Here is a 115,343-nt window from a genome sequence, read left to right as displayed (position 1 = left end):
GTTTATCGATATCATTACGGATTCTGCCTGTTAGCATGTATTATCTCGCTTTATAAATTTTTGTTTGTAAATTCAGAATATAAATTGACAAGGGTGCAACCCATCATCGCTTGCTATTAAACGGGGAATTATACCCTTTTAATCATTGTTAAATACGGAATCATTGCATCCGCCAAAGTAACTGGTCAAATTACATACCGGTTGGTTGAATATCATCCTGGATAAAGGGTTTAAGTACCGTGATTAGTTCGTTGATATCATCCTGTGGAAATACACCATCAATCCCATCATAAGAGATGGAGGTAAATGGAGCTTCATAAAGCTTATCAACAATGATCGAACCATGCTGCGCAATATAACTTTTCAGCTGGTTCATAAACCGAACCTGCTTGGCGGTTAGTGTCGGATGCGCATGCAAAAAGTTTTTGAAAACTTCTTCAACCGCTTCCCCATCCAACCCAATAATTTCTCGTACAGTCAGGTGTAACTGATCCGCTGTTCTACCATAAAATTCATTCAGCACATCCAGACTCACACCAGGATGTGAGGTAAGAATGGTAGAAGTTAACGATTTGAGTTCAGCTTCAGCAATCGGCTCACCTTTACGAATTTTCTGTAGTGTTGGGTTAGCCGCTATCATTTGATCCAGAATATCCTTAAGGCGGCGACGATAAATCATGGCTTCATTCGCCCCAGGAACAACCACTTTTCGATCTTTTTCCTTGATATTCGTGTCGCTCATTTTAGTCGTTGGTGTGGCATACATTCCTCCACCGACAGTCTGACGATACTTCATAATACCGCGCAGTTCTTTCCGAGCATTTTCCAGTTTTTCAACACTTGGATTTTGCCAAAAATCCGCACTACGAACGTCAGAAATCACCGCATCTTTCTGACGTACAGCCTGGATATTGACCGCTAACTTATCGATCTCTTCCAATAATTGTATTTTCCCGTCGTCGAAACAACTCGCTTGCTCTACTAAACAACGTTCAATACTTGCCACCAATTTATCTAGCTGCGTCGCATGTTTATCACGTAGTACTCGTGCTGACATCAATGGTGCAATGGTATTGACCAGCACATGTTGTGTTTTCGCATCCAGTTTCTGCAGTAAATCCGTTTGCTGCAGTTGATGCACAATACGCAGCTCTCTTTTCACCGCAACACTGGTATCCGGAAGGTCATTAATATCCATCCGCAATAGTTCAATGGCTGCATCAAACCCTGCTGCATGATTGTGCTTTAAAGCGGCTTGAGCTAACTCTAAACGAGCTTCAAACGTGGTTTGTAAAAGAGATTTACTCCCGGTATCTTCAGGCTCTTGATACTCTTCTTCAAAGAAGTCAAAGTTGCCGTAGTGATCAAAAATCAAAAACTCTTTTTTGTGTTTATCTTTACCAAACAGATCTTTACACAGACGCGTTCCACGCCCAATCATCTGCCAAAATTTCACCCATGATTTAACAGGTTTGGCGAACACCAAGTTCACAACCTCAGGCACATCAATACCGGTATCGAGCATATCCACCGAAATCGCAATGCGAAAATCATTGTGACTATTTTTAAATTCCTTAATCAAACTATCGACATGTGGAACCTTGTTGTGAATCACCTTACAAACTTTTGTTCCATATTGTGGGTACAGTTTGCAGAATAATTTTTCCAGTTGCTCAGCATGCTCCTGACGTTGAGCAAAAATGATAGACTTCCCCACCAACGAGCCAGTTTCATCCTTAATACCGTTATTCATCAGGTTTTCAAGGATAATTCGATCGGTTTTTTCACTAAAAATCTTACGACCAATATCTTTGCCTGCAACTGTCGTTTGCTGGGCCTCTTCAACACCAAGCTCTTCTTCTAACTGGCGTTTTTGTTTGTCGCTTAAATCGTTATAGTGAATCCCATCGCGCAAAAATCCGGTGGTAAGGTCTTTTACGCGAAAAGGCACTAGATATGGCGGTTCATTGTTAATCGCCGCATCTAATCCAAATTCAAAGGTGGGATCCGTTGTTTCACAATCAAACATGTCAAAAGTATTACGACTGATAAATTTGACTGGCGTTGCCGTTAACCCCATCTGATGCGCATCGAAGTAATCAAATAAATCGCGATATTTATTGTAGATACTGCGGTGAGATTCATCGGCAATAATCAAATCAAAGAAACCAACATCTAACTGAGCAAATCGGTTCATCATACCTGGGTAAGTAGCGATATAAATTCTCGCAGTTGGGTCAATTTTATTGGTTTTCCCAACAACGCAGCGAGGCTCAGACGGCAAGTTAAGCTTAAATGCATCATCTGCCTGAACTCGCAATTCTTTACGGTCACACAAAAACAAAACTCGTTTTGCCCAGCCGGTACGGAGCAGTAATTCAGCTAAAGCAATCGCAACACGGGTTTTACCTGTACCGGTGGCCTGAATAATGAGTGCTTTACGACGCTGTTTCTGAAAATGCTCAGCCACTGTTTTGATAGCTTCAATCTGATAAGGACGATCAGCAATGTTCAAATCCGGGTTAAATTTTTCTAATTCAGCCGTCCGGTAATGTCTCTGATAGATCAGATAATCCAAACTGTCTTGACTATAAAAACCGTAGACAGGTCGGTAGGCATTATATTGATGATCATCCCAGATAAAGGTTTCATAGCCATTTGAATAGAAGATAACCGGACGTTGATATCCCATTCTTTCAAAAGCATCCGCATATAAGCGAGCCTGTTCACGACCAGCCTGCAAGCTGACATTACTTGATTTTTTCGCTTCAATTACCGCAAGTGGATGTCCATTACTTCCCCACAATACATAATCGACATAACCTTTCCCCGATGAATTATCAGGGAAATCCACTTCTACTTCTTGACCAACTTGATCCTTATTATGGATGTCCCAACCAGCCTGTAGAATCATGGCATCAATCAACATTTCACGGGTTTTCTCTTCATTCCACTGAAGGCTATCCGCGACTTGCTGACTTTGTTGTTGTCGCTGTTGTCGTTCTGCAGTATTAGGCTCAGGTAATTGATCACTATGTTGAGTGCGTTCCTGCTCCAACTGCTCCATAACTTTGTTGAGTTCATCTTGCTGTTTTTTGAGTTCTTTCTCATAACTGGAGACTGATTTCTTCAGTTGAGTTAGTATGGATGTTGGATCTGGAATATCAGTAAAAGCAGGGATCTGGTCTTTCTTTTTACCGTAATATTTGATGCCAATGTACATAGCAAGTTGATGAGCGATACCCAGTGCCATGTGTGCATTGCGTAATTCGCCTTCAGCACCATGAGCAGTATCATTGCCCTGGACACGTAAAAAGTTAATTTGATAAATAAGCGATTTAGTCACGCAGTCCGAAAATACCGGGCTTTTGGTTAACTCGTAAAAAGTAGCCTCTGGTAGCCTTGGCAAGCGCTCTTCTTTATAAATGGATTTGGTTAATTCTTCAGCAAAGTTACGCAGACGAGTCAAAGCACTTCCAGGATCAATATGTAGTACTGCCTCAGCCAACCCGCCAAGATTAGCCAGCACTTCATTTTCTGGTCGCAAAAATTCAAAGTTTACAGATTTCATAAAATTTATTATGTCCATACTCGTCTCCCCTATTGCACATATGACTTATAGCGAAGACCGTGCCAAGTTTATTCCCTCGTTAGGAAATACCGTATTTATCCATCCAATTATTCAGATTTTGATAGCTTTTCAAGCCAAGAAGTTTTGCCGCATTCGTTTTGTTTCCATTACAATGTTCAAGCGCCTGACGAATATATTGAGATGCAACCTTACCAATAATACCATTAATATCAACACCTTGAGATATATCCTTATGTATTACACCTGCGTCTTTTTCTGGCATTTGGAACAATGCTTGTCGAATATCATCAGAAGTAATGGTTTTATCTTCACACCAAAGCAATGCTCGCAACAAAGTCGATTGCAATTCCCGAACGTTCCCCTTCCATGAATGTTTCAGGATAAGATTTTTTGCATCAGGAGAAATTATTTTACGCTCTAAACTTGATTCTTGCGAACTTAACGTTTCAAGTAGAGAGTCAGCTATAAGCAATAAATCGCCTTCGCGCTCTCTGAGCGGTGGTAAATGCAATACTCCAACTGCAATTCGATAAAACAAATCTTCTCGGAAAGTTCCATTCGAGACGGCTTCCATTAAGTTCCGGTGAGTTGCAGTAATCAATCGAACATTGACTTCCTGCTCTTTCGTGCCACCGACAGGAGTAAACGAGCCTTCCTGTAGAACTCGTAACAGACGAACTTGAACGTTAGCTTCCAACTCTCCAAATTCGTCTAAAAATAAAGAGCCACCATTCGCCTGTTCAAACACACCAGGTTTATCCGCCGTTGCACCGGTGAACGCTCCCTTTTTATGACCAAAAAGAACAGAGTCCACCAATTCAGAAGGAATAGCACCACAGTTCAAAGCAATGAAAGGTTGTTTCGCTCGATTGCTCGCGTTATGGATAGCTCTAGCAAATAATTCTTTACCGGTTCCTGTTTCACCATAGATAAGCACTGGCACGTCATGCTCAGCAATAACTTGTGCCTGAGCTTTAAGTTTCAACATTCGAGGATTACGAGTAATGATATTGTCGAATGCAGCATCTATTGGCGTACTCGCTTGTGCTAATTGTCCAATTTTATCGCTGGCTAGCGTTTTCGCAGCGGGAATGTATTCTGCCGACAATTCAAAAGGAATCTCTATCTTTTGAACGCCTTGTTGAATGGAGGACTGATAAAAGTCACAGGCATAACGAGTCTTGCCCAGTAGTATCCAAACAGCCTGCATCGCAGGAGTGCCAGGACTGAGTAGGATGGACAAATGATCGTTATTAACATCAAACGAAGAAAGGTGTTTACTTGCTTGAAGATAAATTTCGCTGAAATTTATTGGTGATGATAGGTTGGCAAATTTGGCATTAACAGGAACATCTGTTTGGCTCTTTAGCCAATCAAGATATGGCAATACACGCTCATCAGGGTAATTATAAATAAACTCAGCAGCGTCAAACGCTTCAGTTTCCAATGTAGAAGCAATTGGACCAATCGGTTCATTTTTTTGGGGGTCATGACCTGTTGATTTCAAATCCGTATCGCCAATCCAGCTAACTAGTACACGTCGACTTTTCATGTTTACCTTTCTATTTCAACATATTGATTCACCGAACATAAATTCCGTGCACTACACAATACCATGTATATGAAACAATGAACGATATTACCCTTAAAAATTTAATACAAACTGTATCTAAAAAAGCGGGCTTAGACTGCGACAACATCACCTATTACAAACTCACTAAAATTACACGATTTTAAGAATTACATGAATCATGTAATTTTCCAAATCGTGTAAAAATAAACTAAGTTAATCAGCACCTTGCCATTTAAGCCATAATCAATAGAATCTGGCCGAACCTAACTACCATTCGGTGTACTTTATGAAGAATGAATTTGACGAGCTTTTACCAAACTTGGAAGAGTTCAGTATGGCAAACGTGCCTTTTAAAGTCGTAGATCCCTCTAGTTTACCTACAAACACTCTTACTGCATTTGATAAGTTTATGGCTGGCGCTAGTGTCCCGCACCGAGTATTTGTATACAGTCAGGACTATGCAAGATTCTGTATGCTAGTTCGCCGCGGTGATATAAAAATTAGCTAATTTGTATCGTGGGAGGGCAATATTTCCTTCCCTCTTCTTAATCCCCTAACTCTGAGAAGTTCGCGAGATCGGTAGTTAATCCCAGAAATTCTCTAAACATGATCAACGCTAAATATTGAAATCGCAGTAACATCATGTTTTAAAACATTATTTTGATCAAAACCACAAAGTGACGTAAAACTATTCGCATTAATTTAATCAAGAGTTAAGTATCAACATTCAACTCAAAGAGCTTTAGCTGAGCTTAATGCAAGTGAGTGGGATATTGATGAAGATGATGTTACTGCAACGACCAAAGCCATTCGAAGATGAAAGTCTTGAGAGCTATTTAATCCGAATCGCAAACAGAAATGGTTACCAAGATGTTGATCGTTTTTTATCTGCACTTAAACACTATTTGTGCGATGGGGATTCTGAGAAATTTTCCTCATTCCCCACTGATATCCGTCGAATAAACCCATATTCATCAAAACATAGCTCAGCTGCTAGAAGTCATGCTCTCCATCAGATAAGTCAATTAACATTTACTGAGCCCGTTGATTTACTGAAGTTAACCATTAATCGTTCACCACTTAAATATTCCCCATCAGTAACAGCACTTATCCGTGGTTGCGAGGTTTTCCCTCGATCTTTACTAAGGACCAATATCATCCCGGTATGCCCCGTTTGCCTTCAGGAAAATGGATACGCCAGCTATTTATGGCATTTTGAAGGTTATGACTACTGCCATATTCACGACCTCGCTCTAACCTATAACTGTCAATGTGGCGAACCTTACGACTACCGAGTAAGCGGTTTACAACTAGTTTGCTGCTCATGTGGAGCGACACTAAATCATTTATTAGAAAAGCCAGCTGATAGGTCATCCGACATTTCTCACTGGCTAGCAGGTGAAACCATAAAATGGTTACCAGCAGCTCCCGTAAGTTATCGTTGGGGGCTAGTTCATTGGTGGATGCACAATAAAAAATCAAAAGAACTGGAAACAGAGAGCTTCACTATTTTTTGGGAAAATTGGCCCGATTCCTTTCATAACCTAATTCACGAAACTCTTAGTTACAATCAGACCTACTCACTGGTAGCACCCAACCAATGGAGACTTAAAGACTTACTAGGGGAAATACTTTTTAGCTCAATAAACTTGCCAGGTCGAAATCTACAATACAACTTGATACTGAGAGAGCTTTTCCATTATCTAGAAAATCATTTGTGGGAAAACAATGGATTGATTGCAAACCTAAGACTAAGCGCCTTTGAGGTTTCTCTAATTTTAGGCTGCAGTACTGAAGAAGTAGCGTCTATGTCAGAACAAGGATTGTTGATTCCCATACAAAACAGGAAACGTTATGAACCGATGAGTCTAACAAACTGCATTTTTCATTTTGGTGACGTCTTCTGCCTTTGGTTAGCTGAATTTCAGACAGATGAATTCAACCGTTCATTTTATACCTCACGATGGTGATAAAATGACTTTAGATGAGCTATTGGCAACTACTAAATATGAAGAATTAATATCTTCAACTAAACGGTCATTTCGTCCATTATCCCCACTGATTGATATCACTGACAATCCGATGACGGCATTGACTATCTTAGTCAATCTGACAGAGAAAGGGATATCCAACAAAAATCTTCTTGATAAAGAGCGTTGTAAAGAAAAACTGAGGGATCACAAATGGTGGGCTGCAGTCTTAAAACCAGCCCAATACCGTCACAGCCATAATGTTAAATTTCCTGATATTCGTTCTACAGGCACAATTCGAACAGTAGCACCTGATAACCTTCCGGCTTATTTCATCACGTCGAGCAAACTGCCTAACGTAGGATGGACTTACTCAAAGGATTCCTCTGATATCAATCGCTGTCTGTTTTTTACCTCTGAATTTTTATGGGCTGGACAACCATGCTGTTTAGCCAGAGCGTTAACGGATAGTGAACACCCACTTTGGAGTACACTCAAAAAACTTGGGTGTTATGAGAAAAATAAAAAACTGGCAGCAAAGCTGCTTTCTCAAATCCCCGGCGAACTCATTGATGTTGATTTAACCGGTAATTACCTCAGCCAAGTTTCTTTTCCGGATGGTCGGGATAGTTATCTGTCTTTCTCTCCCGTCGCATCTCAAGCTATGCAAAGTTGTGTTTATCAATCACTAGAACAGCATTATCGACAAACGGCCCTTATGGGATTTGACCGAGCAACCAATATGGGGCTACTTTCAGCCAGTTGTGGTGGCCGATTTCGCCTGATTGAAACGAAACCCTACATCAAAGATAAACGACACCACTATATTTCAGAACTACCAAACTGGCTCACCAAAGAAGCTATTCAATCAGTAGAGCAGTTTCTAAGATCAGAACAATGGCTAGTTACCCATAATGATAAGCCACGTAATATGGCGATAGTAAAATCTTCCATTCGTTCTATGGTGAATCGCTGGTTAAGCTCTCGTACAAATACAGAAGCCCTGTCTCAGGCTGAGTTAGCGGAACAACTTAATAACGACATAGCTTCCAAACGTATTATAAAAAGATACGCTTACCAACCTAAGTTGACTCGGTTATTCATACAACTTATAGAAAATACTGGAGAAGATAACGCTTACAAAGAAGATAGAAAACCGACAACGAATAGTCAGTACCTTTTGATCCCTGAACTCAGAATCTCTGGAGGTTCTGCCATAAGTTCATCGGTCAGTGTAGGACTATTTTCAATGATGTCGCTTTATGGATTTATCCATGCGTTCGAACGGAATATGCAGCTTGTACTGACGAGTTTTACCATTGATAGTTTTGCCATATGCATCCATGACTATCACTTGGAAAAGCGAGGGTTAACCAAAGAGCCGATTAAAAAGGCAAAAGTACGCAAAGATGAACAAGAAAAAATAGCACCTCCTGCTATCTATGATGACTATCAATTCGATAGTTGTATCAGTCTAATTATCAAAACATCAGAATCAAAAACTATACCCGCTGAAAAAATGGTGGCATTACTTCCAAAACGCTTTGCGAGGGGCACAATCCGATTGTCCATTGATGGCATTCAAGAAATAGGAGCGTTTCCCAAGCCATTACCCGCAATACAGGCAATAAAAAATCCACTTGGTAGTTGGCTGTCGTTTGAACCTGACTTGTCTTTAATATCAACTGATTCAATAGTCGATATAGCTACCAATCACAATAATTTATGGTTGACAGTGATGGGATACCAGTATTTAGAACCATCCACAACAAAACCTAGTTCGCTACGAGACTACCCTCATGCCCTTGTCGAAAATATCTTGGGATTTGTTAAGCCTAGAACCGTAACAAAATCGACCAATTTAGATGATCTATTTTGGCGCTATCAAATCCAACCATTTGGCGTCTGCTTACTACCAAGGAGTATCAAGTGAAGCTTCCTATCCATCTAGCCTATGAACGCTCAATTTCCCCTTCAGATGTTGCCTTTTTAGTCATTTGGCCAGATGGATACAAAGAGCCACTGCCTTGTTACAGTCGCACAATCCTTGGCCTTAACGAAGGTTCACACGTTGGCTATGATGGTTCTGGCGCCGTACGAAATAACTTAAAAATGAATACGCTGGTCGACGGCAATATTCATGAGTTGGACTATTGTTCTGTGCCATATGGAGCGAAATCAATAGAGTGTTGTTTCTCCGTTTCCTTTTCTTCTGAATTACTCAAGCCTTATAAATGTTCAGAGGCCAACGTAAAAAAGACACTTCGAGAATTTGTTAACCTATATAACCGACGCGTAGGGTTAGAAGAACTAATAATCAAGTACCTCACTAATATTGCACTAGGCACCTGGCTTTGGCACAACACTAAACGAAGTTATTGTGTCTCCATAGAAATTCGGCCATGGCCTTGGGAAGGAGAGCCAATTATCATTGATGATATACGCAAATATCTCAAAGGCGATAGATCGACCAACGACTTACTCAACTGGAACAAGCTGATTGAACAAGTAAAAGAAGCTTTCACAGATCCTATGGGCTTATGCATATTGGAGGTAAAAGCTAACTTAATCAAACCCACGATGGCGCAGCTTTATCCTAGCCAAATGTTTAAAGAAGCAGCCAAAAAAGAGAACAACCGTCTCTATCAATCGACCATCATTGATGGTATCAAATCACCCATTATGGGCTGTTACAAAACTGGGGCGGCTATCGCTACTATAGATACTTGGTATCCGGACGCCGAGGAACCAATTCGGGTTGGTCACTACGGTGTAGATCGAGAAAACAGTACTGCATATCGACATCCCGATACAAGAAAGGACTTCTTTAGTATTTTAAAGCGAATCGACGAATTGGTTGATCTACTGAAAGATGCCAAAGAGTTAAGTCAAGACGAACTCAAAGATATGCATTTCCTTATGGCTAATCTAATCAAAGGTGGGTTATTTCAGGAAAAAGGGGAATGACGACATGATACTTTACTATCGAACAGTCACCTTTTTGCCAAAAATAAAAAATAACGAAGCATTAGTGGGACACTGTCTGAAGGTTCTTCATGGTGTATGTACTAAGTACACAATCAACACTATCGGAGTGTCTTTTCCTGAGTGGGGAGAAGAGACCATCGGTGACAAAATTAGTTTTATCTCACCCAACCAGCTCGAACTGGACTTTTTACTTCAACAGACCTATTTTTCTGAAATGACAGCGCTTGGATACCTAAACATATCGCAGTCAAAATCGGTTCCTGAACAATGCAATTTGGCTGTTTTCCGGCGCAATCAAAAAATCGACCAAGCGACACCGAATGGACAAAGAATCAGAGCCGAACGTCTGGCTAAACGAGCTATAAATAGAGGTGATTCACCTATTCGATTTGCCCCAAAAGACCTCGTGTTAGGACATTATCACTCGATACCGATAACAAGTACCCGTAGTGGCAAATCATTCAGGCTAAATTTGCAATATCAACCACTTGATACAGTTCCAGATGGACAATGGACGTTTTCAAGCTATGGGTTAGCAAATCAAGAGCTTGAAAGTGGTCCTGTTCCCGTAATTTGACCAATTTAATATTCATACTCGATAGACATATGATTTTTAAACAAAAAATTTAGCCATTAAAATAAAAAATATTATTTTTCTTTACCGATTAACAGATTAATAAATATACACTATCTTTAAATTGACCATTATTCACCGCCGCATAGGCAGCTGATAATGAAGGACAAAATCCAGGATGGCCTGATGCACAGTTCACCGCCGCATAGGCAGATTTAACTCACAAATAGCCTTTAAAAGGCTATTTGATTTATGCATTAACGAGGATTATAATCCTCATTAATGCTGAAAAAGTATTTGATAAAAAACGTACCACGTTCATTCGAGTTCACGATCAGACACTGCTGAATAAGTAGATATTAGGAAGATTGTGATTAGTGTTAAAAATGGTGGGGGTCAGAACCTAAAACAGATCTCACTATTTAGCCGAACCGCTACCAATTTTTTAAGGCAACAAGTCTCGAACATCACACCGGAGAACTTCAGCTATTTGATAGGCCTTTTCGAGAGTGATGTTCACTTCTCCCCTTTCTATTCGCCCAACATAGCTCCGATCAATATCAGCAGAAAGCGCCAGTTTGTCTTGAGAAATACCTTTGTCTTTACGCATATTGCGAACATTGATGCCAAATTTTTTCGCTAAGTCTTTCATTTCCAATACACATTAAAAAGAAAGACTATCCGTTCTTGATGCATACATTACCACGGACTATAATCCGCAATAATTTTGTATATCCTAAAAAGTTGAAGTTGTTAACATGCCACAATCTTGTTCTGCCCATCAAGACATCATAAAAATCCTTATTGATTTGAAATCAAAGGAGTTCAACATACCTACAGTACGAGACTGTCTTTTGGCTACGACAATGCAGGAGAAGAAAAATGGTACCGTTCGTCTTTTTGTATCTAGACACCTAAATGCGATGGTAAAAGATGGTTTTTTAATCACTTCAGGCACTCGGCATAAAAAAGTTTTCCGTAAAACGAAATTATTCGAACAACTAGTGACTGTCTCAAATGAAAATTCGAACAATAGCACACACGTCTCCCCCACTATGGAAACGCCATTAAAGCAAGAGTCACATATATGCGAACTGGATAAAATTAAAGTTCGCCTGAATGCAGAGCTGGCTATATTGCTAGCAGAAATAGACGAGTACCGCTCAATTATGGTTCGGTTTCCTCAAACTCAGGAAAAAGTCCGACATCTTCACGAACAATCCGCACAGCAATCTGTCACTTTGACCGGTCAAATCACTGCCATTACAAAAACAATTGATCTACTTCAATCGGAGGCTGTTAATGCTTAGAAAATGGCAAAGTGACTGTATAGAAGCAGCTATCAATAAATACCAATCGGGCAGCAAACATTTTCTCACTCAAGCAACACCAGGATCAGGGAAAACAATTATGTCTGCTTACTTAAGTAAGCACCTAGTCAATGCAGATATGGTCGATCTCATCCTTTGCTTTTCGCCTTCAGTAAACGTAGCTAATGGCTTTACGACAACTTTCGCGGGCGTATTGCAATGTTCGTTCAATGGTAAATTGGGATCATTAGGAACATCACTAACGTATCAAGCTATCCAGTATCTAGACGACTCCTTTTGGGAAACCATATCGAAATACCGTGTATTAGTGATATTTGATGAGATACATCACTGCTCGGGTGAAACACTAGCTGAAGCTAATGCTTGGGGTGAGCAGATAATTTTAAAAGTTCAAAATGCGGCAACGTACACTTTGGCCCTTACGGGTACGCCTTGGAGATCAGATTGCTTACCCATATCCTTAAGTTCGTACAGCGATCCTGAAGGACGAATAATCTGTGACTATCAGTACACTTTAAAGCAAGCAATTACCGATAACGTTTGTAGAAAACCGAAACTGGTGTTGGTAGATAATGAACAACTGAAATATACCAGTATCGATGAAAGTAAATCCTACTCATCGATTCAAGCGATGTTCAAAGAACAGAAAATTAATTATTCCAGTATCTTACAAGATAAAGATGCGTTGACTTATATTCTTGGACTTTCAGTAGATAAGTTACATTCGATTAGATCGTCAAATCACAATGCTGCCGGACTTATCGTAGCTGCGTCGGTTGCCCATGCGCGGCAAATACAAGTCATCCTGAACGAACAATTGAAGCAACCTAGCGTATTGGTGTCTTACCAAGATCCTGATGCCCAAAACATCATCGAAAGCTTCAAAAGAGAAAACTCACCATGGATCATTAGTATCGGAATGATCAGTGAAGGAACTGATATACCAAGGCTTCAGGTCTGCTGTCATCTAAGTAATGTCCGTACCGAATTGTACTTCCGTCAGGTGTTAGGGCGAATTCTAAGAATCACCGATGGTAACAATCAAGAAGCTTGGTTATACACGTTCGCAGAAGCGAGCCTAGTTAAATTTTCTGAGGAAATTGAACAAGATATTCCAGAGTCTTGTCTTTATGTTAAGTCACCAGAGCTTAACGAACAGCAATCGCCATCATCGATAAGTACAGGCGAAATGCCATCTTTGGTTACACCAAAAATTCGGGGAAGTTTAGTCTGGTCAGATGGTTCTGGTGAACAGGCCGCAGAAGAAACCTATACGTCGTTTAACTCGTTCACTTTGGGCCATTTTAGGGAACGGGTTATAGAGGCGTTTTCCTCTTTATAAATCTGTAACATACCCTCCAACCCACAGGATATATTTATTTTACCTTATTCAAACATATTACTACCCTTGCGTCTTTGGTTTTTGGGTTTAACGTTATGATAATAATCCTCCCACCCAATATCCTTTGGTGGCGGCCGCAACATATCTTCCGTCACTTTAACACCCTCATCAAAAGGATTTTTCCAGGTAATAGGTTTATCACTCGAGGTCAACTTCGATGCAAAAACAAAATCTTCTTCGGTGATCGTCGCATGCTGATTATCAATTGCTTCAATAGATGCTTGATAAATGAGGTTTCTCAATGAGCGCATGTTTCCTTGAGAGAATGCATACAATTTTTTCTGCAAACTTTCGTTAGCTAAGCCAGCCTGCTTTTCAAAAGGTAAAGCTTTATCGAGGTACTCCAAAAAAGTTTTGAATACGCCTTCACCTCCCTGGTAACTGAAGGGTCTCAGTTCGAACTGAATGGAAAATCGTCCATGAAGTTGCGAGTTAGCTTGTAGTACAACCTTTGAATATGGCATGCCGAAAAGAACGATTGGACATTTCGTTTTGTTGAGTATCATTTTTAGCCAGTTACCTACTTGCGTGAGAACCCGATTTGACCTTTCTTCTACTAAATGCTGGAACTCATCGATAATAATCAACTTCACACCAACCACCGGGATTAAATCAATCAGTTTTTTCGTCAATCTGGCTAAATCTGTTTCATAAAGCGCTAGCGGATCCCCCATTTCAACCAGCAACTCCCTCGCAGCATCTACCGGTTTCGCATTGTCCGGCAGCTCTATATGCAAGACTGGAATTATATCGCCCCCAACTTCAGAATCTCGCCTGTTTTGATTTAAATATTTTTTGATAATGGTCGTTTTACCGACGCCCGAAGCACCATAGACCATCATGCAAGTAGGCTCAGAATCGAAGTCTGATAAATCTCTACATCTATCCATGTAGCATAAGATTTTCGTAACACTCGGCGTGGATACAAATGCTCTTTTAGCTTTTGAGATGCGTGCTTCTCGAGTTTCATTCATCTGATGATTTCTTAAACATAATCAATATCCCAATCTTCATTATCAACAATTACAATTTCGTCTTCATGTTTCTGGGATGGGACAGGCTTGGCATCGCTGATGGATTTTGCTCTTGCGCTATTCTCTTGATGTCTAGCACCACGCCTCCGGGCTCTGATTTTCTTAGTCTTAACAATTGAACGGTCAGCGATTTCTTCAATTTTTATCTCTGCATCAATTTCCTTGTCTTCGTCATATTCTGCTGAATTTAACTCTGCTTGATACTTCATATTGTATTTATGTTGCCAGAGAGAGACTCTACTTGCATATTCGTAGTCTATTGCGTGAACCGTGAAGTACTCGTTCAGGTCTTCATCTAACACCCAAATGACCGCCATACACTCCGGATTATATTTGAACTGAACTTTATGATTTCCTTTCTTACCCCTATACTCCGCTAAACGTTCACTACTGTATGTCAGTTCTTTATAAACAGTTACACCAGCTTTGGTTAGTTGTTTTTGATCAACAATAGCGAATTTAAAGTCCAACTCATCTTTAGATCCATTAAACTCTTCAGGCTCCCATTCTTGACATCCCCTTTTCCATGCTACATTCGGACAATTAGTACCTCGCTGGTTAGATTTTGTATGATAAATATCGACTAACCAAATTAAGTAAATTTCTTTAATTTCATCCAATGTAAGAGTAGCTTCGCCCACTGAATCGTAACCTTCTCTCTGAAGGTATTGGCTGAAAGCTTTCCCTGGTAAATCATCTAGCAGAGAAGTATTGATAGTACCGTAGTTGCGTTCAACATGCGGTTTATCGTCGGGCGTTTCGACTCTGCTTTGATGTACATTGATCAACAGTGATTCACATGCTTTATCAAAAGCTTTAGACAAAAACTCTTTACCATTATCAGTTACGAGTAAGTCAGGGATACCGTAACATAGCCATTCATTTTCTACTGAGTCGAACGAGCTCAAAAGGTCATCTTTCCGCAGTATTGCATTTTTAAGAGCAAGTGACACTGATACGTAGCTCGGTGGCTCAAACCCAAGGTAAAAGCCTATAACTGCTCTGCTGTAACAATCGACTAATTGAGTAAGCCAAGGTCGTCCTAATGGCACGCGATGCTCCTCATGTACAGCAAAGACATCCACCACTGTATGATCTATTTCTACCCTCTCAAGCACGTAGGAAGTCAATATCTTTTTCCCCATCCGACGGAACTCTCTTTTAGCGACTCGCTCGCCCTTCTTCGCGGCTAGTAATTCGAAAGGGGTCTTCTTTTTAACCCGTTTCCGAAGAGATTCATAAGTTGGGTATTTGTACTTCGTTCCATTGTTCAGATTATGCTGGCGTAATTTCCTTCGCACGCGCTTGTAGGCACTTCTTATACGCACTTTTCGCCCAGAGATAACTCTTTCTACAGCTTGTTCCATCAAGGCATCAACGAATGTTGGTACTTTCGCTTTACTGTTACCCTTATTTTTATTCTTGGGAGCTAAGCTAACTGGGTTACAACCAGACGCTCTGAAAACTAACCACCACCGGTATATTGATATCGCACTTGGAATCTTCCTGTCGTGTAACCGTTGTAGTGCGACGCGTTGCGGTTCGATAGTCTTTGGAATGATTTGTTCGCACTTACTGGCTAAATAACGAAGGATACTTAGACGAAAAGTAATCTGAATGGCTATATTGTCAGGAAATGCGGATATATCTTGATATGTTGCTTCATCGACATCGTTGGTATCATCAACAACCCTATCATTCGGCTCAAGTTTTTCTTGCTGAAATGCTGACTTCCGATGAAAACTTGAAAATGATTTCTTAGTCATACCAACCCAATTCAAATTCAGACTCGAGTGATAGTGGCGTATCTAAGCTTGTTTGGAGTAAGTTTCGAGAGAGCAAATCACACAGGAATGGTAATACTTTTCTTCCATTTAGGCCAAGGTGGTGTCCTAAACTCTGTGCGGTTTGGGTACCATTCAACTTGAATGTGGTAAGGAGAGTTTGATGAAAGTGATTCAAGTTATCTCTTGAAGCATATCGATGCAAAAGCTTAAGGTTGCTAAATATGACCTCATCCAGTATTTCTTCCTCTGTAACCAGCTCTAGCTCCAAACCTAGCTCAAACGCGCCTTGGACTTTTGCTTCCCATTCACATTGAAATTCCTCTTTTGAGCTTTCCATATCGGACTTTACTTCGTACAACTTAAATTCACCGGTATCAAATTGAACTAGAAAGTCTGGAACATAAGTATGGGTCTTACCATTTAGACCGTATGAAAATCTTATCGGCTGAGAACAAAAGCGAACGATGCTGGGCTCAAAATCAAAATGATAACAAGCAGCACATTCTAAAAAAGATTCTACTGTAACTCTTTTTCCCATCTTAGCACTGACGTAACGGTGTATGTTTTTCCCACGCGACTTAGTTAAGTTTCGAGCAGGAGTAACAAATGCACTTTCAAGTGCAATCAGGGTGACAGTAGAAGAAGAAGGTAGAGCAGACATAATATTGCCTCTTCTCGATTTTGTCGTAAACTTACATAAGTCTAGACTATGAAGAGGCAATATCAAATTATGGTTGCACCAAATATCAATATATGGTTGTAAATATCAATTTATGGTTGTTTCAACATTTATACTTGTTACATTCAGTCGATTTACTCTTTACCGAACACGTTGTTCTCTTGTTCTTGAACGCGGATGAATGTAGTACGCTTGGTTAGCTCTTTAAGCTTTGCTGCACCCACGTATGTACAAGTTGAGCGAACGCCACCAAGGATGTCTTGAATAGTGCCGTGAACGCTGCCACGGTATGGCAATAACACGGTTTTGCCTTCGGCTGCGCGGTAGCCAGCAACACCACCTGAGTGCTTCTCCATCGCGCTCTTCGACGACATGCCATAGAACTTCATGAACTTCTCGCCGTCTTTCTCGATCACTTCGCCGCCTGACTCTTCGTGACCCGCTAACATGCCGCCTAGCATAACAAAGTCCGCACCGCCGCCGAATGCTTTTGATACATCACCTGCGCATGAGCAACCGCCGTCACCGATGATCATGCCACCAAGGCCGTGCGCTGCATCGCCACACTCGATGATTGCAGAAAGCTGCGGGTAACCAACACCCGTTTTTACACGAGTTGTACAAACTGAGCCAGGGCCAATGCCTACTTTCACGATGTCTGCACCAGCGAGGATCAACTCTTCACACATATCACCAGTAACCACGTTACCCGCAGAAATCACCTTGTCTGGGAACTCTGCTCGCACGCGTTCAACATACTCGACTAAATGCTCTGAGTAACCATTTGCAATGTCGATACAGATGAAAATAAATTCATCTGAAAGCGCCATAATATCTTTGGTTTTTTGGAAGTCTGCGTCAGATGTTCCCGTAGACACCATTACGTTATTCAGGGTTGCTTTATCAGCTGATTTAGCAAACTCAGCCCAATCTTCTACCGTGTAATGTTTGTGAACAGCAGTCATTACACCATGCTCAGCTAGCGCTTTAGCCATTGCAAAGCTACCAACCGAATCCATGTTTGCTGCGATTACAGGCACACCAGACCATTGACGACCACTATGCTTGAATGTAAAATCGCGGGTTAAATTTACTTGAGAACGGCTCTTAAGGGTAGAACGTTTCGGGCGAAACAGTACATCTTTAAAACCTAACTTAAGTTCTTGTTCGATACGCATTGTGTAATTCCTTGATTCATATGTATATGTGTCATCTCAGAGTGCGTAGTGATTTCGTTGGCAGACGAGTTCACTGTTCTTCGGACACAAAAAAACCGGAGCGTTGGCAGACGCTCCGGTTTTCAGCATTATAGGCTGTGATTTATTTCCTACAAGTCTGATATTTGAATTTTTTTTGTGATACCATCTTGATAATCGCATATCAAAAACACTCCTCAAGTCGTTATTTTTTCTCATTATTTATAATTATCAACAACTTAAGAAAACGTTTAAGTTAACCTATTGCGCAAACCTTTGCGTCATACCTTTAAAATGAAAACGCATCACCTCTCAAATCTGCCTAAAACTCAATCACCTAATACTAAGATGCGCTGCTAATTCGGAAAAAGTACTCCAAAAAAATCGATCATTTTTTCATAGTGATGGGCGAGATCTAGCTACGTCCTATCGATTTGTTGAGTAATAGCGGTACGAAGTGTGCCTATAACATCACTTGCCAAAAGACCAATTTGACCATGCTGACTCACGTTTATATCCGCAGCATGACTGTGGAGTACCACACCTAAACGTGCCGCAATGGAAATGGGTAACCCTTTAGCTAGCAACGCACCAATAACACCAGATAGCACATCTCCCATTCCGCCCGTCGCCATTCCGGCGTTACCCGCTAGGCAGACGTACATTCTCGTTCCATCGTAAATAAGTGTTCCCGCGCCTTTTAAAACCACCACACCGCCATAACGCTCTTGCAGTTGTCTTGCAGCAGAATATCGGTCACTTTCTATTTGTTGAGTGGTCACATTTAATAGTCGAGCTGCCTCTCCAGGATGCGGCGTGATCACTCGCTGGTTGTCGCACACCAAAGTGCCATCACATCGTTGGCTTAGCATCGCTAGAATATTGAGCCCATCAGCATCAACAACTTTAGGTTTCTGTTCTTGAGCCAGATATTGATAGGCTTGATAAGCCCACTCATCATCACCAAAACCTGGACCAAACACCAATACTTCAGCCCAGCGAATGCGTTTGGTTAAGTCGTTCTCAGTATCCCTGAGTAAGTCAGCGGTGATGCTTTGGCTCATTACTTCTGGGCAGCCAATCTGTAGTGGAATAAGGCTACTCGGGTGAGTAATTGCGGCAGTTAAACCCGCTCCGGCTCTAACCGCAGCGGAGGAACATAAACGAATCGCTCCTGACATACCTTGGTTACCACCGACGCAAAGTAGTTTGCCATTGTCACCTTTGTGTGCTGTCGGGTTTGGCTTGGGCATTAACCTTGAAACAACCTGATGATCAATACCTAGTGCACTTTCTACTTCGATAGAATCAAACTCAACATTTACACCCAATCCACAAAAGTGGAGTTCACCAACTCGATCTCTCGCTTGTCCGGTGCATAAGCCTTGCTTAACACCAATGAAGGTTACAGTATGCTCAGCATGAATGGCATCGCCTAAAATAGCACCTGTATTTGCACACAACCCGGAAGGAATATCGACTGCAATCACTGGGGTGTGAATTTGATTGATTTGCTCAATGTAGCGACGGTACTCCGAACGAACCTCACCACTTAAACCAGTGCCTAACATGGCATCAATGATCACATCGGCTTCTAGCAATGCGGTATTCCACTCATCCCAATCATTGTTAACACCATCGATGGACTGCCAATCTTGATATGCGCGTAAAGCATCACCTTTGAGCGCAGTCACATCACCAAGTTGGAAAACCTGTACATTGAGTTGCGCTTGTTTAGCAAGCGAGGCAAATACGTATCCGTCACCACCATTATTCCCTTTGCCACAAATGACCAAGATATTTTTTGATTTGGGATACAAGTGTAAAAAACGCTCATACACAGCCATACCTGCGCGTTGCATTAGGCTATACATAGAAACACCAGCCATTTGCGCTGCCAGCGTTTCACCGTTTTTTACTTGTTCTGCGGTGTAGAGTTTTAGGGCGATATTAAAGTCCATCTTCACGTTCTGCGCATTAGGAAACACAATTATAAGTATACAAAAAAGCCAAGGCGAACCTTGGCTTTTGAGAAAGTTTTTTATCGCTACTGACTCTGAGACATCAATGCTTCAGCCGTCGCGTCTTGTATAGATAAAAACAACGAATTGATTTTCCCAGTCGGTGTACGCATGGGGTTCAACGTAACGTTCTGGTACATAAACTCCGCTTGCTGTGTGACAGGGCGTACGTTACGGCAGCGAAACAAGTAAGGACGCTGGCGCCACGTAATAAAGCTGCGGCAACCTAAATCATACACGGGCTTTGTTTTTAACTTAAACCATTCCTGCGGGATTTCAGGGAAGATATCAAAGATAGAACGACCAATTGCGTCATGAGATTGCAAACCGCTATGATGAGTCATAAACCCATTCCACACTTGCACATTATAATCTCGGTCAATGACGACGAGCCCCATGTCGACGTTTTGTACCATGTCGACCATCCAATGGAATTGTTCAAACTCTGCTGGCATATTCAACATTAGAACTCCTCCATTAGATATGACAGTTTGTTATCGAGCAGCGGCAAAGATTCATCGACGAACATAAACAATAAATCACAACGGATTGACGTTCCCTCAATGTTGTAGCTCACCTCGAATGTCATGGTGCGGCTGAATGCGCCCGTCGTAGACTCAATGATCGAATCAATTGATATATGCTGACCAAGAAGCACTGGAGGGCTTTGGAAGAATCGCACTTCAGATTGTTCGCCCAAGCCATTTAAGAATGACCCCACCAAGATATTGGAAATATCCATGAGCAGCTCAAGCTCTTCCAGTTCGTCGCTGTCAGCCGGCACTTTCATCAATTTCTTGAGATCCGATACGCTCGAATCGCTCAAAATCACCAGCGCTTCACCCGCAATACCTTCGCCACAAAAGCCCTGACAAACGCCCGATACGTTGTCATGCGACGCTAAGTCACGGAGAGCCATGTGTAGTTCACTCACTTCGAAGATATTAACGTTCGGAAGCGGTAACTGCACAAACACATCAAAGTGACGCGCCAAGGCATCTGCGGCTCGACCAATAGAGACGTTCGCCACTTCCATGTAAATATCGCGACGACGTATAATCGGTAACTCAATAGAAACAGGCGTGATAATTTGAGGACGAGGCTCTGGCTCAACCAACTCTTTAAGCGCATTCTTGAGTTCATCTTTGGCGATCGGTTTTTGAATAAACGCTTTTGCACCCAGTGCGAACACACGTTCTTTCGCTTTAGGTTGGATATCCCCCGACACCACAACCACGGGAGTTTTATTCCCTAACCGCTGCATGTTTTCTAGTGTTTCAAAGCCATCCATTTCTGGCATGGTCAAATCAAGAAACATCAATTTAAACTCATTCTTTTCGAGTTCTTCTAGCGCATTTTTTCCGTGGATAGCAAACGTAATATCGGCATTCAATGTGGCTGGTAGTGATCTCGCCATCTGTTTGCGTGCTAACGCTGAATCATCACAGATGAGTACGGGAAAAGACATTCAATCACCTTTTTATATTCCACAATCTGCGCCGGAGTCTAACAGATTGTTACAGCATGTAATACGAGAAAACTGACGAGTTTTTATTTCTTTTTTATTCAATAAGCATACGCAATATGAATCGATGAGTGAACAAAATGGCGAAAAAGCAAACATCCCATTCGCTGTTTAGTGACATGAAACAAACATGGATAAAACGCCTCCACCCAAAGTAAGCAAAAAGTTGCAGCTAACATCCAAAGCCCATTTTTGCTCGAATTTCATTCTTTCCATTTCCATAATGGGTAAACAGTAACGCGCTAAAACTAAAAAGGCACCCTGCTAGAGGATGCCTTTAATAATAATTTCATCGATAAGATATCAATTCTATGGCACACCGTGACCTTTAGAAGCCACCCATACGCGATACCATTGCTCTCGAGTCAATTCGATATTCAGCGCATTTACTGCCGTTTGCACACGCTCAATCTTACCAGAGCCAATGATTGGAATAGGGTTAGATGGCAAACGACGTACCCAGGCATAAATTACTTGGTCAATACTCGCTGCGCCCACTTCTTCACGAATTGCTTCTAATTCGTTACGGACACGAACAGCTTGCTCACTGTCACCACTAAAAATTGAACCACCACCGAGGCAAGACCAAGCCATTGGTCGCGTGCGCAACATTTGCATTTGATCAAGCGTTCCATCGTGAGCAACCTCAAAGTTAAGTGGGTTGATTTCCACTTGGTTAGTAACCAACGGCTTACCCAAACGAGATTGCAGCAGTTCAAACTGGCGTGGAGTGAAGTTAGACACGCCAAAGTGCTTCACTTTGCCGACTTTGTGAAGCTCAGAAAATGCTTCTGCAACCTCGTCTGCATCCATTAACACGTCAGGACGATGAATTAAAAGTACGTCGATTTCATCCACATTCAAACGTTCTAGCGAGTTATTCACCGATTGGTAGATATGTGCTGAGCTCGTGTCGTAGTGATTGATCTTACGCTCTGGCGTTTTATCGCCACACAAATTGATGTCGCATTTCGTCACGATCTGAATTTGCTCTCGCACACTCTTATCGAGAGCAAGTGCTTCACCAAACAATTTCTCACACTCGTAATTACCGTATATGTCTGCGTGATCGACCGTGGTAATGCCTAACTCAATATGTTGCTTGAGGAATGACAAACGCTCTTGAGCAGTCATGCCCCAATCAACTGCACGCCAATATCCTTGGACCAGCTCTGAGAACTCAGGGCCTTTTGGTGCAGTCACAACTTTTGCAACCATGGTTTTTCTCCTTCAATTGATCTGCATTCATCGTAGTCTTGTTTTCACATCGGCTCAACGGGTAAACTTTGGCAATTCGAACTGGAGTACGAAATATGTCTTTTGCCCAACGCCTAGCCACCTTGATCGGAGAAGAAAGCATCAGCGGATTTGCACGACGCGTTGATGTGTCTGAAGCTTTAATACGCAAATATTTAAAAGGCAGTGAACCGAGCCTTACGAAAGCAAATCAAATTGCGATGCGAGCCAACTGCTCTCTTGAATGGTTAGCGACCGGATGTGGTTATTTATATCGCCGCGCTGAAGTCGTAGATATGGATGCGTACAAACTTGCATTTCAACACGTTATGAATCAGCCGTTGCCAGATGAGGCAGAAGAACAGCACCGTAAGCTCATCGCTGGCTATCAGTACCTGCGTGCGCACAAAAAATCGGATGGATTTTTAGACGAGTCTGCGATGGCGACCTTCCTATCTCTCCATAAAGAATCTAAAAACGAGTCACTTTAACATCGATAATTTCGCCATCGCTGTGCAATTCCACATTTAAAGACGGTGATGGCGACGAAAACTCGTCCGGTTTTACCCAAAATAAGCTTCGAATCGTTTCTTGCGGATAGCGGTTTATCAACAAGATAACTTCTTTATCGACGAGCTCAGAAGATTTCTTTTCCAGCGCTTCAACGACGTCATAGTGTTCTTGTCCGATAGTTATATTGCGTAAAACCAATCCGTCTTTTCTTAAATTGAGGATTAAGTCATTGAGACTTTGCCATTGATATTCGGTCAAAAAAGAGAACTGAGCACTGTCCTTTCCCAAAACAACTTCACCATACAGATGCTGCTGATAGTACGAAAAATCGTCCAAACAAAATGTGCTGAAATACGTTGAAGCATCTTGCTGCTGCACGTCACAGCGATACCAGCTTCCCTTTGTTTCTATACGCTCTCTTAAATTGGAGTACGGCATTGCAGACAACGTGTCCTGCCACCAACTCTGGGTTGAAAATGCTGGAAACGTTACCGAAAAACAACATAAAGAAAACAGGACTCGAGGATAAAAGCGCATGAATTACTCTGGTTGATTAACATCGAACCCAGACATTACCGACTAGTAGAAATTGTTCAAGATAAAAATAGTGGCAGGTAGTGCGGAAAGTTGTAGAGCAGAAATTAAGAAGGCGCACATTTGCGTGCGCCTCTACCTCGTTACTCAATCGTGAGTGTGCGAATCGAAGATGTCTATTGATGCATCCCGAACATAAAACGAGGACTTACCGTAGGGTTTGAATCCATCCAAATTGTGTGTAAAACCTCACATCCCTCCTTCTGAAGCAGTCATGTTGCTTTACACCTAAAGCATGGTTCATTTTGCTCAAAAAACAAGTTTTTTATCCCAAATTATGAGAGCAATAGCACAGTTTTGGTGAATGAATGATATCGCGACACTTCGAACACTCAATAGTGAAAAGCTAAATTGCATCTTTATTGATTAGGTCTAGACTCTGCGAAGCGTATACTTTCTCGCGTCCCTTCCACCAGCAACAGGAGAACTTGTTAATGACCAAACGAGAGAGAATTGTGAAATCTGTGTTAGCGCACGTACCGAAAGATGCGATTAACCAGTTTGTCTCTCGAGGGTCCACACCATTTTCTGTCCTGATTATGGCCGCAATCGTTGGCACACTAGCTGGTTTTGTCGGCACTTACTTCGAACTTGCGGTTCATTTTGTTTCTGAAACCCGTACCGAATGGCTGAGAAGCGAAATCGGTAGCGTACTTCCTCTTTGGCTTGCTGCTGTACTGATCAGTGCTCTACTTGCTTTTGTTGGTTACTTTCTTGTTCACCGCTTTGCTCCAGAGGCTGCGGGATCAGGCATCCCTGAAATTGAAGGCGCGATGGACAACATTCGCCCTGTGCGTTGGTGGCGAGTCCTGCCAGTAAAATTCTTCGGCGGCATGGGCGCACTTGGCTCCGGAATGGTGCTCGGTCGTGAAGGCCCAACGGTGCAAATGGGCGGTGCTGTCGGTCGAATGGTGACCGATATTTTCCGTGTGAAAGATGACGATACTCGTCATTCCCTACTCGCTTCAGGTGCCGCTGGTGGTTTGGCTGCCGCCTTTAATGCCCCACTCGCTGGCATTATGTTCGTTGTGGAGGAAATGCGACCTCAGTTTCGCTATTCTCTGATCTCAATTCGCGCGGTGATCATCTCTGCTATTATGGCCAATATTGTGTTTCGTGCCATCAACGGGCAAGACGCTGTCATCACAATGCCGCAATATCACTCTCCAGAGCTTCAGTCACTTTGGTTGTTTTTATTGCTTGGCGCATTGTTTGGCGTATTCGGAGTGATCTTCAATAAATTGATTACCGTGGCACAAGACAGTTTTGTCGCAATTCACAAAAACGATCGTAAACGCTATTTAATCGTGGGTTCACTACTTGGTGGCATTTTTGGTCTGCTTCTCTTATACGTGCCACAGCTAACTGGCGGTGGCATCGGCCTTATTCCTGATATTACCAATGGCAACTACTCGGTATCCGTTTTAGTTCTGCTTTTCTTTGGTCGCGTCATCACGACGTTGCTATGCTTTGGCTCTGGTGCGCCGGGCGGTATCTTTGCACCGATGCTTGCTCTGGGGACCTTGTTTGGCTATGCATTCGGAGCGAGTGCTGATGTGTTGCTTCCTACGCTTGATATCGAACCTGGCGTATTTGCTATTGCGGGCATGGGGGCCCTGTTTGCTGCAACGGTACGCGCACCGATCACGGGCATTTTGTTGGTGATTGAAATGACCAATAACTACTACTTAATTCTACCACTTATCATTACTTGTTTAGGTGCCGTGATTATTGCTCAGTTGTTTGGCGGACAACCGATTTACAGCCAGTTGCTACATCGTACAATCAAAAACGATAAGTTACGTCAGCAGGATCTTCCTGAAAACCAATCGACATAATTCTCGCTTTGTTATTATTTCGCTCCAAACTATCGAAGGGTTTGGAGCGATAAACTCTACATTTTTACATCTTTTCCAAAATATTCGATACCAAACTCACAAAAACACCATTCTCTGATATTTCCTCACCACCTTTCATGAGTAAGCACTCTCTAAACTTGCTAGTATTCGCTACTCAAATAGAGCATTTCATCCAAATCATCACGTTTCGTTTCATTCAGGCAAAAATCAAATGGAGTAGATTTGAACTGGAGAAGACTTGTGCAGTTTTATAGCGTTCCGCCGTCTCAAGCCGCGTTAGCGCTAGGTATGATAGGTTTAGGACAAGCTTGGGCACTCTATGTCCCTGAAATTGGTGAACCAATACGCCCATTTTTAGCGTCACTCGGCGCGCTTTTACTCGCCCCTGTGCTGATAAAATATGCCACGAATCCACGATTATTTATGGTCGACATTCGTCACCCATTGAGCGGTAGCTTAATGGCCCCCATGAGTATGGCGTTACTGATCCTTGCAGATTATCTTGCTTCTGTAGCGCCAATCATTGCTTATCCACTCTGGTTTATGGCACTTTTGCTGCATTTTACTATGATGGTACTGTTTTTTAGCTTTCAGCTAATGAACTTCAAAATGTCGAATATTGTACCTAGCTGGTTTCTCTATCCAGTGGGACTGATCAGCAGCTCATTAGCAGGCTCCCAATTGGGTCACAACCTATTCTCTGAAACCTTAGCGATGATGTGCATTGGCATTTATTTCTTTATGTTACCGCTGGTGCTCTATCGTTTGGTGTTTTTCGGATCTCTACCGAGACGAGCCAGGCCGACCCTCGCAATTATGGCCGCACCGGTAAACTTGTCATTGGCGGCATACTTGGTGAACTTTCCCCTGCCCGATCCGATACTGACTGGCGCATTAGCAGGGATTGCTATCACAATGACGTTATTGATCTACCTGTGTTACTTCCGCTTACTTCGACTGAAGTTTCAACCTTCTATCGCGGCGGTAACCTTTCCTTCCGTGATCAGTGCCATTGCGATGCACCGCTTAACCTCCTTTTTTGCCGAATCGCATCCACATTGGCACTGGCTACACGATTTTGGCTTTTTAGAGCTCAGTATTGCGACTGTGTTAGTGGTTTGGGTATCGGCAGGTTACGTCAAAATGTATTGGCCAGAAATCGTTAAGTCGCCCTCTAAACAAGCATAAAAAACGGCCTCATCTGAGGCCGCTGTTCATCTCTATCAATAAGACATCAACCCGCAAACTTCGCCATGAAGTTCCCAATGTTAGTCAAACTCGATGCCGCCATTACGATAACAATCGCTGCTCCAGTTAGCGTTAAGTACATTGGGTGTTGGTAGTCACCGACAATATCTTTGCGTTTTGTCGCAACCAATACAGTGCCCAAAACGATAGGAAGAATAATGCTGTTCACTAGGCCCGCTAGCATCAAAAGAAGAATTGGCATGTCCATGGTTACCGTGCCTAGCGCGGTTAGGATAATGAAACCAACACACCACGCTTTCTCGTTTCGCGCCACAACTGGGAAAAGCGTCTTAATTAATGATATAGCCATGTAAGAGTTGCCAACCACAGACGTGATGGAAGCTACAAACAGTACTAAGCCAAAGATGAAGTAGCCGAGTTGGCCCGCACCTTGACGGAAAGCATCCGCCGCAGGGTTAGCTGTATCCAGCGTTGCGCCTGTCGCGATAACGCCAAACACCGCCAAAAACAGTAGGATTCGAATAACCACCGCGATAGAAATACCAGCCCACGCTGTTGAGGTGATGGAAGGCACGTTCTCTTTGCCTTTCAAGCCGATGTCTACTAGGCGTTGTGCACCCGTGTAGTAACCGCCAACTGCGCCGCCAACGATAGTCAACGTAGGCAGAAGCAAACTACCAACATCCATAGGCATCACCGCTGCACTTAGTGTCTCTCCCATCGGAGGTAAGCTCGTCATAGCCACGTATGCGATCAGAACAATCATAAACAAGCCAAGATAGCGGGCCATTTGGTCCATTCGTTTGGAAGCGTTATGAACCACAAACAACAAACAGCCAACGACACCGGTAAACAGTGCGCCCCATGTTGTGTCCACGCCCGTTAGCACATTGATGCCTAACGCTGCGCCACTCACGTTGCCAAAGTTAAACGCCACTGCACCAAGCGCAAGGAGAATACCAACACCATAACCCATGCCGGGTGCCACTTTGTTCGCAATGTCTTGGATTCGCATGCCAGAAACGCCCACAATGCGCCACAAGTTCATCACGATACCAAATGTGATAAAAATGGAAGCCAAAACAGGAAATGCCATGTCGACTTTGTAGATATTTGTGAAGACTGCGGTTTGAGTCAAAAAGCCGGGACCAACAGAGGTTGTCGCCATCAAAAAAGCGACACTAAGCATGGCTTTCTTTTGCCAACTGCTTTCTTTAACTGGAGCTGAAATAGAGGAGGTGCTGATAGTGCTTTGTGTAGTCATGCCGAGTCCCAAATTTGTTGTCTTTCTATTATTAGAAAATAGAAATACAACTGACCGAGATCAGCTGAACTTAGAGAAATATCTCTTTTTAAAACAAACGATTACAAGTTGTAGTCGTTCATTGGGCGCATATATTAAGAGCAACGAATGTGACTGTCAATACACAATTGCATAATTACTATTTATTGCGACTCACTTGACGATGATTTGGATATAAAAGATATAAAAAAGGATGGCAACTCGCCATCCTCTCTCAATTTTATTTGTCGATTTGATTAACGCAGGCCATGCAGAAATTCAGCACGGGTCGCTGGGTTGCTCTTAAAAATACCACCTAACGCTGTAGTCGTGGTTTCACTGGTGGCATCCATCACACCGCGTGATTTCACACAGTAATGCGTCGCGTCGATAGTCACCGCTACATCGTCAGACTCAAGCAATGTTTGCAAAGCAACAAGGATTTGCTGGGTCATACGCTCTTGAACTTGAGGGCGTTGCGCAAAGAAACGAACAATACGGTTGATCTTAGACAGGCCAATGATCTTACCGCGAGGAATGTAAGCAACAGCGGCTTTTCCGTCGATTGTCACAAGATGGTGTTCGCACGTACTGGTCACAGTAATGTCTTTCACGCGAACCATTTCGCTCACGTTCATCTTGTTTTCGATAACGGTGATCTTGGGGAAGTTGGAGTAATCCAAACCAGAGAAAATCTCGTCCACGTACATTTTTGCAATGCGGTGTGGCGTTTCCTCTAAGCTATCATCCGTAAGGTCGAGCTGAAGCAGACCAAGAATCTCACGCATGTGGTATTCAATCTTTTCCTTCTTCTCTTCACGGCTAACGGCATTAGGGCGCATTGGTGTTTCTAACCCGCGTTGCTCTAGCGCTTCTTTCACTAACTTTGCTGACTCGCTAAGACCTGACATTCCACTTCCTCTTTTGTAACTACCACTCTCGGTGTGAAATACAATTGCCGTGTTTTCATCCCGTAGCGTTAAAGTCGCTCAGTCCGATGTTTATAACGCCAAGGCACATAACAAGAATACACTGAGCTATTTTCTCATGCTCCGTAGGAACTTTACCCCTTTCGGATGGGTGACAAGGATACTCGGATTTTTGAATAATTACACCCATATTTTATAGGTGGACATTCTTACTCGGTCCCCTTTTATGGTAGAGTTGCCACAAAACAAAAGAACATAGGATTATCTCAATGGGCTGCTGCGACGCACCTGGCTTGATGCCAATTGAAGAAGCGATGGATAAGATGCTATCGCGAATCAAACCTATCCAAACGACACTTTCTCTTCCTCTTGCTGACGCTCTGGGTTTTGTGCTGGCTGAAGACATTTTATCGCCAATTCACGTGCCCCCTTTCGACAATTCAGCGATGGACGGTTATGCCATTCGTATTCAAGACCTAGAAGTGTCTACAGTGTTGCCTCTGGCAGGTAAATCCTTCGCAGGTCAGCCTTTTGAGGGTGAATGGCCGGCAGGCACTTGTGTTCGAATCATGACTGGCGCGAAAATTCCGGAAGGCTGTGATGCCGTTATCATGCAAGAAAATACGGAAGTGACCGACGCTGGTATTCAGTTCAACCAAACGGATGTGAAGCCGCAAAATAACATCCGCCCTACGGGTGACGACATCAAGCAAGGCGATATTGTATTGGCAAAAGGCGCGCGCCTGACACCGCGCGATATTCCAATGATTGCCTCTCTTGGTGTCAGCCATGTCACCGTCGTGCGTAAGCCAAAGGTGGCATTTTTCTCCACAGGTGATGAACTTAAACCATTGGGTGAGCCACTCAAGGCGGGTCAAATCTACGACAGTAATCGTTACGGTATTAAGCCGCTGATTGAAAACTTTGGTTGTGAAGCGATTGATCTTGGCATTATCCCTGACTGCCCAGAAACACTAAAAGCAACATTCGAAAAAGCACAAACTCTCGCGGATGTAGTTGTAACGTCTGGCGGCGTCAGCGTTGGTGAAGCAGATTACACCAAAGACATTCTTGAAGAACTTGGCGAAATCGGTTTCTGGAAACTGGCAATCAAGCCGGGTAAACCTTTCGCATTTGGCAAGTTAAGTACTGCTTGGTTCTGTGGGCTACCAGGTAACCCTGTATCTGCGGTGCTAACAATGTACGTACTTGTTCAACCAATGTTGACTAAATTGGCAGGCTACACTGAATGGAAAGCGCCTGAGTCTATCCCTGCTACGACTAAAACCGCATTTAAGAAAGCGCCGGGACGTACAGACTACCAACGCGGTATCTATACTCTAGAAAACGGTAAATTTGTCGTTGAAACCACTGGCAACCAAAGTTCAGGAGCCTTTCGCTCAATGAGTTTGGCAAACTGCTTTGTTGTGTTGGAACGTGAACGTGGCCGTGTGGAAGTTGGCGAAACGGTTCAAATCCAACTGTTTAACTCAACGTTATACTAGGAACATACCGTGGATATTCTTTCCGATCAGGAGATGCTGCGCTATAACCGCCAGATCATTCTTCGCCAGTTCGATTTCGAAGGGCAAGAAGCGCTCAAACAAAGCTCAGTGCTTATTTTGGGTGCTGGCGGTTTAGGTTGCGCTTCTAGCCAATACCTTGCCACGGCTGGTGTTGGCAATATTACTTTTATCGATGACGATATTGTTGAGCTCTCCAATTTACAACGCCAAGTATTGCACCACGACGCCGATATTGGCCGTAAAAAGGTTGACTCCGCGGCGGATGCATTGCGGGAACTTAATCCTCATATCGAAGTAAATACCGTTGCTAAACGCCTTGACGACATTCAGCTTCAGGCTTTGATTGAACAACACACTGTGGTGGTCGATGCTTCAGATAACGTCGACACTCGCAATCAACTCAACCGACTCTGCTTTGCAACAAAAACACCGCTTATTTCTGGTGCAGCCATTCGTATGGAAGGCCAAGTGAGTGTGTTTACGTACGACGACCCAACTCAACCGTGCTATCAGTGTTTGAGCGCGCTATTCGGCAGCAGTGCATTAAGTTGCGTTGAAGCTGGCGTAATGGCGCCTGTTGTGGGTATTGTTGGCGCTGTACAAGCGATGGAAACCATCAAGGTGATTGCAAATTACGGCCAACCCAAAAAAGGGAAGATCCTCATTCTCGATGCGTTTAGCATGTCCTGGCGGGAAATGAATTTGATGAAAATGCCGACCTGCCCTGTTTGTGGCTAAGTAACGCTGTCAGCTTATCAATGAAGATTCTCAAAAAGCTCAACGTAACGTTGAGCTTTTTCTTATTCTGAGATTCATATTTCGAACCAAATAACTTACCGATATAAAATTCATTATAAACAGTAATTTAAAAACTGGCACATTCCTTTCATTGCATATCATACAAACCAATGAGAGGGCGAATCATGAAAAGGACATCACTATTACTTGGATCTCTGTTCGCAAGCGCATACGTAAGCGCAGCGCCATTCGACACTTGTCCGAGCAAAGCATATTTATTTCAATCGACCCCAGTGCAAGTTTACGGCGTTAATCTGGTTACCGGATCAACCAAGTTACTGACCGACGATGTGGGCTTAGCATCTGGTATTAACGGCGTCGGTTTCAACTTCACTGATCGATACATCTATGGTTACGATACAACCAACTTGAAAATCGTACGTTTAGGCCAGGACTTTCAAGCAGAAACTCTCAACGTACAAGGGCTTCCTAGCCATACGTTTTTTGTCGGTGACGTGTACAACCACGTATACTACTTGTATCGCAAAGGTAAAGGGCTGTTTTCCATTGATCTGTCGCCGTTAGATACGGACCCAAATGCTACCTTAACCCTGAATAAAATCACATCAAATGCAAGTGTGAGTTTAACCGATTTTGCGTTCCACCCTGGCGACGGTTCGCTCTATGGTATCGATAATGGGTCTGGCGTATTGTATAAATTCGATACAAAAACAGGCCAAGCAACCGCGATCGGCAATACAGGGGAAACGGGTACCTTTGGTGCAGGCTACTTTGATGTAAACGGAAACTACTACGTATCGCGTAACCAGGACGGCAAAATTTATCGCGTCGACTTATCAGAAAATAATGCCGCCAATATCGCTGCGGGCATTGTTCCTGCTGTAGAGTTTGTGTCTAACGGTCCAAGTTCCAGCCAAAATGACGGTGCCCGATGCGCGAACGCTCCTGTTATTGACGAAGACGAGCCAATTGACTTTGGTGACGCACCTGACACTTACGCTACCTTGCTCTCTTCTAACGGACCACGCCACGCTGTTGATGGTGTAACTTGGCTTGGCACAATTGCGCCAGATGGTGATGCCGATGGACAAGTGGCTCCGTCTGGAGATAACAAAGTTGGTACAGCAGATGAAGATGGCGTCGGCTTTGTTGCCGCACTCGACCCAGGGTTAAGTTCACTAGTGAGCGTAACTGCATCAACATCCGGCTACTTGTCAGCTTGGTTTGACTGGAACCGAGATGGTGACTTTGCTGACGAAGGTGAGCAAGTATTCACCGATGAGTTACTCTCTGCAGGCAGCAATACGCTTCCATTTGTCGTCTCTGAACTGGCAACCGCAGGTCCTAGCTGGAGCCGATTCCGCTTTAGCCAACAAACTGGTCTGAACTTTGATGGCGGATCAACATCAGGTGAAGTAGAAGATTACCCAATCACAATCACTGAAAACGGCGTATCCGTACAGCACTTCCCAAGTGCCGATTCCTACGCAACGGTCGCGTATGAAGACAACTGGCCTTACACCGCTGACTACGACATGAATGACGTAGTCATTAAGTTCCGTATGACTGAAACACGTATGGACGGCACGGTGGAAAATATCCAAATTAGCGGAGATCTGGCCGCCTATGGGGCTGGCTATAAAAATGGCTTTGCTATTCGTCTACCTGGCGTTTCGAAAGCGAGCATTGAAAACGGCTTAACAAAGCTAACGTTTAATGGCAAAGAACAACCGACCAACGGTCTAGAAGCGATATCAGAAGAAGCCATCTTCATTATCAGTGACGACCTCAGTCAGTATGCGCAAAGTCAATGTGCGTATTTTCGAACCCAAACGGGTTGCAATGATAACGTCGCGTTGTCTTTCACACTGACCATCTACTTTAAGGAAGGAGCCGACCGCTCAGCGCTACAGGCCATGCCTTATGACCCATTTATCTTTGCTACACCCAATACATATCACGGCGATGGCATCACCTTTCAACCAGGTAGAAAATGGGAAGTACATTTGCCAGACCAAGCACCAACTGAGCAGTTTGATGACGCAAACCTATATGGCGTGGGCGTAGACGCAAGTGACCCGACTCGAGGCGTGTACTTCAAAACAGCAAACAATCTTCCTTGGGCATTGCTTATCGTCGAAGAGTGGAATTGGCCGCTAGAGAAAGTTGACTTAGTTGACGCTTACCCAGAGTTTGCCACCTACGCCGAGTCTGGTGGGCGAGAAGGAGCAAACTGGCATAACCAACCTAAAGCAAACAAACGTTACATTCCATAGGAGAAGCATCATGAAAAACTTAATCACAATCATCATGGGATTAGCGTTAACAGCCTGCGGCGGTGGCGGCGGTGGAGACAAAAGCAACGATAGCGCTACTCCACCTCCAGCTCAAACTACCGTTATTGTTGAAGAGCCAAGCATGCAAAACTTAGACGTACCAGATGGGTTCGATTATGACCCAAGGTTAGAAAGCTCACTTGCGGTAGATATTAGTGGTTACTCTTTACAGCGCGCACATCTGAGCATTTATAAGGAGTACCGTGAAGATGCGTCTGGAACCTACCAAGCAAAATATTCGAGCAATGTTGCTTCTGCTGCGCTGACGAGTGGGAAAGCTATCTTAGATTTCTCCACCTCGGACAGCCAAGATAACCTGTTAGTCGAAATTTGGTTCTACGATGGCTCAGAACCTCTGCAAAAAGTCGTCTCAACCGGAAATACGACATGGCGCATGTAAGATGCTCTATTGGTGAGCATTGATACTCGGGACTGGCGCAAGCCACAGGTTTTAAGACAAAATCGCATCGTTCTTTGAACATGCGATTTTTTTGTTGTAAAACAAAATGATTACTTGAAACAATAGCAATGGAGCGCAAATTGGATAATCCCAAAACCTATATGTTGGTCTTCAGCGGTTTCATTGCCCTACTTGTGCTCTTGTTGCTCATTAAGCAGACGGATGAGAACACGGTTTCAGCCACCGTCATTAGCAACACTTTAACTCAGTCCCTTGATGGTCAACGTCGGTACCTCACTATTAATTCACCTGAGATAGAGCAACAACGAGTGACGGTTCCAGTGTCCGCATCTTGTCCAGTGGGCTCTATTGCGTTGTTCCACCAAGCATCCCGCTCAAGTCTTGACTCATCCCTTTCATTCATTCGCTGTGAGTAAAGCTACTGTGCGGACTTCCCAAATAAGAAGGATTTAACCATGCAAGCATTGATCGATGCCAAAGAGCTTCATGCTTTATTAGACCAACCGAATGTAAAACTTCTAGACGCGAGTATTCGTTTTCAAATTCCTTCCGAAGGGAAAAAGATCGCCAATAAGTGGATTCCAGGCTCATTGCGTTTCGACTACGACAATGACTTTTGTCTCCCAGATACCAATCTCCCTCATATGATGCCAACAGAAGAAGGATTTAATAACAGCGCTCAGAAACTTGGCCTGAACAACGAAGACCTTATTGTTGTTTATGACAACTCAGGAACACTCGCCTCTCCGCGCGCATGGTGGATGTTTAAGGCAATGGGGCACAATAATGTCAAAGTGCTTAATGGTGGCCTCCCGGCTTGGATTGAGGCTGGACTGCCTGTCACGGATGTCTTGTCAGAAGCTAAGCAGCTTGGAAACTTTACCGGGAAATTAAATAAACATGCTTTTTTGGACGCAAATGCAATATTAGAGTACTCAAACAATTGCAGTGCAAACATTGTTGACGCTCGCTCACGTGCACGTTTTTTAGGCGAGGTACCAGAGCCAAGAGAAGGACTGCGTTCTGGTCATATTCCTAATTCTGTTTGCCTCCCTTTCCAAACATTATTGAGTAATGGCTTTATAAAGGCAGACTCGGAATTGAAACAAGCATTTAGTGCACTAACGTTATATAATGATAAATCAATCATTTTCAGTTGTGGCTCAGGTGTAACGGCCTGTATTTTGCTGCTAGCAGCATACCAGTTAGGTTGGCGTGATTTATCGGTCTATGACGGGTCATGGACAGAATGGGGCGCAGACCACTCATTACCCATTACTCGCTAATCTAGGAGCTATCGAAGCGGCATGGTCAGGTTAAAGAAGAACATTTGGACACTATACATGGCGCTACTTACAATAAGTGCCGTGCTGTTCGTGTTGTTTGGCCGCTACCATTATGAGTCAACCCTGAATAAGTACAAAGATAAGCAGCTCCTACAATTGGAGCTGTTTGCCTCTTCTGTCGAATCACTTCTGAAAGGACAAGAATCGTTACTTGAAGTCATTGGTCATCAGTTGGTCGAGAGAAATGACTTTACTCGTACAGCAGCAGTTCAAACTCGCCCGATGCTGGACAAACTGCTCAGTATCCATCCGGCGATTATTGGATTCGGCCTAACCAACCCCGATGGAGACTACATCGCCGTAAGCTCCAATTTGATCTTGGCAAAGCTGCATAATCTAAAACAAGATCCACTGACTCGTGATACCTTTTTGGCAGCGCTCAACTCTGACCGAATGATTATAGGTCGAACGTATTTTATGCCAGCTCAAGATTCACTTGTGATTCCGATCCGAAAAGCAATTCCAAATAAAGATGGTGTTGTACAAGCAGTGATGACGGCTGGCTTTAATATGAATTCATCTTCGGTTTTTCGTAACGACATCCATGCTAATGAGCACAACCGGGTCACATTGATCCGCAGTGATGGCTACCTTACTTTTAGCTCGTCAGAAGACACAACCCTAGAAGATTACCTAAAACCTGCCAATGATTTAGATATAAAAGCTGTTATGGCTCAAATCACAAAAGATTCAGGCTGGGATATGGCGCAACTAAAAGAGCTCACACGAGCGCTAAATATTGTTGTCGACAATTCTCGCCTGAGTGAGTTAATCACATTGAGATACCTTCCTGATTATCATCTTTGGGCCTCTTCCTAGACAGATTTGAATTTTATTAAGCGCGGATTTTACGAACAGTTTGCACTGTACTCGATTGTTTTTCTTATCGTCCAAGGTGCTTTTTACGCTTTATTCCGCTCCATTGCGAACAATGAACATAAAACAAAACTGCGTTTGCTCTATCAAGCGAACCACGATCATCTCACTGGATTACCAAACCGAGAGTACCTACGCGCAAACATTCGACACTGGCTTTCTGGGAAAGGGAATCCTTTTTCTTTGATGTTTATCGATATTGATAATTTCAAATCAGTCAACGACACACATGGTCATGACTTTGGCGACGAAGTTCTAAAACAAATATCTATCCGCTTAAACACCTTTGTTAACGATGGCCGATTAATCATCCGTGAAGCCAGTGACGAGTTTATTTTTCTAACGAATCGAATTGATGAAGTAAGCGTTAAAAGACTAGCGAGCGACTTAATAAAGGCGCTATCAGAACCCTACGAAGTCAATGACAGTCAGTTCCTGCTCAGTTGCAGTATTGGTATTGCCTGCTATCCACACCATGGTGAAACATTAGATGAACTGCTCCTGTCAGCCGATATTGCGATGTATCAAGCGAAAAAACAACGCAACGTATACAGCCTGTTCAATCAGCAGATGCAAGCTACACATCTGCGTAAAATGAAAATTGAGCAACGCCTGAGGCTCGCGATAGATAAGCAAGCGCTTCATATGGTTTATCAACCTCAGTTAAACCTAGAAGGCGATATTTATGGTGTCGAAGCGCTTATTCGTTGGAGTGATGATGAGCTCGGCTTAGTCCCACCAAGTGAATTTATTCCCGTCGCAGAAAGCACTGGGTTGATGGTTCGTATTGGTGAACAAATCATTGAAAATAGCCTGACAGATATGGCTAAACTGACTGGTAATATTGATACACCTATCCAGATGTCTATTAACATCTCGGTCAAACAGTTTGTTCATGCCAAATTCATTACTAATCTTATGAATGCTATTGAGAAACGCGGCATCGAATGTTCAAAGATTACCCTAGAGATCACCGAAAACCTGTTTATTGAAGATCTTGAAAAGTTCGCACCAATTTGCGAGCGCTTGCATGCTCTTGGCTTTAAAATCTCGCTCGATGATTTCGGGACTGGCTACTCTTCATTAAGCATGTTGCGTACGCTACCTATTGACGAGGTGAAGATTGACAAGAGCTTTGTCGATCACATTGAGCATGACAAAAAAGCGCTGAATATGGTTAAGAATATCATTTCTATCGGCAAAAACTTTGAAATGAAAGTACTAGCTGAAGGAGTAGAGACGCTGCAACAACTGAATGAGTTAAAAGCTTGCGGTTGTGATTTGATTCAGGGCTACTTCTACTCTAAACCTTTATCGCTTGAAAACTTGATCGCTTTTACGAAGCAGAACCAAAGCAAAGAAACCGTAGTTGAATAATTACGATCGCTTTGCTTAGAAGGTTTTATTTATTCATTTCTTGGTACATCACCTCCACCAAGTCGCCTTTCGGGTCGCCTGACAATTCCCAAGTAAAAATACCGCCTAAGTTCGCCTGTTTAGCCCAATTTGCTTTGGCTTTGATCGAGCGTTGATCTTCGTAAGAGATAAAGACTTTCTTTACAGGATGCCACAAGTAAGGCGCTTGAGATTGCTCATCATACTTGTACTCGTAGCCCTGCTCCGCTCCATAGTTTTTCACCAAATCCCAGAACATGAAATAGCCGTTCTCACCCGTACCAAACTGCGCTCCTTGCTCGGATACTAGATCTTGCGTTGGTAAGCCACCCGAGAAGTCTTTGGTGCCTTGCCAGCCACGCCCGTAAAATGCAGCGCCAATCACCAGTTTTTCACTTGGAATACCCAGCTCGATCATCTGGTTGATGAACACGTCTGCGCCCATGCCCCACCAGCTTCGCTCAGTCGCATGCAAGTTGGTAGTATGCCCGGTTTGCTGCCCCCAACCACCAAGGAAGTCATACGTCATTGCAAACATGTTAGTTAGGTACGGCTCCGCGGCTTTCCAATCGATACCTGCTGCTTTTGGACCAACGCCAACAGCAGTAGAGAGCTCGTATTCACGTTTGGTTTGATTTGTGAGTTCATCTAACTCTGCACGCATGGTTTTTACCAAATAGGTAAAGGCCTCACGCTCAGATGCTTTTTGTTCATCAGAAAGCTTGGTGTCAGGGTTCCAAGGCGACGTTGTTAAACCGCCACCACCTGGGTATTCCCAATCCAGATCAATACCATCAAAGAAATCATATTGAGCAATCAACTTAACGGCAGTTTTTGAAAATTGATCCATCGCTTGTTTGCTTTTCGCCATAGCATGGAACGGTTCGGACATTGTCCAACCACCAAAAGAAGGGAGAATGTTAAGATCAGGATGTTGTTTCTTCATTTCAGCAAGTTGAGCGAAGTGGCCTTTGTATGGCACGTTAACGGAGACATCGCCAAAGTCCTTTTCTAATGCTGCTTCGGTATCGACAATGATCGCCGTATACGGATCTTTTCCTTCACATTGTTCGGCAACCAGTTTTTGTACCGTTTCAGAAGCACCGGCATGAGGGCCGCACATACTAAGAAACGCGTAAATCACATGCGTCAGCTTATTGGCGGGAATATCGTTCACCGTGTATGGGTTTTCTGCGTTAGCGTACTGCCAATCCGCAAAGTAACCCGCCACGACTTTTTGCTCAGCTTGCGCCGCACCAGTCAGCCCCATAATCAGTGCAGCAAGAAGTGTCTTTTTCATTGTGTTCTCCAGAGTAGAGGTACAAATTTAAAGCTACTCCTAGAGAATATTTTTAACTTGAAAACGAAATCAGGCTGCGAGTCATTTATAACTCCTCGCAGCCTGATTACATAAATTGCATATTATTTGTGCTAACTCTCAGATGCCGCGTTGCCGTGCATTTGCTCATCTAAGTTGAGCACCGTTAATGCGTTGCTGACGCTCGTGGCGATCACGTCTATCGCTCCGGTTCTTAATGCTCCAAGTAAGGCGAGCGGCTTACTGTTCTCCGCTGCAATCGCGATGACTTCCGATATTGGGCGAAACTCTTCAATACCAAGGCCAATCACTCGGTCACTCATTACGGTGTTGGCAACATTACCGTGAATATCAAAGAAATCATAACCTGCAAAGTCCCCGACCACGCCTTGTTGAAGTCTCGACTGAACCACTTCATCAGGCGTAAACCAACCTAAGTCCACCATGTAACTGTTTTCGCTCATGTCACCAATACCGACCAAAGCGACATCGGCTTTACGTGCCAAATCGAGCGTTTGTTTCACGGTTGCATTTTGCATGAAGGCCAACTTCTGTTCTCTATTTTCTGCGTAAGCCGGCGCGTAAAGCGTTTCGGACGTTCCGCCGTACTTTTTAGCTAACTGACGACAAATGTGGTCGGCGTTATACATACCACCACGTGGGTGAATACCGCCGATACCACACACAAATTTACAGTCGCGCGGGGTGATCACCCCAATGTGATGAGCAACAGAAGATACGTTACGCCCTTGTCCAACGGTCACCACCATGCCGTTTTTAAGCGTGCTGGTGAGATAATTGGACACCAATCCCGACACCTGTAGTCGCTGTGCCTCTTCATTTGGCTGATCAAGAGCAACAAGCGCGCGCTTAACGCCGAATCGCTCGATCAAACGTTGTTCAATCTTAGCGCTAAACACCGGGTGGTATTTAACGGTGATTTCAACGATGCCTTCATCACGCGCCTGCTTGAGCATTCGCCCGACCTTTGCGCGTGATATGGCAAATTTTCTCGATATCTCTTCCTGAGTCGCACCGTCTTGATAATACGCGACGGAAATCTCTGTCAACAAATCCGTGTTTTCAATGGAAATATCTTGATTAGAACTGCTCATGGTTTCTCTCGCCCTTTAAGAGGATCGATATTGTATGCAATAAGTGAGCATATGCTCATTGACTTAGCATATGTTCTTTATCAATTTAAACGCTACATTTGCTCATCGCAATAACATTTTCTCACTACAATTTTTTACCCTAGCGTACAACGCTCAAGCTTTGAACAATAAGGGCAAACGTTTATTTGGGTTAACCACTAAACACACAGTAAAAAAACGTTGATGAAGTTCACTATAAGTCGATTTCAGCGATTGACTTTCAGCATAGATAGGATAAATATGGACACATCATTTACTCAGCTATCGATCAAATGTTCATGGCATTTGTTCGGTAACGAAATTTTCCGTAGTTGGCTGAGCAGATGTCTCATTAAATGCGATGAGACGATTAGCTAACTCGCTTGCAAATGCACAAGCTGTGATAACAAAAATCACGCTTAAGCCCATTTAAATAGGATGATCGATTATGAGCAACAAGTTAGAGCAACTTCGTAAACTAACGACTGTAGTAGCAGACACTGGCGAAATTGATGCAATCAAAAAGTATCAACCAGAAGACGCAACAACTAACCCTTCTCTTATCCTGAAAGCCGCTCAAATCGCAGAGTACGCACCTCTAATCGATGCTTCAATCGAATATGCTAAAGCACAGAGCAACGACAAAGCTCAACAAGTTCAAGACACTTGTGACATGCTTGCAGTAAACATCGGTAAAGAAATCCTAAAAACTATTCCAGGTCGTATCTCTACAGAAGTTGACGCACGCCTATCTTACGATATGGAAGGCAGCGTAGCGAAAGCACGTCAACTAGTAAAAATGTACAACGATGCAGGCATCACGAACGACCGCATCCTTATCAAACTAGCGTCTACTTGGGAAGGTATCCGCGCAGCAGAAATCCTAGAGAAAGAAGGCATCAACTGTAACCTAACGCTTCTATTCTCATTCGCTCAAGCGCGTGCTTGTGCAGAAGCTGGCGTATTCCTAATCTCTCCATTCGTTGGCCGTATTATGGACTGGTACAAAGCGAAAGAAGGCCGTGACTTCGAAGCTTCAGAAGATCCAGGCGTACTGTCTGTAACTAAGATCTACAACTACTACAAAGAGTACGGCTACAAAACTGTCGTAATGGGCGCAAGCTTCCGTAACATCGGTGAGATCCTAGAACTAGCTGGCTGTGACCGTCTAACTATCGCTCCTGCTCTACTTGCAGAACTAGAAGCTGCAGAAGGTGAAGTGGTTGAGAAGCTAGTTGATTCTAAAGGCGCAGCTGAGCGTCCTGCACCAATGACTCATTCTGAGTTCCTATGGGAACACAACCAAGACCCAATGGCGGTTGAGAAACTGGCTGAAGGCATCCGCAACTTCGCCGTTGACCAAGGTAAACTAGAAGCGATGATCGAAGCTAAGCTTTAATTGCTTACCAAAAGCGAGTAGCCCGTCTACTCGCTTTTACCATCAGCGCTTATTCAAGATTTTCTATTTGAACTTGTTTCGACGAGTTCCCTCTATTTAAACCCTTATCGAGAAGTAATCACTATGGATCGTAAATATCTAGCAAATGCAATTCGTGCGCTAAGCATGGATGGTGTTCAACAAGCTAACTCTGGTCACCCAGGTGCACCTATGGGCATGGCTGATATCGCTGAAGTTCTTTGGCGCTCTCACCTAAACCACAACCCATCAAACCCTGAGTGGGCAGACCGCGACCGTTTCGTACTGTCTAACGGCCACGGCTCAATGCTAATTTACTCTCTACTGCACTTGAGCGGTTACGAGCTATCTATCGATGATCTGAAAAACTTCCGTCAGCTTCACTCTAAGACTCCTGGTCACCCAGAGTACGGCTACGCGCCTGGTATCGAGACAACAACGGGTCCTCTAGGTCAAGGCATCACGAATGCGGTTGGTATGGCTCTAGCTGAGAAAGCGCTAGCAGCACAGTTCAACAAAGAAGGCCACGACATCGTTGACCACTTCACTTACGTGTTCATGGGCGACGGCTGTCTGATGGAAGGCATCTCGCACGAGGCATGCTCTCTAGCTGGTACACTAGGTCTAGGCAAACTGATCGCATTCTGGGATGACAACGGCATCTCTATCGATGGTCACGTTGAAGGTTGGTTCTCTGACGACACGCCTAAGCGTTTTGAAGCTTACGGCTGGCACGTAATCCCAGCAGTAGACGGTCACGATTCTGAAGCGATCAACGCAGCAATCGAAGCGGCGAAAGCGGATCCTCGCCCTACACTTATCTGTACTAAGACAATCATCGGCTTTGGTTCACCAAACAAGTCTGGTTCACACGATTGTCACGGTGCACCACTAGGTGCAGAAGAAATCGCAGCAACACGCAAAGAACTAGGTTGGGAGCACGGTCCTTTTGAAATTCCGCAAGAAGTCTACGCAGAATGGTCAGCGAAAGAAACAGGCGCAGCTAAGGAAGCAGCGTGGAACGAGAAATTTGCAGCTTATGAAGCAGCGTACCCTGAGCTGGCAGCTGAATTTAAACGCCGCGTAAACGGTGAACTTCCTGCACAGTGGGAAGAGAAAGCAAGCCAAATCATTGCCGATCTTCAAGCAAACCCAGCAAACATTGCGTCACGTAAAGCATCTCAAAACGCTCTAGAGGCATTTGGTGCTCTACTACCTGAGTTCATGGGCGGCTCTGCTGACCTAGCGCCGTCTAACCTAACCATGTGGTCTGGTTCTAAGTCTCTAGAAGCAAGTGACTTCTCTGGTAACTACATCCACTACGGTGTACGTGAATTCGGTATGACGGCGATCATGAACGGTATTGCGCTACACGGTGGTTTCGTTCCTTACGGCGCGACATTCCTAATGTTCATGGAATACGCTCGTAACGCAATGCGTATGGCGGCTCTGATGAAGATTCAGAACATCCAAGTATACACGCACGATTCTATCGGTCTTGGCGAAGATGGCCCAACTCACCAACCGGTTGAGCAAATGGCATCGCTACGTCTAACGCCAAACATGAGCACATGGCGTCCATGTGACCAAGTTGAATCAGCAGTGGCTTGGAAACTAGCGATTGAACGTAAAGATGCACCAACTGCGCTTATCTTCTCACGTCAAAACCTAGCGCAACAAGAGCGCACAGCTGAACAAGTTGCTGACATCGCAAAAGGCGGTTACATCCTGAAAGATTGTGAAGGCAAGCCAGAGCTTATCCTTATCGCAACAGGTTCTGAAGTTGAGCTAGCAGTTGAAGCAGCAGCACAGCTAACTGCAGAAGGTAAGAAAGTACGCGTTGTTTCAATGCCATCAACAGATGCATTCGACAAGCAAGACGCCGCTTACCGTGAAGCCGTTCTACCATCAGACGTAACAGCTCGTATCGCTATCGAAGCAGGTATCGCTGACTTCTGGTACAAGTACGTAGGCTTCGACGGTCGCATCATCGGTATGACTTCATTCGGTGAATCTGCACCTGCTGGTGAACTGTTCAAAATGTTCGGTTTCACTACGGAAAACGTAGTAAATACAGCAAAAGAACTACTAGCGTAATTGCAGTAAAAAGATAATCAGTTTTCTCTATTGCGAATGTGAAAACTGAAAAGCCCCGCCAGCAATGGCGGGGCTTTCTTTTATCTGGCCCCTATTTGTATAAACACAGCCAGAAAGTGAACACAACGACTTTCGTTACGGCTATTTGTCTTCAAATCGAAGCGCGAGCTGATAGAAATCTTGTACTTGCTCTTTCAACTGACGGCTGTTTTGCTCTACGGAGTGCGTTGCTGCCAAGTTTTGCTCTGCCGTAGAAGCAATAGAGTGAATATGCTGATTTACATCGCTGGATAGCTTCAGCTGGTTATTCGCCGCTTCCGCCACATCGACCATCAACCCACTCATGCTTTGCATCATCTGTTCAACCTCAGACAAACGAAGCGCGCTTTGTTCGGCAACCTGAGAACATGTATCCGTTTGCTCTTTGTTTGCCAGAATGTCTTTTTGCCAACTTTGTATCGTCGCCAACATAGCAGAGATAGACGCTTGGATTTGTTCAGTTGCATTGGATGTGCGACCAGAGAGCGCGCGCACCTCATCGGCAACAACAGCAAAACCACGACCTTGCTCACCCGCTCTCGCCGCTTCAATTGCCGCGTTAAGTGCCAGTAAATTGGTTTGTTCTGCGATCCCACCAATCTCTTCCATCAAATGATTCACTTTCTGCGCCTGATCACTCAGCTGATACGTCGTTTCCGTCGCTTTTTCAGCTTGAAGGCTCAACTGCGTTAGATTGGTGTGCGTTTGATCGATGGTTTCCTTCGCCATCAAGCATGACTTCAAGGTGTCATCAATTAGCATATGGGCATCATTGGTGCTAGAAGAGACTGAATTCGCCGAAGACTCCACCTCTTGAGTCGCATCACGTACGTGATGAATATCGGTGTTTTGCTGATTTAATGCAGCCGAAACTTCTGCTGTGGTTTGGCTCAATTCTTCAGCACAATGCTGCAACGGCAGTGCGGAGTCAGTCATTCTTCCCAACACGGTTCGAATTCTTGCGGACAGCATTTTGATATGGAAATCGGCAATCGAAAATGCCGTATTACCGGAATAGATCAAGCGACTCACGCTGTCGTATTGCTTTTGTAACTTTTTCAGTTGTTGAGGCGTATCAATTAATTCTTGGCGGAATAACAACGCTAGAACACTCGCAGGTAGTGCACTTGCAAGCCAAGCTAATGGACCTTCAATAGACAATGCATATGCGGCTGCAGGTGCGGTCAATGCGCCAAGTAGAATCGCATAGCGAATGGTTTCATTGATTTTCAACGACCAAGTACGACCTGATTTCTCGGCGGTGCGCATACTCTTGTAGGCTTTCGTGGCTATATCAACCCACTCTCGCTTTGGCTTCACGCGCACAGATTGATAACCAACAACGTGGTTATTTTCATAAATAGGGGTGACATAGGCATCAACCCAATAGTAACCGCCTGACTTAGTGGCATTCTTAACCATGCCGCGCCAGGCTTTGCCTTGCTTAAGACGAGCCCACATATCGCCGAAAGCGGCTTTAGGCATGTCATTGTGGCGAACGATATTGTGGTTCTGACCGACGAGTTCTTCGTGAGTGTACTCAGCAACACGGCAAAAGGCTTCGTTACAATACGTAATAACACCTTGTAGGTTCGTTGTTGAGACGAGTTCCTCAGACTCCCTCACGAGAGTTTCTTGAGCTTTATGAGAAATATTGGCTGACATAGACGAAACTTCTGTAGTTTTTATTGATTTTCGGCAAGATATATACAGGATTTTTATTTTTATTACAAAAAGTTAGATAAAAAGTCTTATCAAATCGACATTTTTAGTGTGGGAATTCACATTATCAATAAAAATATAAAGAAGAAGTTGTGGAGTTGAGCTAATAAACAAAACCCGACACGTTATGCCGGGCCATGTATAGAAGATCTAATCAAGCAGTTTGGGATTCCGTTTCTTTGTTCGTTTTCAAAGCAAACATCACGATGACGAGTAGCACAAAAGGAAGAACGTACAAATTAAGGTTTTGCCAACCTACGGTGGATTCGAGCCAGCCAGATAGTAATGCAGTGATAGTGACACAACTGAACACGAAGAATTCATTAAATGCCTGAGCCTTGCTCCTGTTTTTCGCTTCATAGCTTTGACTAAATAACCCAGTTGCCGCGATAAACATAAAGTTCCAACCAACGCCTAACAGAACTAAAGCAAGACTAAAGTGCCAAATGGACACTCCGTGTATGTTAATTCCAATACAAGCAACAAATAGCAATCCACCGGCTAAAATCATATTCTTCGCGCCAAACCGCTCTATCAACCGTCCCGTGACAAACGCTGGTGCAAACATGCCCAGCACATGCCATTCGATCACTCCTGCCGCTTTGTCAAAATCAAAGCCACAACCAATCATCGCCAGAGGCGTTGCTGTCATTAAAATGTTCATCACCGCATACGCAACCATTGCGGCGATAACCGCTAGCATGAAATTAGGTCGACGGATAATATGCCCCACTTTATCCGCTTTAGTATGTAGAACTTGCGTGTGTGCTGGTGGAAAACGAATCGTTTGCAGCACGATCAACGCAGTTATATAAAGTCCAATAAGCACGGCAAAAGCACTAATGTACAAACCATCATCTGACCATTGCTGTGAATACACCGCCAAATTAGGGCCAAGTATCGCCGCTAGTACCCCTCCCGCCATAGATATCGAAATCGCCCTGTGTCTTGCCGACTCTTCACACACTTCAATAGCAGCAAATCTGTATAGCGTACCGAAGCCAATACCCACACCAAGCAAAAAGGTAGAAACACAGAACAGATAGAAGTTCTGTTGACTTAACGCATACGTCGCTAGGCTGGCACCCAAAATGCCAATAACATTACCGAGACTAAACCCAAGTCGACGTCCCAACTTGCCCATAATTAGTGACGCAGGGATCGTCGCAGCCATCAGTCCTAAAAATTGCAGCGCAACGGGCAACGTAATAAAGCTTGATGACGGCGCAAGTGTTTTGCCAATAAGGGCAATAACAGATATGAGTAAAATATTCCCTGTCATTAATAGGGCTTGGCAAAGGGATAATAGCCATACATTACGATTCAATTCCAAATTCCTTTTGGTTACAGCGCATACAGATAACATATAGGAAAGCAGAAACAATAGAAAGAGATGCGAGTAATTCTCAATAAAAAAGAGCCAGAAGCACAATGCCTCTGGCTCTTTAAAAAAGTTCTTTCTGTTGAATTTATTTGTTACGGCGCGCTTTTACTGCATCTGAAAGCTGACGAAGTACGGTTTCCGTATCTTCCCAACCGATACATGCATCGGTAATCGACTGACCATAAGTGGCCGCTTTGCCATCCACTAAGTCTTGGCGACCTTCAACTAAATGAGACTCAATCATCACACCAAAAATTGCTTCTTCGCCACCAGCGATTTGCTCTGATACGTCATCAGATACCAACATTTGACGTTTGAACTGCTTCGAGCTGTTAGCGTGGCTAAAATCAATCATCACTTTTTTCGGTAGCCCTGCGCCGTCTAACTCGTCTTTAATTTGAGCAACATGCGCTGCACTGTAGTTTGGCTCTTTACCACCACGGAGAATGATATGGCAATCAGGATTGCCAGCGGTTTCTACGATCGCAGAATGACCGTATTTTGTTACTGATAAGAAGTGGTGAGAAGCACTTGCAGAACGAATCGCGTCGCTCGCGATCTTAATGTTCCCGTCTGTACCATTTTTAAACCCAACAGGGCAAGAAAGACCAGAAGCAAGCTCACGGTGAACCTGAGATTCTGTCGTACGAGCACCGATAGCCCCCCAACTAATCAGATCCGCCACGTACTGAGGCGTGATCATATCTAGGAACTCACTCGCGGTCGGCAAGCCCATATCGGTAAGATCAAGAAGAAGCTTACGTCCAATACGCAGACCATCATTCAGCTTGTAGGTATCATTTAGGTAAGGGTCGTTGATCAGACCTTTCCATCCTACCGTTGTACGCGGTTTCTCAAAATAAACTCGCATCACAACTTCTAGTTGTTCACCAAGTTCATCACGTAATACTTTTAGCTTTTTACCATATTCAACCGCAGCAGCAGGATCGTGAATGGAACACGGGCCAACAATTACAAGCAATCGGTCATCTTTTCCTTCAAGAATATTGTGAATGGCATTACGGCAATCAAAAGTGGTCGAAGAAGCGGTTTCAGTCGCTGGGAACTTCTCTAATACTGCTACAGGTGGCAATAACTCTTTTACTCTATTTATTCTTACATCATCAGTTTGAAACATTACTTCTACTTCCTGGTTTTTATTTCCGACCCAATTTTTTGCCAACTGAACTCATTGCAACATTGTTCACAAAGCGAGCAGCATCAAGGGCTCTGGTCATTTTCTGTCTAGCGTTTAAGTAACTTATCGGCTTAGGCGTAGACTTGCAATCAGTTTTTGCAAATAAATGCAAATAAAAACCACCTGTTAACCACCGCGCACGATGTAAAATAAAGTTTACGAAAAAAAGTTCAAAATAATCATCAATTTTCTTATGACCCCAAAAATCTTTACTACAATGTAAGAAATATCAGAAGTTTGTGAGGTGTTATTGGTTAGTAAATGTTGATCAAGTTCAAAGATATTGTTGCTTGATATGAAATGATTAGAATATTAAACTAATTTCTTATAAACGCTGGTTTTTTCTAATTTTTTGATAAAACGAAGCAGAAGTTAATATGCAATCAATACAAGGAAACATTATGAACAAAGTAGCAATTGCAGTAGCAGCAGTGGTAGCTGGTAGTAGCGCGCTTTTAAACTCTGCTCAAGCTGAAATGTATATCGGGGGCAAAGTAGGCATGACTACACTTGACGATGCTTGCTATCTAAATAGCCCTTGTGATGATGAAGCTTTTGGTGCTGGACTACATATCGGTTATGACTTCACCGATATCATCGGGCTAGAGTATGGTGTCGACTTCTTAGGCGATTACAAAGCTAACTTTAAGTCAGGGGCTAATACAGTTAATACGATCGACGGCAATTTAACGGCTTTAACTCTCGCACCTAAATTTAACTGGCACTTGAACGAATCTTGGAACTTATTCGCTAAGATCGGTGGTGCTTACATGATGTCTGATGACGAAAAAGATTTCGTTCCAACTGGCTCGCTAGGTGCTGAATACACTATCGACAGAAACTGGAGCGTACGCGCAGAATATCAACGCTATCAAGACCTGTCTGATGACGTATGGGACGACATGGACGCTAACTTCTTCGGTATCGGCTTTAACTACAAATTTGCGGCTGCGCCAGTGGTTGCGGCAGTTGTAACAGAAGAAGTGGTTGAGCCAGATCCAGAACCAGTGATGATGAGCAAAGTGCACAAAGAAGAGTACGGTACAGGTACGTTTGAATTCGACAGTGCTAAGCTAACAGACTCTGTTTCGGAGCGTCTAGACAACTTCGTATCATTCTTGAACGAATACCCTCAAGCTCAAGTAGAGATCACTGGCTACACGGATAGCTCTGGTCCTGCGACTTACAACCAAAAACTGTCTGAGCGTCGTGCTCAATCTGTTGCGGATTACCTAACTGCTGCAGGCATTGACTCAGATCGTTTAACTGTGAAAGGCATGGGTGAAGAAAACCCAGTTGCTGACAACAGCACTCGTGAAGGTCGTGAGAAAAACCGTCGCGTAGAGGTTGTGGTTCCTTCGTTTGAATACCAAGAACTAGTTCAACCTGAATAAACATTTATGATATTTTATCTATGATGTTGTAAAAGTTAATGGGGTGCGTTTGCACCCCATTTTGATCTCGCTTTATCGCTCTTTTTACTATGGTTTTGGAAAAAAGATTAACTCGTTATCTTGCACCATAACGCAATCCATACCCGCTGCATGCGCCGCTCGTTTACCTAGCTCGGTATCCTCGAATACAAGACATTGTGACGCTTCCAACCCAAGATGCTCGGCCGCCACCAAAAAGGTATCCGGAAAAGGCTTATGGTTCTCTACATCACTTGCAGTTACCACAACATCCAACTTGTCCAATAAACCGGAGTGGCTCAATAAGCGCATGGCACTTTCTCGTTGACTGCCAGTCCCGACCGCTATTTTCTTGTGGCCTAAATATTCTTCTAACACGATATTAGTGCACGGAATAACGTCCCCGTGCAGCTCCATAGCAGCGAACGTTTCCATTTTAAATGTAGCGACGGTTTTAGGATCTAATGAAAGCTCATGCACACGGTTTAGCTCCTCAACAATTTTAAAGCTCGGCATGCCCCCTAAACTGTGAAACCACTCCTGACAAAACGGAAAATCAAAGCGATCTGCGGTTGCTTGCCAAGCAGCCAAATGGGCTGGCATGGTATCTATTAAAGTACCATCCATATCAAATATGAATCCCTCATAGGGCCTAAAATCAATCGTGCTCATGTCTTTTCTTCTATTTGTACATCTGTGATGTTAATTTATCAGCTCTTTCAATCGTCCTTACCGGCATTTACTTATCATGCTCAAAATTTCGAACTCCGTCACAATTCAAGAGTGGGAAATTCAATTATCCCCAATTAGAGCTCAAGGAAATGGTGGCCAGAACGTTAACAAGGTAGCGTCCGCTATACATTTACGCTTTGATATCCGACATTCCAGCTTACCTGACTTCTACAAAGAACGATTACTTGCTCTTTCTGACAGTCGTATAACTAAAGATGGCGTGATCATCATCAAAGCGCAACAATTTCGCACGCAAGAACAAAATAAGGAAGACGCCCTGAATCGGCTTCAAGCTTTAATTAAAGCTGCCGCCTTACAGGAGAAGAAGCGTATTAAAACGAAACCAACCCGCGCTTCTCAACGCCGAAGACTTGATACCAAGAACAAGCATGGAGCGAAAAAGCAGCAACGTAAGAAAGTGCTGTATTAATGCATGTCGTTTTCTCGACATGTTAGTTGAACAACGTTTGCTAGCCCTTGGGAAATCTCATTGGATTTCTCTTTTTAGTTACTTATTCAGGAAACAACAATATGACTATTAGGCAAAAACTCTACTTCCTCGGAGTTATCGCCATTTTAGGCATCGTGGCCCTTTTGGGTACGTCATCCCATTTCGCCAATAAGAGCAATGAACTTAACCACGCCATCAAACTCGTTGGCGATCTAGAAATACGTTTACTCAACTTACGCAGAAACGAGAAAGATTTCTTACTGCGTAGTAATGACAAATACCTAAACAAATTTGATGCGAATGTTGATAAGTTTCTAAATACAGAAAGAGAGCTTGCGAACATACTCACGAGCAATGAATTACCTTCCAGTCAACGATTCAAACAAGACCTCCTTGCATACCAAAAGGGCTTTCAGAATCTGGTCAGTGCTTACCAACGCTACGGACTTGATGCAAAGAGTGGCCTTCTTGCTGCTTACGAGCAAGCACTGTTAGAAGCCAAGCAACGCTCCGACCACCAGCAATTGCTGGCGTTGGTTCGTTTTGACTCTGCGGTTAAATCAGGTCAATTCAATAGTGATTTGCTTGTTGGGCTATATGCTCCGGAGCTCACCAAAACAGGTAAGCTAGTAGCGACACAAAAACAAGTTGTAGGAGTCGCTTACGACCAAGGCCTACTTGGTGAAACTCGCGCATTATCTCATGCCGTAGAAGAACAATTTGAAACCTTTTCGACAGCCCTTAGCTCTGCTGCTGCAAAGCGTGATGAACAAATGTCGACCATCAAGCAAGTCATTACTGCTCTGATCTTAGGTGTTATTTTCGCATTGATTTGGCAGATCTCTCGCTCAATCAATACACGAGTAAACAGCTTGCTTGGCACCATTCGAAGCATTAGCGAAACAAACAACATGGGACTGCGCTCTGACTTGAAAGGCAAAGATGAGCTATTTGATATCAGCCACCACCTCAATGATCTGTTGGATAAGCTTGAGCAGTTAATTAGTGGCACCCAAGAAAAATCTGCGCAGTTAACGGCCAGTACCGATAATATGCATCGTGAGCTAGAAGGAGTTATGGAGCAGTTCCATACTCAAACGGACCACACTGCATCGATGGCTACTGCGGTTCAGCAAATGGTGGCAACGATAGGCGAAATATCGGAAAGCACGTCGGTTGCGGTAGAGGGTGTACATCAAGCCGCGAATAATGCCGAACAAGGCCGAAGTGTTGTTGAAACTACTGTAACCAACATTGGTCAATTGACCAGTATTTTATCGAACAGTCAGCAGTCGATTGGCTCGTTGAACCAACATGTAGATAAAATTGGTGGTGCGGTGAACATCATCCAAGAAATTGCGGAACAAACTAACTTACTGGCTCTCAATGCAGCAATTGAAGCCGCGCGAGCGGGCGAACAAGGTCGTGGCTTCGCCGTTGTTGCCGATGAAGTACGAGCCCTAGCTAGCCGAACTCATCAATCTACCGAGGAAATCACGCGAGTTGTTGTTGATATTCAAGCTCAAATGTCGACGGTCGTGGCGGATATTGATCAATGTAACGATCAAGGACAACAAACGCTTAATGCCTCTGAAAAACTTGATTCTAGCCTGCAGCAGATCATCACTGACATGCATGCAATTCAAGGCAATTCGGAGCGCATTGCTTCTGCGATTGAAGAGCAAGGTATCGTGATGAACCAAGTTAGTGGCTCAATCACCGAGCTTAACGCGATATCTGAAAACAACATGCAATCCGCTCAGGAATGCTTGCACGAAGTGAACTCTGTTTCTGCTCAAGCTCATGATATGGACGAAGCAGTTGCACAATTTAAAACCGCGCTAAAATAACCTTCCCTACAAATAAAAAGCCCGAGGCAATCATTGCTTCGGGCTTTTTTTCGACTTTAACTTCGTGCTCTACTGTGCACAGCGGGTGTGATTACTCATCATCAAGAGGAACCAGCTTGGTGTTGCCGCCATGAACTTTCTCACGCTGTCTTTGCACCAGAGCGTAGAAGCCTGGGATCAAGAATGTACCTGCTAGAAGCACACACAATAGACCACCAATCAGCGACACGCCGAGCGAGTTTTGGCTCACGTGCCCTGCACCTGCGGCGAAGATCAGCGGGAAGATACCCAGGATAAACGACCAAGATGTCATATTCACAGCGCGGAAACGTAACGTGCCTCCTTTAACCGCTGCACTATCGATATCAGCATCTTTTTCTTCACGTTCTTGCTTGGCGAACTCCACAATCAAAATTGCGTTTTTCGCCGCCAAGGCTATGAGCAAGACAAGGCCAATTTGCGCATACAAGTTAAGCGGTGTCCCAGTCAGATTCAACGCCAAGAAGGAGCCTAACGTTGCTACTGGCACCACCAAAATGATGGCTAATGGAATACTCCAGCTCTCATATTGTGCCACCATGAACAAGTAAATGAAGATCAAAGCCAGCGCAAACGCATAAATGGCTTGGTTACCCGCAAGTACTTCCTGATAAGCCATACCTGTCCATTCATACGTGTATCCCTGCGGGAGAACTTCAGCAGCAACGCGTTCCATTGCAGCAATCGCATCACCACTAGAGTAACCCGGTGCTGGTTGGCCTTGAATGATAGCACTGCGGTACATGTTGTAACGCCATGCCACATCAGGCTCAAACACTTGCTCGTAGCTCACTAGCGTACTTAACGGAACCATATCACCGTTCGAAGAACGAACATGGAAACGCTCTAGATCTTCCATGCTGCTACGGTGCTGGCTATCAGCTTGCATGGTTACGCGGAAGTTCTTACCAAACATGGTGAAGTCATTCACATAAAGCGAACCTAAGTTGCCTTGCAAGGTTTGGAAAATAGACGACAGTGAAATACCCAACTGCTGTGCTTTCTCACGGTCGATATCAACGTAGTAGTGAGGGACATTCGCGCGGAACGTACTAAACGTGTAGGCAATTTCAGGGGCTTGGTTGGCCGCTTGGATCATTTCTCCCATGACCATCGACAAATCGGTACGGCTTCGCCCTAGCGTATCTTCAAGCACAAACTCAAAACCAGACGCTGCCCCCATACCAGGAACCGCTGGTGGCCCCATCGCAAACACAACCGCTTGAGGCAACTCTGTTGCAGCACGACCATTAATACGCGCCGCGATGGCATTGGCAGAGTGCTCCCCTTGCAACGAGTTACGAGTATCCCAGTCATGCAGTTTGATAAACACAGATGCACCGTTTGATGCTGCTGCGCCTGTCATAAACGAGTAACCGTTCGCAACCGTCACGCCATCCACACCAGGTTCTTCACCAATCATGTTCATTAAATCATTAGTGACTTCTTCAGTACGAGATAAAGAAGCTGAATCTGGTAGCTGAACGTTAACCAGCAAAATGCCTTTATCTTCTTGAGGAACAAACGCTGTTGAGGTGGTTTTCGCAAAGAAAGTGACCGCCGCGATAGCGACTATAAAGAACGTCACGAGCAGCAAAGATTTCTTCACCAAGAAACCAGCGACCTGACCATAACGCGTTGTGATACGCTCTAAGCCTCGGTTGAAAGCCTGGAACCAGTTAGCAGTGTTGCCCCCACCCTGCTTCAATACCAAAGAACAAAGTGCTGGAGACAGCGTCAATGCGTTGATGGATGAGATCACAACCGAAATACAGATGGTCAAAGCGAACTGGCGATACATGATACCGGTGATACCCGGCAGCATCGCGACTGGTATGAATACCGCAAGTAAAACCAAGGTCGACGTGATGATTGGGCCCGTTACTTCTTTCATCGCTAGCAATGTCGCTTTACGCGGTGAAATGGTTGGGTCTTTCGCCATGGTGGTATCGACGTTTTCGATAACCAGAATCGCATCGTCCACCACGATACCAATCGCGAGGATCAAACCAAACAAAGTGACCGTATTGATGGTGAAGCCCGTCGCCTGCATGATGGCAAACGTACCAATCAGAGAAACGGGGATCGCAACAACAGGAATCAACGTTGCGCGCGCACTACCCAAGAACAAGTAAGTTACAGCAATCACCAATAGAATCGCTTCAATCAGTGTTTTTACTACCCCTTTGATCGATTCAGATACGAACACGGTTGTATCGTAGCTGGTCTCGTACGCCATGCCCTCAGGGAAGTTTTTACTCAAGTCCTCAAGCAGCTCCATGACGGCCTGACCACTTTCTAACGCGTTCGCATCTGATTGAAGAGACAATGCAACAATTGACGCGTCCTGACCACGGAATTTACCGTTACCATCGTAGAACTTTTTACCTAGTTCGACACGAGCGACATCTTTCAGATAAACCGTGGAACCATTTGGATTAGCTCGAAGGACAACATTCTCAAACTCGCTCACGCTTTCCAAGCGACCTTTGGTCACAAGGTTAAACTGAACTTCTTGAGGATTGTTGTATGGTGCTGCACCAACACGCCCTGCTGCAACTTGAACGTTTTGTTCAGCCAAAGCGGCGTATACGTCTGACGTGGTTAGCTTAAGGTTGGCCATTTTTTCCGGATCTAACCAAACACGCATTGCGTATTCACCACCACCAATCACGTTAACTTCACTAATGCCTTTCGCACGAGCCAGCTGATCTTTTACATTCAAGTTAATGTAGTTAATCAAGAACTGATCGTCGTATTTGCCATCAGGCGAATAGAAGTTAAGGACCATCAGCAAGTCAGGTGAGCGTTTTTTCACCGTCACACCAACCATGCGCACTTCTTGAGGCAGTTTTGACTCGATCTGTGACACGCGGTTTTGCACGTTTACTTGCGCCATGTCTGGATCGGTCCCGACATCGAACGTGACGTTTAGGCTGTATGAGCCATCGTTCGCGCTCTTTGAAGACATGTAGATCATGTCCTCAACGCCATTGACCGAGGTCTCTATGGGGTCCGCAATGGCCTGCTCGACAACTTCCGCACTCGCACCGGTGTAGTATGCCGAAACGCTGACTGATGGCGGACTTATCTGTGGGTACTCCGCCACTGGCAAAATCGCCAGTGAGATCGCGCCTGCTAGCGTTAATATGATCGAAATAACCAGCGCGAATTTAGGTCTCTGAATAAAGAAACGACTTAACATAGTGCCCCCTACTGCTTATCTTCAGCAGGTGTTTGAATGCGCACTTCTACACCATTACGCACACGCTGTAGGCCCTGTGTAATAACCGTATCTTCCTGTTCGAGGCCTTCTCGAATGATAATGCCTTGTTCAACCTGAGGTCCAAGCTCGACGTTACGACGCTCTGCCACACTTCCCTCAGCCATCACCATCACAAAGTCACCTTCTAAGTCAGTCTGTACGGCACGTCGTGGGATAACAATAACGTCTTTCGTGTTCTTATCTCTCAAGTTCACTTTGATGTGCTGACCCGGAAGTAACTTCTGCTCTGGGTTTGGCACTAGCGCACGCATTGCAATCGTACCAGTTTTGGTATCGATACGATTACCTAAGAAATCGAGCTTACCGAGATGCTCAAAAAACTGACCATTTTCCAGCTCAAGCTGAACTTCAACTCTGTTTGATTCTGCTGAGCCGTCGCCTTTGACTTGATCCATCCCCATGGCTAAGCGCTCGCGCTCACTCACACTAAATGAAGTATGCACTGGGTCTAAGCTCACCAATGTCGTCAGCACGCCAGATGAAGGGGAAACAAGATCACCGGTACTCACTTTGGTATCGCTAATACGACCGCTAAACGGAGCCCGGATTTGAGTATAGGAAAGGTTAACTTCAGCAAGCTTAAGCTGAGCGTTTGCTGCTTCTAGCTCGGCTTTCGCACCAAGAAGTGCCGCAGTTAAGGCGTCAAACTCAGATTGGGAGATACTACCGCGAGGCAACAAGTTTTTACCTCGGGTGTGGTCTAGTTCCGCTTTTTTTAGCGCGGCTTTTGCTTGTGCAAGTGCCGCTTTAGCGCTCGCGACTTGTGCTTCAAAAGAAGATGGCTCGATAGAATAAAGAAGCTGCCCTTTTTCTACCATTTGCCCCTCTTCAAAGTGACGAGCTTTTAAATAGCCAGAAATCTGCGCGGTAATATTGGTATCTTCTACTGCTTCAATGCGACCGATATAAGACTTGCTCGGTTGGTAGTCGATAACCGTGACATCCTGAGTCACTACGAGAGGCGCTTGGCCTTCCCTTTGGGCATTATTAGCTTCCCCGCATCCAGCGAGGATTGCTGTAGCCGCCATTAGTGCGACAAGTGGTTTCTTTTGCATGTATTTACCGTCTTTATAGAACAGGATATTGTTGAATTCCCATCAACCTTACTCCTTGCTGCTACTGAAAACTTCACTCAAAAGCCCCCAAAATGTTTCTAAATGTAAATATGAGAAACAAAAAGAAAATAAAGTAATTTAGTTAACAGTGATATTTAATGAACAATATACAAACAGCTCAATCATAACTATTTGATATACACTCTCAGGCATCGTGCATTTAGAGGCGCTAGGAAACGCGAATTAAGATATCGTATAAAGACGGAAGTAAGATTCGGTGCTCAAGATAAGAACGTTTTATGGTTAAAAAGACAAAAAATGACGCCTTCATACTCAAGACCCCGATTTTGACTATTTTTTTAATATAAATGGGTTATCATTCAATTAATTCAACGCCTTCGACAGAGAGGATGACTATGATTTCTAAATGGGCAAAACGCTTTTACCAGATGGCAGAACTAGTGGCGTCTTGGAGTAAGGACCCATCAACACAAGTCGGTGCAGTTATCACTAAACAGAATCGCATTGTATCTGTTGGATTTAATGGCTACCCGCACGGTGTTTCTGACAGTGTCGATACCGATGAACGCGAGTTGAAATATCTAAAAACACTGCATGCAGAAGAGAACGCAATTTTGTTCTCAAAACGTGATTTAGACGGATGTGATATTTGGGTGACGCATTTTCCATGTCCTAACTGCGCGGCAAAGATCATTCAAACAGGGATCTCACACGTGCACTGCCCTGAGCAATCTGAAGACTTTCTATCTCGCTGGGGAGATAAAATCCAAGTCAGCCAAGACATGTTCGATCAAGCGGGTGTGAAAGTCGATTGGCTACCACTAGAAGACATTGAAATTGAAGACAAAGACGTACGTTAATGTTTCGTTTTTGAATTTAAAAATAGCCCAGATGACTCTGGGCTATTTTTCCCCATTCAATCGACAAGAACCGCTCGACCTGGTCTGTTAACCGTGTTTTTTCGCGGTGATTTCAGCAATTTTGACGATGACAAGCACTGACTTCTCCATCATTTCAACCGAAATAAACTCATGAATCCCATGGAAGTTAAAACCACCAGTGAAGATATTCGGGCACGGCAACCCCATAAAAGATAAACGAGCGCCATCTGTACCACCACGAATAGGTTTTATAATTGGCTCCACATCACACGCTTCCATCGCTTGCTTTGCTAGCTCAATGATATGCGGGTAAGGCTCAACCATTTCTCTCATATTGTAATAGCTGTCTGTTATTTTCAGTTCTACAGAACCATGGCGTAAGCCCGCGTTCATATCATCAACGAGTTTCTGCATAAAGGCTTTACGCTCTTCAAGCCCCTGACGATCAAAGTCTCGGATAATGTAACCAAGCTCGCTTCGCGCCACGCCCATTTCTGCCGATTTTAAATGGAAGAACCCTTCGTAGCCTTCGGTTGTTTCCGGAGTTTGATCTTGGGGCATTTGAACTTGAAATTTCGCAGCCAAGTTCATCGCATTGACCATTTTGCCTTTTGCGGTACCTGGATGAACGCTAACACCATGAAAAATCACATCGGCGTTTGCCGCATTAAAGTTTTCGTATTCCAGTTCACCTTGCGGGCCACCATCAATAGTGTATGCCCATTTCGCGCCAAACTTTTCAACATCAAATAAATCTGCGCCCCGGCCAATCTCTTCATCTGGTGTAAAGCCGATACAAATGTCGCCGTGTGGAATGTCTGGATTTTCTAGTAACAGCGCGACCGCAGAGAGAATCTCAGCAATACCAGCTTTGTTATCCGCGCCAAGTAATGTAGTGCCATCGGTAGTGATAAGGTTATGGCCATGTAGATGATGTAAATCTGGATATTGCACCGGAGATAGCACTTCATCCCCCAACCCTAGCGCAATATCGCCGCCTTGGTAATCTTCAATAAATTGCGGTTTTACGTTTTTTCCTGAGGCGTCAGGCGCGGTATCCATATGGGCAATAAAGCCTATAGGCGGCACCTCATAATCAACGTTAGCTGGCAGTCTAGCCATCAAGTAGCCATTTTTATCTAATGTCACATCACTTAAGCCAAGTTCAATCATCTCTTTCTTAAGCAACTCAGCAAACACAAGCTGACCAGGCGAGCTTGGGCAAAGCGTAACATGTGGATTTGATTGGGTATCGAACGTGACGTAGCGAAGAAATCTTTCAACTAAATGTTTCATATTTATTCTCATTGTTTTTATACGATGAGGCTTTATCAACCATCAATAAGCTGACCTTACCTCATCAAACCTCAAGCTATGTTACGCTCTTAGCTCAATAAGAATTTGCTTTGAATCATTTTTTCATAAGAAAGGCTACGGCACATCCCCTCGTCAATTGAAGCATGAATCTAATCTAATAATTCCTCAGCTAGTACTCGCCACTCTTTTACCTTACCGCGAAAATGACGCCATTGTTTATCGGTCATAGATTGAGAAATATCTAATGTCAGTTGATCGACCAGCACAAAGTTAGAATCAATATTTTTAGAAAGCTGCTCACTGTAATAGCTCTCTGGCTCGAACAACAGGCGCATAAATATATCCTGATAAGTGACAGCATTGGACTTGTTGTCGAACAGATATTCGAGCTCTTGATATATCGTTGCTCGATAACCTCTCCATAAAGGACTGTTAAGAGTGACTTGTTGAGAAAACGTTTGAGCTAATTGGCGCTGACTTTCTGATAGACTTCCCAACCACTCTTCCATCCATTCTTCTGTGTTATCTAGAATAATTTCACGTATTTCATCTTCCGTTTTATCCGCATATTTTGCGTTTCGCTCTTGATAATGCTCTTGTACATTACTCAGAAATTCCCGTTCTTGATCTTTCGTTAACTGTAAACTCAAAGCAAAAAGGTCTGGTGCCGCTTTGCTTACCACTCTATCGTAATGCGCTCGCATTCTATCTCGATTTTCCTGCAAATAATTTAGGGTGATATCGCTCGCTTTTAATCTCTCAAGCTCTTTTAAATGATCGATATATAACGGTAACTCTTCTTTCTTATGCCATTCTGCTAACAATAATAAGCGTTCTTCGACCAAGACTTCTTGTTCACCTTGCAGAGAAACATAATCCTCTATGTAATCGATAACGAACCAATCGATATTGCTGTATAGAAACTTCTTCGTACATCCGGCAAGAAGAAATACGAAACAAAATAGAAGGCCATAACCAAGCACCTTATTAGATACACCCTGTAATTTAGTCACTTATTCGTATTCCCTTTTCTATTGATTAAGTTCTATACTCAACTTGTATCACTTAATATTGCGGCAAACTTACACCAGTGTGACAAATATTGATTGCCACCTTAATAATATATAGAGTTTGAAATTAACTTTTTGATCACAACTATCCGCAAAAAAGTGAGTTAGAGCGCAATTATCGGCTAAAAAACACACCGAACGACGCTCCCTATAACGGCATATAATTTGCATGGATGTTTTTTGGATGGTTTATGGAGGCGAAGTATGGCAGCCGCTGAGCAACTTGATACCAGTGTAGAATATGAGATTCGATATTTTGAACAGGGGAAAATGCACTGCATGAGAGTCATTGCTGAAAGCAAAAAAGTGGCTTATCAGTACTATTTAGAGTGCGGTAAGCACAACAGTGACTTGTACTCTATTCGCCCAGACAAATAAAAAAACCGCCTTAAAGGCGGTTTTTTTATTATTAAAATTACGCTAAACGATTGATTCCATTGGTGGTTTGGGATTGTTCTTCAACTGTATTATTTGATGTCGCCAAAGCGCTCAAGATAAAGAACGGTTGCCGCAGTACGAGAAGGAACTTGAAGCTTTTTAAGTAAACTCTTCATATGCACTTTAACCGTGGATTCAGAAATAAAAAGACGATCGGCAATCTGCTTGTTGCGGAAACCTCTTGCCACCTCTCTTAAGATCTGCGTTTCGCGATCCGTCAGCGTATCAAAAACGTCCTCTTGTCCTGAACGCTCACTCAAATACTTAGAAACTTCTTGGCTGTAAGCTTTGTCACCTTGATGCGCTTGTTTTAGCAACTCAACCAGCTCATCAGGCTCAGTATCTTTCAATAAATAGCCATCTGCGCCACTTCGAACTATTGCTTCTATGTCAGCAGGACTATCCGATACGGTTAAGATAACAATTCGAGCTTCACAACCATCAGCACGTAGCGCTTGTAAGGTATCGAGGCCTGACATGCCTTTCATATTGAGATCAAGAAGTACAAGATCCAGTTCCAGCTCATGCGCTTTCGCTACCGCATCTGCGCCATTACTTGCTTCTGCAACGACTTCAAACTCAGGCTCAAAGCTTAAAAGTTGGTGAATACCTCGTCGCATGAGTGGATGATCATCCACCAGCATTACTTTACACACTGTCACTGTTTACTTCCTTACTATGTTGGAATTCTAGTTTTACGGTACAGCCTTTGTTTATCGATGCTTCAATGTGAAGATCGGCATGCAGCCTAGCGGCTCGCTCTTGCATGATACTCATACCGTAATGATTTAATTTTTCGTCTTGATGTTCAAAGCCTATTCCATCATCGGTAACGGTTACTGTGACTTTTCCATCATTATCAAGACATTGAATGTGAATATTATCTGCTTGCGCATGCTTGATGGCATTAATTGCCGCTTCTCTTATCAACTGTAGTAAATGAACCTGCTGGTGTGCATCCAGTTCGGTTGAAGAAAGTCTATTTTTTAACGTAATGTCAGCGACGGTTTGTTCGTTGAGCGTTTCGACCATATCTTGCAATGCTTGGCCAAAACAGCCCTCTTTAATCGTAAGACGAAACGTCGTCAGTAATTCGCGTAGTTGGGTATAAGCAGCAGATAAGCCCGTATCCAACTCGGCAATGACTTGATTCGCCTGAGCTATCGCTTTTTCATCAGGCAAATTCTTTACGCTTCTCTTTAATAAAGCGACCTGAATTTTTAAATAGGAGAGTGCTTGAGCTAATGAATCATGCAGTTCCCGAGCAATGGTGGCTCGCTCTTCCATCAGTAGGATTTGTTCTGCTTGGCGTTGGGCTCGATTGTAATACACGGCACGCGATAAAATCTGCACAAAGTTGTCAATCAGTGCCTCATTCGGACAAGGTAACCCGGCCTTCCAATACAAATAGCCTAAGTGCTCACCGTCTAACGTTAGAGCCTTACTATGGCAATCTTCATCACAGTCGTGGCAACCCTCTTCCCCTTCCATCAATATCCAACTCGGTTCTCCCAATTGCTCTATTTCAAGTTTGACCGCTTTAATGCCTTCAAGACTTGCAATATGTTGCAATATGGCTTGGAAGTTATCCTGATTAATACGCGAAGCCGTTAACTCTTTCGACGAGTCATACAATACTTCTAAAGACTGATTCGCATGCTGTAATTTACGCGTTTTTTCATCAACCGCTTGTTCTAGCCCCCGGTATAACTTACCAAGGTCCGTCGCCATCCGATTAAAGGTTCGAGTCAGGATCCCCATTTCATTATCGCTGGATACATCAAGCGATATATTAAATGAGCGATTCTTAATTTGCTCGCTAGCAAAAACTAAAGCACGCAAAGGCCGTACAACTTCGAGGCGCACAAAATGAACAACAAACATACTGACACAAAGAATGCCGCCTAGCCCTAACCCACCAATCCAAGCTAAGTTAATCAGCTTTTGTTCCGAAAAGCTTTGAAGCTTAAATACAAACTCATCGATCTGATTTACAAAACCAGCCACTAGGAGTTGGTACTCCGCCGGATTATCTCCTCTCAACACCGACTTGAGCTCATGCCATCTCATAATAAGACGGTAGTAATCATGAGTAATGTCTTCTGGCACTGACCAGTGCTGGAGTGCTTTCATGGAAGTTGAATATATCGAATGTTCAAATGCGTCAATATGTGAAGAGTAATCAACAGATTTAATCTGAATATCATGTGCCAAACGATAACTTTGCATTCGCATTGAGCCAGCAATATTGACGGCTTCTGCATCATTCAAGCTTGACGCTAACGTAAAAATTGCAAAACCAGTCGTAGCAACTGAAAGCAGCAAAATAAGAAGCATCGCGGACGCAATCGTGCGCGTCACTGACTTTTTCACATTTTTAAACAATCTGAGTTCCTCGCCCATTAACAGCCCTATTTGTACGTGCAATGAACCCATTACCTTTCAACTTTATCAATATGTGATCACCTGCGACGGAATTTATTGATCCAAAACAATATTGCATCCCATTTACCTCCTAAGAGGTATTTATACAAATATGTCAAAAACTACAATTTCGTTAGTTTAAATGACAGTTTATTAATGAAAATTGTGGACTATGCTTAGTTTGGGTTCCAAGTTTCGAGGTGACTAAGTGGTAGACCTTTCCAGAAGAAGACTCTTTGCAAGAAAAGCGCACCCCGACAACGCCGTACGTTTGCCTTGGTTAACCAAGCCAGAACAGTTTACGGACGATTGCACTCGCTGCGGTAAATGCATTGAGGCCTGCGAAACAAAGATTATAACTAAAAGTGATGGCGGATTCCCTGCGGTCGATTTTTCTATTGATGAGTGCACATTTTGTTATCAGTGTGCAGACGCCTGTCCTGAGCCCCTTTTCTTGCCAAAAACAGAGCAACCTTGGCAAGCGAAAGCAAGCATCAATGATAGCTGCTTAGCAAAACAAAATGTCGAATGCCGAAGCTGTGGGGATATGTGCGACCCGATGGCAATTCAGTTCAAATTAGAGCTGGGGAAAGTAGCACAACCCAATTTAGACCTTGATGAGTGTAACGGCTGCGGCGCCTGTGTTTCAGTGTGCCCGACTTCATCCATCAATGTGAGCAATATAACAGCCTAAGCCGTATGTCGTCGGCCAAAGGCAATAAATGAGAGAGCTATATGTCACTAAATGAAGTGCATATTTCAAGTTTGGTAGTACACGTACTGCCAGAACATCTGGACGAAATCAAACAACAGATCGAAGCACATGAAAATGCGGAAATCTATGGTGACAGTCCAGAAGGCAAGATTATCGTCGTGCTTGAAACCGAAAACCAAGGTTTTATCACAGACACTATCGATGCCATCAACAATTTACCGAATGTCTTGAGCACGGTATTGGTTTATCACCAAATCGAAACTGGGCTTGAAGAAACGGATGAAGAAGACACTGGAACACAACATTCCCAAATCGAGGGTGAAGTATGAAAATGACAAGACGTGCGTTTGTGAAAGCAAACGCGGCTGCATCAGCTGCTGCTGTCGCAGGTGTGACACTACCAGCATCTGCAGCCAACCTGATTGCAAGCTCTGATCAAACCAAAATCACATGGGACAAAGCACCTTGTCGTTTCTGTGGTACAGGCTGTTCTGTTCTTGTTGGTACTCAAAATGGCAAAGTGGTAGCAACACAGGGTGACCCAGAAGCACCAGTAAACAAAGGCCTAAACTGTATTAAAGGCTACTTCCTTTCTAAGATCATGTACGGTCAAGACCGTCTGACCCAGCCGATGCTGAGAATGAAAGATGGCAAATTCCACAAAGACGGTGAATTTACACCTATCTCTTGGGATGACGCTTTCGACATCATGGCTGAGAAATGGAAAGCTTCCCTCGAGAAAAAAGGTCCAACAAGCGTAGGTATGTTTGGCTCAGGCCAATGGACAGTAATGGAAGGCTACGCTGCGTCAAAGCTAATGAAAGCGGGCTTCCGTTCAAACAACATTGATCCAAACGCTCGTCACTGTATGGCTTCTGCTGTAGTTGGCTTTATGCGCGCATTCGGTATCGATGAGCCGATGGGTTGTTACGATGATTTTGAGAACGCAGACGCATTCGTTCTATGGGGCTCGAACATGGCAGAGATGCACCCTGTTCTATGGACTCGTATTACTGACCGTCGCCTAAGTCACCCTCACGTTAAAGTGAACGTGCTTTCTACTTACTACCACCGTTCATTTGAGTTGGCAGATCACGGCTACATTTTTAATCCACAGTCTGACCTAGCGATTGCTAACTTCATCGCGAACTACATCATCGAAAACGATGCGGTAAACTGGGACTTCGTGAACAAGCACACTAACTTCACTCAAGCAGATACCGACATCGGTTACGGCCTACGTGACGATGATCCGCTACAAAAAGCAGCGAAGAATCCTAACTCAGGCAAACTAACGTCTATCTCTTTCGAAGAGTACAAAAAGTCTGTTGCACCTTACACAGCTGAGAAAGCCTCTGAAATCTCTGGTGTTGAAAAAGAAAAGCTTATCGAGCTTGCGAAGCAATACGCCAATCCAAATACGAAAGTAATGTCACTTTGGACAATGGGTATGAACCAACATACTCGTGGCGTGTGGATGAATAACTTGGTTTACAACATCCACCTACTAACCGGTAAGATCTCAACTCCAGGTAACAGCCCATTCTCACTAACGGGTCAACCATCTGCGTGTGGTACGGCTCGTGAGGTTGGTACTTTCGCTCACCGTCTACCTGCAGACATGGTGGTTGCTAACCCTAAACACCGTAAGATTGCAGAAGACATCTGGAAACTGCCAGAAGGTACGATTCCACCAAAACCTGGCTTCCACGCCGTATTGCAAGACCGCATGTTGAACGATGGCGTTCTGAACTGTTACTGGGTTCAATGTAACAACAACATGCAAGCAGGTCCAAACATCAACACTGAACGTCTTCCAGGTTACCGCAACCCTGAAAACTTCATCGTTGTGTCTGACCCATACCCAACAGCGACAGCACAAGCAGCAGACCTTATTCTTCCAACAGCAATGTGGATTGAGAAAGAAGGTGCTTACGGTAACGCAGAGCGTCGTACTCAAGCTTGGTACCAACAAGTGGGCACGGTCGGTCAGGCAAAATCTGACCTGTGGCAGCTAATGGAGTTCTCGAAACGCTTCAAAATGGAAGAAGTGTGGCCTGAAGAGCTGCTAGCGAAAGCGCCTCAGTACCGTGGTAAAACCATGTACGACGTACTATACCGCAATGGTAATGTCGACAAGTTCCCTATCGAAGAAGCTCGCGAATTGAATGACGATGCCCACCACTTCGGTTTCTATGTTCAAAAAGGTCTGTTTGAGGAATACGCAACGTTTGGCCGTGGTCACGGGCATGATTTAGCACCATACGACCGTTACCATGAAGTGCGTGGTCTACGTTGGCCAGTTGTTGATGGTAAGGAAACACAATGGCGCTTTAAAGAAGGTTCTGACCCATACGCAAAAGAAGGTTCTGGTTGGGATTTCTACGGCAATGCTGACGGCAAAGCGAAGATCATCTCTGCACCATATGAAGCGCCACCAGAAGTGCCAAACGATGAGTTTGATATGTGGCTATGTACTGGTCGTGTTCTTGAACACTGGCACACAGGCACCATGACTCGTCGTGTACCTGAGCTATACAAAGCAGTACCAGACGCAGTGTGTTACATGCACCCTGAAGACGCAAAAGCGCGTAACGTGCGTCGTGGTGAAGAAGTACTCATGGCAAACAAACGCGGCGAAGTACGCGTTCGTGTTGAAACTCGCGGTCGTAACCGTCCGCCAAAAGGTTTGGTATTCGTACCGTTCTTTGATGCACGTATTTTGATTAACAAGCTCATCCTAGATGCGACTGACCCACTGTCTAAACAGACAGACTTTAAGAAGTGTCCAGTCAAAATCACTAAGATTGCTTAACCTCCAGATACCGAATGCTACGGCCGTCATTATGGCGGCCTAATAAAGAATTTAAGCCATAAAGGCGGAGATGAAATGATGAAAAAATTACTTGTCGCACTTTTATCTGTAGGTGCTTTAGTGACAGGCATTGCGCAAGCTGAGTTAGATAATCCAGGTGGCATTGGTGGTCTAGAGTCTCTACGTGGAATGTCTCAATTGGAAGACACACGCCCAGCAGATGAGTTCAAAGACTTCCCAAAAGACCAGATTGTTGAAGATAGCTTTGTTTATCAACCACCGTTGATCCCACACAGCATCCGTCACTACGAAGTATCGTTAAATGCTAACAAGTGTCTTGCGTGCCACAGCTGGAAAAATGCAAAAGAGTCAGGCGCGACTAAAATTAGCGTAACGCACTATGTAAACCGAGAAGATGCTGTATTGGCGGATATGTCTCCTCGTCGTTACTTCTGTTTGCAATGCCACGTGCCGCAAACTAATGCTAAGCCACTAGTTGAAAACAAGTTCGAGGCAGTTGATTCGCTTCAGTAATTGAAACGCGAGTACGAAGAGGTTATTTATGAAAATACTTAAAGCGTTTTGGAAAAGACTGAAGAACCCAAGTAAAGCTGCCGCTGGTGTGGTTTTGTTCTTAGGTTTTGCTGGCGGTCTTTTGTTTTGGGGCGCATTCAACACAGGTATGGAGGCAACCAACACAGAAGAGTTCTGTTCTGGCTGTCACGCACCAATCGTTGCTGAAATTCAAGAAACAATTCACTACTCTAACCGTTCTGGTGTTCGTGCCATCTGCTCAGACTGTCACGTTCCTCATGAATGGACAGATAAGATCGTTCGTAAAGTACAAGCATCCAAAGAGCTATTCGCTCACTATGTTCTACGTACTATCGATACACCAGAGAAGTTCCAAGAGCGTCGAGGACACCTTGCTGAGCGAGAGTGGGCGCGAATGAAAAAGAATGACTCTCTTGAGTGTCGTAACTGTCACGAGTTTGATTACATGGATTACTCTCAACAAGGCTCACGAGCAGCGGAGCAGCACTCTACTGCGCTAGCTTCTGGAGAGAAAACCTGCGTAGATTGTCACAAAGGCATCGCGCACAAACTACCGGACATGAGCGGCGTTGAAGGCTGGCACTAAGGAGACTTCCCATGAGTACTTTAGAATCTGTAATTTGGCATATCCTTGGCTATAGCGCCATGCCTGTGATTATTCTTTCCGGCTTTGTGGCAGTAGCAGCAATCTCTCTCTGGCTGCTGTCATTTGGTAAGGATAAAGAGGTGTAACGTAACGCACTTCTACCCGTCAACTTGCCTATTTGTTGACACTAAGCGCTGAGTATCTACTCGGCGCTTTTTTATTCACCGTCACTTTCGACCCCAGAGTTTCCTCAACCGATACGTATATTCAATCGGTGTAATAAGGTAACCAGTAACGACCAAAAAAAGCGACCATAAAGGTCGCTAAAATTTACTGCTATAGGGAGTTGTTTAAGACTCTTTTACTGGCAGAACCTGCTTGACGTATTGCCCTGGCGCTTCATCTATTGCTGGGTGGTCTTCCGAGCCAATAGGGAATGGTTCGACTTGCTCTTTTGGATTGAATTGAAGTAGCCATTCATTCCAATGTGTCCACCACGATCCCTCTTTGTGCTCGGCATTATTCAACCACTCGTCAGCCGAATCATCCAAAGTATCGTTCAACCAATAACCATACTTATTTTTCGCTGGAGGGTTCACGATACCCGCAATATGACCCGACTCACCGAGAACAAACGTTTTGTTGCCACCAGTGTTCAGGGCACCACGATAAGTTCCCTGCCATAACGCTATATGGTCTTCTTTCGTTGATACAAAATAGCTAGGAATTTTGATCTTGTTTAGGTCAATCCATACCCCACCAATTTTGACGCCTTTGTCTTGCACTAGCTTATTCTCTAAATAGAGCTCACGAAGCAAGAAGTTATGGGAGGCAGCACTCACGTTGGTACTGTCACTATTCCAGTACAACAAGTCAAAATCGACTGGGCTGTTGCCCTTCAAGTAGTTGTCGACATAGTAGTTCCAGTACAAGCTGTTTTCACGCAGTAAGCTGAATGTGACGCTTAATGAACGACCGTCCATATACCCTTTTGCGTTGTTTTGCGCCTCAATTGCACTCACAATGGTGTCATTGATGTACGCGCCAACTTCGCCTGGCTGAGAAAAGTCGAGCAATGTGGTGAAGAAAGTCGCTGATTTAATACGCTTCTTCATACGTTTTGCCGCATAGTACGCAACCGTGCTCGCCAGAACCGTACCACCGATACAGTAACCAGCCGCGTTGATTTGCTCTTGGCCCGTTATATCTTCAATTGCCGCGACGGCTTTGACGACGCCTTCTGTCACATAGTCACCAAACTCTACATGCGCTTGTGCCTTGCCTGGGTTACGCCAAGACATCATAAATACGCTATGTCCCTGCTCTAGCAACCATCGAACCATTGAGTTCTTCGCTGTTAAGTCAAGGATGTAGTATTTATTAATGAAAGGCGGAACGATGAGCAGTGGCGTCGCATTCACTTTCTCTGTTAGAGGTCGATATTGAATCAACTCAAACAATTCGTTTTGAAAAACCACATCGCCCGGAGTGGTCGCCACGTCATCACCCACGCGGAACGCATTGTTGTTCGTCATACGAATTTTCAAAATGTCCGCACTGGACTCAACGTCTTCTTTTAACTGCTCTAAGCCAGCCAGAAGGTTTTGACCGTTTTGCTCAAGTGTCAGTTTCAAGAGTTCTGGATTCGTCGCGATGAAATTCGAAGGGGAAAGTGCATTGATGGCTTGACGAGAAAAGAAAAGTATTCGCTCTTTAGATTTTTCATCCAAACCTTCGAGTGACTCAATTGTATCTAAATAAGTCTTGCTGAATAACAGGTAGGATTGCTTAATGAAGCTATACATCACCTCATTTTGCCACGCTTCATTAGAAAAACGCTTGTCCCCTTTTTCTGCTTCAATGACCTGTTTTTGGTTACCCGCCAACGCGACATTCTGCCAAATTTGTAGCTGCTGTTCCCACCATTCTGCTTGCAGTTTTAAGATCGCAGCAGGTTGATTTACAGCTTGTTCGAAGAGTTTGGCAGTGTCTTCCAAGTTCACTTCTTGCATGGCCTTATTTAAAGGAGAGTTCACGACTGCCTTGTTCACTTCGAAATCATGCCACCACTGTTGATTGGTTTGTTGAAGCTGTACAAGATAGTCCGAAAAGAAGTGCTGAAACATAGTCTTACTCCTATATTCGGAAAAAACAACGCCGCCCAAATTAGGGTCTAGAGACCCTAAGGCGGCGAGAATCGGACAAATTACGCTGGAGTAACAGTCTTTAGATTTTCCGAAGTCATTTTCTCAACGTCTTCTTTGAACTCCTTCGCAATAGCTTGAAGCTTGTTGCTGTCGTCCATCATTTGTTGAGAAAGCTTAGTAAGAACGCTTAGTTGCTGGCTGTTGAAAGCAGTCAATGACGTTACGTCTTTGATTTCTGATGCCGCTTTCATTTGGTTCAGACCCACTTCGCTGTAAGTACGAATTGCGTTCAGTTGAAGCTCAGTCAACACTTCTACGTTTTTTGTCACTAGCTTGTTGAACTTCAAGTAAGGTTCTAGATTTTTTTCAGTTTGATCGCTAAAGGTTTTGAAGAAATCTGTGTACATGGTTTATCTCCTAGAGAAAGAATTAAAAATGTCCGTTTAAATAATTACTTAACTGCTTTTATAACCACAGCCGTCCCCATGCCGCCGCCCACACAAAGTGATGCGACACCATATTGACCATTTTGCTTATGAAGCTCGTGAACAAGCGTCACTAAGATTCGGTTGCCCGATGCACCAAGTGGGTGACCTAGCGCGATAGCACCACCATTAAAGTTCGCTTTATCTTGAATCGCGTTAACGGGAACTTGGTTGGTTTCCGCCAACTGATGAATCACGCCAAGTGCTTGCGCAGCAAATGCTTCGTTTAACTCGTAAACGTCAATGTCGTTTACCGTTAATTCCGCTTTTGCTAATGCTTTATTGACTGACTCCACTGGACCTAGACCCATGATTTTCGGATCAAGTCCCGATTGCGCATAGCTTACGATCTCAGCAATAGGCGTGAGTCCATGTGCTTTAACTGCGCTCTCAGACGCGACGATAATTGCACTCGCACCATCGTTAATACCTGATGCATTCCCCGCAGTCACAGTGCCTTCACGGTCAAAAGCAGGGCGCAGCTTGCTTAACGCTTCCATGGTCGCATTAGCCTTTGGGTATTCGTCGGTATCGAATAGCACCGTTTCACGGCGTTGCTTTACTTCTACGGGCACAATTTCGTCTTTGAATTTGCCCGCTTCGATTGCCGCCACCGCTTTCTGTTGGCTAGACAGCGCATACTCGTCTTGCTGTTGACGGGTTAGGCCGATTTCTTTTGCAACGTTTTCTGCCGTCACACCCATGTGATATTGGTTATAAACGTCGGTTAAACCATCTGCTACGAGCAGGTCTTTCAGCTCTAGGTTGCCCATTTTGTTGCCATCACGAATACTACTTGGCGCGGCAAACGGAATCTGAGACATGACCTCAACACCTGCTGCAACAACAATCTCTGTATCGCCACTACGGATATGTGAAACCGCATCCATGACGGTTTTCATGCCACTGCCGCAAACCATGTTTACGCCGTATGCAGGAACAGATTCAGGAATCCCAGCAAACAATGCGGCTTGGCGGCCAACCCCCATGCCTTGACCTGCGCCGACAACGTTGCCAACAATCACCTCATCAATCTTATCACCAGTCAACTTTGCCGCTTCTAACGCGCCTTTAATCGCTACTGCTGCCAGATCGCCAGCTGAGGTATTTTTAAGACTGCCACCAAAGGCGCCAATTGGAGTGCGCTTCGCCGCTACGATAAATACTTTTTCCATCATCTTCTCTCCTTAGTGCATGTATAGGCCGCCGTTCACCGACAAAGTCTCACCGGTGATATAGGCACCGGCATCGCTGACCAAGAAGCTGACTGATGCTGCAATTTCTTCTGGTGTAGCAAGGCGTTTCATTGGGATTTGATTCGTGATGGATTCCAATACTTCTGGCTTCATTTGCTCAACCATTGGCGTACCTGTGTACCCCGGAGCGATAACATTGACCGTCACACCCGAGCGAGCACCTTCATACGCCAAGGCTTTAGAGAAACCTATCATCCCAGCTTTCGCCGCCGAGTAGTTTGCTTGACCAAACTGCCCTTTTAGGCCATTGACTGAAGAGATGTTAATGACACGACCACCGCCTTTTTCGCACATCGCAGCGAACAGAGGTTGCGTAACGTTGAATAGACTATTGAGGTTGGTATTAATGACGTCATTCCAAGCTTGCGCAGTCATCTTTTTAAACACGCCATCACGTGTGATACCTGCGTTGTTGATAACGACATCAATGGTCCCTTCTTCCTCAAGCAATTGCGCTAACTTTGCTGCACACTCTGCAGTGTTTGTTACGTCCAACTCAAAAAGGCGAACCTGATCTTTGGTAAACCCTTTACTGTTGAACCACTCCAACGCACATTCATAGTTGCCTGTGAAATACGTAGCGATTACACGGTAACCATCATTCACTAATTGAGAGGAAATAGCAGAACCAATTCCGCCTTTTGATCCGGTGATCAAAGCGACTTTCTTCATCGAAGAATCCATTCTTAACGGCATTTAAAAAAGCAAACTAAATACACTGATGAAATAAATCACCAACTGACGTGTTTATTTATTCTTTTGGCTATCAATCCTGTGATGCCTTTTATTTTAAGTTAAACCAGAAATATTACATTTCAAATAAAAAACTAATCCATTTGCATAAGATTGATTTAGATCTCATTAAACATGAAATGTTATAAAATGGTTAACTATTTATAAGTCATTGTTTTAAATAAAATAAAGTTAAACACAAGCTTATCAGAACATAAATTTAATCATTATTTATCAATAAGTTACATACCGAACAGTGGACGTTACATCATCTCATGATTTCAGATACTACTCTCATGATCAGAGTTGTTATCTATAAATACGATTAGAATAATAATTCAAATATCAATATAAGCAATTGTCAGTAATATCATTTAATTACTAACTTAAATGATATTACTGACAGTATAACCTTAATTTTATATTTATAGTTTTACTTATGAAAACTGGTATATTTAGAATGTAAAAAATAGAAGAAAACGTCTCATTTTGGTGCAGTTCGCACTATTATGACGCAGCAATTAAAAAATAATTTCAGTTTTATTTTAAATATCCAAATAACATCAATTAACTAGCATTTAACGTATCGAATCACTTTTTATCTATTGAAGTACCGGTACGGTGCAATATTCGATGGTGCCATCTCCTAAAGCAATCATCTAGATTCTTTAACCCAGTAAATTGATGTTATACCCAAATGACGTCAAGATGCAGAAATCGTGTCAGTGACATGCTCCGCAGGGCGAGTTTCCTTATCCCACAGCCTTTGTTAACGATTTTTGATTTAGAACCACTAGATCTTCAAATCGTTGCCGTGCCTGTGAGCCAAGTCATTCTCGCTGAACCTAAGCACCTTGAGGTTATTTGGGGATATTTGGGGATAGTATCCTTTATCAATTTGCACTATCTTTGTGGCTTCTATCAAATCACTTAGTTATCAACAAACATGAATCTTGCATTGCTCAGTATGTTCATCCCTACCTTCTTTTTTGTCTCAATTACACCAGGAATGTGCATGACGCTCGCCTTAACGCTAGGAATGAGTATCGGTTATCGCCGCACATTATGGATGATGATTGGTGAACTCGTCGGTGTCGCGCTGGTTTCAGTCTCGGCAGTACTAGGGATCGCAGCGATCATGCTCAACTATCCTTGGATGTTTATCGCACTAAAGTTTATTGGTGGCGGCTACTTACTCTATCTTGGTGTAGAAATGTGGCGATCTCGAGGTAAGTTAGCAATAAATGTCGATAATTTAGAAAAACCCAAAAGTGGCAATGTCGCGCTCATCATGCAAGGCTTCGTTACCGCTATCGCAAACCCAAAAGGCTGGGCATTTATGATTTCTCTACTGCCGCCTTTTATCGATCAAAATGCGGCTCTTGCTCCACAGCTGATCGTGCTTGTCTCCATCATCCTTCTTTTTGAGTTCATTTGTATGTCTCTGTATGCCACGGGTGGTAAAGGACTGAAACGCGTGTTGGGTCAATCAAAGAATGTGCGCCTGATGAACCGTATCGCGGGCACTTTAATGATGGGGGTTGGTGTTTGGCTATTACTGAGCTAAAGCAACGCTGGAAATGATGAAAAATATCCTAAGAAAAGTTACGCGAAACATAAGTGAAGTATTAGATTTTCAGGCCCGGGTTTGGGTCGTAAACGTTTATGCTGGAGAACACAAAGGCGAATCTTACGTTGTAAACGAAGACAGCTTTTCCGAGCCATTGCAATGGATGAAAAAGAAAGGTTATCACACATCCATGTTGCGCCTGGTTGAATCGATGAAGCGCTCTCAAATCATTGAGTTCGATTTAGGTCACGTCAAACACCGCCTGATGCGTGTGAAATAGCACAAAGTAAAACGCCACTCAAACTGAGTGGCGCGAGCACTTTTTACCTTCAGCACCTCGTATTACGGCGCGGTATCAATCTCAACAGGCAAGTAATGCTTCGGTTCGAGCTTGAACAGTTCAGGTAATACGGTACCAATGGAAATGGAAGACCATGTACCTGATAGCACACCAATAAACATCGCTGTTGAGAAACCCGCTAGCGGTGCTCCCCCCATAATCCATAGTGCACCAACAGTAATCAGTGTTGTGCCTGAAGTCACCATCGTTCTAGAGAACGTCGCGATGACAGCCTGGTCATTGATGTCTCCCATTTTCCAACTTTGTTTCGCGATCAGTAGCTCACGAATTCGATCTGAAATGATGATCGAATCATTCAATGAGTAGCCTAAAATTGCCAATACGGCAGCAAAAACCGTTAAGTTGAATTCCATTTGGGTAACGGCGAAGAAGCCGAGGACGACAATTACGTCATGAGCCAGAGCAAATACAGAGCCACTCGCTAAGCGCCATTCAAAACGGAAACACAAGTAACCAAGGATGCTCAGCACACAAATCAATAGTGCTAAACCGCCTTGGTCAAACAAATCCTGGCCAACTTGAGCACCAACAATACTGTTGCTGACGACATCAACTTGATGTGAAACTGGCTTTAATACCTCTTCCACACTTGGCAGAGTTTGCCCTTCTTCAGGGGCGGAGTAGCGAATGAGCCAACGACCATCTTCACCTGTGCGGGTGACAGAGGTTGATTCACCAAGTTTTGGTTGTAGTGCATCAAGCAGATCGTGGTTGGTTAACGACTTATCGACTTTCACTTCTGTCACCATACCACCAGTGAAATCCAAGCCGAGATTCAACCCTTTAAAGCCCAGAGCACCAAGTGCGATCACCGTCAAAACGATAGAAACTAGCGTAGTAAAGTGGCGAATTTTACGAATATTTTGTTTTAGCATTTCGACCATGATTAAACCCTCACATCACGACGGGCATCTCGGCCCCAAATTAAATTGATCATTGCTCGAGAGGCAAATACGCCTGTAAACATACTGGTTAACAAACCTAATCCGAGTGTTAAGGCAAAGCCTTGGATTGGGCCGTTACCGATGGCGTATAAAATCACGGCGGTGATCATGGTAGTAATGTTGGCATCAAGGATGGTCGAGAACGCGCTATCAAAGCCCAGATCAATCGCTTGAGCGAAACTGCGGCCTTCACGCATTTTGTCCTTAATACGTTCGAAGATAATAACGTTGGTGTCCACTGCCATACCAACGGTTAACACCAACCCTGCAATACCTGGAAGTGTTAGCACCGCACCTGGTAACAAGGCAATTAGGCCAAGCAAACAAAGCATGTTGGCACAAAGCGCCACGTTCGCCACCCAACCTAAGCGGCGGTACCAAAGGGCCATAAAGGTCAGTGTTAACCCCATACCCAAAGCAAGTGCCGCAAAACCATTTTCAATGTTTTCAGCTCCCAAAGAAGCACCAATAGTGCGCTCTTCTACGATAGTAACCGGGGCTGTTAGCGACCCCGCACGAAGTAATAGCGCTAACTGCTGCGCTTCGTCCATGCTGCCAGCGCCGGTAATACGGAATTGGCTACCAAGTTGAGATTGAATAGTCGCAATGCTGATAACGCGCTCGCTGCGCTCTGTTACGCCACGATCGTTTGTCTTGTATTCGCGATAAACCGTCGCCATTGGTTTGCCAATATGCGTTGCAGAGAAATCACTCATCTTTTTACCGCCCGCGTGGTCAAGCGAGATGTTAACTTCTGACATACCCATATTGTCGACGCCTGCACGAGCGTTAACAATGTGCTCACCCGTTAGGACTGGTCGTTTCTCCAGAACAACAGTTCGGCCATCGTTATCTTTCAGCACAAGATCTTGGCCACTTCGCGCTTGGCTTGCATCTTTCACTTCGTAGAATGCCAAACTCGCAGTGGCACCAATAACGTTTTTCGCTTGTGCTGGGTCTTGTACACCTGGGAGCTCAATACGAATGCTGTCTTTACCCTGACGCTGAACTAATGCTTCCGTAATGCCTAGCTCTTCTATACGACCACGCATAATCTTCAAGTTTTGTTGCAATGTCGTTGATTGGAACTCTTGAATATTCTGCTCACTTGGCTCAAGAACAAAACCGCGAGACGAGCTTTTCACCACCCAACCTGGATAGTTTTGACGCAAGAATTTATTTACTTCAGCCAGGGCGGTATCACTCTCACTGTTTACCGCAATGCGGTTACCACTTTCTGCGCGAATTTGTACACCACGCACGCGCTGCTCTCGCAGGCTTGCTTTGATCTCATCGATCAAAGCATTACGTTGCTCCTCAAATGCTTTATTTACGTCGACATTCAAGAGGAACTGTACCCCACCGCGAAGGTCAAGACCGAGTTTGATTGGGCTAAACCCCATCTCATTCAGCCACTCTGGAGCAACAGACACATATGAGAAGGTAATGCTGTCTTCTTTATTTAGCTCATTGTTCAGTAACGCACGAGCTTTGCTTTGCGCATTTTCATCATCGAATACAATGGTTGTTTTGCCATCTTTTTCGATGATTTTGTCTGCTGAGATGTGATTGGTTTTCAGTAGTTGATTCAACTGAACAACCGACATTTCACTGCTGTTTTGGTTTGAAAACGTTAGCTGGATCGATGGTTGCTCACCGAACCAAGTCGGAATCGCGCTTAACGTTAAGATAATGACCGTCGTGATTAATACGACATATTTCCAAGCTGAATAGTGATTCATCAGCTTTCTGTTCTTTTGCTGCTTTGCTGTTTTTTTCATGTAAACATCATCCCTTCACTACGAAGTGAAGCTTTTAATAACAAGGCTTAACACACGACAGATGCCCCCAGAAAAAATTCAGGGTATGAAATGCTCAGGACGGTTACGCCCTGTTGAATACAATCGTCGTGTTAAGAGTGCACAATGGTGCAAATAGATGGTGTTTAGGCAGAAAATTGACTATTGAGTGCGACGTACATTGCGTTGGTCTCTTTCCAACCAGAAATGCGATGATCGCTTGTGAAATGATAAAAAGTGTACTGGTTTTGACGCCAATTGATATCCATCAGGCTGTAGGCATAACCTGCGTCAGCATAGAAAGGCGTGTTTAGGTCACCAACAACGTCAACATGCTCATCATCAAGGCCTTCACGTAAGTGAGAAACCCAACGTTGAGTGTTAAATAGGGCTAGCGTATCGAGTCTTGCATGACCTTCAGAAATCGGAGACTGCGTCGTTTCTTCTGAGACTTCAGAAAAATCGATTGAGGTATTTGCAAAAGCAATACTCGCAACAAATGGTTGCAGCTTAGAAAAGTAAGGTAAATGAGCTTTCTGATCGATTTGCGCAGCAAAAACATGCGCTGGTAGCAACACCATCGCAAGCAGCATAAAAATCAATTTTTTCAAGCAAATCTGAGACATAAGAACTCACTAAAAACAAAACGAGTCGAGTTTTTTCACTCGACTCGATGATAGTATTCCTATTAATTATGGTTCACAACTAAAAAGTTATAAATCTCTAGAGGCTTTAAACTAAAGGCGCTCTGTTAGCGGTAAAAGATATCGCCTTTATCGACATCTAAATAGATTTTGTTTTCTTGCTCCAAACCACCACAATAAATGAAGTACACATTGCGCTTGTCATAAGTAACCGAACGAACCCAGCCACCGAGCTCTTCAAAATCACTCGGATCACAGGTTTCATCGTCCAACAATTGCTGTGTTTTCTTGCGGAAGATGTCCAAGTGGACTTTTAAATCATCCGACTTCTGCAAATATCCATCCAGTATTTCCAAACGCTCTTGTTCTTTAATAACTGGCTCTGCATCAGATAATCCTTCGGCATTCAACCACTCAGCTTTTTCTTCACCGCCCTCTTCATAAACAAGGTAACCAGAGATTCGATACCAACCATCCACTTTTTCTAACACCGATACTTTTTCTCCCTTATAGAGCGTATCGACAACCAAAGCATTAGCATTTGGCTTATTGTAAACATTGATTCGACGTTCAATGACATAGTATTCGGTCACTTCAGGGGGGGCGGTTTCTAAATCCAGAATCGGTTTGGATGTTCCTTCTTCCACTGGCGCTTGCTCCACTTGCGCAGCTTTTGGCGCCTCAGGTTCATCTTTTGGCATAAAGAAGAAATAGTATCCAGCACCCGCCCCACAGAACAACAGTATGACAATCAATGCGATGAGAATTTTCTTCATGTACTTTTCCTTTTCATTCTTTGTTCTTATCTCACCGGCAACACGCATGTCGCGGAAATTTGGGTATATACTCAAAAGGGTCGGTCAACTAACGCGAGCAATAATGATCAACAAACTCAATTGGATACTGTTGTTTCTTCTGTTCCCCATTATGGGGCACGCCAATATTCAATGTAACCCATCGTCGTGGAATGACAATCTTACCCAATTCAATCGTTTAGAGTCCAATTACAATAAGCATGTTGAGGTATTCAATGCACTTTTAGCCGAACATAAGCAGCGCCAGTTATTGTCCCAAACCTTTTCCCTACATGAACTCGTGTTACTTTGGCGCGCCCGCTCGAACCAAAATGCGTTCAAAACTCAATTAAAAGCCTCCATTCAATATAAAGAAGAACTCACGACTAAAGCTAATGAGTTGATTAAATTGAGCACACAATCTCAATGGTCAGCAAATGGATGGAAGAAACTTGCCCAAAAGTGCCGTGAGTCAAACGAAACTGCCAATCAAATCACTGCGGAGTGGTATAACACCAACGCTTTGCAACTTGCCGAGGATTACAAACGCCTTTCTTCACAGTACCAAGCACTAGCGCAACTCTATGATAAAGAAGCGAGATCGCTTCAATACGCTCAAGATGTTTCGAGGTAAAAATCGAGCCCGTTTTGAAAAGACGATGTCGGGTTTTCACTCCAATATTGGACGTTATTCGTGCTTTAATTCCCTCTTTTAGTGATCCCAACATTATATGTAAAATGGGACTGTTCCCTTTTACAAACTTGACTAAACCATGACCAAGAGAGGCAACTTATAGAGACATACGTCACAATAATGCTTTACTTATGGCCAATTTTTGGTTAATTTACCCATTAATAAAATTTAATAAAAAGTCACATTTGGCTGGAGATGATGCTACAACCATGGTTATCAATCGATTAAGTAACAGGGACTGTCCTAATGCTACCAAAGCCAAGTTTTTGTCAGTAGTTAGGCACGTAAAAGAGTTTGGTTCAATCAGCGATTTGGACCTTTGTAAAATCTTCGGAGAAACAATTTGGAGTGATGGGAGGGAATACCATTCAGCTGCGTTCTCATTCAAGGTTGATAGATACACAGGTAACTGTGAAATCTCACAATACAAGCACCAATAAGGCTTAAGAATTTATAAGGCGGAGTCAGGAAACTGATTCCGCTTTTTTGATCATCGCGATCGTAAAGTCGTGATCGGAATAACCCTCGATCAATTGTGCGTCTGGACATAGCCATCGGCAATAGCGTAACACCCCAACTTTATTATGCGATGCGAGCATTCTCATGCTCGGCAGCTTTTCTTCATCCAATAAGTTAAACACGCACCCTTTCTCTGCGGCCCGGTACATTTTCTCGATCATCTCAATGGTATGATTTGGATTCGCGGATTGATAATTCAATGATCCAGAAGCAAAGACATAATCACTACGGGGAAATACCAACGTTGAAAAGTCGCCGCATACGAACTCACTTTGAGTACGAAAGTCCCGCTTTCTGGCCTCAGAGATAAACTGTTTTTGCTGATCAATGCCAATATAACTTTGGGGGCGCAGATTGTTGAACTCAATAAACGCTAATAAGTCTCCGTAGCCGCACCCAATATCTAAAAGACTTGAACCGTCTAACGTTAACCCTCGGCACAAAGCTTCAAATCGACTGATTTGGCTGTACTTATCTCTCCATCCCAGCGTTCGCGCTCTGTCTGTACCGAACTGTCGGTATCGCTTTCGGTGATAGTGAGCAATCTTAAGTCTATCGAGAAATTTCATCTTTCTTATGCATAAATCGGCAAGCTTCCATTTCCTTTCACTTGTCTAATCGCCAAGTGCGTATGGATATCTTTTACGTTTTCTAATCGTTGTAGCTTTCTAGTGAATGTTTCATAGCCAGCGAGATCTTTGCTGACCACTTCTAACAAATAATCATAAGCCCCTGATACAACATGGCACGAGATCACCTCGTCCATTTCAACAACAGCATGTTCAAATTCATCAATCGAAGAAGCTTGGTGGTTGTTCAAACTGACTTCAACAAATACGGTCATCGCAATACCCACCGTGTCTCTGGACACAATGGCTCGATAACCGCTAATTACGCCCTCCTGCTCTAAACGCTTAATGCGTCTTGCACAAGGTGATGCCGATAATCCTACTTTGTCAGCGAGCTCTGCCGTAGTCAGGGTTGCATCCTTCTGCATCAAGTTGATCAGTTGCCTGTCAATTTTGTCCATTTTTCCTTCCATGCCAATAATCACTAACAATTGACATTTATACGCGCTTTATCACCAACATCAAGCTTAATTACGTCAAATTTTGCCTCCCTTTGGCACGAGTTTTATTCAACAATTAACACATCATTTACAAATGGACATGCCGACAATGATCTTGGGATACGCAGCTATATTAACGACCTTACTGCTTTGGTCTGGTTTCTTTATTTCTTTAAAAGGGGGCGCAATTTCTAACTTGCAGCCAGCCGATATCGCGCTAGTCCGCTTTCTAGTCCCAAGTTTAATTTTATTACCATTTGTGATTAAGCATAAGCAGGCGCTTCGCGTCGTGCCTAAACGCTACCTAACTGGTGTTGTGGTAGGGAGTGGCCTGCCCTACCTGCTGGTCGTCGGCACAGCTATGCACTTCGCTCCCGTGGCGCACGGCAGTGCATTAGTACCTGGCACTTTGCCATTATTTGTTTCTGCTATCGCGGTGTTGTGCTATCAACAGTCGCTGAGTGCTCACCGCTTAATCGGGCTTTCTACGGTGTTGTTAGGGATTTTTGTATTCCTTCTTTCTAATAGCGGTGCAGAGTACAACTGGTCTCAATTACAAGGCCACATCTTGTTTCTAACCGGTAGTATTATGTGGGCTGTTTTCACCATCAGTGCTCGTGTTGCTAACCTTAATGCGCATGTCTGTGCTGGATTCGTTGCAATCGCGTCTTTGGCACTGCTCATCATTGCGGTTGGCTTCGGATGGGTAGATAGTTACCTAGCGATAACGCCGATCAGTCAGTGGCCGTGGGAAGAATTATTTGGCCACGCGATATTGCAAGGTGTCGGCGCAGGCTTAATCGCTTCTTTTACCTTTATCTATGCAATCCGAATTATTGGCGCCGAAGCCAGTGCTGCTTTTGGGTCATTAACTCCAGTCGTAGCGACACTTCTTGCCGTTCCAATTTTTGGTGAACAACCAGATTCACTGACTTGGTTAGCGCTGATGCTGGTAACCTGCGGCAGTATTGTGGCAAGCCAAATCTTTATGAAAGATGGAATGAGCCAAACTTATCGCCCACCACTTCACAGATAGCGATAATTTTACAAAAACTTTTGTCCTACTATCTTGAATAACAAAATGGCGTTTTGATAGCCTCGATTTAACCAATAATTAAAACGCCAATGTAATGCCTGCCACCCATACTAAAGATGAACTGCATAGATTCCTCAAACCGGGAATGAAACTTTCGACTAATTTCGAGTTTGGGCCTAAGGACCAGTATACGTATTCCACCACCTATCTTGGGATGAAAGAGAACGCGTATTTGATTCTTGATATACCGATGCGTTTGCTTGAAGAGCAAGTGATGAGAAAACTCCCAAACGCCGATGTCATCGTGCGTGGTGTATCAGATACGGAGTTAGGCCATGTCATTGCATTTAAATCCAGTGTTCTAACAACTGCGGTTCGTCCTTCGCCCCTTTTATTTATTCGAATTCCAGGAACATTTGCAACCAAACCAGTCCGGGAACACGAACGATATAAGCTGCAAATGGACTGTAAGGTTGTTCACGCGGGGAATGTTTACGACGGTAGCCTTATCGACTTCTCACTGGCAGGTATTGGTATCTCAACCTTTATAGAGCCTGAATTCAACGTTGGTGAAAGTGTCACTATTGACTCTTCTCTAAGTCACTATATCGGAGAAGAAAATCGGTGTGTCATTGCCAACATTAAGAAGTTGGTGAAAGGCTGGGTAATAGGAATTAAGTTTGAAAGCCCAATAGCGATGAGTCACGAGCTAAAAACAGAGTTACTGGAGCAGTCCTTTCTAACCAGTAACGTCTGAACTTACTGCTGGCTAAAGCGCGTCGCCTCAAAGCTGTTGAGCACTCTGTGCACCGCATAGGTCACGAGCAGAGTGACAACAATAGCAAACAAAATACTACTCACGCGATACAGCGCGCTGAACATTAAATCGCCATCCGGAGTCAGGTATTGGCCAAATAAAATACCTAATGTAGTTAATCCGCCAAACCCAGCTCCTGACCCACTAGACTCTTTTACGTGCATATAGCTGAACATCATCGCGCCAATCCACAGTAATGGGACGATAAACAGCAAGGTATCCGACCAATCGTATAGTACGAGCTGTCCAGCAATACCAAAGGTTACCCCCATCAAGGTCCCCATTGCTCTTTTGCGCGCATACCCTAAAGCACCGTTCCAATGCATAGGAAACAATAAAAGCAAGGTTGTCGCCTGAGCGGACATAGAATCACTGAGGTCAAATAGCTGGAATACAAGGAAAGACATTGTAGCGATACTCGCCCCCATAAGGGCTTCATGACGCATGCGGTGACTCTGTTTAGGCTGAGATGGTTTTGCCGGTGGCTGACGAGGCTCTGCATCAGGGATCAAAAATGTCACTACGTAGGCCACGATCACTGAAATAACATTCGCTTGTAGGTTGCTGAATATCAGATCATTTAAGTCGGTTGTTGGATAACTCGCAAAATGCAGCATGATGCTCAAGCTCAGCACGCTATTTGCCCCAAACAGGAATAAGCTCCCTTTTGACATACAGGCGAACTTATACAAAAACAACCCGAAGGCGATGATCGTCATCATGCCAGGATGTCCACCAAATAGCCCACCAAGAATACCGACCTCCAATCCGCATACGACCGCTGAAAAAATCAGCTGTCGTGCAGCATGCAGGCTCATGACTGGTACCATTCCAAGTAACAACATCGGTGTTACGGTAAAAAATACGCCATAATTCCAGCCAAAGACCTTACATAAGGTGAAGCCAATGGTCGCGCCAGTTGCAATGCGCAAACACTGACGGAAGTCGTTTTCCGACATGGGATGATCCCATAACTTCATATCGCCTCCCCGTTAATAAATGTAATGAAGAAGACTCAAAAATCGGATCTGACATCTCGCTAACCAGCCAGATAACGTGTTTTCTGGCAACAGTTGCACAGTCGCACGTGCCCCGGCCGGAAATGCGCGCTGTTGAGGCTCATCGATAGCTAAATGTAAACGTAAACGCTGCGCGTCTCTCACCCAACGGTTTGAGTCAGTCGGTGTCGCTAAGCGGCCATCTGCATCAAACTGGCCTGAGCTTACCCCTGCATCCACACTCGTAATACGAGCTTCAAATACGTCACCTGGCAAGCTATCAAAGGCCACTAACGCCCGACTGTTCTGATTGAAGTGTCGCAGACTCTTTTCACGAAAGTCGGCAATAATATCCACGTCATCCGAGACTAAAGCCACAAGAGGCGTACCAGCTGCCGCATAGGCACCCGTTTCCAGCTGCAAGTTAGCGACAACGCCATCATGTTCAGCAATTACTTTAGTGTAAGACAGATTAAGTTCCGCTTGTTTTAGCTGGTTTTGTGCCACGCGGATATTTACATTCGTCGCACCTAAATCGCCTCGGTTTACTTCCAACTCTTTTAAACGAGCGCGCGCGGCCAGTAAGTTTGCTCTGGCTGCCGTTGCACTACTTTGTGCGTCGTCACGCTGTTGTTGCGAGGTGCCATTGCGATGAAACAATGTATCAAGACGTTTGGCTTCGCGAACTTTTTGCTCGGCGACAATTTTGCTCGCTTCAACGTCCGCTTTTGCCGCTGCAATAGAGGCATCAAGCTGTTCATTATTTTGAATCACACGCTCAAGGTTAAGTTGAGCCTTTTCTACGGCGAGCTGATAAGGCTGTGGATCAATCTGGAATAGTAGATCGCCTTGGCTTATTTCTTGGTTGTTGGCAACATAAAGATGCGTAATCTGTCCACTCACACGGGGAGCTACTTTAGTTACCACTCGCGTTGCCATTGCCTGAGGCGTCAGTGGCATGGCGAGATCTGCGACTAGAAAATAGGCAAAGACAAGGACAAACGCGACGCAAGAATACTTGATCCAACGTGCGAATTTTTGATCTGGAGTCATAGGCGTTTACTTCTCTTTTAATTCGGGTTTCTGACTTATTCGCTAAGTGAATCAAGTGCATTGTGAGCAATCTGATCGAGGATCAATGAAAGCTTTTGAAGCTCTTGGTCATTGATTTCCGTCAGTAGCTTGCTCCGGACTTGAAGAATTCGGGTCTCCATTTGCTTCAGTAGAGTTTTACCTTCTTCTGTAAGGCTAACAATGCGTGCTCGCTTGTCATGCTCACTGCAATGGCGAGTGATCAGAGATTGCTCTTCTAATAGCTTTAATGTGCGCATCAGCGATGCTAACTCAATCTCAAGCGCTTCAGCCAAATGCTTCTGACTAACGTTGTCGCCCATTCGATAAAGTTTCCATAACGCAGTCCAACGCGGGTACGTCAGGTTTAAAGGCTCCAACTCGCGATCTGCAACCATTTTCCACAAACGGGCAACACGAGATAACTTTTCAGCCAGAGAAAGGTCGCGCAAACTGTTGATGTCTTGAATCATAAGATCTACTCAATTACTTAGCTTGCTAAGTAATATAAAATAGTTAGCACGCTAAGTAAATAAGTTTTTGTGATTTAAATCACATAGAATATGCCATTGGGGAACAAGTTTGCGTAACGTAACGTAGTACTTGGGTTGAATAGTAGTGATATACGACACTAAAGGTGATATCAGCACTCCTGGCTTATCAACAAGTGAAGCATTTGAGATACAAAAAAAGCACAACCCTAAGTTATGGCGTTGTGCTTTTCGGTCTAGTGAGCGATTGAATTATCAATTGAGGCTCATAGCGAATGAGTTCATCACGTTCGTTCAATTAAGAATCGCTGCTTGAAGTCAACAAAGGCTTCATGGAGCGCATTTTCTTTAATCGGTTTGAGCAATACGTAATTCGCGCCCGCCTCCATAAACGCATCACTGGTTTCTTTCGCCGTATCGGCAGTACAAGCATAAATTGGCGTGCCTAACTTCAGCTTCTGTCGGATCTCTTTGGTTGTTTCAATTCCTCCAAGATGCGGCAGTTGGTTGTCCATCAAAATCAAATCGTAAGTATGATCTTTTAAGAACTCCATCGCTTCCAATCCATCTTTTGCCCAATCAACCTGCATTTTGTACTTGTTACAAAATGCTTTGAGAATGAAAGCATTAGTATGGTTATCTTCTACCAACAGTACTTTTAGACTCTCTGCGAATAACTCACCAGGTTTAACTCTCAAGCCTGAATCAAGAGGGGTGAGCACTCGCTCACGATCTTTCACTGGCATTGTAATAACAAAGGTCGTGCCTAAACCTTTTTGACTACGTACTTGAACGTCACCTTCCAGCATATCGACGAGGCTTTTCACAATGGTCAGTCCCAAGCCACTTCCACCGTATTCTCGAGTGGTCGTTGCTTCCTCTTGAACGAAAGGTTCGAACATTTGGTCGAGCTTATCGGGCTCTATGCCGATGCCCGTATCCGTAATTTCCACTACCAACACACTATTTTCGGCGCCGTAGAACTGCTCCAGTTCAGCATGCAAGCGTACGCTGCCCGAGGGGGTAAACTTGACTGAGTTACTGACTAAGTTGAATAAAATTTGGTTCAGACGAACTTGGTCAGTAAAGATTTCAACATTGGGATCAATCTTGTTTTCAATGACGAGGTTAACGCCTTTATTTTCGCAAATTGGACGATAAATGTTTTCTAACGTTCGAATCGTGTCAGTGAACGAAAACGGGTGCTTTTGAATATTAAACTTACCCTGCTCAATCTTCGAAAAATCCAAAATATCATTCAAAACAGCAAGTAAGTGCTCACCGCTATGTCGGAGTACATCAATTTGGTTATTCTGCTCTTCCGTTTCGACCGAGTCTTTTAATAATTGAGCAACTCCCAGAATGCCATTGATTGGCGTTCGGATTTCATGGCTCATTTTAGCCAGAAAATCGGCACGTGCTTGGGCGGATTTTTCTGCCTCTTTGCGTGCCAAGTTACTTTGTTTTTCCGCTTCAATAAGCGTCGTAATATCCTGACCTTGAACAATGATACCGCTGATATCACCATCCACTCGAATCGGCGATAAGTTCCAGCGATATACCTTGTCTCCAATTGGTACATTGACGCCAGTTAATGTGGCTCCTTGAGCTGCCATTCGCAGGTGCGGCATCAACTTTTCTTTGAAGCCTTTAAACACTGGGTGCATGGTTTCAATGTCGTTTTCCATGACCAATTCTTTTCGGGCTGCCGGATTGATTTGGATGAGTACGCCAGACTCTGACCACACCATAATCGGCGATAACGCAAAGTTAAACAGATCGCGGAATGAACGCTTTTGCGCTTCCAGCTCTTCAAAGGTGTTTTCTAGTGTCGAACCAATATGATCGAACTCCTCGATATCCGATCCGCCAAATCGTTCGAACCCTTTTTCTTCACGAGCCGAACGAGTGTATGCCATCAACGAACCAAGCTCTTCGACGACTCGATTCTCAATCCACTCTTTGGTCATCAACGCAATCATCACCATCCCGATAACTGAAGCCAACATCGCCAAAAGGTGCTGGATTTGCAGTGTCACAACACTCTGATTGTCTTGCACGGTTAGCAAACACAAATCCGTCGTGGCAGCATTGACTTCGATAGGGGTTTTAATGATCAACAACTGGTCAAGCTTTTGCTGAGACTCTCGCCGCTTCAGAACATCAAATATCTTGTACGCTTCATCTCCGACTAGTGAGCTGGCTAGTGGCGTATCGTTGGCCACCAAAACAACATTATCAACGTTCCCTTCGTTTTTTAGTCTTTCCATCAACCCGAAGTTGTTATCTAGAACAACAACATTGTAAGAATACCCCATCACTTCACCGGTTTTAGGTTGTAAAACCGGTACACGACGCAGTAACAGATGGCGAGTTCCCATTGGGGTATCTGAAGGGAGGTAATACCAATTGTTGCTAAAAGTCACTTGGCTCGCGAGATCATTGAGAATCAAGTTATTGATGCCATAGAAATGCGCATTCCCATCGTCCCAAATAATGCCTTGATGATCGGTGAGAAAGCGAAATTCTGGCGTATGGGAAGGATCACTCTGGTCAATACTCATGAAAAAGTAATTGAGAGCTTCTTCATCCCGTTCTGTATAAAAATCTAAAACAACATCACTCTTCGAGTTACTGTTGTGATGAATCTGAATCGCAGCAAAATGGCTATCAAAAATATTAAGAATCAGCGCTGACGTCTGTTGCTTAGTTCTGTCGACTTCCTGCCAAATAATTTGCTTCGAGAAGTAATAACTCTGAACGAAGATACCTAAAATGATCGGAGCAAGTACGAGAATGATTATTTTCGTAATAAGCGTCGACAATGAGCGACGCTTTCTTGTTTTTGATGTAGTTGTCATCAATTGTCTGAGTATCTAAATGCGCGTTTTCTTAATGCTTCAATTCTTTCTGGAGAATCAGATTTCGTGACGACTTCAAAATCACCAGAATAAACGGTTGGAACGGGTTTCCCTTCAAGATCCCACTTAATCGCTTCTGCCATTGCAATGCCAGTATCATCGTTCATACGCATAACAGTAACGTCTAACTCCCCTTTCGAAAGCGCTTCTAATTCTGCAGAGCCGCCACCCCAGCCGTTGATCATGACATCATCACGCCCTAACTCTTTCAGCGCATCAACAGCACCTAGCGCAACATCTGTAGAACACGCATAAATAAAATCGACGTCAGGGTATTTTTCCAAACTCGCTTTTGCTGCTTCATACCCAGACTGCTTTGTCGCTTTGGTATAATAAGCAGATTGTAGTTCAAAGTTGTTATCACGGTTGACTTGATTGATAAAGGTGTTGCCTCTGATATCGCTGATATACCCTTCTGAAAAGTAGAGCACACTATAATGGCTCTGTTTTGGAAAACGCTTACCAAACTCCACTGCAAGCTCACGGCTGCCTTCAGCATGATCAAAACCAACATAAAGGAACGGTTGGTGATCCTCCCAATCTCTTACCGGTGTAGTGATATTTTGTAAGATCAACTTGGTTTTCTTTGAGTCTAAGACGTGTTCAACAAACTTACGATGCCTAGTGGTATCGAGAGTGAAAATCAGATAATCGGAGTTGCTCTTCAGCGCTTCCATTAAAGACAAACTTTGTTGCTTAATATCTGCGTTGGGACGGGTAAATACTTGATTAAGTTGATAGTCGATATCGAGTTTATCTAAACGCTGTTCAAATGCGTCTATATTTCGAATCCAATAATCCGAAATCTGTTGGCCTGGATAAACCACAGAAATTTTTAACGGACGCTTTTTGTCTCTTTCAACCGGAACAGGAGTCTCTCGCACGGCGTCAGCCAACGCATTCGTTAACTGCTTCTGTTCTGGAAACTGGTCTAAAAATTCTTGATACGCCCAATACCCATTGAGGACTTGAGTGGCTTGCGCTATCGGCGCGACAGTGGCCATTGACATCAGGGAGAATACTAACGCTTTTTTCATCTACTGCTCTTTTAGCTTTTTATGAGCCTAATTCAGCTCTATTCGTTACCTAGCCGAGTCATCCTTTACTCTTGTAATCTACCTTCCTCTGAGTGCCTGTTTCAATAATAAATTGGCTCTTAGTCTGAGTTGGAACGAACAAACGTTTATTGTGTACCTAATTACAAGGTCACAAAATATCAGTTCTCCTTTTCATACTCTGAGTGTTTAAACAGAACACCAACCCATTATGCGTCAGTTTGTTCTTACATGGTACTCCAAAACTAAAAAGAAACCGCCTCAGTGGACGGTTTCTTTGTTATTCGGCATGTCGCGAACGCTTATTTCGATAAAGCCATTTCTAACATCATCTGCTGATTTTCATCAACGACAATACTTGCTTTTGACGTAACAAGTAGCTCTTTCTTAGCTTTTGTTAGTTGCTTAATATAATACTCAGCCCGCATGGCAAGCGTCTTTGAATCAAAATCCGAAGACCACTCTAATACCAAGGGACCTTTTCCTTTTAAAGCTTTCGCTCCTTTGCCCGTTTGGTGCTGATTGAATCTTCGTTCAACATTGTTTGTGACACCGCAATACAGCGCATTGCGGTTATTTCGTATCAAATAGACACTCCAACGCTGCGCTGTATTTTCAATCATGAAAGTAGTGACTCGACCTTAGCTTTAAGCTCATCGAGCTCTTCTTTAAGCTGAGCAACTTCGAGCTCTAACTGGCTGACTCGATCAGAATTAGAGCCAGCCGCTGACACTGGCACTGCGAGCTCAGAGACGTCAACGTCGCCACAGAACAAATGCATATAGCGTGATTCTCGCTTCCCGGCTTCACGTGGTAACTTGACCACCAATGGTCCTTTTTCTTCGCTTGCTAAGTGCTCCAAAACTGTTTCAACTTCTTTTACATCATGAAATGTCGCGAGACGATTGGTACGAGTGCGAATTTCCCCAGGCGTTTGAGCACCACGCAAAAGCATACAGCACACGATTCCCTTCTCTTGTTCTGTCAGTTTTAAATCACCAAACTCCGTATTACAGAAACGGTGCTGATACTTGCTAACACGGCTGTTAAACGCACTTTCGTCACTAACGAGCCTACGCTCAATTAGAGTATCAACGGCATCGAGAACGTCTGACTCAGAGAGCGACATTACGGGATCACGGTTGCTTTTTTGATTACACGCGTTGGTTAATGCGTTTAGGCTGAGGGGGTAAAGATCTGGGGTGGTGACTTCTTTTTCGATCAAGCAACCAATGACTCGTGCTTCAATTGCCGTTAGCTCAACTTTCATAATGCATTTCCTTATTATTTTTGCATTTGACTTGGTACCTAAATCGCTTCGAAATCATGCATCATACATTGGCAAAGAGATGCAAGAAACGTTAGCGATTCAGGTGTCGGTGTCAGGCTAAAGCATAGCGCAAGACCTGGCACCCTTTGCGAATCGGGTCAGGTATCAATGCTCCGAGAGAATTGGCACTTTCGTCAAATTGCCATCTTGATCAACCATCATTATTTTTGAACGATTCAGCTCAACTTCGATGATTTCGAGTTGCTCGCGAGCGTTGATATACGCTGTTTTTAACTTTTCAGCCACAGCGCGAGTGGCTTGCTCATTATCTTGACTACTTACTTGCTCCGCAGTGTTCCCAGAGTCCATATCAAGTTCATCATTTTGCATTCAATGGTGTTGATAATATAGTGAAGGCCACGTTATGACAATGCATCGATGGATTCTACGATGTTGCCCAAAACTCGATTAAAGAAGCGTGATTATGTGGACACATCGCAATTGGTTGAGAAATGTTCAACTCTGCGTTGTGATTGATCTAAAGACTGTTATGCCACTGGATGTTGTGCTTTAATCGAGGAAGATATTCATAAAATTAGGAAAGAGAACTATGAGTAGCGTATTTGAAATCGTTAACCAAGCTCGTCGTAAAAACAAACTAAAACGTGAGCTGCTTGATAACGAAAAGAAAGTTCGTGATAACCGCAAACGTGTTGACCTTCTAGAAAACCTTCTAGATTACATCAAACCAGAAATGACTCACGATGAAATCGTCGCAATCATCAAAAATATGAAAGCAGACTACGAAGATCGTGTTGATGACCACATCATCAAAAGTGCAGAAATCTCTAAAGCACGTCGTGACATCAGCCGTCGTATTCGTGAACTGACTGAAGAAGACAAGCAAACTAGCGGCAAAAAATAAACGCTTAAGCTAGATTTTCCAACCCCGAGTAAAGCTACCTTACTCGGGGTTTATTTTTGTCTCTAAACTAAGCGCCGTGTACAATCAATCCAACTCTTATTCCTAACGCATTCAGCTTTCTATGTCCTCAACTACGACAAGTACACAACCAACACTTGCAAAACAATTATTTACGATGACTTGGCCAATGCTATTTGGCGTTCTATCTTTAATGAGCTTTCAGCTTGTAGATAGTGCGTTTATCGGTCAGCTCGGCGTTTTACCTTTGGCCGCTCAAGGTTTTACTCTTCCGTTGCAAATGGTCATTATCGGCATTCAAGTCGGTTTAGGTATCGCCACGACCGCTGTCATTTCTAAAGCGCTTGGTGCGAATGAAAGTCGTTATGCCAAACAGCTCGGTGGCTTAGTTTTGATGATTGGCTCAATCGGTGTAGCCGTTTTTGGAGGGCTAATTTGGCTTTTGCGCTACCCCATTTTATCTCTATTAAGTGCTCCAGAATCTGTGATGCCGATTATCGACAGCTACTGGCCTTGGTGGCTGCTAAGTTCATGGACTGGCGCGGTTTTATATTTTTACTACAGTATTTGCCGAGCTAACGGCAACACCATGTTGCCTGGCACAATGATGATGGTAACCAGCGGCGTGAACCTTGTGCTCGATCCACTATTTATTTTCACGTTTGACTTGGGTGTTAACGGAGCCGCAATAGCAACCATCGTTGCTTTTGGGTTTGGTATTTTAGTCGTCGCGCCTCGCGTGAAGAAGAACCACTGGGCAACAACGCAGTGGCAAGACCTCAACGTAGCTAAAAGTGTTGCGTCTATCGGTAACATCATGGGACCTGCGATGATCAGCCAACTGCTGCCTCCGTTGTCGTCCATGTTAGCAACAAAGTTGTTGGCAAGCTTCGGGACCGCAGCAGTCGCCGCTTGGGCGCTCGGTTCACGCTACGAATTCTTTGCTATCGTTTCGGTGTTAGCGCTGACAATGTCTATGCCCCCAATGGTCGGGCGCTTACTTGGCGCAAAGAACTACCAAGATATCCAATCGCTAGTCAGTATTGCCGTAAAATTCATTCTGGGCTTTCAACTTTTGATCGCAGCCATTACGTTTGTCGTCGCAAACCCACTTGCACTACTGATGACCAGTGATGTTCAAGTAGAGCAAGTATTAGAAATGCATTTGCTGATTGTTCCTATCAGCTTAGGTTCACTAGGTGTATGTATGTTGATGGTTTCTCTTTGCAATGCATTAGGTAAGTCTTACACCGCGCTCACCATTTCAGCGCTACGCTTGTTTGTCTTTTTCCTTCCTTGCTTATGGGTTGGCGCTCAAATGGGGGGAATCCGAGGTCTACTTTTAGGCGCTTGTATGGGCAACATTCTGGCGGGCATTTCCGCTTACCTAACCTATCGACAAACCATACGTAAACTCGCTGGCGCTCAAGCAAACGCATAACAATACATGGTTAAAATAAAGCCCCTTTGATTGGGGCTTTATCGTCTTGAAATGTTATCGATTTAGGCGAGTTTTAATTCATTGAAGAGCTCAAATAGCTGATTCGATTTATAAGGCTTAGGTAAATAAGCATCCATACCTGCAGCAAAACAGTTGTGAATGTCTTCTTCCAAAACACTCGCGGTGAGCGCAATAATGGTCGTTTTCTCACGCCCGGCTTTCTTTTCCCAACGACGAATTTCTTTCGTCGCGGTCAGTCCATCCATCACCGGCATCATACAATCCATTAAAATTGCATCGAATTCTTCTCCCTTTGTGATGGCTTCCAACGCTTCTTGTCCATTGCTTGTTATCAAATAGTCATATCCTGCTTTATCCAGAAAGAAACTCGCGATTTTCTGATTCATCAAGTTATCCTCCGCGATTAAGATCCTCCTGTGAGAGCGCGACGTTCGATATTCATACTTTGGAACACCATTAGTGACAGCGTCACTTGAAATGTTTTTTTCTACCTTCGCTAAATCGTCAATGACATGCTTAAATCGATTGCCAAGAAAAGGCAATGTGAGTACAGCATGTACTCTTTCTGCATTGTCGTAGGGAGTGGATAGATGATGCTGACAAATAATCACACGACGAAGATCATATTTGAGTGACAATTCATCTAAGACTTCATCCGTATTGGAGTCGTCACTATGGCACAGAAATATGACATCAAAGTCATCGTTTATTGCTTTTACTTCATTAACATTATTCGCACCAAAGAGATTGATTTTCGCTAATCGACACTCTTTCAAAAGTTGATCAGCGTAATCGTAATTTGTGCAGATCAAGATCCCTTTATTTATCACGTCCGAGCGCCAGCCAAACACCGGAATAACATCAACCTCAATAGAGAATTCAAAGCATGTGCCCACTCCTTTTGTGGATGTCGCTATAAGCTGCCCTCCCATCATGGATACCAGTTGACGACAAATTGCCAATCCCAGTCCCGTTCCGCCGAACTGCCTCGACACCCCTTCATCTTCCTGAGTAAAGGGTTCAAAAATCGTCGTTAACTTATCTTGTTCAATGCCTATCCCGGTATCTTCGACTTTAAACATCAGCGTTCCGCGCTCGTTCTCCGGTAACTCGTCATAACTGACATCAACATGTATATGACCGCTTTCGGTAAACTTGACCGCATTCGATACCAGATTCGTGATGACCTGCTTGATTCGATGATCATCAACCATCACTCGAGTTGGAATCTTTTCAGCTAAGTTAATCCCCAGCTCTAGCTGTTTAGATGTGGCTTTGGATTGAAATAAAACCATCGACTGGTACACCACCTCTCGGATATCGGCCTCGACTAACGACAACTCCAGTCGACCAGATTCGATTTTAGAAAGATCCAAAATATCGTTAAGCAAGGTAAGTAATGTTTGAGATGAAGAGTCAATGTCATCAACGACTTCTTGTTGATGGGAAGATAACTCGCTTTGAGAGAGTATCTCCGTCATGCCCATAATACCGTTTAGGGGGGTACGTATTTCATGCGACATGTTGGCAAGAAATACTGATTTAGCGCGATTAGCAGACACTGCTGACTCTTTAGCATGGAGTATTTCGTCTGTTTGTCTCTGCTTTTCTTCAACCACTCGATTCACTTGCTGAGCGAAAATCGTCAGTTCATCACTGCCATCGACTTTGACTTTCGTCTGTTTCTCTTCATCGTTGATCGGCGCCGTTAAGGTATGAATAATCGCATCTAGTTTGCTATTAACCCGGAACCAAGTGCCAAAGCCAAGCCAGCAAAGCATTACGATAACCAAAATAACGCCAGAGGTAATCATCGCAATATTGGTCTTTTGTTCATGAACTTGTGTTAGGAGCGACTGCTCAGTTTGTTTCGTGAACCCATCAATGAGTACTTGCAAGCGTTGCACACGGAAATCGAGTTCTCTCAAATACGCTTCATAGTCACTACGTGACATGTCCCCTGACATTAATCGCCCACGAGATGCCAAATTTCTCTGATATCTCGGCGACGTAAACAAGCCTAGCAATTTATCAACTTGATCGTATGACCCTCCTAAATTTAAAAACGCATCCAAATTTTGCTGCTGTCGATCAATAGCCTGAAAAAACAGACTCTGACTCAACCGACTCTTAGGATCTTGAACTAGGCGATGTGTCAACCAGGCTTCTTTCTGTGTCCAAAAAGACAGCTGAGCAAGGTAAGCAATAAAATTCTGCATTCGAATACCGTCCTCACTGCCATACCACTGATGATTTTGTAGCAAAGAGCGCGACATATTTTGAAGCAGTTGAAATGCCCAATCGCCAAGGTCATCCATCTCGTCCAACCTACCGGATAATACCCCTAGCATGGCCTCTTTCAGCTCATCAGCATATTCAGCGGTATTGGGGTTACTGACGAATTTTTGATGCATGGAAGAAATAACACCGTCTTGTTCTTCTATATTAAGTGCGGCTGATGCTTGAAGCGTAGGCTGGCGGCGTGCTTTCTCTATGGAGTATATAAAATGAGAGGCTTGGGATATCAACTGGAAACCTTGGATATTGATTACCGTTTGATTGAGACGGCTTACGCGCAACGCATTGTCAGAAAACTGCTGAACTGCAAAAACCACTATCACCACCGTGGGTAATAGTGCGAGGAGTGCTAAGCGTGTTTTTATTGATAATCTCAACATCCATCAGCCCAATGGTTGATCTCATCCGATTATTTAATACTAGACTAGTTTCTAGCATTGAAAGGCATATACGACATGGTTACTTTAAAACAACATTCACCTACCAAAACCATGGTCATTCCGCTTATTTCGCCATCGGTCAATGAAATGGTAATTGTGACTCGAATCATACTTTTTGATCTTCAAGCTGAGTTCAAACAGTTAAGTTTCACTCATACCTAAGATGCACATCACTTTTCATAAAATTCCAAACCATATGTTCACCCATTTCGTTGCCTTATCGAGACAAATCACACAAAAATGCAAACGAATTCACAGTGACAACAAAACTAATTTGAAAACACACATTATCATCGCGAAAAAAGTGGATGACTTTTTAAATGTCAATACGTGAAAACCACCGCTTTAGTCACATTAATTCACCACTAACACGACCTTAACTAGTGTTTTACACTGGATTTAATTTTCCTAGCAGAATAAGGGCTCCGACCTTAGAATCCGCACACATAACTATTACAACCCGATTACATAACCCACCACACTCTTGCACGCTGCCGAAGAGGCAACAGCAGAGAGTATGGTTAGCCCCCAAAACGTGAAAGGTCTAATACAACAATGAGTCCAGAGAAATATCTCCAAGACTGGCAAACTAGCCAAACGATTGCTGAATCTATTTCCCCTCTAATTGGTAAGCTATATCGTCAAAAAGGAATCGAAGTGGTTCTGTTTGGTAAAACGCTTATCAATGCTACTACTATAGACATTCTCAAAACTCATCGCGTTGCAAGACGTTATACAGGCAGCCCACTCTCACTTGAGCACACAATGCCTATCATTCAAGCGCTATGTGAAATGAGCATTTCTTCGTGTCGTGTCGATGTTGGCCAATTGGCAACTAAGTACTGGAATGAGCATGACGATACTGCGTCTCTAAATGATTTCCTTATCACTGCACTTGATGGCGCACGCGATGCAGACTCTTCATTGAAAGCGCGTGATGTAGTTCTTTACGGTTTTGGTCGCATTGGTCGACTACTAACTCGCCTTCTGATCGAGAAAAGTGGCCCAGGTTACCCACTACGACTACGAGCGATTGTGGTTCGTGGCGGTAAAAAAGGCGATTTAGAGAAGCGTGCTAGCTTACTGCGTCGTGACTCAGTCCATGGTCAGTTCAACGGTAGCATCGTGATCGATGAGGAACGTAAAGCTCTGATCGTTAACGGTAACTACATCCAAATCATCTACGCAAACAATCCAAGCGAAGTGGACTACTCTGCTTACGGTATTAACAACGCGCTTGTTGTTGATAACACAGGTGTTTGGCGTGATTCTGAAGGCCTAAGCCAACACTTAGCGTGTCAAGGTGCAGAGAAAGTGCTGCTAACGGCACCAGGTAAAGGCGATATCAAAAACGTTGTATTCGGTGTAAATGAATCAGTTATTCAAGAAGATGACACCATCATCTCTGCAGCGAGCTGTACCACAAACGCAATCACGCCGGTTCTTAAAGCGCTGAATGATAAATATGGTGTCCTTTCTGGTCACATCGAAACCGTGCACTCATACACAAACGACCAAAACTTGATCGACAATTTCCACTCTGGTGACCGCCGTGGACGTAGTGCTTCTCTGAACATGGTTCTAACTTCAACTGGCGCAGCTAAAGCAGTAGCAAAAGCACTGCCAGAGCTAGCTGGTAAGCTAACAGGTAACGCAATTCGCGTACCGACACCAAACGTTTCGATGGCAGTCGCTAACCTAAACTTAGGTGAAGACGTAGACCGTGATTCACTGAACGATTACTTGCGTGAAATGGCGTTGAACTCTGAGCTTTCGGCACAGATTGACTACACCGATTCAACAGAAATTGTATCAACTGACTTAGTTGGTTCTCGCCATGCAGGCGTCGTGGATGGTCAAGCGACTATCGCACAAGACAAACGTTGCGTACTTTACATCTGGTACGACAACGAATTCGGTTACAGCTGCCAAGTTGTGCACTGTATGGAACAAATGATGGGTGTTCGTTACCAAACATTCCCTCGATAGGTGAACTTTGCTCCACAACGTTAACCACATAGCGTAACGGACAATATCTCATATTTGTTCTAAATAATAAGCGCGAAGCGCATTACTAATATTTTTCCCCGTTTATACGCCTGATCACCCTCAGGCGTTTTTTCATTTCGCTCATTTGACACTCTCCGGACAAAGTGAAGACTATCATTCATGTTTTGTTCATGTTCACAGCATTAATCTGAACACATAAATTACAGAGAGGTCATGATTATGAATCGGATTATTGTTACCGCACTAGCACTGATTACGGGCTTTTTTACATTAGTATTTAGCTTGATCATTGCGATTCCGTTGACCATCGCAGCATTGATTACAGGCAAGCGTATTGAGAAGCGCGTGAAGAAAATGCAGAAAGAAATGCATGAAGAGTATGAATTCAATACTGGTAAAGCCGATGCGATTGAAGGTGAGTTCGAAGAGGTTCGCCGATAAGTAAATCGAATTTATATAAGTTTCTCTCCCCCGACTGCTCCTGAGAAACTTCTTGCTTTCACCCTGTCTTTACAACGGCAGGGTGCTTTTTTTTGAAAAGCACAACGTCAAATAAGCAACTAGCGGCTTATTGTTTTATCTTTGTATTGTAAGAGGCTGTGTAGCCAGCCTCCCACAAATCACCATCAACACCAGAGTATGGGTTAGATTCTTTCGGGGTCCCATTTTGGCAAGCTTCTCTGCCTTCTCTCTTTATTTCTTCTATGCGATTTAAAACGAAGTCAAAGTGCTGAGGATCAACCTTTTGTAGTAGCGCGTACAAAAGCCCAAAACCAAGCATCGTGAATACAAACAGTTCAAAAAACACCCATATGCTCTTTGTTGAAAGAAATATCCAAGCAACGCTGCAAACACTGGTCAAAATTACTACTAGAGCTAGATTTACTATTCTTTGCATATTGCTCTCTCACCTTCTAAACGGTCATGAAGTCTCTACCCCTTTCATAGGATAAGTAAGAGGAAAGTCCGTTTTACCCAATAAAGCATTCTCGACTTAATATGCGACACTGTTAGTATTAACGTTAAGTGGCTCTCGTTCTAATTATAACAGTGCGTTGGAAAGCTGCGCTTACTACAAATGATAATGTGAACCAAAGTAACACTATTGATAGTATTAACTTTAGCTGCATTTAGCGTCAAGATTACGTAAATTATATGAGGGTTTACTGAGAGCAGAAAAAGGCAGCCGTCCGGGCTGCCTTTAATATTTTGTTGTCTTTGCAAACTTATACGGTTACGACCACTCGAAGTGCCAATAGCATGAGAACAATCCCTGACAAACGATCAATTAACACTGCTTTAGAACGAATTCTGTCCACCACTTTAGAGCTTGATAACACTAGGGTGATAAAGGTATACCAAAGCCCGTCCACAACAAATGGTGTAGCCACAATGATCATTTGATTGCTCAAATCATTACCTAGCGCTACAAACTGACTGAATAATGCGATAAAAAACAAAGCAATTTTAGGACTTAAAATCGAGATAAAAAAACCTTCTCGAGCAGACTGGCTTACCGTTGTTTCCTCGCCTGACTCCAACTTCGCCGCCACACCGCCTTTCGAACGCAGCGCATTGAACCCTAAATATGCAAGATATGCCGCGCCTGCAAGGCTGATCGTCTTGAACAACATCGGGCTTTGCTGCAAAACAACAGCGAGGCCAATCAGCGTGATAAAGGCATAAACGCCAATTCCAAAAGCGTGTGCCCAAGCCGTTGCCAAACCATTGATGCGTCCACCAGCCAAAGCATGTTTTGCCACAATTGCTAGGCTAGGCCCAGGTGACATAGCGCCGAGTAAACACACGGTAAAAAGTGATAACCAAACTGTTAGTGTCATAAATAACCTCTCTCCATTTGAACTCAATCTATCAATTGAAGAGCTATAATTTGAAATCAAAGTTTCGCATAAAAGTCATGATTTAAAATCATAACTTAATGGATGGAGTATTCCGATATTTTCATCACCGCGTGGATTTGCTCTCGCACCCACTGATGAGCTGGATCATTGTCGTATTTAGGATGCCACATCAGCCAATATTCATGGGTAGGTGTCTCAAAAGGAAGCGCTTTATGAACCAAAGGCCAGTGCTTGGCCAAATTATTTGCAATGTGCTCCGGAACTACCATTAAGTGCTCACTTGAGACCAAACGGTTTACCGCCGCAGAGAAAAAAGGCACTTTAAAGGTAACATGACGCATCAGCCCCCTGTCTTTTAGTGCCATATCAGTACTTGAGTCTTTGTCTCCCCCACCCGTCACTTGAATATGCGAATGACTGATGAGGTCCTCTATAGAAATCGAAGCCTTACCAGCTAAAGGGTGAGACGCCTTCATCAAACAAACTGACTTATCAGAACCAATATTGATGCTAGATACACCTTCAGGCTGAGTGGGATACATAGAAGAAGCAAGATGGATTCCTAACTCGTGAAGCTTATCGATAAAATCTAGTTGCCACAGTCGATATGCCAAATCCAATTGTGGTGCTTGTTCACCTAAGTGAGATGCAATATCGGGCAAAACGTATTGTGCCACGTAATCACTTGAGGCAATAACCAGCTCGCCTTGCCACAGTTGCGGCTCAAAAGGTTTGTCATCGAGTAAATGGTCAAACTCAGCCAGTAACGCATCAAGCTTTGATTTTAATGCTATTGCTCGCGGGGTTGGTATCAGCTGATTACCTTGACGAATAAGCAGTGGGTCACCACACAGATCGCGCAATTGTGCAAGCTGTCGGCTAACCGCAGACTGCGTAATGTGCAAACGTTCTGCAGTTCGGCTGACATGACACTCTTCTAAAAGTACATGCAAGGACCTAAGTAGATTCAAATTGATGTTGTTTAACATACTGGCTCAAGAAGGTTTTAATAAATAATGGCACCCATGATGCTTATTTCACAAACTGGTTGCCAGTCGTATTAAAGAACTCAGCTAAAACGGTATGAGTCATGAGGTGCCTTAGCTCTGGGTAACGTTGAATTTGATCTCTGATTTCGTTCAAACGAGTCATCGTAGGTACTTCGACAAAAACCATCATATCCGTTTCACCACTGATCGCATGGCACCATTTTACGCCATCGATTTTGTATAGTTCGTCGGCATATGATTCGCAATAATACGTGGATGTAGATTTATCGAACTTTAGAGCAAAATAAGCACAAATCGAGTCCCCGCCTGAAGAGGCAATTTCAGCGTGATACCCGAGAATCACTTTGTCATGTTCTAGCTTACGAATACGAGCCGTCACCGCAGAACGAGAAAGGTTCACTTTATCCGCAATTTCAGTCACCGACAGCCGAGCGTTGTGTCGGAGAAGATCCACAATCTTGTGATCAAACTTGTCCATATACTTACCAAGCCTTCCTTATTTTTCTCATTCTATACCGATTCTAACTGCATAAGAAACCAACATTTTGTTGGAAATATTTAAAACAACCGTCATATTGACGGCTCAGTAAATCATTTTGTTATTAAGATTTTGGATATGCTATTTGGTAAGCATGAGATGAGCACCGTTATCCATTCAAATAAAAGAGCGATAACGCATTGAAATCAAATACGCTTCTTATGCACTCAGCGCACTAGCGGGCTCATTAAACTCCAATAAATGAGATAATTAGAAGCCACAAGCGTTTTCGTCATAAGCCCTACAACATTGGATGAATCAATTAGCATGGAACAGCTCAAAAAAGACATTTCACTCACATCCGGTATCGCCCAACTATCCACAACATTAATGGGAACGGGGCTTTTTATGATACCAGCTATTGCAGCAGGCATAGCGGGTCATTTTTCACTATGGGCCTGGATTTTATTATTCATCGCCATTTGTCCTATTGCGCTGACTTTTGCCCAGCTAGGCAAGCGATATCCCAACGCGGGCGGAACCGCATTTTTTGTGCGTAAAGCATTTAACGCCAAGCTGGAAAGTAGTGTAGCTTGGCTATTTGTTAGTGTCATTCCGGTAGGGGTTCCGGCCGCGATTGCACTCGCCGCAGGCTTTCTACAGCAAATATTGCCAGAGCCTATTAGCAATAATCTGTTTGCACAAATTCTAACGGTATTACTTCTTGTGTTCGTCAACTTGATGGGCACTAAGTCATCAGGTCATTTACAAACTCTTATTGCTTTGAGTGTCTTTGCGCTTGTTGGCACATTTTTATGGAAAGGCGACGTTAACAGCGCCGATCTCGTGATGCCAGCTATCACACAAGAGTCAATTTGGCCTATTACCGCAGCGCTTGGCGTGATGTTCTGGTGTTTTGTTGGCATAGAGGCTTTTGCTCATATGGGGGAAGAATTCAAAAACCCTCAAAGAGATTTCCCTATTGCCATTATTGTCGGTTGTTTTGTAGCGGGAGCTACGTACTGGGCTTGCTCTGTTGTTATTTTAAAGTTTGGTGCATATGGTAATGCTCAATTCGATAATGCATCGATTCCATGGTTGAGTGCTCAACTACTTGGCGATGGGGCCAAATGGATAATCAGTTTGATCGGATTCTCCGCTTGTTTCGCGAGCGTTAACTTATACACACAGAGCCTAGCGCGAATGGTCTGGGCTCAAGCTCGGGAACATCGTCCTTACAGCCCACTAGCCAAGATTTCGCGTCGTGGTGTCCCTTTCTCAGCCACCTTATTAGTTGGCGGCGTACTGCTAATATCTTGCGTGATAGGAACGCTATCGCAGCTCGATCTGGAGTTTTTCCTAAAACTAGCAAATAGTGTATTCGTTTTGGTTTACATGTTGGCGATGTTAGCCGCTTATAAATTGCTTCGTGGGTTTGGTAAAGCGCTTGCGGGACTTTCTCTACTGCTTTGTACCGGTGTTTTTATATGTTTAGGCTGGTCAATGTTTTATGCACTTGGCATTTTCACTCTACTTTTACTGCCTTGGAAACAGTGGCGACATAAACGACAAACACGCGCAGTTGAATAGTCACCGTTTCCCATGTCGAAAAATTTGGGCTAAACGTTGGATACCAGCGTCTATGTTCTCTAACGCGATATTGCCATAACCAAGCACGGCACCATACCAGTGACGTGCTTGGAAACCTGGATGTTCATAATAGCTCAAAGGTCGCAAGATGATCCCTTCATGCTCTGCCAGTTTTGTAAAACGCAGCTCATCTATACCGTTTTGCCATTTCAACGTAATATGAAGCCCCGCAGCTTGGCTAACGACACAAACACTGTCGCCAAAATGCTGTTGAATGGATAAATGCACCTGTTCATGCTTGGTTTTATATAGTCGGCGCATTTTTCGGATATGGCGCAACAACCCACCCTCGGTAATAAAATCTGCCAACGCTTCTTGAGTGTGCGTCGGTGAATCACCACTTAACGCATCTTTAACCACCAAACATTGCTCTACTAAACGTTCAGGAACCACAAGGTAGCCAAGCCGCAATCCGTTAAACATTACTTTACTGAAGGAACCCACATACAACACACGATCATCTCGACCCATTTGAGCGGCTAGCCCCTGTAAGCTGGTGTAGGGACGATGAGCAAACTGAAATTCGCTGTCATAATCGTCCTCGATGATCCAACTTGATTGTTCGACCGCCCAGTTGATGATCTTTCCTCTTTGCTCGGTATTGAGTGTGGTCCCCATCGGATATTGATTACTTGGTGTGATATACAGCGCATCGGCATCGCTTGAGGTCACAGCTTCCACATCAAAACCTAATTTCTCTCTTACGAACAAAGGCTCAAATTGATAGTTTTGGAACTGAATCAACTTCCGCATTTGCGCGTAACCTGGTTGCTCCATCAGAACCTTATCACCTTGTTTGAGCACTACCATCGTCGCAATTGACAACGCTTGCTGCGCCCCAGAGGTAATAATAATGCGCTCTGGGGAACAATTCACTGAACGACTTGATGCGAGGTAGTCAGCTAAAGCACAGCGCAATGCCCAACTACCCTGAATATCTTGATTCCCCAACAAGCAGGGGCGGGACATGTGGCGAGCAACTAGCTTTTGCCACTGTGCCATCGGGAAAGCGTCCAGATCCGGCACACCTGGTGCAAATGCAAGGTTGATATCAAAGTGAGTTTTCGGTGATGAGTCTCTCTGAACTGAATTAGGTTCAGGCAAGTACTGCTCCGGCAGTTCTACGGCAACATAAAAACCCGAACCTTTTTGGCTGTTCAAGTAACCTTCCGCCACTAACTGCTCGTAAGCAGAAATCACGGTATTCCTACTTAGATTAAGCGCTTGTGAAAGCTTCCGCGTAGAAGGCAACTTCCCATTCTTCACCCACAATCCTTGAACAATTTTCTTGCGAATAGCAAAAAACAACGCTTGCTGACGCGTTCCATCACTGTCTTTTAAATGCAGGTCACCGATATCAATCAAAGACAAACTGGATCCATCCATTAGTTAAAAGTGGCTCTCTTTAAGCTACCAGTTAAACGCTACATTGCAATCAAAGAATGAGGATCAATCGCTCGTAATCGTGAGCAAACAAGGAGAGAAAATGCTATCCAACACCAATAGAACGGAAATTAAGAAAGGCGCACATAAAGCCGTCTCTGATGTTAGCAAACTGCACGCCATCATAGATGAAAGCCTAATCGCTCATATTGCGATAACCAACGAGTCAGGCCCTGTGGTCATCCCTATGCTGGCATGGCGTGTCGATGATTACGTGTATATCCATGGTGCCAACAACAGTCGACTGTTACGCTCACTCAAACAAGGAGTGCAAACGTGCTTAACCTTTACTTTGCTTGATGGTTGGGTATTGGCTCGAAGTGCATTTCACCACAGTGCGCATTATCGTAGCGCCGTGGTCTTTGGCCAGTTTGAGATGGTGGAGAATAACCAAGAAAAAGACAGGTTGCTGAATCACTTTATCGAACAGATCGCTCCAGGGAGAACAAAACAAGTCCGTTTGAGTAATGAAAAAGAGCTCAAAGCCACCATGCTGCTGCGTATCCCACTCACAGAGGCATCTGTGAAAATCAGCAATTTTGGCGTCAACGACGATGCGGAAGACATGGATATTCCTGTTTGGGCAGGTGTCCTACCCTACCGAACCGTCGTAGGTCCGCTGCAAGCTTGTGAAGATTTGTATGAAGGTATCGCTGAACCAGACTACCGCAGTGCCTACTCTAATCGTTGGCAGGAATAAGCACCGTAAAACGTGCACCGCCTAAGTGACTCTCGCCGACGGAAAGCTCCCAACCCAGTTGCCTCGCTGCACTGGTAGCGATGGCAAGCCCTAAACCAAAGCCTTTCATGTCGGCGTTGCGGCTTTTGTCTAAACGCGAAAATGGCATAAATACTTCTTCTCGCATCGCTTCAGGGATGCCCGGACCATCGTCCTCAATATCGATGCTCCAGCAATCCGCTACCATTCGAATCGTCACCTCAACGCAGGATTCACCGTAACGCTTGGCGTTTTGCAGTAAATTATCGAGGACGAGGTTACCCAAAGTAGGCTGAAAGTGAATCAATTGGTTCGCGAGTTCATTTTCTGCTCTCAACATGGTGGACTCTAAGCCTAGGTAATTCATGCGGCTTTTACACCAAAGAGGCAGTTCCATGGTTTCAACAGAATCGCTCAAAGAATGGTTTTTCACACTCAAGCGAGACAGCATGACAATATCGGACGTTAAATCCGTCACTACATCAACGTATCGTTCAATATCGTCATGTAACTCTGCCTGCATTTCACCACTCGTGCGCCTAGCTAAATCCGTCGCTAGCTGAATACGACTCAGCGGTGTGCGCACTTCATGAGGAATAGCTTGAGTAAAGATGTGTGTTTGACGTACTCGTCTCTCAATCTCTTCAGACATGTTGTTGAAGCCTTGGGCGAGCTCTTTCACGGGTTGCGAAAATTGCTTTAGATCGACTCGCGTATTCAACTCACCATAACCAAATTGTTGTTGTGCAGCCGTTAGTTGTCGAATTTGGCGGTCAAGACGTCGTACAGGTATGTAAACCATAATGCCTAAACTGCACACAACAACCAAAAGTAGAGTCAGTATAAATACAATCTCAGAATCTTCATTCCAATCAACATCTGGGCTAAAGAAATCCGTTTTTTCTTTGAAAACTAAACTCTTCGAGGTGTTAGGTAAAGAGAATACCGCGGCATAGGTACTGCCATCAATAAGATAAACAGGTATCCCTTGTATTCGGTACAGCAGCTTACAATCTCGACAAGGCGGTGATCCGTCCCAGTTTTCAACCAATGTTAAATCAAAGATAAAGAAATCTTGCTTGCCGTTTTCGGTTAACTTCTTATAGAGAGAATCCGGAGTGCCTCGTTGCTCAATGTATTGATCGACAAAATAAGCACCATCACTCAAAAAAACACCGACTTCTGTTTTGCGCATGTACTCTTCCCCCATAAAGAGAAACAAAGCAACAGTCAGCGCAAGGCCAGTAACTAACCCCACATATAGACGAGTAAACAGGGAAAACATGCGTCATTTACCTGTCAGCATATAGCCGTGGTGACGTATGGTCTTAATGGTAGCAGTATGGATATGAGCCTTAGAGAATTTCTTCCTTAGTGAGGATATACGCATATCAATCGAACGATCAGTAATGCAGTATTCAATGCCTCTGGCAAGACGGCAACATGATTCACGAGATACTGGTTTATCGACATTCAGCATCAGGAGCTCTAGAATTTCAAACTCAGAGCTCGTTAAACCAATATCTTTTTGCAAATAAAATGCTTGGGAGCGACGAAGACAAAGGCTAATGCCATATCGGCTCAGATTTTCTTCTTCAACGGTATCAACTTGACGACGATAGCGACGCAACGCCGCTTCAATACGGGCGAGAAGGATATTGCCTTTTATCGGTTTGGTAAGGTAATCATCAGCACCGAACTTAAATAAGCTCACCTCGCTCATTTCATCATCGGTTGCAGTCAAAACAATGATAATCCCATGATAAAATTTACGTGCCTCTTGGCATATTTCTGCGCCATTTTTTCCCGGCAACATCAAATCTAACAGCACTAGGTCCGGATTGAGTCCGTGAATCGTTTCTAATGCATTTTGACCGTTGTCGATAACGGTTACTGTATAGCCTTCGGCTTCGAGGTACATTTTGGTTAATCGAGCAATCTCAGAGTCGTCTTCTACCAGTAAGATTGTATTGCCCACCATGAATCATTTACTCCACCAATATGATGGAGGGAGTATATCGCTCGTCCTATACTGCGCAACCCACTTAAATGATAATTTTAATAAAAAGCGGGCTTACATACGCTTACAAACCATACATATACGATAATCCTAATAATTCCACGCCCCTAAAACCATGCAATAACCTGATGTTTTATTTATTAGCAGAATATAGCTTCACATAAAAAATAAATTTCGGAATAAAAATCTACTACATTTTTAAATATATCGAATGATAGTCCTTACCAAAAAACAATGTCGATATATATGACTTGGTTTGCTTATATAGACAGAACTTTATGTTGCTTCTAAGTTTCTTGCTCTAATAAAGTCTACGAGTAACATGAAATGAGATATTCCCAATTAACACCTTTAGCCATATTTTGCGCGATAAGTCTAACTGCTTGCGGCGGCAGTGAATCTAATTCGAAACCATCGACAACGACACCTCCAACACCACCAGCGCCAACATTGAGCACTGTCACAATCCCAACTGTCGTTTCTACAGAGCTTCCAGCCAAGTTAAAAGTGGCTGCTGATGCGGGCTTCACCCACTATGTGAAAATCTCCCTTTCTGAAGCAAATAACAATGATGCATTTCACATTGTGGCTGTTGATGACGGTGCGAATAATGAAAAAATCTTTCGTGCAGCCAAAATCATCCAACACCTTCTCACAAACCAACCAGACTCTAAGTACGGCGCTGACAAGTCTCGTATCGCTAAGACATTAGCCGAGCGTGATGCCACACTAATGCTGACCGAAAACGACGAACAGAATGATGAGATGTTAACCAAAATCTTTATCAACGAACTGATTCGCCAAGACAAATTGAACGATGCAGTGACAAAATCGGGCTTAGCACACTCTTTTGATACGAGTTCTCTAGAAAAGTTTGTTGTAAGCATGATGGTACTTAACGAAGAAGATATGAATACACTTGTCACATCTATCGTGGCAACATTAGTAAATAGTAAAGAAACACCAAACTGGCTAAGGAACAGCCAATCTCTGATGTATCGAGAACTGACAGTTGAAGGCGATTGCCATTACATGAGTAATTTTGCCGATTACTGTACCAATCTTGGTAAAAAAGCCGAACGAGACGCCGCTTTTGAAGAAATTTTACACTTGGTCCAAGCGCAAGGTATTGCACCTAACACGGGGACTGCGGCACTGCAAAATGACATTCAAGCTCATGCGTTAAAAATCTATAACGATATTCAAGCGGGCAAACCGACGGTGTGGCGCCCAACTCAGTATGACTGGGACGATTGGAAATCGGACGACTTCGATCCTGAAAGTGTTAAACAAACGGGCCCTTCATATTCTCACGAATACTTTGCTGCCGCTTTTGAAGCTTACATGGGTGTAGCAAAAGCAAACGGACAAGGTTTAGATGGCTACCAAGCGTTAACACGTGAAGAAATGCAAACTCAAGATCCACAAGCCGTTGATTGGATCAGCGGCTTATTCCACGGATACTTGCAATACACCGCGAACATCGACTCTGCGGGCGTCAAACTTTACACAGAAAAGACAAATCCAGGCACAGTGCCTACCTTCCGTATGGCTCCCAACAAAGACGGCTTGATAGAAGCATACACCTACAAATCTCAGTGGCTGACAAGAGTGAAGATCATTGGCGACGACGCAATGAATGTCATCGGTAATGACCAAGACAATACCTTTGAAGGCAATAGCAAAGACAACAACATTTATGGTGAAGGCGGCGTCAACACCTATATCGTGCCACACAAACTGGCAGAATGTACCGTTATCAAAGCAAAGAGCGTTTCTGTTGAGTGCCCGAGTACAGGCACTGACGAGTTGTACGACATTCAAAAGATCCAATTCACCGACCAAATCTTAGATGTAACCGAGTTATAAACGATGAAAAACATGAAGAAACTTACTCTATTCGCTCCCCTACTCCTTGCAGGTTGTGGTGGCCTAGCCGTCATGGATCGTACTGATGCCGTAAAAGCACAACCAGAAATGCTGATCAAAACCGACGGAGATTTTTGGGGATTCGGTGCAGATGGTCATTTTGATTTTGCTGGTAAGTACAAAGGCAACTATTCACGCAGTGCTTCTAACTCAAGTTGGTTTAACCATATCTCTTTCAAAGAAGGTACGATGGGCGCAGAAGTTACTCGTATCGACAACGGGGAAACTTGGCTTCTGAGCTGCTCTGGAGGCGGTATGTCGGTTAACTACATGGGCGTCGATTTTGGTGGGAATGATCCTTACACCTGTGATATCACCCAAGATGGCGTCAAAGTGGGAGAATTTGCTATGGAGCCAAAATCCGCTCTCATCGACATCAGCTTCGAGAAAAAAGAGACTGGCGTAGTGCGTATCGGCAGCACCCACTTTAATGTAGAAACCGTACATACTAGTCCCGACGCCATGATGGCGGTAGACATTCCATTGGGTTATAGCTTTAAGGAAGGCACACAAGAAATTGCCGCTGTACAGACGAACGGTACCATTGCGGTACAAATGCTCCCAGAACTTAGTGAACAAAAAAAGGATGTGATTGCCATCGGCGCTGTTGCAAGTGCACTAAGCTGGCGCCCTAAGAAATAGCCATTACATTAAACAACACCAAAAATAGCAAAGCCCTCTACCTTGAGGGCTTTTATTGCTTGTTTTCATAAAGACAAGTGAAGCATTACTTTTCTAATCTTCCCGCATACTGCTTGGGCGTTAATCCACGATGCTTCTTAAACATACGATTGAAGCTCGCCACATTGGTGTAACCAAGGCGCATAGCTATGTCATCAATGCTCACGCGCTTACTCAATAACCCAGCCGCAACATTACTCAATACATAGCCGGATACCATCGAGAAGTTGAGGCCTAATTTGTGCAAACGACGTTGAAACTGCTGTTCAGATAAATCAAGCAGAGAAGAAACGCGCTCTAACGTTGGCAATCCATAATGACTGCTGTAGTTCACCACTTCATAAATCACTTTCAACTCATCTTCTGGGTCGGGCATATTAAGCAAATCATCCAAATCGGAAAAACTCATCGCTAGACGGCTGTCTTCGCGATGGCTCACTTGGCGGGAAGCTAATCGGTCATCTCCCGGGATCCATATTTCTGTTTTTGGCTGACTCCATTCCACCTCGCAGCCGAAATATTCCCTGTATCGCTCAGTATTTTTTCTCGACCCTGAAATCTTGACGCGCAAAGGCTGATAGTCTTTACCAAGAAATTCGCGTAGCACTTTAATCATAAATACCGCACAGCGGATACTATCGTGCACCTTTACTGACGTTTCTATAAACGGATTGTGGTAAGTCCATTTGATGATTTTGCCCGACTGTTCGCCAGCAAAAAATGCCCCAGATTGTAAGTTACTCGCACCATAATTAACGCGTCGAATCGCGCTGGCTAAATCATTCCCAGAAAATAGCCAGCGTCCCACAGGCCCAAGCTTTTGCAGTTCAATACCTCGGCTGAGACTCAACACCACATCTGGATCACTACTGGCTTGTTCAACACAACGATACCATTCTGCGACGGCTTTTAGCGGGATCAGTGTCATTGGGTTGTGAAATACCGACGACGGAATCCCCAGTTCATCCGAGCCCAAATTGTATTTAGATAACGCGAGGTTATGCATGTTTAGAATGCCCATCGCGCGAATAAATCGAACCGTCTTCATTACCAATCACATCAAATTTAATCCTCTATTGATTGAATCTGTCACAAAGAAAGACCTAAATCAAATCCAGATCACAATACGCCAACCGTTTGATAGAGGAGTGTTTAATGAGTTTACTGAGTGTCCCATTTGTCGGAACTGGTGCAGATACAGCGTTACATGTTGTCGCTGCTGTCGTTTTAATCGCGAGTGTCGCGGGCGCGTGTTACGGCTTTTGGAAAATCCATGAATTGCCAATTAATAAGGCGCACAGCAAAGACCATCATCAGATAGGGCTCATCACTGCGCTCACCTGGATAGGGTTTGTCTGGCACTGGGTTTGGGTGCTAGCTGTTATCTTTGCATTCGTTGATATGGAAAAAGCCATCATCAATCTGCGTGATACATGGAGAAGTAAACCGCAAACAGAAACACAGCCAAAAGAGGACGCGTAATGTTAGAAGGTTTAGCGGTATGGGCTCTCTTCATCTATCTGCTGCGTTTGGTTGGCATGCCTTGGAACAAAGCAACCAAATCGTTCGCTTATCTTGGCGGTTTGAGTTGGCTGATGTTCGTATGGGTAGGTTTGATTAACTTCACCCCGATGGATTTATCCGGTGGTTCTGTCGTGCAGTCACCACACATCCAATTGCGTCCAGATTCAACCAATGTGAAGGGTAAAGTTGACCACATTTACATTAGGCCGAATCAGAAAGTTAGAGAAGGTCAGCTCATTTATGAACTTGACCCAACGCAATACAAAATCGCATTAAATCAAGCGAACGTATCCGCTGATTCTGCTCGCGTTGCATTAGCTACGGCAAAAGGCGACATTGAGATTGAAGAAGCTAACCACGAAGCGCTAGTGCAAGATCTAGAAACATCCAAGAGCCAGTTGGAAGCGGCCAAAGTTGACTACAAATTGCAGAAAAAAATGCTAGATCGTTATGTTGAGCAAAACCGAGTGGTGCAAAACACCATCACGGAAAGCGACATCGACAAACAATCGAGTGCGGTTGATATGGCACGTCACAACGTGTTAACCCTTGAGTCTCAAATTAAGAAGAAACAAGTCGATATCTCACGTGCAAAACTGGCGATTCATAAAGCAGAGCTCGCAGTTGAAACCAAACAAGCCGAACTGCGCCAAGCTGAAGAGCAAATTGCAAAAGCGCAATGGGATTTGAACAGCACCAAAGTTCATGCCCCAACAGATGGCTTTGTCACCAACTTTATCCTGCGTGAAGGTCAGCGTGTATCGATGATGCCGCGTATCAACATGTACACTAACGAGAAGTATGTGCTGATGCGGGTCAACCATCAGGCGATTCGTAACATCAAACCGGGTCAGCCAGCGGAATTCTCTTCGTCCGTTTACCCAGGTAAGATCTTCTCAGCGGCCGTCGAAGGCATTGTTGAAGCAACAGGTGAGTCACAAGGTAATCTACTGGGTTTCGATGATTCCGTACGTGTCACCACTGGAAAGAACTTACAGAACAAACACCACTTTGTTCGTCTTAAGATTGATGAGCCAGAAGGCTACGACATCCCTGTTGGCTCTGTTGGCCTCGCATGGGTCAGCGGTGAAAAACCGATAGGCTTCATGGCCTTCTTAGATGTGATTCGCGGGATCATCATCCGAATGAAGTCTCAACTGTACTTCTTCTACTCTATCTAAACTCGCAAACCGCCAGTTACGCTGGCGGTTTTCTTTTCATTTGTATCCAAACATATCCTTTTCCCGTATAACAATTAGTTAGTAAATAGCGGAGAAGATTCATGTCGGCAAAGGAAAGAAGCCTACCTACCCATCGCATCTCAAGATTCAGCAAATTCGCCTCACTTGCTACCCGTGTCGCAGGCAATGTGATTGCAGAAGGCACGAAGCAGATAGCCAAAGGCAACAAACCAAAAGCGAAAGACCTATTGCTGACGCCGCAAAACATCGCGCGTTTAACCGACCAACTTGCTCACCTACGTGGCGCTGCAATGAAGCTTGGTCAAATGCTCTCAATGGATGCTGGTGATGTTTTAGAACCTGAACTTGCCGATATTCTCTCCCGCCTTCGCTCCAACGCAGACCCAATGCCTGCAAAACAACTCAACGCAGTAATGGAAAGTTCGCTTGGAACGAATTGGAAAGCTGAGTTTCTATCATTTAACTTCAAACCAATCGCCAGTGCATCAATAGGACAAGTGCACCAAGCCTACAGCGATGCGGGCGATAACCTAGCCGTCAAAGTGCAATATCCGGGCATACGGAAAAGTATTGATAGCGACGTCGATAATGTCGGTACACTACTCAAGGTCGTTGGGTTGATTCCCGAGTCTGTCGACTACAAAGGATTGCTCGAAGAAGCGAAAAAGCAGCTACATGATGAAGCCGATTACGCACGAGAGGCGCAATTTGCCATTCGTTATCATGACGCTTTGAAGGAGCACCCTCATTTTGTCGTGCCGAAGATTCATACTGAAAGTTGCTCAGACTCCGTTCTCGCGATGGAATTCATTGATGGTAGCCCGATTGAGAAAATCGAACATTATGATCAGAGTACACGGGATTTTGTCATGCACAGCCTACTCGAATTACTGTTCAGGGAGCTGTTCGAATTTAAGATGGTACAAACCGACCCAAACTTCGCCAACTACTTATATATCGAAAACACTCGTCAAATCGGCTTGCTAGATTTCGGGGCCACTCGCGAGTACAGCGAGCGGTTCAGCACTGGTTATCGCCAAGCTTTTGCATCTGTCGTTAACAATGACGAACAAGGCTTGAATGATGCGCTTGAACAAATAGGCTTCTTCAGCCAAACCATCCTACCTGACCAGCGCCAAGCGATTCTCGATTTAGTAAAAATGGCATGTGAACCTATGTTGGTCGATGAGCCCTATGATTTCAAAGCCAGCGGCTTAGCACAAAAGCTTCGCGAGGCTGGCACCATTCTAAGCATGGAGCAAGAATACTGGCATACTCCACCAGCAGATGCCCTATTTTTACACAGAAAAATCGGCGGAATGTACTTGCTGGCAGCCCGTATTGGCGCAAAAGTGAACATTCGCCAATTGGTACAGCCATATCTCACCATCAACAGCGAATAGCCTATTGTTTTTCTGTTACTTTCAAGTACCTTGAGCAAGGTTAAGATGCATAGTTGTGCATCTCAATAACATGCCATACTTCCATAAAACGAATTAACTATCGGGGTACTCGGTGAGCAAGTTTCAAGATCTCTCCACTCTAATCCAGCAAATTGGCCAAGCCGAAGAAGCGGATCAAGTCGCAACGCTCAATGAATCTATTGAAGCGGGTCTCGAACCTGGCGCAGTCGCCCTAATTCTGGAAGCCTTTCCAATCGATGATCGTGTTCGCTTGTGGCGAGCTTTGCCACTAGAACTGCATATCGACGTGTTAACGGAAATGCGTGCCGACGTACGTTTTTCTATCATCAATGCATTATCTGAAGTCGAGCTAAAACTCACCCTCGCTAAACTTGATAACTTATCGCTGATCGAATGGGCGGATTCGTTGCCTGAGTCGATCATCAACGAAGCGCTCGCGTTAATCGAAAAAGATGAGTTAGAGCTTTACGATCAGGCAAACGAATATGAAGATGAAGAACTCGGCCACTGGGCTGAGCGTAAAATCATCACCCTGCCCTTTAATATTACGATTGGAACGGCTAAGCAGTTAATGGAGCGCTATAGCTACGACACACCTCAACAGGTCTACCTGATCAACCGTAATAAACAGTATCGAGGGACTGTCAATTACTACGAAATTTTACGTAGTGATCCTGATACTCGCTTGAAAACACTCGTTATTGAAGCGGTGACGGTGCTAGACAGTAAGATGATGCTTCCCGAAGCGGTAGAAGCATTAGAGCACAGCACACTGCCCGCTCTGCCTGTGACCGATGCAGACCAAACTCTGATTGGTGAAGTCGATTGGCAATTTGCATTAAGTACGCAACGTGAAATCTACGAAGCGCGCTTAATGGCCGGTACTGGTATGGATGAAGGCGATGACTTGTTTGCGCCAGTATTAAAAAGCTCGCAAAAACGCGGCGTGTGGCTGGGCATCAATTTGCTGACTGCAATTTTAGCGTCTGTCACTATCGGGCTATTTGAAGACGTGATTGCTCAAGTGGTGGCTTTGGCCGTACTAATGCCAATTGTTGCATCGATGGGTGGCATTGCAGGCAGCCAAACGCTGACTCTAATGGTTCGTGCGATGGCGCTTAATCAGATTACCCCAGGTAACCGATTCAAATTCTTAAAAAATGAGTTGGGCATAGGCTCACTGAACGGCATTGCTTGGGCGCTAATCATCGGCGGGTTAGCCGGATTGTGGTTCCAATCACCAGTTTTAGGCGGAACCATCGCGCTGGCCATTATCGTCAACATTATTACCGCTGCTTTATTTGGTGTGTTGATACCCATTATTTTGGATAAGTTTAAATTGGACCCGGCTTTGGCTGGCTCGGTGATTCTAACAACAGTGACAGATGTAGTTGGTTTTTTCGCCTTTTTGGGGACGGCGAGTTTAGTCATGCTCTAAAAAGTCCACTATTTATTAATCAATCATTAGCATAATAGAGTCAAATTGCATAACGCAGTTGCAAATTGCAAACAAACTCAAGCTTTAAGCAACGCATGTCACAGAAACTACGTATTTTAGGGCATATTAAAGTTGGCACAGTAACTGCATTATGTAGATACCCCCGTGCATGCACGGGGTACTTACTGTTACAACTCCATGCGGAGTTGACCAGAATCCTTTTCGCCCTG

General features: G+C 44.0%; 100 protein-coding genes and 1 pseudogene (1 of these 101 running past the window's edge). 47 read left to right on the top strand and 54 right to left on the bottom strand.

Going from position 1 to position 115,343, the window contains the following annotated elements; all coding sequences use genetic code 11:
* The 3 genes from ACWYVB_RS11150 to ACWYVB_RS11140 form a co-directional block, all read right to left on the bottom strand.
* Positions 1-37 carry the 5' end (the start) of a type I restriction-modification system subunit M gene (locus tag ACWYVB_RS11150; protein ID WP_457528958.1) on the bottom strand. It extends 1,565 nt beyond the left edge of the window, so 37 of the gene's 1,602 nt are visible here — the first part of the coding sequence; its start codon is at positions 35-37; its stop codon lies beyond the left edge, outside the window.
* A 153-nt stretch (positions 38-190) separates the two neighbouring features.
* The gene (locus tag ACWYVB_RS11145) at positions 191-3,589 is read right to left on the bottom strand and encodes a type I restriction endonuclease subunit R (RefSeq protein WP_457528956.1); all 3,399 of its coding nucleotides are present in this window, start codon (positions 3,587-3,589) and stop codon (positions 191-193) included.
* Between the two features lie 61 nt (positions 3,590-3,650).
* Positions 3,651-5,144, bottom strand: a complete 1,494-nt coding sequence (locus ACWYVB_RS11140) for a sigma-54 interaction domain-containing protein (RefSeq protein WP_447073184.1) — start codon at positions 5,142-5,144, stop codon at positions 3,651-3,653.
* A 307-nt stretch (positions 5,145-5,451) separates the two neighbouring features.
* Between ACWYVB_RS11140 and ACWYVB_RS11135 the strand changes: the two genes are divergently transcribed.
* The 5 genes from ACWYVB_RS11135 (at position 5,452) to cas6f (ending at position 10,700) form a co-directional block, all read left to right on the top strand.
* Positions 5,452-5,673, top strand: a complete 222-nt coding sequence (locus tag ACWYVB_RS11135) for a hypothetical protein (protein WP_238851186.1) — start codon at positions 5,452-5,454, stop codon at positions 5,671-5,673.
* Positions 5,674-5,947: 274 nt separating this feature from the next.
* Positions 5,948-7,135, top strand: a complete 1,188-nt coding sequence (locus ACWYVB_RS11130; RefSeq protein ID WP_457528953.1) for a TniQ family protein — start codon at positions 5,948-5,950, stop codon at positions 7,133-7,135.
* A gap of 4 nt (positions 7,136-7,139) precedes the next feature.
* Positions 7,140-9,068, top strand: a complete 1,929-nt coding sequence (locus ACWYVB_RS11125; protein ID WP_457528951.1) for a type I-F CRISPR-associated protein Csy2 — start codon at positions 7,140-7,142, stop codon at positions 9,066-9,068.
* Positions 9,065-10,102: a type I-F CRISPR-associated protein Csy3 gene (csy3, locus tag ACWYVB_RS11120; protein ID WP_447073187.1), complete on the top strand. Its 1,038-nt coding sequence runs from the start codon at positions 9,065-9,067 to the stop codon at positions 10,100-10,102. The genes ACWYVB_RS11125 and csy3 overlap by 4 nt, the downstream gene beginning before the upstream one ends.
* 4 nt (positions 10,103-10,106) lie before the next feature.
* Positions 10,107-10,700: a type I-F CRISPR-associated endoribonuclease Cas6/Csy4 gene (cas6f, locus tag ACWYVB_RS11115; RefSeq protein WP_457528949.1), complete on the top strand. Its 594-nt coding sequence runs from the start codon at positions 10,107-10,109 to the stop codon at positions 10,698-10,700.
* Between the two features lie 442 nt (positions 10,701-11,142).
* On the opposite strand, the gene ACWYVB_RS11110 is transcribed toward cas6f, so the two are convergent.
* Positions 11,143-11,349 (bottom strand): helix-turn-helix domain-containing protein, encoded by a 207-nt coding sequence (locus ACWYVB_RS11110; RefSeq protein ID WP_069504078.1) that lies wholly within the window; start codon positions 11,347-11,349, stop codon positions 11,143-11,145.
* 202 nt (positions 11,350-11,551) lie between these two features.
* Here ACWYVB_RS11110 and ACWYVB_RS11105 point away from each other — a divergent pair, with 202 nt between their 5' ends.
* A complete protein-coding gene (locus ACWYVB_RS11105) occupies positions 11,552-12,007 on the top strand; it encodes a hypothetical protein (protein ID WP_447073732.1) in 456 nt (151 codons plus the stop codon).
* Entirely contained in the window at positions 12,000-13,370 is a 1,371-nt protein-coding gene (locus ACWYVB_RS11100; protein WP_447073734.1) for a DEAD/DEAH box helicase, read from the top strand. The genes ACWYVB_RS11105 and ACWYVB_RS11100 overlap by 8 nt, the downstream gene beginning before the upstream one ends.
* Positions 13,371-13,414: 44 nt before the next feature.
* Here ACWYVB_RS11100 and ACWYVB_RS11095 read toward each other — a convergent pair whose 3' ends face one another.
* The 8 genes from ACWYVB_RS11095 to ACWYVB_RS11060 all read right to left on the bottom strand — a co-directional run bounded on the left by ACWYVB_RS11095 (position 13,415) and on the right by ACWYVB_RS11060 (position 22,890).
* Positions 13,415-14,404, bottom strand: coding sequence for a TniB family NTP-binding protein (locus ACWYVB_RS11095; RefSeq protein WP_447073736.1), 990 nt, complete (start codon positions 14,402-14,404; stop codon positions 13,415-13,417).
* An 11-nt stretch (positions 14,405-14,415) separates the two neighbouring features.
* On the bottom strand, positions 14,416-16,230 hold the full coding sequence (locus tag ACWYVB_RS11090; protein WP_447073738.1) for a Mu transposase C-terminal domain-containing protein: 1,815 nt from the start codon (positions 16,228-16,230) through the stop codon (positions 14,416-14,418).
* Positions 16,223-16,912: a Tn7 transposase TnsA N-terminal domain-containing protein gene (locus ACWYVB_RS11085; RefSeq protein WP_457528945.1), complete on the bottom strand. Its 690-nt coding sequence runs from the start codon at positions 16,910-16,912 to the stop codon at positions 16,223-16,225. The genes ACWYVB_RS11090 and ACWYVB_RS11085 overlap by 8 nt, the downstream gene beginning before the upstream one ends.
* Before the next feature lie 152 nt (positions 16,913-17,064).
* Complete coding sequence (locus tag ACWYVB_RS11080; RefSeq protein WP_005396079.1) at positions 17,065-18,108, bottom strand: GMP reductase; 1,044 nt, start codon at positions 18,106-18,108, stop codon at positions 17,065-17,067.
* 437 nt (positions 18,109-18,545) lie between these two features.
* Positions 18,546-20,087 carry an NAD(P)H-hydrate dehydratase gene (locus tag ACWYVB_RS11075; RefSeq protein WP_317410381.1) on the bottom strand — a complete coding sequence of 514 codons (1,542 nt, stop codon included), beginning with the start codon at positions 20,085-20,087 and terminating at the stop codon, positions 18,546-18,548.
* An 86-nt stretch (positions 20,088-20,173) separates the two neighbouring features.
* A complete protein-coding gene (locus ACWYVB_RS11070; protein WP_005396081.1) occupies positions 20,174-20,611 on the bottom strand; it encodes a PAS domain-containing protein in 438 nt (145 codons plus the stop codon).
* Positions 20,611-21,615, bottom strand: a complete 1,005-nt coding sequence (locus ACWYVB_RS11065; RefSeq protein WP_170892090.1) for a response regulator — start codon at positions 21,613-21,615, stop codon at positions 20,611-20,613. Before ACWYVB_RS11065 ends, ACWYVB_RS11070 begins: the two co-directional genes overlap by 1 nt.
* A gap of 366 nt (positions 21,616-21,981) precedes the next feature.
* Complete coding sequence (locus ACWYVB_RS11060; RefSeq protein WP_203343429.1) at positions 21,982-22,890, bottom strand: aldo/keto reductase; 909 nt, start codon at positions 22,888-22,890, stop codon at positions 21,982-21,984.
* Positions 22,891-22,985: 95 nt separating this feature from the next.
* On the opposite strand from ACWYVB_RS11060, the gene ACWYVB_RS11055 reads away from it, so the two are divergent.
* Positions 22,986-23,399: a helix-turn-helix domain-containing protein gene (locus tag ACWYVB_RS11055; RefSeq protein WP_005396084.1), complete on the top strand. Its 414-nt coding sequence runs from the start codon at positions 22,986-22,988 to the stop codon at positions 23,397-23,399.
* Here the strand turns inward: ACWYVB_RS11055 and ACWYVB_RS11050 are convergent.
* Positions 23,380-23,958, bottom strand: a complete 579-nt coding sequence (locus ACWYVB_RS11050; RefSeq protein ID WP_256894317.1) for a hypothetical protein — start codon at positions 23,956-23,958, stop codon at positions 23,380-23,382. The genes ACWYVB_RS11055 and ACWYVB_RS11050 overlap by 20 nt on opposite strands.
* Positions 23,959-24,449: 491 nt before the next feature.
* Between ACWYVB_RS11050 and clcA the strand changes: the two genes are divergently transcribed.
* Together clcA and ACWYVB_RS11040 are read left to right on the top strand one after the other, a co-directional pair.
* On the top strand, positions 24,450-25,853 hold the full coding sequence (gene clcA / locus ACWYVB_RS11045; protein ID WP_005396086.1) for a H(+)/Cl(-) exchange transporter ClcA: 1,404 nt from the start codon (positions 24,450-24,452) through the stop codon (positions 25,851-25,853).
* Positions 25,854-26,096: 243 nt separating this feature from the next.
* A complete protein-coding gene (locus ACWYVB_RS11040; RefSeq protein WP_101911903.1) occupies positions 26,097-27,062 on the top strand; it encodes a TDT family transporter in 966 nt (321 codons plus the stop codon).
* 46 nt (positions 27,063-27,108) lie between these two features.
* Here the strand turns inward: ACWYVB_RS11040 and ACWYVB_RS11035 are convergent, their stop codons facing one another.
* The gene (locus tag ACWYVB_RS11035) at positions 27,109-28,347 is read right to left on the bottom strand and encodes an NRAMP family divalent metal transporter (protein ID WP_074190501.1); all 1,239 of its coding nucleotides are present in this window, start codon (positions 28,345-28,347) and stop codon (positions 27,109-27,111) included.
* Between the two features lie 275 nt (positions 28,348-28,622).
* Positions 28,623-29,276 (bottom strand): GTP cyclohydrolase I FolE, encoded by a 654-nt coding sequence (folE, locus tag ACWYVB_RS11030; RefSeq protein WP_006741127.1) that lies wholly within the window; start codon positions 29,274-29,276, stop codon positions 28,623-28,625.
* 287 nt (positions 29,277-29,563) lie between these two features.
* Here folE and moeA point away from each other — a divergent pair, with 287 nt between their 5' ends.
* The 7 genes and pseudogenes from moeA (at position 29,564) to ACWYVB_RS10995 (ending at position 37,935) form a co-directional block, all read left to right on the top strand.
* A complete protein-coding gene (moeA, locus tag ACWYVB_RS11025) occupies positions 29,564-30,799 on the top strand; it encodes a molybdopterin molybdotransferase MoeA (protein ID WP_317411374.1) in 1,236 nt (411 codons plus the stop codon).
* A 9-nt stretch (positions 30,800-30,808) separates the two neighbouring features.
* Positions 30,809-31,558, top strand: coding sequence for a molybdopterin-synthase adenylyltransferase MoeB (gene moeB / locus ACWYVB_RS11020; protein ID WP_006741129.1), 750 nt, complete (start codon positions 30,809-30,811; stop codon positions 31,556-31,558).
* 185 nt (positions 31,559-31,743) lie between these two features.
* The gene (locus ACWYVB_RS11015) at positions 31,744-33,855 is read left to right on the top strand and encodes an LruC domain-containing protein (protein ID WP_317411375.1); all 2,112 of its coding nucleotides are present in this window, start codon (positions 31,744-31,746) and stop codon (positions 33,853-33,855) included.
* A 10-nt stretch (positions 33,856-33,865) separates the two neighbouring features.
* On the top strand, positions 33,866-34,315 hold the full coding sequence (locus tag ACWYVB_RS11010) for a hypothetical protein (protein ID WP_317411376.1): 450 nt from the start codon (positions 33,866-33,868) through the stop codon (positions 34,313-34,315).
* 140 nt (positions 34,316-34,455) lie between these two features.
* Positions 34,456-34,752 (top strand): hypothetical protein, encoded by a 297-nt coding sequence (locus ACWYVB_RS11005; protein ID WP_006741132.1) that lies wholly within the window; start codon positions 34,456-34,458, stop codon positions 34,750-34,752.
* 39 nt (positions 34,753-34,791) lie between these two features.
* Positions 34,792-35,622, top strand: a complete 831-nt coding sequence (locus tag ACWYVB_RS11000) for a sulfurtransferase (protein ID WP_253644653.1) — start codon at positions 34,792-34,794, stop codon at positions 35,620-35,622.
* A 21-nt stretch (positions 35,623-35,643) separates the two neighbouring features.
* A pseudogene (locus tag ACWYVB_RS10995) lies at positions 35,644-37,935 on the top strand (bifunctional diguanylate cyclase/phosphodiesterase).
* A gap of 25 nt (positions 37,936-37,960) precedes the next feature.
* Here ACWYVB_RS10995 and ACWYVB_RS10990 read toward each other — a convergent pair.
* Both ACWYVB_RS10990 and ACWYVB_RS10985 read right to left on the bottom strand, forming a co-directional pair.
* Positions 37,961-39,253 (bottom strand): glycoside hydrolase family 18 protein, encoded by a 1,293-nt coding sequence (locus tag ACWYVB_RS10990; RefSeq protein ID WP_457528937.1) that lies wholly within the window; start codon positions 39,251-39,253, stop codon positions 37,961-37,963.
* Between the two features lie 131 nt (positions 39,254-39,384).
* Positions 39,385-40,386: a sugar-binding transcriptional regulator gene (locus tag ACWYVB_RS10985; protein WP_005396112.1), complete on the bottom strand. Its 1,002-nt coding sequence runs from the start codon at positions 40,384-40,386 to the stop codon at positions 39,385-39,387.
* A 466-nt stretch (positions 40,387-40,852) separates the two neighbouring features.
* Between ACWYVB_RS10985 and tal the strand changes: the two genes are divergently transcribed.
* Entirely contained in the window at positions 40,853-41,803 is a 951-nt protein-coding gene (gene tal, locus ACWYVB_RS10980; RefSeq protein ID WP_005396118.1) for a transaldolase, read from the top strand.
* 123 nt (positions 41,804-41,926) lie between these two features.
* Positions 41,927-43,918 carry a transketolase gene (gene tkt, locus ACWYVB_RS10975; protein WP_145534636.1) on the top strand — a complete coding sequence of 664 codons (1,992 nt, stop codon included), beginning with the start codon at positions 41,927-41,929 and terminating at the stop codon, positions 43,916-43,918.
* 141 nt (positions 43,919-44,059) lie between these two features.
* Here the strand turns inward: tkt and ACWYVB_RS10970 are convergent, their stop codons facing one another.
* The 3 genes from ACWYVB_RS10970 to aroG form a co-directional block, all read right to left on the bottom strand.
* Entirely contained in the window at positions 44,060-45,622 is a 1,563-nt protein-coding gene (locus ACWYVB_RS10970; RefSeq protein WP_317411379.1) for a methyl-accepting chemotaxis protein, read from the bottom strand.
* A 211-nt stretch (positions 45,623-45,833) separates the two neighbouring features.
* Positions 45,834-47,006, bottom strand: coding sequence for an MFS transporter (locus ACWYVB_RS10965; RefSeq protein ID WP_046875894.1), 1,173 nt, complete (start codon positions 47,004-47,006; stop codon positions 45,834-45,836).
* Positions 47,007-47,148: 142 nt separating this feature from the next.
* Positions 47,149-48,201: a 3-deoxy-7-phosphoheptulonate synthase AroG gene (gene aroG / locus ACWYVB_RS10960; RefSeq protein WP_005396134.1), complete on the bottom strand. Its 1,053-nt coding sequence runs from the start codon at positions 48,199-48,201 to the stop codon at positions 47,149-47,151.
* 461 nt (positions 48,202-48,662) lie between these two features.
* Here aroG and ACWYVB_RS10955 point away from each other — a divergent pair, with 461 nt between their 5' ends.
* The gene (locus ACWYVB_RS10955) at positions 48,663-49,655 is read left to right on the top strand and encodes an OmpA family protein (protein WP_005396135.1); all 993 of its coding nucleotides are present in this window, start codon (positions 48,663-48,665) and stop codon (positions 49,653-49,655) included.
* Positions 49,656-49,742: 87 nt separating this feature from the next.
* On the opposite strand, the gene ACWYVB_RS10950 is transcribed toward ACWYVB_RS10955, so the two are convergent.
* Positions 49,743-50,345, bottom strand: a complete 603-nt coding sequence (locus tag ACWYVB_RS10950) for a beta-phosphoglucomutase family hydrolase (protein ID WP_031780520.1) — start codon at positions 50,343-50,345, stop codon at positions 49,743-49,745.
* 76 nt (positions 50,346-50,421) lie between these two features.
* Between ACWYVB_RS10950 and arfB the strand changes: the two genes are divergently transcribed.
* Together arfB and ACWYVB_RS10940 are read left to right on the top strand one after the other, a co-directional pair.
* On the top strand, positions 50,422-50,835 hold the full coding sequence (gene arfB / locus ACWYVB_RS10945; RefSeq protein ID WP_005396137.1) for an alternative ribosome rescue aminoacyl-tRNA hydrolase ArfB: 414 nt from the start codon (positions 50,422-50,424) through the stop codon (positions 50,833-50,835).
* Between the two features lie 101 nt (positions 50,836-50,936).
* On the top strand, positions 50,937-52,706 hold the full coding sequence (locus tag ACWYVB_RS10940; protein ID WP_150916929.1) for a methyl-accepting chemotaxis protein: 1,770 nt from the start codon (positions 50,937-50,939) through the stop codon (positions 52,704-52,706).
* 91 nt (positions 52,707-52,797) lie between these two features.
* Here the strand turns inward: ACWYVB_RS10940 and vmeZ are convergent, their stop codons facing one another.
* Complete coding sequence (gene vmeZ, locus ACWYVB_RS10935; protein ID WP_046875892.1) at positions 52,798-55,950, bottom strand: multidrug efflux RND transporter permease subunit VmeZ; 3,153 nt, start codon at positions 55,948-55,950, stop codon at positions 52,798-52,800.
* 8 nt (positions 55,951-55,958) lie between these two features.
* Positions 55,959-57,086 (bottom strand): multidrug efflux RND transporter periplasmic adaptor subunit VmeY, encoded by a 1,128-nt coding sequence (vmeY, locus tag ACWYVB_RS10930; RefSeq protein ID WP_005396140.1) that lies wholly within the window; start codon positions 57,084-57,086, stop codon positions 55,959-55,961.
* Between the two features lie 416 nt (positions 57,087-57,502).
* Between vmeY and ACWYVB_RS10925 the strand changes: the two genes are divergently transcribed.
* Positions 57,503-57,967 (top strand): dCMP deaminase family protein, encoded by a 465-nt coding sequence (locus tag ACWYVB_RS10925; protein WP_005373515.1) that lies wholly within the window; start codon positions 57,503-57,505, stop codon positions 57,965-57,967.
* An 87-nt stretch (positions 57,968-58,054) separates the two neighbouring features.
* On the opposite strand, the gene pepT is transcribed toward ACWYVB_RS10925, so the two are convergent.
* A complete protein-coding gene (gene pepT, locus ACWYVB_RS10920; RefSeq protein ID WP_048624837.1) occupies positions 58,055-59,284 on the bottom strand; it encodes a peptidase T in 1,230 nt (409 codons plus the stop codon).
* A 170-nt stretch (positions 59,285-59,454) separates the two neighbouring features.
* Positions 59,455-60,318 carry a DUF6279 family lipoprotein gene (locus tag ACWYVB_RS10915; protein ID WP_048624836.1) on the bottom strand — a complete coding sequence of 288 codons (864 nt, stop codon included), beginning with the start codon at positions 60,316-60,318 and terminating at the stop codon, positions 59,455-59,457.
* Between the two features lie 261 nt (positions 60,319-60,579).
* On the opposite strand from ACWYVB_RS10915, the gene ACWYVB_RS10910 reads away from it, so the two are divergent.
* Positions 60,580-60,753 (top strand): hypothetical protein, encoded by a 174-nt coding sequence (locus ACWYVB_RS10910; protein WP_005373524.1) that lies wholly within the window; start codon positions 60,580-60,582, stop codon positions 60,751-60,753.
* 89 nt (positions 60,754-60,842) lie between these two features.
* Here the strand turns inward: ACWYVB_RS10910 and ACWYVB_RS10905 are convergent, their stop codons facing one another.
* Positions 60,843-61,475, bottom strand: coding sequence for a response regulator (locus ACWYVB_RS10905; RefSeq protein WP_005398453.1), 633 nt, complete (start codon positions 61,473-61,475; stop codon positions 60,843-60,845).
* On the bottom strand, positions 61,462-63,198 hold the full coding sequence (gene narQ / locus ACWYVB_RS10900; RefSeq protein WP_457528932.1) for a nitrate/nitrite two-component system sensor histidine kinase NarQ: 1,737 nt from the start codon (positions 63,196-63,198) through the stop codon (positions 61,462-61,464). Before narQ ends, ACWYVB_RS10905 begins: the two co-directional genes overlap by 14 nt.
* A gap of 247 nt (positions 63,199-63,445) precedes the next feature.
* On the opposite strand from narQ, the gene napF reads away from it, so the two are divergent.
* From napF to ACWYVB_RS10870, 6 genes are all read left to right on the top strand, one after another.
* Positions 63,446-63,931 (top strand): ferredoxin-type protein NapF, encoded by a 486-nt coding sequence (gene napF, locus ACWYVB_RS10895; RefSeq protein ID WP_225460949.1) that lies wholly within the window; start codon positions 63,446-63,448, stop codon positions 63,929-63,931.
* A gap of 41 nt (positions 63,932-63,972) precedes the next feature.
* Positions 63,973-64,281 carry a chaperone NapD gene (locus ACWYVB_RS10890; RefSeq protein ID WP_005398456.1) on the top strand — a complete coding sequence of 103 codons (309 nt, stop codon included), beginning with the start codon at positions 63,973-63,975 and terminating at the stop codon, positions 64,279-64,281.
* On the top strand, positions 64,278-66,767 hold the full coding sequence (gene napA / locus ACWYVB_RS10885) for a periplasmic nitrate reductase subunit alpha (RefSeq protein ID WP_006741149.1): 2,490 nt from the start codon (positions 64,278-64,280) through the stop codon (positions 66,765-66,767). The genes ACWYVB_RS10890 and napA overlap by 4 nt, the downstream gene beginning before the upstream one ends.
* 78 nt (positions 66,768-66,845) lie before the next feature.
* A complete protein-coding gene (locus tag ACWYVB_RS10880) occupies positions 66,846-67,301 on the top strand; it encodes a nitrate reductase cytochrome c-type subunit (protein ID WP_031780699.1) in 456 nt (151 codons plus the stop codon).
* Positions 67,302-67,329: 28 nt separating this feature from the next.
* The gene (locus ACWYVB_RS10875) at positions 67,330-67,908 is read left to right on the top strand and encodes a NapC/NirT family cytochrome c (protein WP_005398274.1); all 579 of its coding nucleotides are present in this window, start codon (positions 67,330-67,332) and stop codon (positions 67,906-67,908) included.
* Between the two features lie 11 nt (positions 67,909-67,919).
* The gene (locus tag ACWYVB_RS10870; RefSeq protein WP_005373546.1) at positions 67,920-68,054 is read left to right on the top strand and encodes a TIGR02808 family protein; all 135 of its coding nucleotides are present in this window, start codon (positions 67,920-67,922) and stop codon (positions 68,052-68,054) included.
* Positions 68,055-68,258: 204 nt separating this feature from the next.
* Here the strand turns inward: ACWYVB_RS10870 and phaC are convergent, their stop codons facing one another.
* The 4 genes from phaC to ACWYVB_RS10850 all read right to left on the bottom strand — a co-directional run bounded on the left by phaC (position 68,259) and on the right by ACWYVB_RS10850 (position 72,468).
* Positions 68,259-70,034, bottom strand: coding sequence for a class I poly(R)-hydroxyalkanoic acid synthase (phaC, locus tag ACWYVB_RS10865; protein WP_005398277.1), 1,776 nt, complete (start codon positions 70,032-70,034; stop codon positions 68,259-68,261).
* An 80-nt stretch (positions 70,035-70,114) separates the two neighbouring features.
* A complete protein-coding gene (locus ACWYVB_RS10860) occupies positions 70,115-70,462 on the bottom strand; it encodes a phasin family protein (protein WP_005398278.1) in 348 nt (115 codons plus the stop codon).
* A 44-nt stretch (positions 70,463-70,506) separates the two neighbouring features.
* The gene (locus tag ACWYVB_RS10855) at positions 70,507-71,715 is read right to left on the bottom strand and encodes an acetyl-CoA C-acetyltransferase (RefSeq protein ID WP_317411400.1); all 1,209 of its coding nucleotides are present in this window, start codon (positions 71,713-71,715) and stop codon (positions 70,507-70,509) included.
* Positions 71,716-71,727: 12 nt separating this feature from the next.
* Positions 71,728-72,468: an SDR family oxidoreductase gene (locus ACWYVB_RS10850; protein ID WP_005398281.1), complete on the bottom strand. Its 741-nt coding sequence runs from the start codon at positions 72,466-72,468 to the stop codon at positions 71,728-71,730.
* A 1,006-nt stretch (positions 72,469-73,474) separates the two neighbouring features.
* On the opposite strand from ACWYVB_RS10850, the gene ACWYVB_RS10845 reads away from it, so the two are divergent.
* Both ACWYVB_RS10845 and ACWYVB_RS10840 read left to right on the top strand, forming a co-directional pair.
* Positions 73,475-74,095 carry a LysE family translocator gene (locus tag ACWYVB_RS10845; protein ID WP_046875887.1) on the top strand — a complete coding sequence of 207 codons (621 nt, stop codon included), beginning with the start codon at positions 73,475-73,477 and terminating at the stop codon, positions 74,093-74,095.
* 16 nt (positions 74,096-74,111) lie between these two features.
* Complete coding sequence (locus ACWYVB_RS10840) at positions 74,112-74,378, top strand: hypothetical protein (RefSeq protein ID WP_258627257.1); 267 nt, start codon at positions 74,112-74,114, stop codon at positions 74,376-74,378.
* Positions 74,379-74,440: 62 nt separating this feature from the next.
* On the opposite strand, the gene secF is transcribed toward ACWYVB_RS10840, so the two are convergent.
* The 4 genes from secF to ACWYVB_RS10820 all read right to left on the bottom strand — a co-directional run bounded on the left by secF (position 74,441) and on the right by ACWYVB_RS10820 (position 78,622).
* Positions 74,441-75,343, bottom strand: a complete 903-nt coding sequence (gene secF, locus ACWYVB_RS10835; RefSeq protein ID WP_317411386.1) for a protein translocase subunit SecF — start codon at positions 75,341-75,343, stop codon at positions 74,441-74,443.
* Positions 75,344-75,345: 2 nt separating this feature from the next.
* Positions 75,346-77,184: a protein translocase subunit SecD gene (gene secD / locus ACWYVB_RS10830; protein ID WP_317411387.1), complete on the bottom strand. Its 1,839-nt coding sequence runs from the start codon at positions 77,182-77,184 to the stop codon at positions 75,346-75,348.
* A gap of 164 nt (positions 77,185-77,348) precedes the next feature.
* A complete protein-coding gene (locus tag ACWYVB_RS10825; RefSeq protein ID WP_257888281.1) occupies positions 77,349-77,828 on the bottom strand; it encodes a hypothetical protein in 480 nt (159 codons plus the stop codon).
* A 125-nt stretch (positions 77,829-77,953) separates the two neighbouring features.
* Positions 77,954-78,622 carry an SH3 domain-containing protein gene (locus ACWYVB_RS10820; protein WP_257888282.1) on the bottom strand — a complete coding sequence of 223 codons (669 nt, stop codon included), beginning with the start codon at positions 78,620-78,622 and terminating at the stop codon, positions 77,954-77,956.
* 103 nt (positions 78,623-78,725) lie between these two features.
* Here ACWYVB_RS10820 and ACWYVB_RS10815 point away from each other — a divergent pair, with 103 nt between their 5' ends.
* Positions 78,726-79,274 carry an ATPase gene (locus ACWYVB_RS10815; protein WP_104970815.1) on the top strand — a complete coding sequence of 183 codons (549 nt, stop codon included), beginning with the start codon at positions 78,726-78,728 and terminating at the stop codon, positions 79,272-79,274.
* A 524-nt stretch (positions 79,275-79,798) separates the two neighbouring features.
* Here ACWYVB_RS10815 and ACWYVB_RS10810 read toward each other — a convergent pair.
* Together ACWYVB_RS10810 and ACWYVB_RS10805 are read right to left on the bottom strand one after the other, a co-directional pair.
* Positions 79,799-80,422, bottom strand: a complete 624-nt coding sequence (locus tag ACWYVB_RS10810) for a class I SAM-dependent methyltransferase (RefSeq protein ID WP_257888283.1) — start codon at positions 80,420-80,422, stop codon at positions 79,799-79,801.
* Positions 80,423-80,427: 5 nt separating this feature from the next.
* Complete coding sequence (locus ACWYVB_RS10805) at positions 80,428-80,883, bottom strand: Lrp/AsnC family transcriptional regulator (RefSeq protein WP_031780652.1); 456 nt, start codon at positions 80,881-80,883, stop codon at positions 80,428-80,430.
* Positions 80,884-81,031: 148 nt separating this feature from the next.
* Here ACWYVB_RS10805 and ACWYVB_RS10800 point away from each other — a divergent pair, with 148 nt between their 5' ends.
* The gene (locus tag ACWYVB_RS10800; protein WP_317411401.1) at positions 81,032-81,958 is read left to right on the top strand and encodes a DMT family transporter; all 927 of its coding nucleotides are present in this window, start codon (positions 81,032-81,034) and stop codon (positions 81,956-81,958) included.
* Positions 81,959-82,052: 94 nt separating this feature from the next.
* Entirely contained in the window at positions 82,053-82,715 is a 663-nt protein-coding gene (locus ACWYVB_RS10795; protein ID WP_203343445.1) for a flagellar brake domain-containing protein, read from the top strand.
* 2 nt (positions 82,716-82,717) lie between these two features.
* On the opposite strand, the gene ACWYVB_RS10790 is transcribed toward ACWYVB_RS10795, so the two are convergent.
* The 8 genes from ACWYVB_RS10790 to ACWYVB_RS10755 form a co-directional block, all read right to left on the bottom strand.
* The gene (locus ACWYVB_RS10790; RefSeq protein WP_046875880.1) at positions 82,718-83,755 is read right to left on the bottom strand and encodes a DUF2955 domain-containing protein; all 1,038 of its coding nucleotides are present in this window, start codon (positions 83,753-83,755) and stop codon (positions 82,718-82,720) included.
* Positions 83,756-83,767: 12 nt separating this feature from the next.
* Positions 83,768-84,826, bottom strand: coding sequence for an HlyD family secretion protein (locus ACWYVB_RS10785; RefSeq protein ID WP_074190486.1), 1,059 nt, complete (start codon positions 84,824-84,826; stop codon positions 83,768-83,770).
* Between the two features lie 35 nt (positions 84,827-84,861).
* Positions 84,862-85,317 (bottom strand): MarR family transcriptional regulator, encoded by a 456-nt coding sequence (locus tag ACWYVB_RS10780; protein WP_005397727.1) that lies wholly within the window; start codon positions 85,315-85,317, stop codon positions 84,862-84,864.
* Between the two features lie 302 nt (positions 85,318-85,619).
* A complete protein-coding gene (gene luxQ, locus ACWYVB_RS10775; protein ID WP_256936446.1) occupies positions 85,620-88,196 on the bottom strand; it encodes a quorum-sensing autoinducer 2 sensor kinase/phosphatase LuxQ in 2,577 nt (858 codons plus the stop codon).
* Positions 88,196-89,293 carry an autoinducer 2-binding periplasmic protein LuxP gene (locus tag ACWYVB_RS10770; RefSeq protein ID WP_074190484.1) on the bottom strand — a complete coding sequence of 366 codons (1,098 nt, stop codon included), beginning with the start codon at positions 89,291-89,293 and terminating at the stop codon, positions 88,196-88,198. Before ACWYVB_RS10770 ends, luxQ begins: the two co-directional genes overlap by 1 nt.
* A gap of 320 nt (positions 89,294-89,613) precedes the next feature.
* Complete coding sequence (locus ACWYVB_RS10765) at positions 89,614-89,934, bottom strand: GIY-YIG nuclease family protein (protein WP_012842363.1); 321 nt, start codon at positions 89,932-89,934, stop codon at positions 89,614-89,616.
* Positions 89,931-90,581, bottom strand: coding sequence for a YceH family protein (locus ACWYVB_RS10760; RefSeq protein WP_074190483.1), 651 nt, complete (start codon positions 90,579-90,581; stop codon positions 89,931-89,933). The genes ACWYVB_RS10765 and ACWYVB_RS10760 overlap by 4 nt, the downstream gene beginning before the upstream one ends.
* A gap of 165 nt (positions 90,582-90,746) precedes the next feature.
* Entirely contained in the window at positions 90,747-90,950 is a 204-nt protein-coding gene (locus ACWYVB_RS10755; protein WP_317411388.1) for a hypothetical protein, read from the bottom strand.
* Positions 90,951-91,191: 241 nt separating this feature from the next.
* On the opposite strand from ACWYVB_RS10755, the gene ACWYVB_RS10750 reads away from it, so the two are divergent.
* Positions 91,192-91,506 (top strand): DUF496 family protein, encoded by a 315-nt coding sequence (locus ACWYVB_RS10750; protein ID WP_005373603.1) that lies wholly within the window; start codon positions 91,192-91,194, stop codon positions 91,504-91,506.
* Between the two features lie 121 nt (positions 91,507-91,627).
* Complete coding sequence (locus ACWYVB_RS10745) at positions 91,628-92,965, top strand: MATE family efflux transporter (RefSeq protein ID WP_317411389.1); 1,338 nt, start codon at positions 91,628-91,630, stop codon at positions 92,963-92,965.
* A gap of 62 nt (positions 92,966-93,027) precedes the next feature.
* Here ACWYVB_RS10745 and ACWYVB_RS10740 read toward each other — a convergent pair whose 3' ends face one another.
* Positions 93,028-95,664: an ATP-binding protein gene (locus ACWYVB_RS10740; RefSeq protein ID WP_457528920.1), complete on the bottom strand. Its 2,637-nt coding sequence runs from the start codon at positions 95,662-95,664 to the stop codon at positions 93,028-93,030.
* A 615-nt stretch (positions 95,665-96,279) separates the two neighbouring features.
* On the opposite strand from ACWYVB_RS10740, the gene ACWYVB_RS10735 reads away from it, so the two are divergent.
* On the top strand, positions 96,280-97,713 hold the full coding sequence (locus ACWYVB_RS10735) for a glyceraldehyde-3-phosphate dehydrogenase (protein ID WP_006741169.1): 1,434 nt from the start codon (positions 96,280-96,282) through the stop codon (positions 97,711-97,713).
* A 240-nt stretch (positions 97,714-97,953) separates the two neighbouring features.
* Positions 97,954-98,175: a hypothetical protein gene (locus ACWYVB_RS10730; RefSeq protein WP_005397748.1), complete on the top strand. Its 222-nt coding sequence runs from the start codon at positions 97,954-97,956 to the stop codon at positions 98,173-98,175.
* Between the two features lie 127 nt (positions 98,176-98,302).
* On the opposite strand, the gene ACWYVB_RS10725 is transcribed toward ACWYVB_RS10730, so the two are convergent.
* From ACWYVB_RS10725 to ACWYVB_RS10710, 4 genes are all read right to left on the bottom strand, one after another.
* Positions 98,303-98,542 carry a hypothetical protein gene (locus tag ACWYVB_RS10725; protein ID WP_317411391.1) on the bottom strand — a complete coding sequence of 80 codons (240 nt, stop codon included), beginning with the start codon at positions 98,540-98,542 and terminating at the stop codon, positions 98,303-98,305.
* A 418-nt stretch (positions 98,543-98,960) separates the two neighbouring features.
* Positions 98,961-99,575 carry a LysE family translocator gene (locus ACWYVB_RS10720; RefSeq protein WP_048624827.1) on the bottom strand — a complete coding sequence of 205 codons (615 nt, stop codon included), beginning with the start codon at positions 99,573-99,575 and terminating at the stop codon, positions 98,961-98,963.
* Positions 99,576-99,670: 95 nt separating this feature from the next.
* Complete coding sequence (locus ACWYVB_RS10715) at positions 99,671-100,585, bottom strand: LysR family transcriptional regulator (RefSeq protein ID WP_065646227.1); 915 nt, start codon at positions 100,583-100,585, stop codon at positions 99,671-99,673.
* A gap of 43 nt (positions 100,586-100,628) precedes the next feature.
* Positions 100,629-101,084 (bottom strand): Lrp/AsnC family transcriptional regulator, encoded by a 456-nt coding sequence (locus ACWYVB_RS10710; protein ID WP_005396378.1) that lies wholly within the window; start codon positions 101,082-101,084, stop codon positions 100,629-100,631.
* A 327-nt stretch (positions 101,085-101,411) separates the two neighbouring features.
* Here ACWYVB_RS10710 and yjeH point away from each other — a divergent pair, with 327 nt between their 5' ends.
* A complete protein-coding gene (gene yjeH / locus ACWYVB_RS10705; RefSeq protein ID WP_006741172.1) occupies positions 101,412-102,674 on the top strand; it encodes an L-methionine/branched-chain amino acid transporter in 1,263 nt (420 codons plus the stop codon).
* Here the strand turns inward: yjeH and pdxR are convergent, their stop codons facing one another.
* Positions 102,675-104,120: a MocR-like pyridoxine biosynthesis transcription factor PdxR gene (pdxR, locus tag ACWYVB_RS10700; RefSeq protein ID WP_104970543.1), complete on the bottom strand. Its 1,446-nt coding sequence runs from the start codon at positions 104,118-104,120 to the stop codon at positions 102,675-102,677. It lies immediately after the preceding gene.
* Between the two features lie 100 nt (positions 104,121-104,220).
* Between pdxR and ACWYVB_RS10695 the strand changes: the two genes are divergently transcribed.
* Positions 104,221-104,877 (top strand): pyridoxamine 5'-phosphate oxidase family protein, encoded by a 657-nt coding sequence (locus tag ACWYVB_RS10695; protein ID WP_005396375.1) that lies wholly within the window; start codon positions 104,221-104,223, stop codon positions 104,875-104,877.
* Here ACWYVB_RS10695 and ACWYVB_RS10690 read toward each other — a convergent pair.
* Together ACWYVB_RS10690 and ACWYVB_RS10685 are read right to left on the bottom strand one after the other, a co-directional pair.
* Positions 104,858-106,180, bottom strand: coding sequence for an ATP-binding protein (locus ACWYVB_RS10690; RefSeq protein ID WP_317411393.1), 1,323 nt, complete (start codon positions 106,178-106,180; stop codon positions 104,858-104,860). The genes ACWYVB_RS10695 and ACWYVB_RS10690 overlap by 20 nt on opposite strands.
* A gap of 3 nt (positions 106,181-106,183) precedes the next feature.
* Entirely contained in the window at positions 106,184-106,876 is a 693-nt protein-coding gene (locus ACWYVB_RS10685; protein ID WP_104970541.1) for a response regulator transcription factor, read from the bottom strand.
* Between the two features lie 366 nt (positions 106,877-107,242).
* On the opposite strand from ACWYVB_RS10685, the gene ACWYVB_RS10680 reads away from it, so the two are divergent.
* Both ACWYVB_RS10680 and ACWYVB_RS10675 read left to right on the top strand, forming a co-directional pair.
* Positions 107,243-108,784 (top strand): hypothetical protein, encoded by a 1,542-nt coding sequence (locus ACWYVB_RS10680; protein WP_457528914.1) that lies wholly within the window; start codon positions 107,243-107,245, stop codon positions 108,782-108,784.
* A gap of 12 nt (positions 108,785-108,796) precedes the next feature.
* Entirely contained in the window at positions 108,797-109,486 is a 690-nt protein-coding gene (locus tag ACWYVB_RS10675; protein WP_046876149.1) for a VV20781 family protein, read from the top strand.
* 85 nt (positions 109,487-109,571) lie between these two features.
* Here ACWYVB_RS10675 and ACWYVB_RS10670 read toward each other — a convergent pair whose 3' ends face one another.
* Positions 109,572-110,573, bottom strand: a complete 1,002-nt coding sequence (locus ACWYVB_RS10670; protein ID WP_054866979.1) for an AraC family transcriptional regulator — start codon at positions 110,571-110,573, stop codon at positions 109,572-109,574.
* A gap of 107 nt (positions 110,574-110,680) precedes the next feature.
* On the opposite strand from ACWYVB_RS10670, the gene ACWYVB_RS10665 reads away from it, so the two are divergent.
* From ACWYVB_RS10665 to ACWYVB_RS10650, 4 genes are all read left to right on the top strand, one after another.
* Positions 110,681-111,007, top strand: a complete 327-nt coding sequence (locus tag ACWYVB_RS10665) for an MFS transporter (protein WP_104970539.1) — start codon at positions 110,681-110,683, stop codon at positions 111,005-111,007.
* Positions 111,007-112,230: an HlyD family secretion protein gene (locus ACWYVB_RS10660; protein WP_104970538.1), complete on the top strand. Its 1,224-nt coding sequence runs from the start codon at positions 111,007-111,009 to the stop codon at positions 112,228-112,230. The genes ACWYVB_RS10665 and ACWYVB_RS10660 overlap by 1 nt, the downstream gene beginning before the upstream one ends.
* Before the next feature lie 101 nt (positions 112,231-112,331).
* Positions 112,332-113,654: an ABC1 kinase family protein gene (locus ACWYVB_RS10655; protein ID WP_258615282.1), complete on the top strand. Its 1,323-nt coding sequence runs from the start codon at positions 112,332-112,334 to the stop codon at positions 113,652-113,654.
* Positions 113,655-113,766: 112 nt separating this feature from the next.
* Entirely contained in the window at positions 113,767-115,113 is a 1,347-nt protein-coding gene (locus tag ACWYVB_RS10650; RefSeq protein WP_005396363.1) for a magnesium transporter, read from the top strand.
* Positions 115,114-115,343 lie beyond the last annotated feature (230 nt).

The organism is Vibrio sp. JZG10 (genome assembly GCF_054064075.1).
This window is presented reverse-complemented; position numbering and strand designations above follow the sequence as displayed.

Coding starts and splice junctions, on each gene's coding strand:
- ACWYVB_RS10860 (WP_005398278.1), bottom strand. CDS start 70,462: ATGTACACAGATTTCTTCAAAACCTTTAGCGATCAAACTGAAAAAAAT.
- ACWYVB_RS10940 (WP_150916929.1), top strand. CDS start 50,937: ATGACTATTAGGCAAAAACTCTACTTCCTCGGAGTTATCGCCATTTTA.
- ACWYVB_RS11100 (WP_447073734.1), top strand. CDS start 12,000: ATGCTTAGAAAATGGCAAAGTGACTGTATAGAAGCAGCTATCAATAAA.
- ACWYVB_RS11125 (WP_457528951.1), top strand. CDS start 7,140: ATGACTTTAGATGAGCTATTGGCAACTACTAAATATGAAGAATTAATA.
- ACWYVB_RS10880 (WP_031780699.1), top strand. CDS start 66,846: ATGAAAAAATTACTTGTCGCACTTTTATCTGTAGGTGCTTTAGTGACA.
- phaC (WP_005398277.1), bottom strand. CDS start 70,034: ATGTTTCAGCACTTCTTTTCGGACTATCTTGTACAGCTTCAACAAACC.
- ACWYVB_RS10665 (WP_104970539.1), top strand. CDS start 110,681: ATGAGTTTACTGAGTGTCCCATTTGTCGGAACTGGTGCAGATACAGCG.
- tal (WP_005396118.1), top strand. CDS start 40,853: ATGAGCAACAAGTTAGAGCAACTTCGTAAACTAACGACTGTAGTAGCA.
- ACWYVB_RS10845 (WP_046875887.1), top strand. CDS start 73,475: ATGAATCTTGCATTGCTCAGTATGTTCATCCCTACCTTCTTTTTTGTC.
- ACWYVB_RS10695 (WP_005396375.1), top strand. CDS start 104,221: ATGCTATCCAACACCAATAGAACGGAAATTAAGAAAGGCGCACATAAA.
- napA (WP_006741149.1), top strand. CDS start 64,278: ATGAAAATGACAAGACGTGCGTTTGTGAAAGCAAACGCGGCTGCATCA.
- ACWYVB_RS11135 (WP_238851186.1), top strand. CDS start 5,452: ATGAAGAATGAATTTGACGAGCTTTTACCAAACTTGGAAGAGTTCAGT.
- ACWYVB_RS10760 (WP_074190483.1), bottom strand. CDS start 90,581: ATGAAAGTTGAGCTAACGGCAATTGAAGCACGAGTCATTGGTTGCTTG.
- ACWYVB_RS10800 (WP_317411401.1), top strand. CDS start 81,032: ATGATCTTGGGATACGCAGCTATATTAACGACCTTACTGCTTTGGTCT.
- ACWYVB_RS11055 (WP_005396084.1), top strand. CDS start 22,986: ATGTCTTTTGCCCAACGCCTAGCCACCTTGATCGGAGAAGAAAGCATC.
- ACWYVB_RS10910 (WP_005373524.1), top strand. CDS start 60,580: ATGGCAGCCGCTGAGCAACTTGATACCAGTGTAGAATATGAGATTCGA.
- ACWYVB_RS11110 (WP_069504078.1), bottom strand. CDS start 11,349: ATGAAAGACTTAGCGAAAAAATTTGGCATCAATGTTCGCAATATGCGT.
- ACWYVB_RS10765 (WP_012842363.1), bottom strand. CDS start 89,934: ATGATTGAAAATACAGCGCAGCGTTGGAGTGTCTATTTGATACGAAAT.
- aroG (WP_005396134.1), bottom strand. CDS start 48,201: ATGTTTCAAACTGATGATGTAAGAATAAATAGAGTAAAAGAGTTATTG.
- ACWYVB_RS10745 (WP_317411389.1), top strand. CDS start 91,628: ATGTCCTCAACTACGACAAGTACACAACCAACACTTGCAAAACAATTA.
- ACWYVB_RS10795 (WP_203343445.1), top strand. CDS start 82,053: ATGCCTGCCACCCATACTAAAGATGAACTGCATAGATTCCTCAAACCG.
- ACWYVB_RS11010 (WP_317411376.1), top strand. CDS start 33,866: ATGAAAAACTTAATCACAATCATCATGGGATTAGCGTTAACAGCCTGC.
- ACWYVB_RS11130 (WP_457528953.1), top strand. CDS start 5,948: ATGATGTTACTGCAACGACCAAAGCCATTCGAAGATGAAAGTCTTGAG.
- ACWYVB_RS10790 (WP_046875880.1), bottom strand. CDS start 83,755: ATGAAGTTATGGGATCATCCCATGTCGGAAAACGACTTCCGTCAGTGT.
- vmeZ (WP_046875892.1), bottom strand. CDS start 55,950: ATGTTAAGTCGTTTCTTTATTCAGAGACCTAAATTCGCGCTGGTTATT.
- ACWYVB_RS10670 (WP_054866979.1), bottom strand. CDS start 110,573: ATGAAGACGGTTCGATTTATTCGCGCGATGGGCATTCTAAACATGCAT.
- ACWYVB_RS11075 (WP_317410381.1), bottom strand. CDS start 20,087: ATGGACTTTAATATCGCCCTAAAACTCTACACCGCAGAACAAGTAAAA.
- ACWYVB_RS11140 (WP_447073184.1), bottom strand. CDS start 5,144: ATGAAAAGTCGACGTGTACTAGTTAGCTGGATTGGCGATACGGATTTG.
- ACWYVB_RS11145 (WP_457528956.1), bottom strand. CDS start 3,589: ATGGACATAATAAATTTTATGAAATCTGTAAACTTTGAATTTTTGCGA.
- ACWYVB_RS10720 (WP_048624827.1), bottom strand. CDS start 99,575: ATGACACTAACAGTTTGGTTATCACTTTTTACCGTGTGTTTACTCGGC.
- ACWYVB_RS10875 (WP_005398274.1), top strand. CDS start 67,330: ATGAAAATACTTAAAGCGTTTTGGAAAAGACTGAAGAACCCAAGTAAA.
- ACWYVB_RS11015 (WP_317411375.1), top strand. CDS start 31,744: ATGAAAAGGACATCACTATTACTTGGATCTCTGTTCGCAAGCGCATAC.
- ACWYVB_RS10950 (WP_031780520.1), bottom strand. CDS start 50,345: ATGAGCACGATTGATTTTAGGCCCTATGAGGGATTCATATTTGATATG.
- ACWYVB_RS10855 (WP_317411400.1), bottom strand. CDS start 71,715: ATGGAAAAAGTATTTATCGTAGCGGCGAAGCGCACTCCAATTGGCGCC.
- ACWYVB_RS10740 (WP_457528920.1), bottom strand. CDS start 95,664: ATGTTGAGATTATCAATAAAAACACGCTTAGCACTCCTCGCACTATTA.
- arfB (WP_005396137.1), top strand. CDS start 50,422: ATGCTCAAAATTTCGAACTCCGTCACAATTCAAGAGTGGGAAATTCAA.
- ACWYVB_RS10655 (WP_258615282.1), top strand. CDS start 112,332: ATGTCGGCAAAGGAAAGAAGCCTACCTACCCATCGCATCTCAAGATTC.
- ACWYVB_RS10735 (WP_006741169.1), top strand. CDS start 96,280: ATGAGTCCAGAGAAATATCTCCAAGACTGGCAAACTAGCCAAACGATT.
- ACWYVB_RS10815 (WP_104970815.1), top strand. CDS start 78,726: ATGATCAACAAACTCAATTGGATACTGTTGTTTCTTCTGTTCCCCATT.
- ACWYVB_RS11060 (WP_203343429.1), bottom strand. CDS start 22,890: ATGGTTGCAAAAGTTGTGACTGCACCAAAAGGCCCTGAGTTCTCAGAG.
- ACWYVB_RS10675 (WP_046876149.1), top strand. CDS start 108,797: ATGAAGAAACTTACTCTATTCGCTCCCCTACTCCTTGCAGGTTGTGGT.
- ACWYVB_RS10755 (WP_317411388.1), bottom strand. CDS start 90,950: ATGGACTCTGGGAACACTGCGGAGCAAGTAAGTAGTCAAGATAATGAG.
- ACWYVB_RS10685 (WP_104970541.1), bottom strand. CDS start 106,876: ATGGTGGGCAATACAATCTTACTGGTAGAAGACGACTCTGAGATTGCT.
- ACWYVB_RS11080 (WP_005396079.1), bottom strand. CDS start 18,108: ATGCGTATCGAACAAGAACTTAAGTTAGGTTTTAAAGATGTACTGTTT.
- secD (WP_317411387.1), bottom strand. CDS start 77,184: ATGAAAAAAACAGCAAAGCAGCAAAAGAACAGAAAGCTGATGAATCAC.
- ACWYVB_RS10825 (WP_257888281.1), bottom strand. CDS start 77,828: ATGTCTCAGATTTGCTTGAAAAAATTGATTTTTATGCTGCTTGCGATG.
- ACWYVB_RS11095 (WP_447073736.1), bottom strand. CDS start 14,404: ATGAATGAAACTCGAGAAGCACGCATCTCAAAAGCTAAAAGAGCATTT.
- ACWYVB_RS10690 (WP_317411393.1), bottom strand. CDS start 106,180: ATGTTTTCCCTGTTTACTCGTCTATATGTGGGGTTAGTTACTGGCCTT.
- ACWYVB_RS10680 (WP_457528914.1), top strand. CDS start 107,243: ATGAGATATTCCCAATTAACACCTTTAGCCATATTTTGCGCGATAAGT.
- yjeH (WP_006741172.1), top strand. CDS start 101,412: ATGGAACAGCTCAAAAAAGACATTTCACTCACATCCGGTATCGCCCAA.
- ACWYVB_RS10840 (WP_258627257.1), top strand. CDS start 74,112: ATGAAAAATATCCTAAGAAAAGTTACGCGAAACATAAGTGAAGTATTA.
- cas6f (WP_457528949.1), top strand. CDS start 10,107: ATGATACTTTACTATCGAACAGTCACCTTTTTGCCAAAAATAAAAAAT.
- vmeY (WP_005396140.1), bottom strand. CDS start 57,086: ATGCAAAAGAAACCACTTGTCGCACTAATGGCGGCTACAGCAATCCTC.
- ACWYVB_RS10730 (WP_005397748.1), top strand. CDS start 97,954: ATGAATCGGATTATTGTTACCGCACTAGCACTGATTACGGGCTTTTTT.
- ACWYVB_RS11070 (WP_005396081.1), bottom strand. CDS start 20,611: ATGTTGAATATGCCAGCAGAGTTTGAACAATTCCATTGGATGGTCGAC.
- ACWYVB_RS10770 (WP_074190484.1), bottom strand. CDS start 89,293: ATGAAAAAAGCGTTAGTATTCTCCCTGATGTCAATGGCCACTGTCGCG.
- ACWYVB_RS10660 (WP_104970538.1), top strand. CDS start 111,007: ATGTTAGAAGGTTTAGCGGTATGGGCTCTCTTCATCTATCTGCTGCGT.
- ACWYVB_RS10715 (WP_065646227.1), bottom strand. CDS start 100,585: ATGTTAAACAACATCAATTTGAATCTACTTAGGTCCTTGCATGTACTT.
- ACWYVB_RS10820 (WP_257888282.1), bottom strand. CDS start 78,622: ATGAAGAAAATTCTCATCGCATTGATTGTCATACTGTTGTTCTGTGGG.
- folE (WP_006741127.1), bottom strand. CDS start 29,276: ATGTCAGGTCTTAGCGAGTCAGCAAAGTTAGTGAAAGAAGCGCTAGAG.
- ACWYVB_RS10850 (WP_005398281.1), bottom strand. CDS start 72,468: ATGAAGAAAGTCGCTTTGATCACCGGATCAAAAGGCGGAATTGGTTCT.
- ACWYVB_RS10805 (WP_031780652.1), bottom strand. CDS start 80,883: ATGGACAAAATTGACAGGCAACTGATCAACTTGATGCAGAAGGATGCA.
- ACWYVB_RS10750 (WP_005373603.1), top strand. CDS start 91,192: ATGAGTAGCGTATTTGAAATCGTTAACCAAGCTCGTCGTAAAAACAAA.
- ACWYVB_RS10955 (WP_005396135.1), top strand. CDS start 48,663: ATGAACAAAGTAGCAATTGCAGTAGCAGCAGTGGTAGCTGGTAGTAGC.
- ACWYVB_RS11090 (WP_447073738.1), bottom strand. CDS start 16,230: ATGACTAAGAAATCATTTTCAAGTTTTCATCGGAAGTCAGCATTTCAG.
- ACWYVB_RS10925 (WP_005373515.1), top strand. CDS start 57,503: ATGATTTCTAAATGGGCAAAACGCTTTTACCAGATGGCAGAACTAGTG.
- luxQ (WP_256936446.1), bottom strand. CDS start 88,196: ATGACAACTACATCAAAAACAAGAAAGCGTCGCTCATTGTCGACGCTT.
- ACWYVB_RS10710 (WP_005396378.1), bottom strand. CDS start 101,084: ATGGACAAGTTTGATCACAAGATTGTGGATCTTCTCCGACACAACGCT.
- clcA (WP_005396086.1), top strand. CDS start 24,450: ATGACCAAACGAGAGAGAATTGTGAAATCTGTGTTAGCGCACGTACCG.
- tkt (WP_145534636.1), top strand. CDS start 41,927: ATGGATCGTAAATATCTAGCAAATGCAATTCGTGCGCTAAGCATGGAT.
- ACWYVB_RS10810 (WP_257888283.1), bottom strand. CDS start 80,422: ATGAAATTTCTCGATAGACTTAAGATTGCTCACTATCACCGAAAGCGA.
- moeA (WP_317411374.1), top strand. CDS start 29,564: ATGGGCTGCTGCGACGCACCTGGCTTGATGCCAATTGAAGAAGCGATG.
- pepT (WP_048624837.1), bottom strand. CDS start 59,284: ATGAAACATTTAGTTGAAAGATTTCTTCGCTACGTCACGTTCGATACC.
- ACWYVB_RS10780 (WP_005397727.1), bottom strand. CDS start 85,317: ATGATTCAAGACATCAACAGTTTGCGCGACCTTTCTCTGGCTGAAAAG.
- ACWYVB_RS10970 (WP_317411379.1), bottom strand. CDS start 45,622: ATGTCAGCCAATATTTCTCATAAAGCTCAAGAAACTCTCGTGAGGGAG.
- ACWYVB_RS11000 (WP_253644653.1), top strand. CDS start 34,792: ATGCAAGCATTGATCGATGCCAAAGAGCTTCATGCTTTATTAGACCAA.
- ACWYVB_RS11085 (WP_457528945.1), bottom strand. CDS start 16,912: ATGTCTGCTCTACCTTCTTCTTCTACTGTCACCCTGATTGCACTTGAA.
- ACWYVB_RS10870 (WP_005373546.1), top strand. CDS start 67,920: ATGAGTACTTTAGAATCTGTAATTTGGCATATCCTTGGCTATAGCGCC.
- ACWYVB_RS11050 (WP_256894317.1), bottom strand. CDS start 23,958: ATGCGCTTTTATCCTCGAGTCCTGTTTTCTTTATGTTGTTTTTCGGTA.
- pdxR (WP_104970543.1), bottom strand. CDS start 104,120: ATGGATGGATCCAGTTTGTCTTTGATTGATATCGGTGACCTGCATTTA.
- ACWYVB_RS10985 (WP_005396112.1), bottom strand. CDS start 40,386: ATGAGCAGTTCTAATCAAGATATTTCCATTGAAAACACGGATTTGTTG.
- ACWYVB_RS11065 (WP_170892090.1), bottom strand. CDS start 21,615: ATGTCTTTTCCCGTACTCATCTGTGATGATTCAGCGTTAGCACGCAAA.
- ACWYVB_RS10890 (WP_005398456.1), top strand. CDS start 63,973: ATGTCACTAAATGAAGTGCATATTTCAAGTTTGGTAGTACACGTACTG.
- ACWYVB_RS11035 (WP_074190501.1), bottom strand. CDS start 28,347: ATGACTACACAAAGCACTATCAGCACCTCCTCTATTTCAGCTCCAGTT.
- secF (WP_317411386.1), bottom strand. CDS start 75,343: ATGGTCGAAATGCTAAAACAAAATATTCGTAAAATTCGCCACTTTACT.
- ACWYVB_RS10785 (WP_074190486.1), bottom strand. CDS start 84,826: ATGACTCCAGATCAAAAATTCGCACGTTGGATCAAGTATTCTTGCGTC.
- ACWYVB_RS10990 (WP_457528937.1), bottom strand. CDS start 39,253: ATGAAAAAGACACTTCTTGCTGCACTGATTATGGGGCTGACTGGTGCG.